The sequence below is a fragment of the Stenomitos rutilans genome (genome assembly GCF_059505485.1).
Genome location: NZ_JCACKR010000035.1, coordinates 1 through 115343, shown reverse-complemented (window position 1 = coordinate 115343; position 115343 = coordinate 1). Strand labels below are relative to the sequence as shown.

94 protein-coding genes (1 of these 94 running past the window's edge) are annotated in these 115343 nt (G+C 51.1%); 39 read left to right on the top strand and 55 right to left on the bottom strand.

What is annotated here, in order from left to right; all coding sequences use genetic code 11:
- The 11 genes from lpdA to AC5JLP_RS06020 form a co-directional block, all read right to left on the bottom strand.
- Positions 1–1573, bottom strand: partial view of a dihydrolipoyl dehydrogenase gene (lpdA, locus tag AC5JLP_RS06070; protein ID WP_496067023.1) — the 5' portion only. Its footprint begins 2 nt before the window's first position; 1573 of the gene's 1575 nt are visible here — the first part of the coding sequence; the start codon lies at positions 1571–1573; its stop codon straddles the left edge of the window (only 1 of its three bases is visible, at position 1).
- A 370-nt stretch (positions 1574–1943) separates the two neighbouring features.
- The gene (locus tag AC5JLP_RS06065; protein WP_496067022.1) at positions 1944–2321 is read right to left on the bottom strand and encodes a DUF8632 family protein; all 378 of its coding nucleotides are present in this window, start codon (positions 2319–2321) and stop codon (positions 1944–1946) included.
- A 10-nt stretch (positions 2322–2331) separates the two neighbouring features.
- Positions 2332–3744, bottom strand: coding sequence for an argininosuccinate lyase (argH, locus tag AC5JLP_RS06060; protein WP_496067021.1), 1413 nt, complete (start codon positions 3742–3744; stop codon positions 2332–2334).
- 246 nt (positions 3745–3990) lie between these two features.
- Positions 3991–4272: a hypothetical protein gene (locus AC5JLP_RS06055; RefSeq protein ID WP_496067020.1), complete on the bottom strand. Its 282-nt coding sequence runs from the start codon at positions 4270–4272 to the stop codon at positions 3991–3993.
- A gap of 134 nt (positions 4273–4406) precedes the next feature.
- Positions 4407–5432: an adenosine deaminase gene (locus AC5JLP_RS06050; RefSeq protein WP_496067019.1), complete on the bottom strand. Its 1026-nt coding sequence runs from the start codon at positions 5430–5432 to the stop codon at positions 4407–4409.
- Between the two features lie 55 nt (positions 5433–5487).
- Entirely contained in the window at positions 5488–5649 is a 162-nt protein-coding gene (locus AC5JLP_RS06045) for a hypothetical protein (RefSeq protein ID WP_496067018.1), read from the bottom strand.
- A 24-nt stretch (positions 5650–5673) separates the two neighbouring features.
- The gene (locus tag AC5JLP_RS06040; protein ID WP_496067017.1) at positions 5674–7206 is read right to left on the bottom strand and encodes a PP2C family protein-serine/threonine phosphatase; all 1533 of its coding nucleotides are present in this window, start codon (positions 7204–7206) and stop codon (positions 5674–5676) included.
- Between the two features lie 360 nt (positions 7207–7566).
- Positions 7567–9078, bottom strand: a complete 1512-nt coding sequence (ftsY, locus tag AC5JLP_RS06035) for a signal recognition particle-docking protein FtsY (RefSeq protein WP_496067016.1) — start codon at positions 9076–9078, stop codon at positions 7567–7569.
- A gap of 330 nt (positions 9079–9408) precedes the next feature.
- Positions 9409–10038, bottom strand: a complete 630-nt coding sequence (gene nusB / locus AC5JLP_RS06030) for a transcription antitermination factor NusB (RefSeq protein WP_496067015.1) — start codon at positions 10036–10038, stop codon at positions 9409–9411.
- A gap of 242 nt (positions 10039–10280) precedes the next feature.
- Positions 10281–11012, bottom strand: coding sequence for a DUF502 domain-containing protein (locus AC5JLP_RS06025; protein WP_496067014.1), 732 nt, complete (start codon positions 11010–11012; stop codon positions 10281–10283).
- A 539-nt stretch (positions 11013–11551) separates the two neighbouring features.
- The gene (locus tag AC5JLP_RS06020; RefSeq protein WP_496067013.1) at positions 11552–12328 is read right to left on the bottom strand and encodes an HpsJ family protein; all 777 of its coding nucleotides are present in this window, start codon (positions 12326–12328) and stop codon (positions 11552–11554) included.
- A 105-nt stretch (positions 12329–12433) separates the two neighbouring features.
- Here AC5JLP_RS06020 and pgl point away from each other — a divergent pair, with 105 nt between their 5' ends.
- From pgl to AC5JLP_RS06000, 4 genes are all read left to right on the top strand, one after another.
- Positions 12434–13159 (top strand): 6-phosphogluconolactonase, encoded by a 726-nt coding sequence (gene pgl / locus AC5JLP_RS06015; RefSeq protein ID WP_496067012.1) that lies wholly within the window; start codon positions 12434–12436, stop codon positions 13157–13159.
- A 262-nt stretch (positions 13160–13421) separates the two neighbouring features.
- Complete coding sequence (locus tag AC5JLP_RS06010) at positions 13422–14213, top strand: double zinc ribbon and FHA domain-containing protein (protein WP_496067011.1); 792 nt, start codon at positions 13422–13424, stop codon at positions 14211–14213.
- A 22-nt stretch (positions 14214–14235) separates the two neighbouring features.
- Positions 14236–14370 (top strand): hypothetical protein, encoded by a 135-nt coding sequence (locus tag AC5JLP_RS06005; protein ID WP_496067010.1) that lies wholly within the window; start codon positions 14236–14238, stop codon positions 14368–14370.
- 86 nt (positions 14371–14456) lie between these two features.
- Positions 14457–15863: a protein kinase domain-containing protein gene (locus tag AC5JLP_RS06000; protein WP_496067009.1), complete on the top strand. Its 1407-nt coding sequence runs from the start codon at positions 14457–14459 to the stop codon at positions 15861–15863.
- 31 nt (positions 15864–15894) lie between these two features.
- On the opposite strand, the gene AC5JLP_RS05995 is transcribed toward AC5JLP_RS06000, so the two are convergent.
- Positions 15895–16689, bottom strand: coding sequence for a sensor histidine kinase (locus tag AC5JLP_RS05995; RefSeq protein ID WP_496067008.1), 795 nt, complete (start codon positions 16687–16689; stop codon positions 15895–15897).
- A 375-nt stretch (positions 16690–17064) separates the two neighbouring features.
- Here AC5JLP_RS05995 and AC5JLP_RS05990 point away from each other — a divergent pair, with 375 nt between their 5' ends.
- On the top strand, positions 17065–18750 hold the full coding sequence (locus AC5JLP_RS05990) for a Ppx/GppA phosphatase family protein (RefSeq protein ID WP_496067007.1): 1686 nt from the start codon (positions 17065–17067) through the stop codon (positions 18748–18750).
- Between the two features lie 10 nt (positions 18751–18760).
- On the opposite strand, the gene AC5JLP_RS05985 is transcribed toward AC5JLP_RS05990, so the two are convergent.
- Complete coding sequence (locus AC5JLP_RS05985) at positions 18761–19420, bottom strand: SDR family oxidoreductase (RefSeq protein ID WP_496067006.1); 660 nt, start codon at positions 19418–19420, stop codon at positions 18761–18763.
- A gap of 398 nt (positions 19421–19818) precedes the next feature.
- On the opposite strand from AC5JLP_RS05985, the gene AC5JLP_RS05980 reads away from it, so the two are divergent.
- On the top strand, positions 19819–20553 hold the full coding sequence (locus AC5JLP_RS05980; RefSeq protein WP_496067005.1) for a DUF1997 domain-containing protein: 735 nt from the start codon (positions 19819–19821) through the stop codon (positions 20551–20553).
- Between the two features lie 204 nt (positions 20554–20757).
- Complete coding sequence (locus AC5JLP_RS05975) at positions 20758–21384, top strand: TrmH family RNA methyltransferase (protein WP_496067004.1); 627 nt, start codon at positions 20758–20760, stop codon at positions 21382–21384.
- 112 nt (positions 21385–21496) lie between these two features.
- Here the strand turns inward: AC5JLP_RS05975 and AC5JLP_RS05970 are convergent, their stop codons facing one another.
- Both AC5JLP_RS05970 and AC5JLP_RS05965 read right to left on the bottom strand, forming a co-directional pair.
- Entirely contained in the window at positions 21497–22387 is an 891-nt protein-coding gene (locus AC5JLP_RS05970; RefSeq protein ID WP_496067003.1) for a carbohydrate ABC transporter permease, read from the bottom strand.
- Positions 22388–22560: 173 nt separating this feature from the next.
- Entirely contained in the window at positions 22561–23253 is a 693-nt protein-coding gene (locus AC5JLP_RS05965) for a cysteine hydrolase family protein (protein WP_496067002.1), read from the bottom strand.
- A 68-nt stretch (positions 23254–23321) separates the two neighbouring features.
- Here AC5JLP_RS05965 and AC5JLP_RS05960 point away from each other — a divergent pair, with 68 nt between their 5' ends.
- Positions 23322–23699, top strand: a complete 378-nt coding sequence (locus AC5JLP_RS05960; RefSeq protein ID WP_496067001.1) for a four helix bundle protein — start codon at positions 23322–23324, stop codon at positions 23697–23699.
- 87 nt (positions 23700–23786) lie between these two features.
- Here AC5JLP_RS05960 and AC5JLP_RS05955 read toward each other — a convergent pair whose 3' ends face one another.
- The 4 genes from AC5JLP_RS05955 to AC5JLP_RS05940 all read right to left on the bottom strand — a co-directional run bounded on the left by AC5JLP_RS05955 (position 23787) and on the right by AC5JLP_RS05940 (position 29018).
- Positions 23787–25352 carry an ABC transporter ATP-binding protein gene (locus AC5JLP_RS05955; RefSeq protein WP_496067000.1) on the bottom strand — a complete coding sequence of 522 codons (1566 nt, stop codon included), beginning with the start codon at positions 25350–25352 and terminating at the stop codon, positions 23787–23789.
- A gap of 245 nt (positions 25353–25597) precedes the next feature.
- The gene (locus tag AC5JLP_RS05950) at positions 25598–26548 is read right to left on the bottom strand and encodes an ABC transporter permease (RefSeq protein ID WP_496066999.1); all 951 of its coding nucleotides are present in this window, start codon (positions 26546–26548) and stop codon (positions 25598–25600) included.
- A 128-nt stretch (positions 26549–26676) separates the two neighbouring features.
- A complete protein-coding gene (locus AC5JLP_RS05945) occupies positions 26677–27822 on the bottom strand; it encodes an ABC transporter permease (RefSeq protein ID WP_496066998.1) in 1146 nt (381 codons plus the stop codon).
- Positions 27823–27824: 2 nt separating this feature from the next.
- Positions 27825–29018: a BMP family ABC transporter substrate-binding protein gene (locus AC5JLP_RS05940; protein WP_496066997.1), complete on the bottom strand. Its 1194-nt coding sequence runs from the start codon at positions 29016–29018 to the stop codon at positions 27825–27827.
- Positions 29019–29530: 512 nt separating this feature from the next.
- On the opposite strand from AC5JLP_RS05940, the gene AC5JLP_RS05935 reads away from it, so the two are divergent.
- Positions 29531–33805 carry a WD40 domain-containing protein gene (locus tag AC5JLP_RS05935; protein ID WP_496066996.1) on the top strand — a complete coding sequence of 1425 codons (4275 nt, stop codon included), beginning with the start codon at positions 29531–29533 and terminating at the stop codon, positions 33803–33805.
- Between the two features lie 74 nt (positions 33806–33879).
- Positions 33880–34848, top strand: a complete 969-nt coding sequence (locus AC5JLP_RS05930; RefSeq protein ID WP_496066995.1) for a peptidoglycan recognition protein family protein — start codon at positions 33880–33882, stop codon at positions 34846–34848.
- Here the strand turns inward: AC5JLP_RS05930 and AC5JLP_RS05925 are convergent.
- From AC5JLP_RS05925 to AC5JLP_RS05915, 3 genes are all read right to left on the bottom strand, one after another.
- Complete coding sequence (locus AC5JLP_RS05925; protein ID WP_496066994.1) at positions 34836–35429, bottom strand: Uma2 family endonuclease; 594 nt, start codon at positions 35427–35429, stop codon at positions 34836–34838. The two genes, AC5JLP_RS05930 and AC5JLP_RS05925, sit on opposite strands and share 13 nt — an antisense overlap.
- Positions 35430–35657: 228 nt before the next feature.
- Entirely contained in the window at positions 35658–36455 is a 798-nt protein-coding gene (locus AC5JLP_RS05920; protein ID WP_496066993.1) for a hypothetical protein, read from the bottom strand.
- Positions 36456–36685: 230 nt separating this feature from the next.
- Positions 36686–37681 carry a metal ABC transporter solute-binding protein, Zn/Mn family gene (locus tag AC5JLP_RS05915; protein WP_496066992.1) on the bottom strand — a complete coding sequence of 332 codons (996 nt, stop codon included), beginning with the start codon at positions 37679–37681 and terminating at the stop codon, positions 36686–36688.
- A 50-nt stretch (positions 37682–37731) separates the two neighbouring features.
- Between AC5JLP_RS05915 and AC5JLP_RS05910 the strand changes: the two genes are divergently transcribed.
- The 5 genes from AC5JLP_RS05910 (at position 37732) to AC5JLP_RS05890 (ending at position 47583) form a co-directional block, all read left to right on the top strand.
- Complete coding sequence (locus tag AC5JLP_RS05910) at positions 37732–38481, top strand: metal ABC transporter ATP-binding protein (protein ID WP_496066991.1); 750 nt, start codon at positions 37732–37734, stop codon at positions 38479–38481.
- Between the two features lie 172 nt (positions 38482–38653).
- Complete coding sequence (locus AC5JLP_RS05905) at positions 38654–39514, top strand: metal ABC transporter permease (RefSeq protein WP_496066990.1); 861 nt, start codon at positions 38654–38656, stop codon at positions 39512–39514.
- A 576-nt stretch (positions 39515–40090) separates the two neighbouring features.
- Positions 40091–43261, top strand: coding sequence for a GAF domain-containing protein (locus AC5JLP_RS05900; protein ID WP_496066989.1), 3171 nt, complete (start codon positions 40091–40093; stop codon positions 43259–43261).
- A gap of 138 nt (positions 43262–43399) precedes the next feature.
- Positions 43400–43633, top strand: coding sequence for a Nif11-like leader peptide family natural product precursor (locus tag AC5JLP_RS05895; protein ID WP_496066988.1), 234 nt, complete (start codon positions 43400–43402; stop codon positions 43631–43633).
- Between the two features lie 293 nt (positions 43634–43926).
- Positions 43927–47583, top strand: a complete 3657-nt coding sequence (locus AC5JLP_RS05890) for a tetratricopeptide repeat protein (protein ID WP_496066987.1) — start codon at positions 43927–43929, stop codon at positions 47581–47583.
- On the opposite strand, the gene AC5JLP_RS05885 is transcribed toward AC5JLP_RS05890, so the two are convergent.
- The 5 genes from AC5JLP_RS05885 to AC5JLP_RS05865 form a co-directional block, all read right to left on the bottom strand.
- Positions 47561–47683 carry a hypothetical protein gene (locus AC5JLP_RS05885; protein WP_496066986.1) on the bottom strand — a complete coding sequence of 41 codons (123 nt, stop codon included), beginning with the start codon at positions 47681–47683 and terminating at the stop codon, positions 47561–47563. The two genes, AC5JLP_RS05890 and AC5JLP_RS05885, sit on opposite strands and share 23 nt — an antisense overlap.
- A 266-nt stretch (positions 47684–47949) precedes the next feature.
- Positions 47950–48168 carry a ParE family toxin-like protein gene (locus AC5JLP_RS05880; protein WP_496066985.1) on the bottom strand — a complete coding sequence of 73 codons (219 nt, stop codon included), beginning with the start codon at positions 48166–48168 and terminating at the stop codon, positions 47950–47952.
- Positions 48165–48383 carry a hypothetical protein gene (locus tag AC5JLP_RS05875; RefSeq protein ID WP_496066984.1) on the bottom strand — a complete coding sequence of 73 codons (219 nt, stop codon included), beginning with the start codon at positions 48381–48383 and terminating at the stop codon, positions 48165–48167. The genes AC5JLP_RS05880 and AC5JLP_RS05875 overlap by 4 nt, the downstream gene beginning before the upstream one ends.
- Positions 48384–48487: 104 nt before the next feature.
- A complete protein-coding gene (locus AC5JLP_RS05870; RefSeq protein WP_496066983.1) occupies positions 48488–48952 on the bottom strand; it encodes an HNH endonuclease in 465 nt (154 codons plus the stop codon).
- Between the two features lie 182 nt (positions 48953–49134).
- On the bottom strand, positions 49135–49710 hold the full coding sequence (locus AC5JLP_RS05865) for a hypothetical protein (protein WP_496066982.1): 576 nt from the start codon (positions 49708–49710) through the stop codon (positions 49135–49137).
- Between the two features lie 463 nt (positions 49711–50173).
- Between AC5JLP_RS05865 and AC5JLP_RS05860 the strand changes: the two genes are divergently transcribed.
- Positions 50174–51112: a DUF2167 domain-containing protein gene (locus AC5JLP_RS05860; RefSeq protein WP_496066981.1), complete on the top strand. Its 939-nt coding sequence runs from the start codon at positions 50174–50176 to the stop codon at positions 51110–51112.
- Between the two features lie 122 nt (positions 51113–51234).
- Here the strand turns inward: AC5JLP_RS05860 and AC5JLP_RS05855 are convergent, their stop codons facing one another.
- The gene (locus AC5JLP_RS05855; protein WP_496066980.1) at positions 51235–51618 is read right to left on the bottom strand and encodes a nuclear transport factor 2 family protein; all 384 of its coding nucleotides are present in this window, start codon (positions 51616–51618) and stop codon (positions 51235–51237) included.
- 631 nt (positions 51619–52249) lie between these two features.
- Here AC5JLP_RS05855 and AC5JLP_RS05850 point away from each other — a divergent pair.
- From AC5JLP_RS05850 to AC5JLP_RS05830, 5 genes are all read left to right on the top strand, one after another.
- The gene (locus AC5JLP_RS05850) at positions 52250–53680 is read left to right on the top strand and encodes a form I ribulose bisphosphate carboxylase large subunit (protein ID WP_496066979.1); all 1431 of its coding nucleotides are present in this window, start codon (positions 52250–52252) and stop codon (positions 53678–53680) included.
- A gap of 27 nt (positions 53681–53707) precedes the next feature.
- Positions 53708–54160 (top strand): RuBisCO chaperone RbcX, encoded by a 453-nt coding sequence (rcbX, locus tag AC5JLP_RS05845; RefSeq protein ID WP_496066978.1) that lies wholly within the window; start codon positions 53708–53710, stop codon positions 54158–54160.
- An 85-nt stretch (positions 54161–54245) separates the two neighbouring features.
- Positions 54246–54572: a ribulose bisphosphate carboxylase small subunit gene (locus AC5JLP_RS05840; RefSeq protein WP_496066977.1), complete on the top strand. Its 327-nt coding sequence runs from the start codon at positions 54246–54248 to the stop codon at positions 54570–54572.
- A 71-nt stretch (positions 54573–54643) separates the two neighbouring features.
- Positions 54644–55255 (top strand): GDSL-type esterase/lipase family protein, encoded by a 612-nt coding sequence (locus tag AC5JLP_RS05835; RefSeq protein WP_496066976.1) that lies wholly within the window; start codon positions 54644–54646, stop codon positions 55253–55255.
- A 56-nt stretch (positions 55256–55311) separates the two neighbouring features.
- On the top strand, positions 55312–56643 hold the full coding sequence (locus AC5JLP_RS05830) for a RuBisCO small subunit-like domain-containing protein (protein WP_496066975.1): 1332 nt from the start codon (positions 55312–55314) through the stop codon (positions 56641–56643).
- Positions 56644–56690: 47 nt separating this feature from the next.
- On the opposite strand, the gene AC5JLP_RS05825 is transcribed toward AC5JLP_RS05830, so the two are convergent.
- The 3 genes from AC5JLP_RS05825 to AC5JLP_RS05815 all read right to left on the bottom strand — a co-directional run bounded on the left by AC5JLP_RS05825 (position 56691) and on the right by AC5JLP_RS05815 (position 60530).
- Positions 56691–57845 (bottom strand): PEP-CTERM sorting domain-containing protein, encoded by a 1155-nt coding sequence (locus tag AC5JLP_RS05825; protein WP_496066974.1) that lies wholly within the window; start codon positions 57843–57845, stop codon positions 56691–56693.
- Positions 57846–58042: 197 nt separating this feature from the next.
- Positions 58043–58996, bottom strand: coding sequence for an S-layer homology domain-containing protein (locus AC5JLP_RS05820; RefSeq protein ID WP_496066973.1), 954 nt, complete (start codon positions 58994–58996; stop codon positions 58043–58045).
- Between the two features lie 190 nt (positions 58997–59186).
- A complete protein-coding gene (locus AC5JLP_RS05815) occupies positions 59187–60530 on the bottom strand; it encodes a D-alanyl-D-alanine carboxypeptidase (protein WP_496066972.1) in 1344 nt (447 codons plus the stop codon).
- A 136-nt stretch (positions 60531–60666) separates the two neighbouring features.
- Between AC5JLP_RS05815 and AC5JLP_RS05810 the strand changes: the two genes are divergently transcribed.
- Positions 60667–61362 (top strand): cofactor assembly of complex C subunit B, encoded by a 696-nt coding sequence (locus AC5JLP_RS05810; RefSeq protein WP_496066971.1) that lies wholly within the window; start codon positions 60667–60669, stop codon positions 61360–61362.
- Positions 61363–61420: 58 nt separating this feature from the next.
- Entirely contained in the window at positions 61421–61930 is a 510-nt protein-coding gene (locus AC5JLP_RS05805) for a DUF456 domain-containing protein (RefSeq protein ID WP_496066970.1), read from the top strand.
- A gap of 78 nt (positions 61931–62008) precedes the next feature.
- On the opposite strand, the gene AC5JLP_RS05800 is transcribed toward AC5JLP_RS05805, so the two are convergent.
- The 3 genes from AC5JLP_RS05800 to AC5JLP_RS05790 form a co-directional block, all read right to left on the bottom strand.
- On the bottom strand, positions 62009–62794 hold the full coding sequence (locus tag AC5JLP_RS05800; protein WP_496066969.1) for a class I SAM-dependent methyltransferase: 786 nt from the start codon (positions 62792–62794) through the stop codon (positions 62009–62011).
- 14 nt (positions 62795–62808) lie between these two features.
- Positions 62809–65823 carry a phosphoenolpyruvate carboxylase gene (gene ppc, locus AC5JLP_RS05795; protein ID WP_496067028.1) on the bottom strand — a complete coding sequence of 1005 codons (3015 nt, stop codon included), beginning with the start codon at positions 65821–65823 and terminating at the stop codon, positions 62809–62811.
- A gap of 174 nt (positions 65824–65997) precedes the next feature.
- Positions 65998–66243 carry a hypothetical protein gene (locus AC5JLP_RS05790; RefSeq protein WP_496066968.1) on the bottom strand — a complete coding sequence of 82 codons (246 nt, stop codon included), beginning with the start codon at positions 66241–66243 and terminating at the stop codon, positions 65998–66000.
- 357 nt (positions 66244–66600) lie between these two features.
- Here AC5JLP_RS05790 and AC5JLP_RS05785 point away from each other — a divergent pair, with 357 nt between their 5' ends.
- Positions 66601–69828 carry a hypothetical protein gene (locus AC5JLP_RS05785; RefSeq protein WP_496066967.1) on the top strand — a complete coding sequence of 1076 codons (3228 nt, stop codon included), beginning with the start codon at positions 66601–66603 and terminating at the stop codon, positions 69826–69828.
- Between the two features lie 331 nt (positions 69829–70159).
- Here the strand turns inward: AC5JLP_RS05785 and AC5JLP_RS05780 are convergent, their stop codons facing one another.
- Positions 70160–77830, bottom strand: coding sequence for a PAS domain S-box protein (locus AC5JLP_RS05780; RefSeq protein ID WP_496066966.1), 7671 nt, complete (start codon positions 77828–77830; stop codon positions 70160–70162).
- 627 nt (positions 77831–78457) lie between these two features.
- Between AC5JLP_RS05780 and AC5JLP_RS05775 the strand changes: the two genes are divergently transcribed.
- The 6 genes from AC5JLP_RS05775 (at position 78458) to nblB (ending at position 87455) form a co-directional block, all read left to right on the top strand.
- On the top strand, positions 78458–79207 hold the full coding sequence (locus AC5JLP_RS05775; protein ID WP_496066965.1) for a response regulator: 750 nt from the start codon (positions 78458–78460) through the stop codon (positions 79205–79207).
- Positions 79208–79444: 237 nt separating this feature from the next.
- Positions 79445–81028, top strand: a complete 1584-nt coding sequence (locus AC5JLP_RS05770; protein WP_496066964.1) for an extracellular solute-binding protein — start codon at positions 79445–79447, stop codon at positions 81026–81028.
- Positions 81029–81040: 12 nt separating this feature from the next.
- On the top strand, positions 81041–84664 hold the full coding sequence (locus AC5JLP_RS05765; RefSeq protein ID WP_496066963.1) for a PAS domain S-box protein: 3624 nt from the start codon (positions 81041–81043) through the stop codon (positions 84662–84664).
- 228 nt (positions 84665–84892) lie between these two features.
- Positions 84893–85984, top strand: coding sequence for a hybrid sensor histidine kinase/response regulator (locus AC5JLP_RS05760; RefSeq protein WP_496066962.1), 1092 nt, complete (start codon positions 84893–84895; stop codon positions 85982–85984).
- A gap of 179 nt (positions 85985–86163) precedes the next feature.
- Entirely contained in the window at positions 86164–86631 is a 468-nt protein-coding gene (locus AC5JLP_RS05755; RefSeq protein WP_496066961.1) for a CBS domain-containing protein, read from the top strand.
- 164 nt (positions 86632–86795) lie between these two features.
- Positions 86796–87455, top strand: coding sequence for a phycobilisome degradation protein NblB (gene nblB, locus AC5JLP_RS05750; protein ID WP_496066960.1), 660 nt, complete (start codon positions 86796–86798; stop codon positions 87453–87455).
- 26 nt (positions 87456–87481) lie between these two features.
- Here the strand turns inward: nblB and AC5JLP_RS05745 are convergent, their stop codons facing one another.
- Positions 87482–87685 carry a hypothetical protein gene (locus AC5JLP_RS05745; protein WP_496066959.1) on the bottom strand — a complete coding sequence of 68 codons (204 nt, stop codon included), beginning with the start codon at positions 87683–87685 and terminating at the stop codon, positions 87482–87484.
- A gap of 349 nt (positions 87686–88034) precedes the next feature.
- Between AC5JLP_RS05745 and gloB the strand changes: the two genes are divergently transcribed.
- On the top strand, positions 88035–88808 hold the full coding sequence (gloB, locus tag AC5JLP_RS05740; protein ID WP_496066958.1) for a hydroxyacylglutathione hydrolase: 774 nt from the start codon (positions 88035–88037) through the stop codon (positions 88806–88808).
- A 39-nt stretch (positions 88809–88847) separates the two neighbouring features.
- Here the strand turns inward: gloB and AC5JLP_RS05735 are convergent, their stop codons facing one another.
- Entirely contained in the window at positions 88848–89033 is a 186-nt protein-coding gene (locus AC5JLP_RS05735) for a hypothetical protein (RefSeq protein ID WP_496066957.1), read from the bottom strand.
- Between the two features lie 262 nt (positions 89034–89295).
- Between AC5JLP_RS05735 and AC5JLP_RS05730 the strand changes: the two genes are divergently transcribed.
- Positions 89296–92010, top strand: coding sequence for an endonuclease MutS2 (locus AC5JLP_RS05730; protein ID WP_496066956.1), 2715 nt, complete (start codon positions 89296–89298; stop codon positions 92008–92010).
- A 57-nt stretch (positions 92011–92067) separates the two neighbouring features.
- Here AC5JLP_RS05730 and thiL read toward each other — a convergent pair whose 3' ends face one another.
- The 5 genes from thiL to efp all read right to left on the bottom strand — a co-directional run bounded on the left by thiL (position 92068) and on the right by efp (position 96005).
- Positions 92068–93216 (bottom strand): thiamine-phosphate kinase, encoded by a 1149-nt coding sequence (gene thiL, locus AC5JLP_RS05725; RefSeq protein ID WP_496066955.1) that lies wholly within the window; start codon positions 93214–93216, stop codon positions 92068–92070.
- On the bottom strand, positions 93186–94052 hold the full coding sequence (locus AC5JLP_RS05720; protein ID WP_496066954.1) for an Rpn family recombination-promoting nuclease/putative transposase: 867 nt from the start codon (positions 94050–94052) through the stop codon (positions 93186–93188). The genes thiL and AC5JLP_RS05720 overlap by 31 nt, the downstream gene beginning before the upstream one ends.
- A gap of 179 nt (positions 94053–94231) precedes the next feature.
- A complete protein-coding gene (locus tag AC5JLP_RS05715; protein ID WP_496066953.1) occupies positions 94232–94582 on the bottom strand; it encodes an ArsR/SmtB family transcription factor in 351 nt (116 codons plus the stop codon).
- A 214-nt stretch (positions 94583–94796) separates the two neighbouring features.
- Complete coding sequence (accB, locus tag AC5JLP_RS05710) at positions 94797–95339, bottom strand: acetyl-CoA carboxylase biotin carboxyl carrier protein (RefSeq protein ID WP_496066952.1); 543 nt, start codon at positions 95337–95339, stop codon at positions 94797–94799.
- Positions 95340–95444: 105 nt separating this feature from the next.
- On the bottom strand, positions 95445–96005 hold the full coding sequence (efp, locus tag AC5JLP_RS05705; protein WP_496066951.1) for an elongation factor P: 561 nt from the start codon (positions 96003–96005) through the stop codon (positions 95445–95447).
- Positions 96006–96316: 311 nt separating this feature from the next.
- Between efp and AC5JLP_RS05700 the strand changes: the two genes are divergently transcribed.
- The gene (locus AC5JLP_RS05700; RefSeq protein WP_496066950.1) at positions 96317–97435 is read left to right on the top strand and encodes a peptidylprolyl isomerase; all 1119 of its coding nucleotides are present in this window, start codon (positions 96317–96319) and stop codon (positions 97433–97435) included.
- 25 nt (positions 97436–97460) lie between these two features.
- On the opposite strand, the gene AC5JLP_RS05695 is transcribed toward AC5JLP_RS05700, so the two are convergent.
- Complete coding sequence (locus AC5JLP_RS05695) at positions 97461–98354, bottom strand: LysR family transcriptional regulator (RefSeq protein WP_496066949.1); 894 nt, start codon at positions 98352–98354, stop codon at positions 97461–97463.
- A 122-nt stretch (positions 98355–98476) separates the two neighbouring features.
- Between AC5JLP_RS05695 and AC5JLP_RS05690 the strand changes: the two genes are divergently transcribed.
- The gene (locus AC5JLP_RS05690) at positions 98477–99457 is read left to right on the top strand and encodes a quinone oxidoreductase family protein (protein ID WP_496066948.1); all 981 of its coding nucleotides are present in this window, start codon (positions 98477–98479) and stop codon (positions 99455–99457) included.
- A gap of 143 nt (positions 99458–99600) precedes the next feature.
- Positions 99601–99915, top strand: coding sequence for a hypothetical protein (locus tag AC5JLP_RS05685; protein ID WP_496066947.1), 315 nt, complete (start codon positions 99601–99603; stop codon positions 99913–99915).
- 170 nt (positions 99916–100085) lie between these two features.
- On the opposite strand, the gene AC5JLP_RS05680 is transcribed toward AC5JLP_RS05685, so the two are convergent.
- The 3 genes from AC5JLP_RS05680 to AC5JLP_RS05670 form a co-directional block, all read right to left on the bottom strand.
- Positions 100086–100751: a GerMN domain-containing protein gene (locus AC5JLP_RS05680; RefSeq protein WP_496066946.1), complete on the bottom strand. Its 666-nt coding sequence runs from the start codon at positions 100749–100751 to the stop codon at positions 100086–100088.
- A 148-nt stretch (positions 100752–100899) separates the two neighbouring features.
- A complete protein-coding gene (locus AC5JLP_RS05675) occupies positions 100900–101691 on the bottom strand; it encodes an LmeA family phospholipid-binding protein (RefSeq protein WP_496066945.1) in 792 nt (263 codons plus the stop codon).
- A 3-nt stretch (positions 101692–101694) separates the two neighbouring features.
- The gene (locus AC5JLP_RS05670; RefSeq protein WP_496066944.1) at positions 101695–103527 is read right to left on the bottom strand and encodes a proline--tRNA ligase; all 1833 of its coding nucleotides are present in this window, start codon (positions 103525–103527) and stop codon (positions 101695–101697) included.
- Between the two features lie 388 nt (positions 103528–103915).
- Between AC5JLP_RS05670 and AC5JLP_RS05665 the strand changes: the two genes are divergently transcribed.
- Positions 103916–105664: a hypothetical protein gene (locus AC5JLP_RS05665; RefSeq protein ID WP_496066943.1), complete on the top strand. Its 1749-nt coding sequence runs from the start codon at positions 103916–103918 to the stop codon at positions 105662–105664.
- Here the strand turns inward: AC5JLP_RS05665 and AC5JLP_RS05660 are convergent.
- The 5 genes from AC5JLP_RS05660 to AC5JLP_RS05640 form a co-directional block, all read right to left on the bottom strand.
- Positions 105657–106184 (bottom strand): tetratricopeptide repeat protein, encoded by a 528-nt coding sequence (locus AC5JLP_RS05660; RefSeq protein WP_496066942.1) that lies wholly within the window; start codon positions 106182–106184, stop codon positions 105657–105659. The genes AC5JLP_RS05665 and AC5JLP_RS05660 overlap by 8 nt on opposite strands.
- Before the next feature lie 135 nt (positions 106185–106319).
- Positions 106320–107108, bottom strand: a complete 789-nt coding sequence (locus tag AC5JLP_RS05655) for a transporter substrate-binding domain-containing protein (protein WP_496066941.1) — start codon at positions 107106–107108, stop codon at positions 106320–106322.
- 21 nt (positions 107109–107129) lie between these two features.
- Positions 107130–107495 carry a 50S ribosomal protein L20 gene (rplT, locus tag AC5JLP_RS05650; protein WP_496066940.1) on the bottom strand — a complete coding sequence of 122 codons (366 nt, stop codon included), beginning with the start codon at positions 107493–107495 and terminating at the stop codon, positions 107130–107132.
- Between the two features lie 105 nt (positions 107496–107600).
- The gene (gene rpmI / locus AC5JLP_RS05645; RefSeq protein WP_496066939.1) at positions 107601–107798 is read right to left on the bottom strand and encodes a 50S ribosomal protein L35; all 198 of its coding nucleotides are present in this window, start codon (positions 107796–107798) and stop codon (positions 107601–107603) included.
- A 160-nt stretch (positions 107799–107958) separates the two neighbouring features.
- The gene (locus tag AC5JLP_RS05640; RefSeq protein ID WP_496066938.1) at positions 107959–108873 is read right to left on the bottom strand and encodes a ChaN family lipoprotein; all 915 of its coding nucleotides are present in this window, start codon (positions 108871–108873) and stop codon (positions 107959–107961) included.
- A 693-nt stretch (positions 108874–109566) separates the two neighbouring features.
- Here AC5JLP_RS05640 and AC5JLP_RS05635 point away from each other — a divergent pair.
- Entirely contained in the window at positions 109567–110628 is a 1062-nt protein-coding gene (locus AC5JLP_RS05635; protein ID WP_496066937.1) for a hypothetical protein, read from the top strand.
- 256 nt (positions 110629–110884) lie between these two features.
- Here the strand turns inward: AC5JLP_RS05635 and AC5JLP_RS05630 are convergent, their stop codons facing one another.
- Entirely contained in the window at positions 110885–111217 is a 333-nt protein-coding gene (locus AC5JLP_RS05630; protein WP_496066936.1) for a hypothetical protein, read from the bottom strand.
- A gap of 86 nt (positions 111218–111303) precedes the next feature.
- The gene (rsmI, locus tag AC5JLP_RS05625) at positions 111304–112140 is read right to left on the bottom strand and encodes a 16S rRNA (cytidine(1402)-2'-O)-methyltransferase (RefSeq protein ID WP_496066935.1); all 837 of its coding nucleotides are present in this window, start codon (positions 112138–112140) and stop codon (positions 111304–111306) included.
- Between the two features lie 90 nt (positions 112141–112230).
- Between rsmI and AC5JLP_RS05620 the strand changes: the two genes are divergently transcribed.
- Together AC5JLP_RS05620 and AC5JLP_RS05615 are read left to right on the top strand one after the other, a co-directional pair.
- The gene (locus tag AC5JLP_RS05620; protein WP_496066934.1) at positions 112231–113100 is read left to right on the top strand and encodes a PfkB family carbohydrate kinase; all 870 of its coding nucleotides are present in this window, start codon (positions 112231–112233) and stop codon (positions 113098–113100) included.
- 153 nt (positions 113101–113253) lie between these two features.
- Positions 113254–114117: a 3'(2'),5'-bisphosphate nucleotidase CysQ family protein gene (locus AC5JLP_RS05615; RefSeq protein WP_496066933.1), complete on the top strand. Its 864-nt coding sequence runs from the start codon at positions 113254–113256 to the stop codon at positions 114115–114117.
- Between the two features lie 82 nt (positions 114118–114199).
- Here the strand turns inward: AC5JLP_RS05615 and AC5JLP_RS05610 are convergent, their stop codons facing one another.
- Both AC5JLP_RS05610 and AC5JLP_RS05605 read right to left on the bottom strand, forming a co-directional pair.
- Positions 114200–114847, bottom strand: a complete 648-nt coding sequence (locus AC5JLP_RS05610) for a class I SAM-dependent methyltransferase (protein WP_496066932.1) — start codon at positions 114845–114847, stop codon at positions 114200–114202.
- Between the two features lie 161 nt (positions 114848–115008).
- On the bottom strand, positions 115009–115236 hold the full coding sequence (locus tag AC5JLP_RS05605) for a hypothetical protein (protein WP_496066931.1): 228 nt from the start codon (positions 115234–115236) through the stop codon (positions 115009–115011).
- Positions 115237–115343: the final 107 nt, after the last annotated feature.

Genomic DNA, 115343 nt, shown 5'->3' with positions numbered 1-115343 from the left:
AATGCACCGTCACCGCCCGCTTGTACGCTTCATCCAGCACTTCCGACAGCGTGGGATGGGCATGCACCAGGAACGCGAGGTCTTGCACGGTTTGCCGTTGGGCGATCGCGTTTGCCGCTTCCTGGATGAGGTCAGAGGCATGTAGCCCAAAGATGTGAACACCCAGCACTTCGCCCGTATCCTGACGGTAAATCACTTTTGCCACGCCTTCGGTTTCGCCTTCCGCGATCGCTTTTGCGTTGCCCTTAAAGTAGGTGCGAACAGCGGTAATTTCAAAGCCCTCTGCTTTACCTTTTTCCTTCGCGGCGGGTTCCGTCAAGCCCACGAAACCAATTTCGGGATGGGTGAATGCGGCTGCGGGAATGCTGTGGTAGTCAACCGCACGGGGACGAGCGCAGATATTTTCTACCGCTGCTACGCCCTGAGCAGAGGCCGCATGAGCCAGCATGAGTTTGCCCGTTGCATCGCCGATCGCCCAGAGATGGGGAACAGGTTCACCACCTACAAGAACAGCCATGTGGTCGTTGATGGGGATATAGCCCGGCCGCACGGTTTCTACGCCGACTGAATCTAGCCCCAGCTCTTTGGTCAGCGGTACTCGTCCAGTGGCAACCAGGCAAGCATCGACTTCCAGGACTTCCACAGTCTCCTTGGCTTTGACATCTGCCAGTTCAATCACGACTGGCGAACCGGGTGTAATGCGTTTTGCCAGCACACCGACTTTCGTTTCGATGTCGCGGGGGGTGATGAGCACGCGTTGGGCAAGTTTGGCAATATCGGGGTCGAATCCCGGCATGAGTTGGTCGAGCGCTTCGATGAGGGTAATTTCGCAGCCCAGTGCCGAGTATACGTCGGCAAACTCCAGGCCAATGTAGCCACTGCCCACGATCGCAATCCAGGACGGCAAGGATTCTAACCGTACAGCATCGTCACTGGTAAAGACCGTCTTGCCGTCTATTTCAATACCCGGTGGCACAAAGGGTACAGAACCCGGTGCCAGCATAATATCTTTCGCGGTGATGGTCTTTTCGCCGTCTTTCGTAGCAACCGACACCTTTTGCACTCCGGCAATTTTGCCCCAGCCGTGAATCGTGTCTACGCCCAACCGCTTGAGGCTACCGATGAGCGCTTCTCGCTGTTTGGTGACAATGCTGTTGGCGTGGTCTGCGATCGCTTGTCGATCGAACGCCACATCGCCTAATTGAATGCCCAGTGCTTTGAGGTGAGGTGCGTCTTGTAACTCGCGCACCCGTCCCGATGCTGCCAGAAGCGCTTTAGAGGGAATACAGCCTCGATTGACACAGGTGCCACCCATATCGGCAGCTTCGATAACGGCTGTTTTCAGCCCGCAGCTTACCGCGTGGATGGCCGCTCCGTGCCCACCAACTCCAGCTCCAATGATGACCAAATCGTAATCGAATGACTGACTCACATCTCTCTCCTGTTCATTACCTTCCATTGTCGGTTGGAGAGGGGCGATCGGACAAGGGAGGGATGTAGCTTGCTTCCGCTTTGCAGTGGGATGAGAAATGAAAAAAGTGGCTCCAGCACATTCCGAATTGGGTCGAGCCATCTTTTTAACTGGTCGAGCCATCTTTGCAGTGAGTCGAGTTATCTTGAAGCTGAGTTAAGCCATCTCTGCACTCAGTCGATCGAGCTTTTTGCCGGGTCGAGCTATCCCGGCACTCAGTCGAGTCAGCTTTTTATTAGCTTGAGCCATCCCAGCACTCAGTCGAGCAAGCTTTGGGCTGAGTCAGGCCAGTTCTATACCTGGTCGAGCCAGCTTTTTGCTCAGTTGAGCTATCCATGCACTCAGTCGAGCCATCTTTTTACCTGATCGAGCAGTCCCAAAACTGAGTTGAGCAGTCTTTGAGCTAAGTCCCGTAGTTTCTGCACTCGGTCGAGCGATCTTTTGGCTAGCTGAAGCGGTCTCGATCATTGGATCAAGCCATTTTGATGCGGAGTGTGGACTGGTATGCTTGACCAGGCACAGGCTGGTGCTGCTCTGGTCGATCGCTGTGCCACCAGTTCCTCGTAGCATCCGGTAAGTTGACAGCGTAAAGGGTAATGATGATCGGTTCCTGCAAGCCCTGTCCTAAAATCTCGACGCTGTAGGAGGGATGCTTTTTAGTCGCCAGATCTACAATGAAGCGTTTGCCAATCCGCCGCCAGCTTGGTTCTTTGCCGCGCCACTGAAGGCGACAGCAAGGCCAGGGTAGCTGTTCACGATCGAACAGGCGACAGCAAGGCCCAATGACGCGGTAGCTGAAGTGGCAACCGGGGCTAAAGAAAACCTGCCCATGCTGAAGTGGGTGAGACATTGCGCTAGAATCACGAACCGAGCGTTGCTTTAGCGTTTTGCAGCGCCTGCCGTACCTGAGCGAATCCTGTGCCCCCGTAGCTGTTGCGGGCAGAGACGACCTGTGCAGGCGCGATCGCAGCGTAGATATCTGATTCAAACGCAGGATGGATGGCTTTCCATTCCTCTAGCGTCAGATCTTTCAGCAGTTTGCCTTGAGACAGAGAGGTCTTCACAACTTTACCAACCAGATTGTAGGCTTCCCGGAAGGGCACGCTTTTGCCTGCCAGGTAATCTGCCACATCCGTTGCGTTAGAAAAGTCCTCATTCACTGCTTCTTGTAGCCGGGTCACGCGAAACTCCAGCCCTTCTCCCAGCAGAATGGTCATGGCTTCCAGACACCCTTGCACCGTGACAACCGCATCAAAGAGGGCTTCTTTGTCTTCCTGTAAATCTTTGTTGTAGGCAAGAGGCAAGCCTTTCATCAGCACCAACAAGCCTTGAAGGTGCCCAAACACTCTACCCGTTTTGCCACGTACCAGTTCCGGCACATCTGGATTCTTCTTCTGCGGCATGATGCTAGAGCCTGTAGAGCAGCTATCTTTGAGGGTGACAAAGCCAAACTCTTCCGATGCCCACAGGATCACTTCTTCGGACAGGCGACTGAGATGCACCATGATGAGGCTGGCTGCACAAAGAAATTCGATCGCAAAGTCACGATCGCTCACTCCATCCAGGCTATTCGCGTAGACCCCGCCAAAGTTGAGTAGTTCAGCCGTGTAGTGGCGATCGATGGGAAAGGTCGTCCCAGCTAGCGCACCCGAACCGAGCGGCGAGATGTTCACTCGCTGATAGATTTCGCCGAGCCGTTCCCAGTCGCGCTGGCTCATTTCAAAATAGGCCAACAGATGATGAGCCAGACTAAGCGGCTGTGCCCGTTGCAGGTGGGTATAGCCAGGGATCAGCGTTTCGACGTGCTGGTCTGCCAGCGTCACTAAGATCGACTGGAACGATCGCACCCGCTGACGAATCTGTTGGATCTGGTCGCGCAGATACAGGCGCGTATCTGTGCCTACCTGGTCATTGCGCGATCGAGCCGTGTGGAGCTTTTTGCCCACATCCCCCACAATTTCGGTGAGACGACGTTCCACCGCAAAATGCACATCTTCCGCCTCCACACCGGGAATAAACAACCCCTGGCGGTACTCTTGCCGTACCTGTTCCAGCCCGTTCACCAACTGCTCTCCTTCAGCCGCTGGAATGATGCCTGTGTGCGCCAGCATCCGTGCATGCGCTTGCGAACCCGTCAGGTCGTATTCAATGAGTTGGATGTCGAACCGAATGCTGGCGTTAAAGACAGCGATCGCGGGGTGTAGCGCCGTCTCAAAGCGCTGGCTCCAGGTGGAAGGGGGATTTGCGGCTGTCTGAGAGAGGTCTTGGTTCAAGGCAATCCTCAGGGTGATGAAAAAGATGGATTTTGGGCGTTTGGATGCATGAACATCACAACACGTTGACGATGAGGTCAAAAGGACTGACGCAAACCTCGGAGGTTTGGCTCAGGAATCAAGCATCGTCATTCAATGTCGTCGCTAAACCTCCGAGGTTTTGGTCTGACGAACGTTACCCAGATAACGATTACAAAAGCGCTTTATGCCTCTGCCGAAGACGTGCTTCTAAAATAAATGAGTTGCTTAGCCAAAAGACGTAAACGTTTTGACAAAATAGCCAAAAATAATACCAATCAGAAAAGCCCAGACCTGCCCTGTTTTGACAAAGTTATTGAAGGCTTTTTGCACATCACCTGCTAGATCAACCTGTATTTGTTTGTCGCCCATCGCTGCCAGGTCGATCGGCAAGTGCCAGTGGGCTGGTTGTAAGACATTAAGCCAGGATGCGTCAACCCAGGATGTATCAAGCCAGTAGGTTGGTTCCACAAACCAAGTCACGACATCGGGTATCAAGCTAATGACCATTGCCCCTCTCTCCCCTTTCTAATAAATGCAAACCAGCGTGCACGTTTATCTTACAAGACTGAAAGGATACCAGAAAACAATCCTGGCGATCGGACACGCGAATACACATCAGTCTGGCAGCATCCCTACTGACGTTAGGACAGGTTGCCGATCGCGCGGCCTGCTGTTGCCATAAAGCGATCGACCTCAGCTAAGAGCGTCGCCTTCGCTTCAGGTGATAGAAATGCGGCTTGAAAGCCATTGCGGCTTAATTGATGCATCTCAGTTACGGTGAGTGCCAGATGATCTCGAATCGCCTGAAAATTCTCGGCAAGGTACCCGCCAAAGTACGCTGGGTCATCTGAATTGACGGTCACACACAGCCCAGCCGCCAGCAGTTGCTTCAAATTGTGCGTTGCCATGTCATCAAAAACGCAGAGTTTGACATTCGAGAGTGGGCAAACCGTGAGGGGAATTTGGCGTTCTGCCAGATAAGCCACCAGTTTTGGATCTTCCAGGCACCGCACACCATGATCAATCCGCGACACCTTCAAGAGTTCCAAAGCCTGCCAGATATACTCCGGTGGCCCTTCTTCTCCCGCATGCGCCACTGTGAGAAAGCCTTCTGCGCGTGCCCGATCGAACACGGCCTGAAACTTAACGGGGGGATGACCCATCTCAGACGAATCCAGCCCCACACCCACTAACCAATCTTGAAATGGCATCGCCTGCTCTAGTGTTGCCATTGCCGACTCGGCGCTAAGATGCCTGAGAAAGCTACAAATCAACTGCGACGAAACGCCTAGCTGCTTGCCATCGACCAGCGCCTGGTAAATGCCATTGATGACAGTGGCAAACGGAACACCCCGATCGGTATGCGTTTGTGGATCAAAGAAAATCTCGGTATGGCGAATATTCTGCGCCGCGCATCGCTCCAAATACGCCCAGGTCATGTCGTAAAAATCTTGTTCGTGCAGCAGCACCCCTGCCCCGGCATAGTAAATATCCAGAAACGACTGTAAGTTACTAAATTGATAGGCATCGCGAACTGCCACCGCTGAGGGGTAGGGCAGAGCAATCTGGTTGCGCTGAGCGATCGCAAACATCAATTCCGGTTCCAGTGATCCCTCAATATGAATGTGTAACTCAGCCTTGGGTAAGTCACGAATCCATGTGTCCATCCCTTACTCTCCATTGCAGCAAGTAGCGGTCAGCGATCAGCCGTCAGCTTGCACCTCATGTCGATCGCTGGTTCAGCCGTTTGGTCTGGTTAGCATCGCCCATCCCGATCGTTGCATGTCGTATCACCGCGAACAAACGACATGAAAAGTTGGTAGGGGCGATCGTCCGAACCCGCTCACGATCGCTATGTGCCCCCTTTGAACTGATCAACAGCATCAGAGAAACGCTGACCGCTAACTGCTAATCTGCCTCACCTTTGACCTTCATCACGATCAGCGTCATATCATCCACATTGCGGTTCGCCGTGCCCGTAAATTTTTGCACCTGGCTGAACAGGTACTCCAGGATGGCTTGTGGGTGTTCGCAGTGTTGGCATGCCCATTGGAAGGCTTGTGTCAGGTTCTCCTCATCAAACCGCTCACCGCTCTGGTTGGCGGCATCGGTAAATCCATCGGTGTAATAGATCAGCGTGTCGCCGGCCTGAAGCTGAACCTGGGCATCTTGATAGTGGGTATCGGCATCTAGTCCGATCAACATGCCAAGGGTATCCAACCGTCGGATTGTTTTCGTAGCCGCTTGCCACAGTAGCGGTGGGTTATGCGCGGCATTGCTGTAAGATAGCAGCCGGGTCTGGGGGTTGTATTCCGAATAAAACAGCGTGACGAAACGATTGGAGTTTTCCAGATCGGCGTACATGACGCGGTTTAAGTGTTGCAGAATACGAGCAGGTGAGTGTCCGTTCAGGACTTCTGCTCGCAGCATACCCCGTGTCATGGTCATGATGAGACCCGCAGGCACGCCTTTGCCCATCACATCCCCGATCGCCACACTCCATCGTCCGCCTTCACTGCCACCATCTTTTTTAGACCGAATCTGGTCGTAGCTAGCAGGAATAAAGTCGTAAAAATCGCCCCCAACTCGATTGGCAGATTGGCACCGGGCGGCCAGTTCAACGCCCTGAATTTTAGGACACGATCGCGGCAGGAGACGCAGTTGAATCTCGGCTCCAATTTCAAGCTCACGATCGAGACGTTCTTTCTTGCGGAGTTCAACGGTAAGCTCATCGTTTTCGATCGCCACTGCCGTCTGATCAGCCACCAATCGCACAAGCTTCTGTCGGGTTTCAGTCCAGTTATATTGCGGGTCGCGGCTAAAGACATACAGCCGTCCGCGCTCAGTGTTCTTTACGAGAATGGCTGTGCCAAACAGCTGCACCCCAGCGCCCAAATAATGACTAACCTGATGATCGAGCGTAGCAATCGTACTGGGTGTAAGCGCGATCGCCTCTCCAGCAGCCGTGGGAGGCAGGGAAGACGTAACCTGTCGCGTTGCCGTTTCCAGCGCCTTGCGAATGTCCTGACACCAACGGCTATCTTGACAATGCAGTCGTTCTAAACGCACCTGTCCGTTCGGTTTAAACAGCAACAGTGCGCCTCCATCACTGTCAGTGACCCGGCTCGCCATCAGGGGAATCAGCTCTAAAAACTGATTGAGGTTGTTGAAGCTCCGGAGTGCAAAGCCCAGCGAACTGAGCAAATCTTGAATTTTGTGCTGCTCACGGTTAAGTCGCGCCACCAATTCTTTCAGCGCAAAAACTGGCGTAATTTCAGGCGTGCTACCTCCTGCACCTGCGCCAACGGTACCGCCACTAGGAGAACGTGCAGGCAGTCGATCGCGCGCACCTTCCGTGGCAGGCAGATTCGTTACTGAAGGCGGAGTCGTTCCAGCATCCGGTCGTTGTGATGGCTGTCGAGGAAGAGGCACAGCAGTCATTTGAGATCAAGGTGAACAAACGATCACCGCGAGAGCAGGCTGTTGCATTGTGCAGATGATTCTAGCGATAAGTCTCTAGAACCGTCGGTAGGTGTCCTAGCGTTTGAATGGGTGCCCAAACCTGCGCATAGTTTACCAACGTTAGCAGATAAGCTCTCAATTGATAACGTGATTTTGACTTACTCTAGTGAATTGTTGGGAAGGGTGAGGGGTGAGGGAGAGAGTTTTGAGTTTTGAGTTCCGATTCCTGCCTTTTGCTATCAGCGGTCAGCCATTAGCTTTCAAGGCTCATCTGTCCAGCTTGCCTCTAATAACCAACGACTAGCAACCAACAACTTCTGCCTTCTGCCTTTTACCCTCTTATCCATTCAACAGCGCTTCAACAAACTCATAGCTAGAAAACGGTCGTAGGTCTTCGATACCTTCTCCAGCACCAATGAAGCGGATGGGTAGACCAAGTTGTTGAACGATCGCCAGCGCAATGCCACCTTTGGCAGTACCGTCGAGCTTGGTCAGAATGACTCCGCTAAGCTGGGCGGCTTCGGAAAAGACTTCAGCCTGACGCAGACCGTTTTGCCCAAGCGTAGCATCCAACACCAGCAGGGACTCAACGACCGCATTTTCTGATTTTTTGTCGATGATGCGGCGAATCTTGCTAAGTTCGTCCATCAGGTTTTTCTTATTTTGCAACCGCCCTGCTGTGTCCACCAGCAGTAAGTTGGTATCGCGTGATTGGGCAGCCGCGATCGCATCAAAGACTACAGCAGCGGGATCGGTATTTTGCCCCGGATTGGCGATCACTTCGACACCGCTACGACTGCCCCACACTTTGACTTGTTCCACTGCGGCCGCCCTGAAGGTGTCAGCGGCGGCGATCAAACAGTTGTAACCAGACTTTTGGGCAATGTGAGCGAGTTTGCCGATCGTCGTGGTTTTGCCCGCACCGTTGACTCCCGTAATCAGCCAGATGTTGAGGGTGTCATCTTCGGGTGCAAAGAAGCGGCTTTTAGCGTTTTCTAGCGGGGCATCCAGCATATCGCGCAGAATTTGCTTCAGGTAAGTAAGAGCCGCATCTGGCGGTAAGGTTTCCTGTCGTAGCTTGCTTTGCAGTGCCTCAATAATGGCATCGGTTGCCGCCACGCCCACGTCCGCTTGCAGCAGGACGGATTCGATCTCCATCACGGCATCTTCGTTGAGCGGCCCCTGCCCGACGATCGCCCGCAGTTGGTTGATCAGCCCTCGTCGCGTTTTGTCTAAGCCTTGCCGTAGCCGCTTCAGCCAGGTGATTTCTTCGAGCGACACCTGATCGGGTCGCCGCCCCTGCGCTGCCAGCACCTCCGATGACCAGAGAAAGCCTTCGTCTAAGACAAACTCAGGCTCAGCAGGGGTCTCAGCAGGGGCGGGGGTTGGGGTGGTGTCTGGAGAAGCGATCGCGGCTTCTGGCTCTGGTGCGACAATCGCGGTTTCTTTGAGCCGTTCTAATCGCTCCAGCCGCTCGGCTTCTGCTTGCGCCCAGAAAGGCAGAGGTGCCGTTGAGACGGTCTCAGACGTGGTTTCTGAGACAATCGGTTCGACTTCAGAGACGACGGCTTCTGTTGTCAGAGGTTCTACAGCAACGATCGCCTCATCAACCGTTGCTACCTCAGTAATTTCTGGCTCGATCGCCTCAGTAGATTCGTCTACAGCCTCTACTGGCTCTGTTTGCTGCCGCTTCTGGATATTTTGATACGCCGCTTTTGCCCAGTTCAGGTAAGCTTCAGCAACAACTGGCTCCTCTTCATTAGCCGCTTCTGGCTGCACTGGCTCTGGTTCTGCGGCTTGAGTATCCTCAGTTTTAGGGTCGTATTGCCGACGAAACCAGTCAAACGTCATTGCCTTTACCTGAATATGATGCGAGTTGGAACGACAGCGTTGAGCTTACAGACTTGAGTTGAAATCGATCTTAGTGCGATTGACTCCGATCGCCTGACCGCGATCGCTGACAACAAATGACCACACCGATCGCCAGATCGACTCTACTCAACCGTGCTGATTCAACTGTAGGGAAAAATGGTTGAAAAGCCCATAGCTAAAACGACAAAGCTTTTCCTTGCTGCGTTTCGCAACATTGGTCAGCCGTCAACCGTCAGCCTTTGAGTTTATGAAGCGGTCAGCTATCAGCTTTTAGCCCTTATCCTTCATCCCTCATTCTTCCCCCACTCCCTACATCGGTTGCTTCGTCGACTTAAGCTGATCCATCACTCGGCGCAGCACACCGTTAATAAAACGATGCCCGTCGTCGCCGCTGTACCGCTTGGCTAGCTCTACCGCTTCGTTGACGGCAACCCGATCGGGCACGCCCAAAAAGAGAATCTCGGTCACTGCGATCCGAAGAATATCCCGATCGATCCAGGCAAGGCGTGAAAGCTGCCAATCGACCAGGGCTGTAGACAAAATTTGATCAATCTCGTCTCGATTGGCTTTCAGCTTGCCAATAATTTCAAGCGTGTAATGACGCACATCCTGCTGGTTTGCCAGTTGAATGAACTCAGGCACCTCCATTGAGACGCCCAGACGGTTGATGGCTGTCTGAGTGAGCGCGATCGCCTCATTGACCATTGCTCTAGCACTCTCAACATCCGCTGCACGGGTTTCGCTGGTCAACAAACGAGCGCTTCCCTGTTGCAGTTCAGCCGACGCGGTTTCTAGAGCATCTTGCGCTTCAGTGGTGAGCGTCCGTACTGCTGCCACCACCACATTTTGAAGCTGCTGCAACTCCAAACGTTCTTGCTTAGCAGGAAGCTGGCTAATACTCAGCAGCGCTAGTTCACGGGCAATTCGACGGGCTTGCATAGGGAAGGATAAAGGATGAAGGCTTAAGGATAAAGTGAATGCTTTAAAGCCAGGACTTACGCAAGAGCGGTCATCTTTCGCCCCCAAGTCCCCATTCTGGGGGCTTGGGGGCAAATGCGTGAGTCCTAAAAGCGTAGAAAGCGAATGGGCGGGCTGGCCCGTCCTGTCGCAAGCTAAATTTGTTTAGAACATGGCATGGTTGCACTCGTTATCCTTCATACTTTAGCCTTCATCCTTTCTTCTTAACTTTCCCACAGGTCTTCTTCTAGCGCGATCGCCTGCCGCCCCTGGTCAGGAAAGAGGTCTAACGTACGCTTACTAGAAGCCGGTAGCGACGACATGGCTGACGACTCAGGGGAAACAATGCCGCCTGAAATCACGACTTTGAACGCTTCTTCGATCGGCATAGAAAGATTGATCACGGCTTCCTCTGGCACAACGGCATACCAACCTGTCGTCGGGTTCGGGGTTGTGGGAATAAACACGCCCAGCATCGGGCTGGTAAAGCGTGACTGAAATTCGCCGCTTAAAACGCCTGTAACGAACCCTAACGACCAAACGCCCTCTCGTGGGTATTCCACCAAAACCACCCGTCGAAATTTGCCACTAGTGTCTTTCAGGAGAGTTTCTAAAAGCTGCTTCAAGGTTTTGTACACCGAACCTGCCAACGGAATGGCTTGCAGCACCCGTTCACCAAAGTCCAACAGCCAACGTCCGGCAATGTTCCGCGCCATCAAGCCGATGATCAAAATGGACAGCAACGGCACGGTCAAGCCCACCAACAGATTCAGGAGATTCACCAGAATCGGGTTGAGACCGTCAAAGGGATTGAGCTGCTTGGGAATGCGGGTCAAAAAGTTGACGACCCAACTGGCGATTGTAATCGTCAGCCAGATCGTGGTTGCTAGAGGAATCACGACCAGCAACCCTGCAATCAGGTCGTTTTTAAGGTCTTGCTTGAGGCGTTGGATCACGGGTCACCCACTCTCCTGTAGTTGGCGGCGGAAACTGTAATAACGCTGACGATTCAAAAAGACCAAAATTGGTGTGGCGATCAGCCTGAAACGCTAGTTGAATCTATCTAATGAATAATCAGAAACGGTTAGCGACAAGCGCTAAGAAACATTTCTTTAAGTCAACCTCTGATTGAAATTGTAACAACTATGTAAAGGAATATTGCTGGAAAAAGACGATCGACGTAACCGTGCTGAAGAGCTGTAATTGCTCTCAAGGAGCAATCTATCTATGGTGCCGCTGCCTATCGGTTGCGAACCCGTGCAACGACCAGATAGGACGACCACATCAGGACGATCGACAGAGATGGTGCTGATCACCAGAATACCCTACGGCGATTCGGTATCGCACGCGACGATTAATTTTGTCATGACTGCGCACTCCAAACAGCTCATATATCTAAGGATGAGCTGACTTCATTAATCAAACCCATCCCTCTTCGCCATGACCTCTTACCATTTGATGTTTGATCAACCAGCACCGATCAAAGCAAAGGCCGTTAGGTCGAGGGGACGTTACGTTGATTCTGAGCTGATAACAGATACCGCAATCCAGTCCAACCGATGATGGCATACCCGATCGCCAGTATGAGGCTGGCAATACCGCTGCGCATGCCCGATCGCAGCTTGTTATCGTTTACCTGCGTTTCGAGCTTCCGCTTATTATCACGAATCTGCGTCAATTTCTGATCACGCTCAGGGGCAATCTGTGCCTCCAGTGCCTTGGGGTCAGATTTGAACTTCTGAAGCTGATCCAGTTTTTGCTTCGCTTGTGCCAACTGTGCCCCTTGAAGCTGACCACTTTGAATTAACTGATCGATCTGGCTAGACTGAGCATCAATCTGCGCATTCAGTTGCTGCACCTGACTGTCGATCTGGCTTTCTGCTCTGCTGGCATCCTGAGTAATTTGCTTTAACTGATCGTCTGCCGCTGTATTGGTGGCACTGACGCTGAGGGGAATGAGTAATAGGAACACTAACCCAAGCAGGCTCGCTAGCAACGCTGCCCCTAGCTTTAGCCCGCGTGAACGTTCCACACTGCTAGGTGTCTCCAGGGCATTTTCTACCCAAAAGCCGATGAACAAGAAGCCGAAGCCCATCATGGGAACAAAGCCGCGATCGATCAACTGCGTCGTCGTCGTAAATAGCCATTGGCTATCTTGAAACTTTGCAGCCGAAAGTACGATGACGCAATCCAGCAGGTAGAGCACAATCAGCACCATACCAACAATTTTAAGAATGAGGGCAGTCAGGGGCGAGGCGTTAAATGTTTTCATCAGCTTCTATATAGATTTGATGGGCAGTTAACTGAAACTGCTTCAGCAACCTCCTATAGTAGACTACGGAGTTGAATCTCTCGACGGAATTGAGTAGCTGAAACTATGAATAAAATTGTCGAAGTGCTGCCCGATAAAGATGCCTTAATTCAGCGAGGGTTGACGATCGTGGTGGATAAGCTACAGGCTGCGATCGCAGCACGGGGGCGTTGCACGATCGCTCTTGCAGGCGGCAGCACTCCCAACCCTCTGTATAAGCAACTCGCCACGCAATCCCTACCGTGGGATCATATCCACGTCTTTTGGGGTGACGAACGGTATGTGCCAGCCACCCATCCCGACAGCAACGAAGGCATGGCCCGTCATGCCTGGCTAGATAAAGTGGCTTTTCCGCCTGAGAATATTCACCCCATGCCTACAGCAAATGCTGATCCAGCGGTGTCTGCCAGTCAGCATGAGCGCGAACTGCAACAATTTTTTCAGCTTCAACCAGGAGAGTTTCCCCGTTTTGACCTCATTTTGCTGGGGATTGGGGATGATGGGCATACCGCATCGTTGTTTCCGCATACAGAAGCACTGCAAGTGCATGACCACCTTATTACCGTTGGCAATAAAGATGGACAGCCGCGCGTGACCTTTACAGCCCCACTCATTAATCACGCCCACAATGTCCTCTTTCTCGTTTCGGGGGCCAGCAAACGCCCTGCCCTGGATCAAATCTTTGCACCCATCGCGGATGAGACCACCTATCCTGCGCGCCTCATTCAACCACAAGGCGAACTCTGGTGGCTGCTTGATCACGCCGCTGGGCAAGATTTGGCAGTGAGATGACAGCGAACCCAATTCCAAAGTAGAACTGGAGTAGTGAGTAGAACTGGAGTAGTGAGGAAAACTGGAGTAGTGAGGAAAACTGGAGCAGAAACCATTTGCTTAAACGGCAGACCATTTCGATCGAGTGTTTATTGGCAACCAGTGTTTGAAAAGGGGATGTGCTCTTAACAGCGCACTCCTCCTTTGTCAACAGATCTTTTAATGTCAATGGGTTATGTCGGCTGTGATCTTATATTGACAGTGATATAGAGGTAAAACGTCCATGATTGTTTGTCCGAATTGCAATCATCAAAATCCTGATGGCGCAGTTCAATGTGAAGCCTGTTATACACCCTTGCCTGCAACCATGAGCTGCCCAAACTGCGGAACTGCGGTTCAGACCGATGCGAGCTTTTGCGGACAATGTGGGTACAATCTCCGCACGGCTGCTGGTGCACAACCAGCCGCGAACGCTTTCAGTCAAGCGCTAGAGCCTTCTGCGGCCTCACCCGCAGTACCAGACTTACTACCGCTTGATCCCCTTGTGCCACCTGATCCGTTAATTGCTCCCCCGGTTTCTGTTTCTAGCCCGCCTGCTGTGCTTGAGGCTCCCTCATCCATATTAGTGCCCATAGCGACACCGCCCCCTATACCTGACCAACCTGCTGCTGTGGCAGAGGTAAATCGATTGCCAGCCCCAGGGCAATCAGCTCCAGAACAAGGTAGCTCAACAACCCAGCTACAACAGCAAACAGCACGTCTGTTACATCTTCAAACCAGTGCGTCGTTAGAATTGCCGCAGAGTTTGACAGTCATTCACATTGGCAAACCGAACGATCGCATCCCACCAGATATTGATGTCTCTGGTTTTCCAGATTCAGAGATTGTGTCTCGTATCCATGCGGATATTCGACTTGAAGGCGACGCTTACTATTTGGAAGATGTGGGAAGTTCTAACGGCACCTATATCAACAATGTGCCACTGCCAATGGGTAATCGGCATCGCTTGCGACCGGGAGACCGCATTGCCTTAGGCAAAGGCGACAAGGTGACGTTTTTGTTCCAGCTTTCTTGAGCCAACAGCGAGGGGTGTGGCGATGGCGCAGCCAACTGGATACGCCTGCTATGCTTACCAGGGGAAGACTCAACCGTTTGCCCCACACGCAACGCCAAATAGTCGTGTATCGTTAGGAGACTTACCGCGATCGAGGACAAAGATTTCGGTTCCATAGCAGCGAAAGCAACATAGGATCGAAACACGTTTTCAGACGGTAGCCGTCCTTGCCACAGGTCATTACTCAGACTCTATACCGCCAGTGTGATTACTCTGACTCTTTTGCATCCGATTCAGTCGATTCCGGTTCAAAGCTGGACGTTTGAACACGAACCTGTCATTCGGATTGGACGATCGACTGATAATCACGTCATTCTTTACAGCGCAGTGGTTTCCCGCCATCATGTTGAATTGCGCTGCCACGATTCACAATGGGAAGTTGTCAGCCTGGGAGCCAATGGGACTTATGTCGAGGGCAAACGGATTACCCAGATACCCCTGGTCGATAGTCTGGTGATTCGTCTAGCGCGATCGGGGCCAAACATTCAGATTCACCTTGGCTCTTTGCCTGCTGGCGGGGGCAAGACGACGCAAAGCGATCAACCACCTCAGCCGCTTAAACCCAGATTAAGTGGTATTCCCAATGCCGATTCTGGTGACCCCACTCAGTCGGGCGATACCCCCTTTGCCAAACTGACAGCACCTGTCACCAAACAGCCAGAAGAGGCGCAGGAAAGCTCTATACCGCCATCTGGAGAGCTAACGCAGCGATCGACGGCAATGGATGTGGAGCATGAAGCCGCAGCGCCTGCCGTGACTGGAGTGAGTTGCACCCATCCACGTGCGCAGGGCAATGTATTATTCTGCCCCGATTGTGGGCAACCTTTGCAAGTCATCCAGACGATCGGCGACTACCAAGTGGTTAAAACGGTGCGCCAGGACACGATTGGGCTGACTCAACTAGTCTGGCGGAACGGTCAGAGCCTCGTGCTCAGAACTCTGAAACCTGAATGGCAGCAGCCAGAGCTTTTAGACGCATTCACCCAGCAGGCTAAGCAACTCCTGACACTTGAACATCCAGGCTTACCGCACTTTATTGATTTTTTCACCCTTGAAGGCAAACCTCATTTAGTGCGGCGGCGGATGTACGGGCAAAGCCTACAGCAACGAGTCAGCCAGTATGGGCCGTTGACATCCGCTGAGGCGATCGCGGCGATCGTGCAGGTTTGTGATACCTTAGACTATCTGCACCAGCAGTCTCCACCGCTCATTCACGAAGATCTCAAGCCCGAAAATCTCATCCAGCAACCTCCGACAGCCGCAGGGAATATCACCGTTGTGGGGTTTGCTTCCCTTGTCTCTTTTGCTGCCACGAAGCAAACGGCGACACCAGCCTATCTTGCGCCAGAACAGATTCAGGGACAAAAGGCAACCGTTGCCGATCTGTTTGCATTAGGGCCAATCCTGGTCTACCTGCTGACAGGGCAAGCGCCAAACGCCTTTTATGCCCAACGAGAGCAAGGGTTCCGCCTTTACCCAGAGTATGTGCCTGGTCTGACGACAGACTTGGTATCGATCGTCCGTCGCTTGACCAACCCACAGCCCGAAGAGCGTTACGCCACTGCTAAAGACTTAGCCGACGCGCTTTTGAGTGTGTCTATCCCTACTTAAGGGTTCTACCTCAGCACCGCTACATAGTGCATTAACACCGAGCGATCGACAACGTGAATGAGAAGCAACTGCCTTCACCATGCGTCGATTCAACGTGCAACTGTCCACCCTGGTTTTCGACCAACAGCTTGCAGAGGGATAGCCCTAAACCAGTGCCTTTAATAGTAGAGCGATCACGATGCTGCACTCGATAAAATCGCTCAAACAGATGAGGCTGATCTGCGGCTGGAATACCCAACCCGTGATCACGCACCCAAACGTTAACCCACCCCGCTTGATGCACCTCTGCACCCAACTCAACTGGCGCATCCTTTGGAGAATACTTGATTGCATTCGAGAGTAAGTTGACCAACACCTGCGAGACCTGCCAGCGATCGCCCCAAACCAGAGGCAACTCTGGACTAAAAACGCAGGTAACCTGGGTTGTCTGAAGATCTGCCAGAACCTCTCTGACAAGAGTTGACAGGCAAAGGCCCGTATGATGAGTTGCTAAAGCACCCGTTTCTAAATTGCGTAACGCCATCAGATCTTGCAACAACCGCTTGAGACGGGATACCTGCTGTTGCACGACTGTCAAAAATTCCTGCTGATGCGCGGTCTCTAACTCTGGTTCTGCTAGCAGCGAGATCGATCCTCCCAAAGCCGTTAGCGGAGTTGCCAATTGATGAGTGAGCAGTTGCATGAGCTGCGTCTGCTGAGCAATTTGTTCTTTGAGCGATTGGTTTTCTAGCAATGCCTGCATCAAAGTCCCATCTATTGAGTTAGCTGTAGGGACAGTCCGACTCAACGAAGCAGCGTAAAACTCATCGTTTGAGGGCGAAGACATAAAGCAATCAAAAAACGGGGTAGCGCCTAATGGATGAATGAGCCGCGATCGCGCAACGCACTTATACCTTAACACTATGTTACAAATGTCGCCCATGTGCTGCACAACTAGTTAATGGAACTGAGGCTATCCGTAAGGAGTCAACAGCAGAAGGGGCGATCGTGATCAGCTAGTTTCAAGCATTCTCAGGAAATTTGAAGAGTCTTCACACAGTTATCAGAATGCTGCAAAAAGGTGATTAAATAAACCCGGACATACTGAGGGACAGGCTGTAGCGCAACGAAGCGTCCTGATCGTTTTGCTTCCGCTGTGTAGGCAAAAGCATTGGGTGTCAGTCGTTTCAGCTCAGTTGATTGAGCCTTTAGGTATATCAAGATGGTCAGCTCAGTTCATAAGATTAAAAAGAAGTTGGTGAGCATCCCTGTGATGACGACGGAGCATGAGCGCATTCTAGCCGCGATTGATGTGGGTACAAATTCCATCCATATGGTCGTGGTACGGATTCAGCCTGCGCTCCCTGCTTTTACGATTATTGCGAGAGAAAAAACGACGGTGCGGCTGGGCGATCGCGCTCGACAGAACGGCAATCTCACCGATGCAGCAATGGAACGGGCGATCGATGCTCTCAAACGCTGCCAGGAAATTGCTAAAAGCTTGAACGCTGAGCAAACGATCGCCGTTGCCACCAGCGCGATGCGAGAAGCGCCCAACGGACGGGACTTTCTCCAACATATCGAAGCCGAGTTGGGGCTATGGATTAATCTGATTTCTGGACCTGAAGAAGCTCGTCGCATCTATTTAGGCGTACTGTCGGGAATGGAACTCAACAGCCAACCTCATATCATCATCGACATTGGTGGCGGTTCTACCGAACTCGTGCTAGGCGATGGGCACGAACCTCGCAGCCTGAGCAGTACAAAAATTGGCGCAGTGCGTCTGACCGTCGAGCAGATTACGACCGATCCCATCAGCCCGATCGAATTTCAGACCCTTCAAGCCTATATTCGGGGCATGTTAGAGCGTCCCGTTGATGAGCTAAAGGCCGCCCTGCAACCGGATGAAGTCCCCCGATTGGTCGGCACCTCTGGCACGATCGAAACGCTAGCCATGATTCATGCACGGGAAAAAACAGGCACAGTGCCTTCGCCTCTAAATGGCTACGAATTTAGCCTGAAAGATTTACGGGAAACAGTGGCTCGTCTTCGTCGCTTGACGATCGCGGAACGTGCCGAAATTTCTGGCATTAACGATCGCCGCGCTGAGATCATTCTAGCGGGTGCGCTCATTCTTCAAGAAGCGATGACGCTGCTAGGTATGGACGCGATCGTCATTTGTGAACGCTCCTTGCGCGAAGGCGTGATTGTTGATTGGATGCTGACCCACGGCTTGATCGAAGATCGTCTCCGCTATCAAGGCTCTGTCCGGCAGCGCAGTGTCCTCGATACGGCACACAAATACCGCGTCAAGCTAGATTACAGCGAACAGGTAGCCACCTTTGCCCTCAGCCTGTTTAATCAAACGCAGGGCATTCTGCATAACTGGGGCGAAGAAGAGCGGGAACTACTGTGGGCAGCCGCCATCCTGCATAACTGCGGACACCACGTCAGCCACTCCTCTCATCACAAGCACTCCTACTATCTCATTCGCAATAGTGATTTACTGGGCTACACCGAAACTGAAATTGAAACGATCGCCAACCTCGCTCGCTATCACCGCAAGAGTGCTCCCAAGAAAAAGCACGACAGTTACCGGAACCTCACCAGCAAGCGTCATCGCCGTGTGGTGGATCAACTGAGTGCCCTCTTGCGTCTCGCCGTTGCCCTCGATCGCCGTCAAATTGGCACCATTAAAGACATTACCTGCGAACCACATCCCGAATCCCAAACTTTTCGGCTTCTCATTCAGCCAGCCAATCCTGACGATGATTGCGCTCTGGAACTTTGGAGTCTTAACTACAAAAAAGCCAGCTTTGAAACCGAATTTGGCTTAAAGCTAGAACCTGTTTTAGATACGGTAGAAACGCTAAAGGTAACGCCTCTACCAACAAAACAACCTGTTTAAGCCCTTCTCTTCAACCAACACCAACAAACAACTCATCAAAACTCTTAGTGGGCGCATTTGGCTTCGCAACAATTTCGACAATCTTGTTACGGGCTGAGGGTGAGAACAGTGCCTCAACGCTAGTCTGCGCTACTTTCGTGCGGGGAATACTACCGTCAAACAGCGTATCGGCAGACGACATCACCACAGCATCGGTATTGTCTTCGTTCTTCAGTCCGCCAGGACGAACGATCGTATACGTCAGCCCACTCTTCTGAAGATATTCTTCCGCCTGCTTCTTCCACACCAGAATGAGGAAGAAGAGATTCAAGGGATGAAATAACCGCGAGGTGCAAAGGGACGAAACAAACACAAATTGCTCAATACCCTTTGCTTTTGCCGCATCGACAAGATTTTTGGTACCTTCATAATCAACCTTGTAGGGCGCAGTGGGGTCGAAGCCCGGTTTAGCACCCGTCGCACAAAGGACAACCGTGCTCTCTGCCAAAGCGGTTGGAAGGCTTGTTGGATCTAACACATCACCTACGACCAGTTCTGCTTCTGGCGGCAAGATTGATTGTGCCTTTGACAAATCGCGCACCATCGCCCGGACAGGAATGCCTCGTGCGACAAGTTCCCTGACAATACGTTGACCTGTTTGCCCCGTGGCCCCGGCTACCAATGCTTTCATAACTTTGCTCCTAAGCAGGAAATTAAGAACCTTAAACCAGCGATCGCAGGATTATCCTCCAAACAATCGTCTTTACCTAGACTTTATCGAATTCTTCGTGCGAACAAACCTACCGTATGGCTAGCCCTGATCTTTTGGATCGGGTTGTGGCTCAGTCGTATAGTAGTGATATGTTAATGAATGTTAAGACTGAATCTGGCGGTGACAGTACTCTTTAAGCGATAGACTTAACGCCTTTGGCGGGTGGCTCGGTTGATTAAAGTGAAGGATTCAATGCTTGTCAATCACGATGTAGATATAGCGATTTGCTCAAAAATCCGTGAAACCCCGGTGAGTTCGTGAAGAGCTAAAGAGGCAGTATAGATCTAAGCAACTAGCCATGAACGTTGAGCCGCTTTATGCAGTCCCATTCCACTGAGTCTAATCCTGTTGAGCGTCCTAAAGGTTTGCTGCACACCGCATCGGTCATTCCAGATATGAACCACTTGATGACAGACGACTCTAGCCAAGATTTGATTGAGCCAACTCAGTTCCGCAGCCACTTTGTAGACTGCATGGAAATGTCTTCGGACATGCATACCGTGGCTGAGTATCTGGATGCTCACTCTGTTTGGTTTCGGAGTTGCGCCCAGCCGATGGTGGTTGAGCCTCTTGGGGATAACGGCTACGCACTGGTCATTGGTCGCTTTGGCTCACATGGCTATCAGATTGAGCCGAAAATTGGCTTACACCTGCTGCCTCAAGATCAGGGAGTGTATCGCATTGAAACCATTCCTGTCCCTGGCTATGTCACTCCTGGCTATGACGTTGACTTCCGAGCGGCAATGGAGCTAGTCGAAATCGGTACGGGCGCACTGCCAACTAAAACAACACGAGTCGAGTGGCAGCTAGACCTAACGGTGTCGATTCAGTTTCCACGCTTTATTCATGCGCTGCCCAAAAACCTGGTGCAAAGTACGGGCGATCGTCTCCTTCGCCAAATTGTCCGCCAGGTATCCAACCGCCTCACCCGCAAAGTGCTGGAAGATTTTCACAAAACGCACGGATTACCCATTCCCAAGCCTGCCAAGCGCTGGTTCTTCCAAAAGCAAGACAGCCTGGATGAACCTTTGGACGGGTCGATCGCTGAATAGGGCGTATTGATGATAAGAGTGAGATAGGGGCGGCAGAGATTTAGTACCGAGAGCGTGCAATTCGGCAACTGCAACGCAAAGCGAAACAGTTGGGCGTTGCTCTTATTGTTAAACCTGCTCCACAATCTGTGTAAGTTTCTTCTGAAACATCTCATCAAGGCTAAGTCTCTCATTAGGCATCAAAGCAGTATGGTCGAAGACCCTATGGAAACAGAGGAAACAGAGAAGAAGCAAAAGAGTTCGATCCGACAACGTGCGGCAGAGATAAAGCCTTACAGGTGCAAGAACTTAATCAATGTTATCGAAGACCCAAGTGATATTAAGAATATCGGTACGGTGATCAGAAACGTTAACGCCTTGGGGGTGGAAAAGGTTTACGTCGTAGACCCAAGAGGAGCCTTGCCTGACGATTGGCTGGAAATGCGAGAGAGAAAATCACTTGCGAAGATCTCTGTATCGGCGATCAAATGGAGCTTTGTCAAAAGATTCGATAGCACCGAAGCCTGCCTTGAGCACTTAGAGAAAAATCGATTTGTGTCGATCGTCACATCGCCACACGTCAAGGGCATGAAAAATGTCGTTCTTGATAAAGCCGATTACACCATCTATACCAAGTTGGCTGTATGGTTTGGCAATGAGGCAAGGGGCATAAGCGATTTAGCCGTACAGCGTAGCGAGATGTGTGTGAGCATTCCTATGTTCGGTATGATCGAGAGTCTGAATTTGGGCACAACTTCGGGAATCGTTTTGTACGAAGTCACGAAACAGCGCCGTGAGTATCAGAGCAAATATAGATGGCGAAAAAAGCGAGGCAAAAAGATTGATGCCTAACAAACCGCTTTTTACCGAAACGTCTCGCCATGATTGCTAATTTGCAAAGGTTCTTTGCGTGCGATGAACACAAAAGTTAAACCTGCCTGTACAAATATTTTGTTGGTTGAACTTAATTCTCTTTTACGGTCAGTCGTTCAACGCTGAGCCGCAACACTGACAGTCCCAGAATGATGAGAAACATCACCAGCCCGATCGTGCAGGCGTAGCTCATTTCCAGGTCTTGAAAGGCTTGCTCATAAACGTAGTAGACGATCGTCTTGGAGCTATTGCGTGGGCCACCCTGGGTCATGATGTAGACTTCTTCAAACACCTTGGTGGCTGAGATGGCAGAAATGACTGCAACCAGCAAGATATAAGGCTGCATCAAGGGAACCGTAATATCCCAATGCTTCTTGATGCCGTCGGAACCGTCGATCGCCGCTGCTTCGTACAAATCGCCTGGAATGGCCTGTAAGCCTGCGAGGTAAATCACCATGTAGTAGCCCAAACCTTTCCAGATGGTGACAATCATGACGCTGAAAATCGACCAATTAGGACTGGTGAGCCAGGGAACGCCTTCTGAAATGCCTACCAGTTTTAGAAGTTGATTGAGCAAGCCGTTATCTGCATAGAGCCACTTCCACGCGATGCCCGCAACCACCATTGAAATGACGACCGGGGTGTAGTACGCGACGCGAAACCAGCGAATGCCGCGCAGCTTTTGGTTCACCAGAATTGCCATCCCCAACGGTAGCGCTACTAGAATCGGGACAACCCCAACGAGGTACAGAACCGTATTGCGGAAGGTTTCCCAAAAAACGCGATCGCCCCACAGGCGACGAAAATTCTTCAGCCCAATCCATACAGGCGGTTGCGTCAGGTCAAAGTCGTAACGCGTAAAGCTCAGATAGAATGCCTGTAGTGCCGGGTAAAACACCGTCAAGCTAAGGACAACCAGAGCAGGCAACAAAAAAAGGTAAGGCGTAAGCCGCTGTAACAACAGGCTCCGATCCTTCAGCATCCATTTGGGCATTTTGACGTGAGCGGCAAACGATAAGCAGGTCTAGCTCATCATAAAGGGAATGGGGAAGAGAGAGGAGAGGAAGCGGGGGAAGCAAGGGGAGTAGGGGGGTGAGTTTTGAGTTTTGAGTTTTGAGCTTTGAGTTACGGCTGACGGTTGATAGCTGACCGCCGCTAAACCAATGCTTTCGCTGGCTTCCAGGCTTCCAACCCTTTGAGCACGTCAGCAGCAGTTGCCGTCCAGCCGACGATGCCGCTTTGGGCACGCACCATTTCTAGGGTAGATTGTTTGAATTCTGGAAAGTAGCTTTCGGTGCAGTCTTCGACCATAACGCATTCGTAGCCACGATCGTTCGCTTCGCGCATGGTGGTTTGCACACACACTTCAGTCGTTACGCCTGTAATAAACAGGTGCGTAATATTTTTTGCTTTTAGAATTGATTCTAATTCAGTCGCATAAAAAGCACCTTTTCCAGGCTTATAAATGACCGTTTCATTGGGTAAAGGAGTCAATTCAGGAATGATGCCGTTGCCCGGTTCGCCCTTAACTAAAATGCGTCCCATTGGGCCTTCACTACCGATCGTCAACTCACCTTTGCCCCGCTTAATTTTGGAAGGAGGACAATCGGAGAGATCGGGTTGATGACATTCGATCGTATGAAAGATCGGCAGTTCTAAGGCACGAAACCCTTCAATTAATTGCTTGAGGGTAGGCACGATCGCCCGTAGCAGGCTAACATTATTTCCCAAAATATCGCCGAAGCCACCCAATTCCATAAAATCTCGTTGCATATCAATCACGATTAAGGCAACGTTACTAGTAGTGGGCAGTTCGTAATCGTAAGGTTGGGCAGAGATGGAGACCATAGGGATGAGGGATGGGGGATGAGGGATGAAAGGGGGAAAAGTAAGAAGAGATCTGGGTAATATGATAGATGAGAACGGATTTAAAGAAAAAGACTAAAGAGCTTGCACTGAGAATTATCAAACTGTATGTAGCGTTGCCCAAAACGACAGAAGCCCAAATTCTAGGCAAGCAGGTTTTACGGTCTGGGACATCGGTGGGTGCTCACTATCATGAAGCATTCCGAAGTCGATCAAATGCTGAGTTTATTAGCAAAATTGAAGGTGGGCTTCAGGAATTAGAAGAGACTATCTACTGGCTAGAGCTTTTAGTTGAAGCTGGAATTATTCAAGCTACTCAGATCAGCGGATTGATAGCAGAAGCGAACGAGCTAATTGCTATTTTTGTTGCCTGCGTCAAAAAAACGAAGGATTCTAGATCACGGAAGCAGGATGAGGTTGGAAAATGAGAAATGAAGATAACAGAGAAAGTCAGAGGGTTAAAAAGCCTATAGCTCAAGAACACACAATAACTTCATCCCTCATCCCTCATCCCTTTAGTGCCCCGCCATGCTTTGACCGATCGCGGCAAAGTCTGCATCTTCAATGTTGCTTTCGTAGGCAAAAGTGCCACCGCTGATGACGAAGATGCGATCGGAGAGCTTGAGCAACTCATCCAGATCTTCGCTGACTAGCAGCACGGCAACGCCTCGATTGCGGGCTTCAAGAATTTGACCGTGAATGTAGTCCACCATTGCAAAGTCCAGACCAAAGCACGGGTTGGCTGCAATAAGGAGTTTGATGTGGTCTTCGGACAGTTCCCGTGCCAGAACGGTGCGCTGGACGTTACCGCCAGAGAGATTGCCGACGGGCGTATCGGGCGAGGGGGTTTTGATTTTGAAGGAACTAATCAAGCCTACGGCCATTTCGCGGATGGCTTTGAAGATGAGCAGAATGCCTTTTGCCTGGGGAGGGCGATCGAAGGTTCTGAGCGCCAGGTTTTCAGCCACACTCATATGTGCGACACACGCATTACGGAGTGGCTCCTCTGGGAGTACAAACACACGGTTTTTAAACATTTCAGCGCGAGTCATTTTGTAGACTTCACCGTTGACCATCACTTCGCCTGCGGTTGCCGGACGCTGACCTGCCAGCACTTCCACCAATTCGCGTTGACCGTTGCCAGAAATGCCCGCGATGCCAACTACTTCGCCACTGTGAACTGTGAGATCCACGCCACCCACTGCTTCCAGACCATTATCTTTGTTGGCGTGAATGCCTTTAATTTGCAAGATGGGTTTGGGTTCGTCGTGGAGAGTTTTCTCAACCTTCTGGGGTTCCCGTTTTTCACCCATCATCATTTCTGCCATCGCAGAAACGGTCATGTCTTTCACCGTGCCGCTGCCCGCAAACTGCCCCTTGCGAAGGACGGTAATTTCGTCCGTAAAGGCGGTGATTTCACGAAACTTATGGCTGATCATCAACACGCTCAGCTTGCCATCCGTCACCTGCTCTCGAATTAAGCCCAGCACCTCATCGGCCTCGGCAGGCGTGAGCACCGAGGTTGGCTCATCCAGGATGAGGATTTTGCTTTGGAGATAAAGCTGCTTGAGAATTTCCAGCTTTTGCTTTTGTCCAGCGGCCAGTTGCCCAATCAGCAGATCGAGCGGCACTTTGAACGGTGCGGTCTCCATGAAGGCTGAAAGCTCTTCAAACTCCTTCTTCCAGTTGATAAGGTTGGTGTTGTCAAAGCGGGAGAGCACCAGATTTTCGGCAACCGTCATCGCTGGCACAGAGGTAAAGTGCTGGTAAACCATGCCAATCCCATAGGTATGAGCATCACGCGGGCTGGCGATCGCTCTTACCTGTCCATCAATGAGCACCTCTCCCGATGTCGGGGTATAAAAGCCCATGATGCATTTCACCAGGGTGCTTTTACCCGCACCGTTTTCCCCCAGCAAGGCATGAAAGGTGCCAGGCTTAAGCTTCATGGAAACATTTTCTAGAGCGGTGAAAGAGCCAAACCGCTTAGTCATGTTGACCACTTCAAGCTCTGGTGGTCCTGTAAGCGCATGAGCATTATTGGTTGAACTGTGGGTGAGTGGATTTGCAACTTCTGTCATGCTGCCTCCTGAGGGGACATTTAAATGAATGCGTAGAGCGATACGTTTAGAGACGTGAGCGTTGGTGGATGCGTTAGAGGATTGCGAAAGGCTAGGCTTCAGAGCGAACGAGATAAGACGGCTATTGGGGCGCGGCTCCTTTGAAGAGCATCTGCTTGGCAAGCGCGTCTAGATAGAGTGAGGCGATCGTGATCTAGGAATCCCATTTAGACAATCCCAATCTCTTAATCAATCGTCAACTTCAATTAACCACTAATTGTTCCGAGTGCACCCGGAGCACCAGAAAGCGTTTTCTTCGGTGAGCAAGTGATGATCATAATGAGCAGCGTCAACACGTATGGAGCGGCGTTGAACAAATAGCGGCCTTGCTCAATGCCAACCGATTGCAGAGCAGGGCCAACCGCCTGCGCGCCACCAAAGAAGAGTGAGGCCCACAAACACTGAATCGGGTTCCAACGAGCAAAAATAACCAGCGCGACCGCCATCAAACCCTGACCACTAGAGATGCTCTCAGACCACAGACCCGGATAGTAGAGGGATAAACAAGCGCCTCCGATGCCAGCCAGAAAGCTACCCGCAATGATGCAGAGCATTCTCACTCTGGAAATGGAAACGCCCATTGCAAGCGCCGCATCAGGACTATCGCCCACTGCGCGGATAAACAAACCCCAGCGGGTCGATTTGAAGAACCAGAACATCAGCGGCGCGATCGCCACACCGAGAATAAACAAGGGGCTAATCTTAAGGGCCGACTGTACAGCCGGAATGGAGCTCCAACCGCCCAGATCGATTGTGGGTAACGGGGGAGCCTTCGGTTGAATGAAGGGTTTTCCTAAAAAGAACGCAATGCCACTACCAAAAATAATCATGGCAATACCAACGGCAATGTCATTCACCTTTGGTTGCTGTGAAAGCCATGCGTGAATAAAGCCCAGCGCCATACCAGCGATGCCTGCGACTAAAACTCCAATCCACGGAGAGATAGCTGGCCCTACCTTTTCTTGCAGCAGGTATGACACCGCGTAGGCACTCATTGCCCCGGTCAGCAAGGTGCCTTCTAGCCCCAGGTTGATTTTGCCGCTTTTTTCGGTCAAACATTCACCCAGGCTAACGAATAGAAAGGGCGCACTTCCGCGCAGCGTTCCCGCAAAAATGCCGAGTACGACACCCCATGCACCTAACGCTTCTGTTGCCATGACAGTTCTCCAAACAAGTGTTAACGGATGAAAGGCTAAAGGATAAGAGCTAAAGGCTAAAGAGTTCTCCTTAGCCTCTATCCTTTAGCATTCAGACTTTCTTCTTTAGTAGCATTCAGACTTTCTCCCTAAACGGTTGCAGTTGCCGTCACCGAAGCAGGTGGAGTGCCTTTCAATTCAGGCTCCTTGAAGATCTTTAAGCGTCCGTAGAGCGATTCGCTATACAGAACGACGATGAAGACAATGCCCTGAAACACCAGCACAGTTGCATCAGGCATGTTAAAAGAGCGTTGGAGTGCCCCACCACTGGCAATAATGCCACCCAGCAAGACCGCCACAAGAGCCGCCGCGAGAGGATTGTAACGGGCGACAAAGGCAACCAGGATGCCTGCATAGCCGTAGCCTGCCACGATCGACGCATTCGCCTGTCCTTGTACTGCCGCAACTTCTACCATGCCTGCTAAGCCAGCACAGGAACCCGCCAGGAAGCAGATGATAATGGTGAGCTTGCCGACAGGTAGCCCCGCAATACGCGCTGCTTTGATATTGCCCCCTGCGGTGCGAGCCGCAAACCCAAAGGTGGTGTGCTGAATTAAGAAGTAGGCAATAACGCAGGCAATGATGCCGTAAATCAACCCGTAGTGAATCCGCGTCGACAAGATATTGCCGATCCTGTAAACATCTGGAATGGGAAAGCTCGACGGCTTATTGAGGGACGCCGGGTCTTTCATCGGGCCTTCAACCAGGTGGTTTAGAAGAGCGATCGCAATGTAGTTCATTAGCAAGCTACTAATGGTTTCGTTGACCGCCCGATAGTGCCGCAGCGCACCGACGATCGCAATCCACACACCACCAAATAAAATGCCGCCCAGTGCCATACCAAGCTGCACCACTAGCGGTGGCAAGCCCAAAAGACTTTGCACCTGATCCGGCGACGGAAGCAGGCTACCGTAAGACAGCAAAAGCCCAAAAATTGCTGCACCAATGCCACCCATGACCAGTGCACCCTCGTTGCCAATGATCATCAATCCCAAACGAGCTGGGAGGGCCGTACAAAGGGCCGTCAACATCAACGGTGCCGCGCGTAATAGGGTGCCCTGGAACGATCGCCAATTACCAAAGGCAGATTTGTAAATGGCTCCATAGATGTCAAATGGATTTTTACCGCAGATGGCGCAGAAGATGCCAAAGATGACCAGCGCAACAATAAGTGCCCCCAGCGGGATACAAATGGCTTCAGCGGTCGATCGCCAGTTAGAACGATTTAGTACCATGATTAGCTTGCCTTCCCAATAACGCCTTCAGCCAACCAGTTAATCTGGGTCGGTTCCGCATCCGTCACTTTGTAGCTGGTGCCAGCCGGAATTTTCACCGCACCTGTGTTGTCTTTAATCGCGCCTTTGTAAACCGCTACCGAACCGTCAACAATCTTAGCCTTGGTCGCTTCCTCGTCTTTCTTAGTAGCGTCCGATACGGCTGGACCAAAGGTTGCCAGACTGATGTAATCCTCCTTGAGGCCGCCAATCACCTGATGAGGAATACCACCATTCATTAACGTTTTACCGGCCTTGAGCAACTCAACATACTGCTTGTGAATCGTCGCCCAGTTGTACATAGTGCCTGTCAAGTAGCCTTTTGGCGCCAGTGCTGACTGGTCTGAGTGAAGACCGCTTGAAAAGATGCCGCGTTTTTCAGCCGTCTCAATCACTACTTTGGGGCTATCTACATGGACACCAACTACATCAATGCCTTGGTCTGCCAAGGAATTGGTGGCTTCCGCCTCTTTCACAGGCAACGACCAATCGCCAGTAAAGATCACCTGCACCTTAATGTCAGGCTTGACGCTGCGTGCACCCAGGATGAAGCTATTAATATTTCGTAAAACGGGGTTAATAGGTTTAGCTCCGACAAAGCCGAGTTTCCCAGTCTTACTGGTCTGAGCCGCAATGCGTCCCGCTAGATACTGACCCTCATCAATCAGCGCAAAATAGCTGCCGACGTTTTTGGGCAAGCCTTCTTTCCAGAGGGTGCCAGAGTGGAAGAACTGCACGTCTGGGTAGTCTTTGGCAACTGCCAGCACGTGTGGGTCGAAATAGCCAAACGAGGTAGGAACGACAACAGTGGCACCGTTCTGGTCAATCATGTTGCGCATGACTTCCTGAACTTCTTTGGTTTCAGGCACGCTTTCTTGCTCAACAATTTTGATGCCAGGGATGGAGGCGATCGCGGCGGCACCTTTTGCCTGTGCCTGGTTCCAGCCGTAGTCATCCTTGGGTGCGTTGTAGATAAACCCAATCACAATGGGCTTATCTGAAACAGGGCTAGCACCACCACCGCTACTTGCCTGCGTTTCAGGAGGTGCAGAAGAACAGCCCGTCCACAGCTTAGATGTTGCCCCAAACGCAGCGGTTGCCATCAGCCCCCGAATAATTTGGCGACGGGGAATATAGAGAGGTCTTCTCGTACTCACGTTTTAATTCTCCTGAGAAACTAAAGATGAAGAGGATTAATCAAAGATGGGCAGTGGGCAATGTGAAGCGAAGTGGGGAGATGAGGAAAGGCAACACCACTAAGTGATTAACGACAACTAGCGGTAGCAAGATGTCTGTCAGCCTATGAGAAAAAAAAAACTCAAAATGTGCCAGATGTGACATTTAGTCGTTTCAGCGAGGTGCGTCAGAGGTGCGTACAAAGTGAGAAGAATGTCACGAGCATGACAGAGCCTCTGGTAAAGAGCTCATAAGATAAACGGCTAAACAACGTTAGATCAAACCTCTAGATTAGGTTTCAACATCTTGTACCAGTACTTTAGCAGCCAAAATCATCTCTAAAGGTAAATCATCTTAAACGGTTTCAGACCCGTCTCTAACGTATGATTGTGGCGTCTTACATACCAAATACGAACTTTAGCTTTAGCTGAGGCTCTCACAGTAAGACAGCGATCAATCGTTTACTTTTGTAGCGTTTGCTTACCTTCTACGTATGGATGCTGATGCAGCACTCAAAATTGTTGAAAAAGCGTTGAGCGACAAGCGTTTAGGGCGATTGCAGGTGATCGTGTTTCGGCAAGCATGGGATGACTTGTCGTATCAAGAGATTGCGAAACAGTCGGGCTACGAAGTGGGCTACATCAAACAAACAGGTTCGCAACTCTGGCAGGTTCTCTCAGAAGTGGTGGGCGAACGGGTAACGAAAAATAATTTGCAGGTTGCCTTAAAGCGGTACGCCAATCGGGAGGGGATTGGGAGTCAGGAGTCGGGAGTCGGAAGGCAGGAGTTGGGAGTCGGAAGGCAGGGGACAGGAGACAGGGGACAGGGGGCAGAGGATAGGGGGCAAGAACTCAGAACTCAGAACTCAGAACTTAAAACTCAGAACTCTCCACACTCTATACCCCACCAAGACTGGGGCGAAGCCAGCGATGTTTCGGTTTTTTATGGTCGATCGGCTGAACTCACCACCCTGGAGCACTGGGTACTGGACGATCGCTGTCGCCTGATTGGCCTTTTTGGCATGGGTGGCATTGGCAAGACGGCGCTCTCGGTTCGGCTGGCAAAACACATTCAAGACCATTTTCAATACGTCATCTGGCGATCGCTCCGCAATGCCCCACCCATTCACACGCTGCTGCATGATTTGATTCACTTCGTTGCCAATCAGCAGGCGCAGGCACTTTTGTCAGACATGGACACGCTAGACAAGCAGATCTTGCGGTTGCTGCACTATCTACGCGCTCACCGCTGTTTGCTGATTTTGGATAACGCCGAAACTGTGATGCAACCGGGCGATCGTGACGGGGGCTACCTACCAGGCTACGAGGGGTATGGTCAGCTCTTGCGGTGCCTCAGCGAAACCCCACACCAAAGTTGCTTGCTCATGACCAGTCGTGAAAAGCCCAAAGGGCTTGCGCCCAGAGAGGGCGACAACTTGCCTGTGCGATCACTCCAATTGACGGGCATACCAGCCGCGATCGGACGGGAAATCTTGAGCATCAAAGGCACCTTCTCTGGTTCGGCAGCAGAATGGCAACAGCTCGTTGACCACTATGCTGGCAATCCTCTCGCGCTGAAAATTGTCGCTACAGCGATCGCTGATTTCTTTGACGGCAGCCTGACGCAGTTTTTAGACTTTTCCCAGCAAGGTAGCTCGGTCTTTGGGGACATTCGGGACTTGCTGGCACGCCAAATGGGTCGCCTATCTGATCTCGAACAACAGGTCATGTTCTGGCTGGCAATCAACCGCGAACCGCTTCGCTTTGCAGAGTTGCAGACCGACTGTTTGCCACCTGTAACCCCTACCCAACTGCTCGAAACCCTCACAGCTCTAGAACGACGCTCTCTCATTGAAAAAAACGGCACTCTTTTCACGCTGCAACCCGTCGTGATGGAGTATATGACCGAGCGGTTGATTGAGGATGTGTGTGGAGAAATTAGGGGAGTGGGGAGTGGGGAATGGCGAGTAGGGGAGGAGAAGGCAGAGGGCAGGGGAGAGGGGACGGGGAACAGGGGGCAGGGGGCAGAACTCAGAACTCAGAACTCTCTAGCAACGCGGCGCGAAGCGCTACTCAAAACTCAAAACTTAAAACTCAAAACTCAAAACTCAAAACTGCCTTCTACTCCTTTAATGCGATCGCACGCACTCATCAAAGCGCAGGCAAAAGATTATGTGCGTGAGGCGCAAATACGCTTGCTGCTGTTGCCAATTGTCGATCGCCTGTTGCACAGTGGCAGTCGAGCGGATGTTGATCGTGACCTGATGCAGCTTCTCAGTGCTCTACGTGGGCAGGCACCCCACACGATCGGATATGTGGGTGGCAATGTGATCAATTTGCTCTGTCAGCTTCAAGTCGATCGAGCTGATGACGAGCTGGCGCTGAGTGGTAGTGGGATGAGCGATCCAGGGTTGGGCAACCGCACTGTAGCTGTGTTGCGCGATCGTGACTTTTCTCACCTCACCCTCTGGCAAGCCTACCTCCAGAAAGTACACCTGCATGGAACCGATTTTTCTTACTCTGATCTCAGCAAATCGGTCTTTACCGAAACGTTTAGCCAAATTCTGGCAGTTGCCTTTAGCCCGGACGGCAAATTGCTGGCAGCAAGCGATATTAGCTACGAGGTGCACATCTGGCAGGTATCTGATAGCAAGAAGTTGCTTACCTGCAAGGCTAAGGATGGCTGGGCCTGGTCGGTTGCCTTTAGCCCCGATAAACGGCTGCTTGCCAGTAGCGCTAATGGCACCATTCACCTGTGGGATTTGCACACAGGCGATTGTGTACAAACGCTCCAGGGCTATACCAGTCGTGTGTTCTCGCTGGCCTTTGACCCCACTGGTACGTACCTCGCCAGCGGCAACGAAGATCCCCAAGTGAGAATCTGGAACGTTGCCACAGGCGCACTCACCGCAGTCTTGACGGGTCATACCGATGAAGTGCATTCTGTCGCATTTAGCCCGGATGGACGGCTGCTAGCCAGCGGAAGTTACGATCGCACCATCAAGTTATGGGACATGTCAAATTTGGCGCAGGAGTCAGAAGTTAGAAGCCACGAGCCAGAAGTCAAAACTCAAAACTCAAAACTCAAAACTCAAAACTTCCCCCCTCACTCCTCACTCCTCACCCTTACCGATCACGCTGATTGGGTCTGGTCGATCGCCTTTAGTCCCGATGGCAGAACGCTGGCTAGTAGCAGCAGCGATCGCACCATCAAGCTGTGGAATATGGAAACTCAGCAGTGCTACAAAACCTTGGTGGGGCATGCGGAAGCGGTGCGATCGATTGCCTTTGCGACATCTCCAGGCAGTGGGTTGCACGGTGCGTGTCTCGTCAGTGGCAGTGATGACCACACGGTTCGGTTGTGGAACGACAGTGGCGATTGCCTGCGGGTGCTGCAAGGTCATACCAGTTGGATTTCTGCTGTTGCCTTCAGTCCGGCTGGAAGCCTGCTAGCCAGCGGTAGTGAGGATCAGTCTGTCCGCTTGTGGGATGCCCGCACGAATCAATGCTTACGCTTACTGCAAGGCTACAACAGCGGTGTCTGGTCGATCGCCTTCAGCCCCAATGGGCAAACCCTGGTCAGCGGCGGACAAGACCGCACCATCCGCCTGTGGCAACTTTCGCAAGACAAGCGATCGATCGATCGTCACCCCACCCCGCCCCCTGCACCCGATACCCTCACCGGGCACACTAGCTGGGTTTGGTCAGTTGCCTTCAGCCCCGATGGCCGCATGATCGCCAGCGGCAGCGAAGATGGTACTGTACGCCTGTGGAAGGTCACGGCCTACGAAAGGCAGAAGACACTCCCCACCCCACCCCCCACTCCCCACTCCCTCACCCTCACCGGACACACCCACGCCGTTTGGTCAGTTGCTTTTAGCTCAGATAGTCAACTGCTAGCCAGCGGTAGCCTGGATGGGACGATTCGCCTTTGGGAGCGATCGGGCGATGAGTCCCCATATGTGTCTAAGCAATGTTTGTATGGACACGAAAGCGGCGTTTGTGCGGTTGCCTTTACGCCTCAATCACCTTTTGCAGGACGACGGCACCTCCTCGCCAGCGGCAGCCAGGATCAAACCATTCGATTCTGGTCGATCGTCACCCCAACTGCGCCGCTACATGCCCCCAACAGTCCGCCATCCATGAATGTGCAACCTTTAAATACGTTGCATGGTCACATGAGTTGGATTCGCTGTATTGCCTTCAATCCCGATGGCACGCTACTGGCGAGTGGTGGGTCAGATGGCATTGTGATTGTATGGGACGTGCAAACGGGCGATCGGCTACATACGTTTCAAGCGCATTCCAGCCTGGTGCTGACTGTTACTTTTAACCCTGAGGGCACCATATTAGCCAGTAGCGGGGGGGATGGCATCATTAAACTGTGGGATATTGCAGAAGTCAGAAGTCAGAAGTCAGAAGTCAGAAGTCAGAAGTCAGGAGCTATTCAATCCAATGCTCTCCCCTCTTCCCTTGCCTCCCTCCCCCTGCTGCAAACTCTACACGGGCATCAAAATTGGGTTCGCTTTCTGGACTACAGCCCCGATGGCACATTACTGGCAAGCTGTAGTCAGGATGGCACCGTTAAGCTCTGGAGTCAGACTGTGGATGGCTTTGAACCATCATGCCTTGAAACATTAAGGGTGCAACGACCGTATGAGGGGGCAGAAATTACAGGGGTAACCGGACTCACGACCGCTCAAAAGAACACTCTGAAGTTACTTGGCGCGATCGAGCATCCGACAGACTGCGCCTCACCACCCACCTAGCCAGTATCATGCGCCTGATCATGTAAGCTTTAACCCAGGCATTGTTGCACCTCAGATGCCGACTAATGATGCATATGAACCGAAAACTTTTTTCCACTATTATCGCGGTTGTGCTATGCCTGACGACGTTTGTGTTTGTCATTAACACCAGCCGTAGCCAGTTGACCGTTGCTCAAAGTGTCGATACACTGCGACAGCCAAACACGCCTTTAGCGAAGCCAGACCCGGCCTCTACCACTTGTGCCTTACAGCCCGATCGCGGCAGCGTCCAAGCACGTACTCAGGCGATGTTAAAGCGCCGTGCCCAGTTGCTTGCCAGCGGTTCTTTTGACCGTTCGCGCTTCCGGCAAGAACCTAAGCTCGCGTTACCAACGGGCGATAAGGCAACGCCAGGAACCACATCACCAGCGTTCGGTGATGTACCAAGGGAGCAGATCGCGTTTGTCGATCCCACAAACTACGGCGATCGCTTTCTCAATGACATCAACGGCAAACCTGCCAACTTAGAACCGCTGATTGTGCTGCACGAAACTGTTGGGTCTGCCAGCAGCGCGATCGGCATGTTTCAAACCTTTCATCGCAGTGATGACGATCAGGTCAGCTATCACACGCTGGTGAAACGAGATGGCACACTGGTCTATTTAGTACCGCCGGACAAACGCGCGTTTGGGGCAGGCAATTCTGTCTTTGTGGGTGCTAATGGTGATGAAACAGTGAAAACCCATCCCACGTTTCCAGGATCGGTAAACAATTTTGCCTACCACATTTCGCTAGAAACACCTTACGACGGCAATCACAACGGCTATACCCACAGCGGCTACACCCAAGCTCAATACAAATCCCTTGCGTGGCTGGTGGCAAAAACAGGCGTTGCCGATGAGCGCATTACAACGCACAAAGCCGTCGATCGCTCCCGATCGCGCATCGACCCCCGCAGCTTCAGCAACCCAACGTTCTTTTCACTCCTCAGAGCGCAGCCCAAAACTGCTGAGATTGCCATTCGCTGTACCAATCCTTTCCAGGCATCGGCTCAACCACAGTGACGCAGCGCTTGCAAAAATGCTTTAATAGCTTGTGGCTGCTCTTGCGGACGAACGTACTGTGCGAATAAAGGCAAATCTAAATCTGGAAAAAATTGGCTCCTGACGATTTCTTGATAGCTGTCTCCACGAAGGTCATAAAGCGTGAGTTGATTACTTTGCCAGATGAGCACCTCTGGAACTTCTAGCCCTTTATAAACCGCGAGTTTATCAACTCCCCCACTGGTCAAATCAACCCCGATCGCAAGATCAGGTAACGCTTTCAACGTATGGACGCAGTAGCACTCATCAGGCTCCAAGCCTCGTGCTTTGGCTTCACGTCGAAAAGTGGTTGAGCCATAGCCATGTAGGGGAATATCAACTTCTTCGGCATATCGTTCTAACAGTCTTGCCATGATCTTTTTAATCATTTCATGCTCTGGAGAAGGCATAAAGATTTCTAGCGTTCCCTCCAGATAAATGAGTCGCAAGCCTGGATAGTCCCCCAACGTTGCTAGCAGACTTTCATACTGTTGCCACGTCACGCTAGGCAAAACAATCCGCTGTTCTTCGCTAGAAGCCGATGGGTAAAGCAGAGTGGTCATTGTAGTGAGATGACAAGGCCAATGGTTGGGCTAATTGTAGCGAATCCATCTGCGTTGATCCTAGTTAGGGGCGTGTGCGTTTGTGAGCTAGTAGAACGTCAACTTTGAGTTGAGAGGTCGATGAGTCGATGTGCTGGCTTACTGATCAACGCATCCACCCTTTCACACTCTACCCATTCACTCCTAGCCCATCCACTCCTAACCCATCCTTTCAACCTTGACAGACCACTAGGTTCGCTGCGCGATCGCCACCACTCTGTCTAAAACCGTTGCCTTGTACTGCTCGTCTGAATATTGATCGAGATGCTGGAAGAGCGCGACGGGTGGCACAACGCGACAGCTAAAAAACTCGATCGCGGCCTTACCATCAGGAAACAGCAGCACTTTGGGTGAGAGATCTTTAGGCGTTTCAACCTTCCACTGCCATTGCACCTGAGCCGGTAACGCTTCAATCAACCGATGGTGCGACCAGCTACAGGCTTTACCAAGTCGTCCAAATTCCCCTAACTCTCGCCGCAAAAGAGACGCAATGATAAAGGAAGCCGGAGAACGATCGCCCTCGATCGCCTCTATGGCATTGGGTAAAGCGCCCTCTGGTTGGGGTGGCCGGGTACGATCGCCACTGGCAGCAAGCGCATTCTCCAGTTGAGCCGTGGTGCTGAGCACTTCTGGTACCGCCCAAATGGCACCAATCCCTTCATCTGTCTGTCGATGCAGATAAGCAACCAACCGCATGTCTTGCTTGAGTTTGAGTCCAGGAAGTTTCGTTAACACCGCACCTGGATTGGCCGCGCTAATAAACCATTCCCCACGCGTATTAGGAGCATGCGTTGCTTCTTCAAGCGAACCACCAAAATTAAAGAGATCGCTCAGATCACTCAGCGAATCGGGTTCTGGAACCTCTGTTTCAGCAGTAAACGAAACCCACGATCGGGGATGGTTTTCAGATTCAGGCAACGCAAAGCCATGCTGTATGTGCTGCCGAATTTTTTGTAGGACTTCAAGCTGAATTTTTTGCACAGGCATAGCGTATGGTGCGTCTCAAGGCTGAATTGAGCAAGCAGCCAAGCATGAGCCCAGCCTGCTTTAATGCCTAGTGTGCCCAACAACAACGGGATCATCGATAAGTTCTGAGTTTTGAGTTGGAAGAGAGAGGCGTGAGGCGTAAGAGGTTTGAGTTTTCCCACTCCTTACGCCCACTGCCTCCCTGCCCCCTTGCCTCCTCTGGCTCCCCTGCCCTCTGCCTTCTACTCCATTCACTTCACCTGAAACGGTGTATATCTACCGCCCAACCCCTCAACGATCGTTTTGGTATTGGCAAGCAAAAGCTTTTCGTAGCTATCACCGTCACTGCCCTTTTCGCCCAACCCATCCGCAAACAGGGCGCGATCGGCAATTTTGACACGGGCTTCTTTTGCCACCGCTTCAAGCAGTTGTGGGTTAATCGTCGTTTCAGCAAAAATGGTTGGCACCCTGGCTCGCGTAATCTCTTGAACCAGCACCTTTACCCGTGTAGGGGTGGCTTTTTCTTCAGTGCTCAAACCTTGCAAGGCACCAACAACAGGAATACCATACGCCTTGGAGTAATACCCGAAGGCGTCGTGGGTTGTCACCAGTTTGCGCTGCTGAGACGGTATGGTGGCAATTGCAGCTTTGATCCAGGCGTGGATTTGAGTCAGCTCGTTCGTCACTTTCTGAGTATTGGCAGCGTAGAGCGTGGCTTGCTGTGGCTGTAGTTGCGACAGGTTTTTGTTGATCACGGCTGCTAGTTGAGCACCATTGGCAGCATTGTGAAACACATGGGGATCAGGCTCTATTTGGCCGTCTTCTTCAAACGATTGAGGCGTGGGCACCGCGACTTCATCCACCGCAATTTTGGCCGCAGGATTAGTGTTTGCTTTGATCAGACGAATGATTTCAGGCTCAAAGTTGTAGCCACCGTAGAGAATGAGCTTTGCCCGTTCGATCGCTTTGAGGTCATCTGGCTTCGGCCTGTACTCATGAGGGTCAGAGCCAGCGTCAATCAGGCACTTGAGGTCTATGGTATCAGCCGCAATCTGTTGCGTCAGATCACACAAAACGGTATTGGTAGCCACAACGAGCGGACGATCGCTCTGTGCCGCTGGACTCACTGATTGAGTGGTCGGTTTCGAGGCACATCCACTTAACCCAAGCAGTAGCGACACTGTCGCCACCCCAACGACGTAATTCCGTTGACTCAACCATTGATCCAACATCGGTTTACACAGCATAAAGCTTCCTGTATATTTGTGATAATGATTCTCATTCCAATTAAGTCGTTATGCTACAGGTTCAGCACCTTAGTGTCAATTACCGTCATTTGCAGGCGCTGGAGAATATTGGCTTCGACTTGCCTGATGGCTCGCTGGTGGGGTTAATTGGCCCTAATGGTGCAGGTAAAAGCACGCTGATTAAAGCGCTAGTGGGTCTGCTGCCAGTCACGCAAGGGCAGGTGTTGTATCAAGGCGAACTGCTAAAACGGCAGCGTCAGCGAGTGGCCTATGTTCCCCAGCGATCGCAGATCGATTGGGATTACCCCATCACAGTTTGGGGCGTTGTCATGATGGCGCGAACTACCCATGCGGGTTGGCTGCGATCGTACAGTCGCCAATCCCAAGAAGTTGTCAAAGCGGCTTTGGAGCAAGTAGAGTTACTGCCTTTACGCGATCGTCCCATTGGAGCACTTTCGGGCGGGCAGCAGCAGCGGGTGTTTTTGGCGAGAGCGATCGCTCAACAAGCCGATCTGCTTCTGCTAGATGAACCTCTCGCTGCCGTAGACAAAAAAACCGAAGCGCTCATTTTTCAGATTTACGATGAATTGAAAGCCCAAGGCAAAACCCTCTTAATCAGTTGCCACGAATGGGGTGGTATCTTAGATCGCTACGACCAGTTGTTGCTGCTTAACCAACGTCTGATCGCCCACGGTGCCCCTAAAGAGGTCATGACCCAGCAAAACATCCAAACCGCCTACGGCATTCCCCCACAGCTACCGCACTTTCATGACTCATTAGAAAGTAACTTCTTTTGTTGATGGCAGATGGCAGAAGGTAGAAGGTAAAAGAAGGTAGAGGCTAGAGAAGTTGTTGGTTGTCAGTTGTTAGTTTTTAGAAGAACGCTGACCGCTGATAGCAAAAGGCAAAAGGCGGAAGGCTAGAATCGGAACTCAGAACTCAAAACTTAAAACTCTCCTTCCCCCTCCCCTCATGCTCGACTGGTTACTTGAGCCACTTAGCTCTGAATTTATGCGAAACGCACTGTCAGTCGGTATGCTAATCGGGATTTTATGCCCTGTGATTGGTACCTACTTAATTGTGCAGCGGATGTCGTTGCTGGGAGACGTGATGGCCCACTCGGTCTTGCCGGGGCTGGCGATCGCCTTCTTTTTGCGGATTAATATTTTGATTGGTGCCTTTGTTTCGGGCATTGTTAGTGCCTTTGTCATTGCCTGGATACGATCGCAAACGCGCATTAAAGTGGATGCGGCAATGGCGATCGTGTTTAGCAGCTTTTTTGCGCTGGGAATTTTACTCATTACACTGTTACGGAACAAGCTCGATCTAGATGGCTTTTTGTTTGGCGATATTCTGGGCGTAACACAGCAAGATGTTGTGCGAACTGCGTTAATTACCATTACAGTGTTGTTGCTTGTACGGCTTTTTTATAAAGAACTGCTGTTTTACACCTTCGATCGGTTGGGCGCACAGGCGATCGGCCTGCCTGTAGAACGCCTTTACCTTGGCCTTATGGCAGCTGTAACGCTGACGATTATCGCCAGTATGCAAACCGTCGGCGTGGTGCTAGTGGTAGCCATGTTAGTATGTCCAGGGACGGCGGCTTACTTGCTGGTAAAGGACCTCCACCACATGATGGGAGTCGGTGCTCTGATGGGTGTGCTTGCCAATGTTGGTGGCATGTATGCCAGTTATTATTTAAATGTGCCGTCAGGCCCCTGCATTGTGTTGCTCAGTTTTGGTCTATTGGTGCTGACGCTTTTGTTTAGCCCTTCCCAAGGTTTATTAACCCGCGATCGAGACCGTAACCAACGCTCAGAGCAGAAGCACTGACTGATGCAGCATCATTCGATCTTTAAAGGTAATCAGCGGTAAAAAGGCACAAGCACAAGCCAGAACTCAAAACTTTTGTGCTGAGGTCGATCGCCCATAACTGAGTTGTTCAGAGACAAGCTGAAGGCGTTTTCAAGTGCCTTTCAAGCAGCCCCGAAACAGATTAAGACTAAAATGTACCACACGGTATACAGCCACAATGTTTGCAAATATTCTGTAATGAGATTGGGCATCCTAGAGAGTAGTTCGTTAATCTAATGAGGTGCGTTTACCCTCTTACGTTAGTAGTATTGATGGCAGCGTGAAGCAGCTTTTGTTGTCAAACAACTGAACAGCAAAAGTGCAATAGAACGTAGCCAGATTTTTCTCCGGCAAAGGTCAAGTACCTGACGGCTTGTTTATTCAACTCAGCGATCGAGTCGCCGTGCAATGCGTGTGCTGGAGTACTTGAATCGCAATGTCTTAAGAAATTTGCTTAACGAAGGGCTGCACACCACTACCGCTGTTATGCTCATGCACGCTTGAAGCAACCGGATGAGCGCTTGAGGGCTCACAACTGTAAAACAGAAGGCAATAATGCTGGAACTGCTCCAAAACCTGCTTGCGCCCGATCGGTATATGCCGCATGGGCAATGCTATCTTTGGCAAACACCGCTGATTGGGCTACATGTTGTGAGCGATGCGCTGATTGCGATCGCCTACTTCTCGATCCCAGCCATGCTCATCTACTTCATCCGCAAGCGCAAAGATATTCCCTTCTCTCATATCTTTGTCATGTTTGGGGCGTTCATCGTACTGTGCGGTACCGGGCATTTGTTGGATATCTGGACGTTGTGGTATCCCGCTTATTGGCTATCAGGTGGGGTACGTGCGCTGACGGCTCTGGTTTCTTGCTATACAGCACTGCAACTTGTGAACTTGTTGCCGCAGTTTCTCGCGCTCAAAACACCAGACGAACTCGAAACCATTAATCAGCAGTTGCAGCAAGAAATTGTCGAACGACGACGGGCAGAAGATGCCCTGCAAAACATTGTGGCTGGCACCGCCTCCGTCACGGGCAGCGATTTTTTTCCAGCGCTAGTGCAGCATCTAGCGATCGGGCTGCATCTACACTACGCCATCGTGTCAGAAATCTTGATCGATCGTCCTGGTGAAATTACAACGCTGGCGTTTTGGGCCAACGAGGCTTTAGTTCCAAATCTGACGATCGTGCTTGCAGGTAACCCTTGCCAGGTGGTGATTCAAGAAGGTCAGTTGCGTCATTACCCAGATGCCTTGCAGGAGCGCTTTCCTAACTCTGCCGTTGCCAAAGAGCTGCAAGCGGAAAGCTACTTGGGGGTGCCTTTAGTCAATGCGGCAGGGCTTGTCATTGGACATTTATGTCTGATGCATACGCAGCCACTTCCGCTAGACGAAAACCAACACGCAATTATCCGGGTGTTTGCAGCCCGTGCCGCAGCCGAGCTTGAGCGGCAGTGGGCCGAGCAAGGTCGCAGGCGAGCCTATGAAGCGCTGGAATTTCGGGTAGACGAGCGGACGGCTGAATTGCTTACCATTAACACCACCCTCGAAACAGAAATTCAAGAACGCATTGCAGCAGAAGTCGAATTGCAGCGGATGGCAGAGCGTGAGCGTGCAACCACGCGGGTCATTCTACGGATGCGGCAGAGCTTAGACCTGGATGACATCTTTAACACCACGACGGTGGAACTACGGCAGGCCATTCGCTGCGATCGCGCCCTCATCTATCGCTTTAACCCGGATTGGAGCGGCCATGTGGTCTCTGAGTCGGTTTCGCCAACCTGGACTGCGATCGTGCCCTCTCGCTATGACGATCCAGCGCTCATCAAAGTTGCGGTCGATCGGCCAGATTGCATCATCAAGCGGCTTGATGGCAAGGAAATCGTCATTCAAGACACCTACCTGCAAGCCAATGAAGGCAGGCCTTATCACACAGGAAACAATCATTGCTGTGTACCTGACATCTATACCGCAGGGTTTGATGACTGCTATATCGAACTGCTCGAAGCACTGCAAGCACGGGCTTATGTCATCGTTCCCATTTTTTGCGGCAGTCAACTGTGGGGCTTGCTAGCCGCCTACCAGAACGACGCACCACGACAATGGCAGGAGGCTGAAATTCGGGTGGTCTCTCAAATCAGTGGGCAGCTCGGAGTGGCTGTACAACAAGCCGAATTGTTTGCCCAAACCCAACAGCAAGCCGCCGCTTTGCAAGAAGCCAAAGAGCTTGCAGATGCCGCCAACCGTGCTAAGAGTGAGTTCCTGGCTAATATGAGCCATGAGTTGCGCACCCCCTTAAATGCAGTGCTGGGCTTTACTCAACTCATGTCATGCGATGGGTCATTAACGCCGTCCCACCACGAATATCTTGATATCATCAACCGCAGCGGTGAGCACCTGCTCAAGCTGATTAACGATGTGTTGGAGATGTCCAAAATTGAGGCCGGACAAATTGCCTTGGATGTCGATCACTTTGATCTTCACAATTTGCTGCACAACATCGAAGAAATGCTGCACCTGCGCGCCAAGGCGAAAAACTTGCAGTTCTTCATTGTGTGTGCACAAGACGTACCCCAATTTGTCATCGCCGACGAAAGCAAGCTTCAACAGATTCTGATTAACCTCTTAGGCAATGCCATCAAATTTACGCAACGCGGTGGCGTGACGCTAAGGGTCTCTCAGAGTGCTATGCTTCCGCCGACAGACAACCCACGACTACTCAATGAATCACAGACTGCGCTGCCGATCAAACTGCACTTTGCGGTAGAAGATACGGGCGTGGGCATGTCACTAGAAGAGCGCCAAAATCTCTTTAAACCGTTTGAACAAACCCGTAGTGGCTTAGCCGCTTCAGAAGGAACCGGGTTGGGGCTTGCCATCAGCCAAAAATTTGTACAACTCATGGATGGCAATATCACCGTCACGAGCCAGCGCGATCGTGGCAGTATCTTTTCCTTTGCCGTTCCCGTTCGTTATACAACCTCGATCAACGCTCCTACCCTACGTCCCATTACTCAAACTGTGATTGGATTAGCCCCCAACCAACCCACATATCGGATTTTGATTGCCGAAGACAATGCCACCAACCGCTATTTACTTTCACAAATGCTGCGGATCCCAGGGTTTGCATTGAAGGAAGTGGACAATGGGCTAGAGGCGATCGCGGTCTGCAAGCAATGGCAACCACACTTGATTTTGATGGATATGCGTATGCCTGTCATGGACGGTGTTGAAGCCACCCGGCAAATTAAAGCTAACGCCGAGACACAAGACACGATCGTGATCGCGCTCACCGCGAGTGCCTTTGAAGAGCAGCGGCAAGCCTTTCTCGCCGTTGGGTGTAACGACTTTCTCAGCAAACCCTTTCAACGACTATCCCTCTTTACCAAAATTAGCCAGCATTTGAACGTGCGCTATCTCTATGAAACCGCTGGCTCTATCCAAACCCCTCAGCCTGCTCCTCACGATCAAGCCTCCCTACAGTTGTCTGACCGTGATCTAAAAACCAGCTTAGCCAGGCAACCCGAAGCCTGGAGGGCACAACTCTACCGTGCCGCCTTAGAAGGCAGCGACACCCGCGTCTTTGATCTGCTAGAACGCATTCCAGTAGCACAAGCGTCCCTAAAAGAGGTCATTAGCGTGCTAGCTGAAGGCTTTCAGTTTGACCAAATTCTCATTCTGCTCTCCAGTCCAGAAACCGCCACGATCGAGGACGATCGCGCTTGATCAGCATGATCTTACGGTTCGCCAAAAGGCAGGCCCAATTCGGTAGCATTTGCTAGTAAGAGAGCCGTTTAGGGCACTATAACGATTAAAGATACGCTTAAACCTGGATAGAAATGCCAAGCAGAAGGAGGCTCAGGGATGTCTATTGAAAGTGCAAATCGGTTTCTAGAAGCGGTTGCTTACGATGAAACATTGCGCGATCGCTTTGAAGGGGTTACAAATCCAGATGATTTCTTGAAAATCACAGAGCAACTGGGCTATAGCTTTACAACAGACGAACTGATGGCGATTGCCAAAGAACAAAGCCAGGGCGTGATAGTCAGACGCAGTACAGGCGTGTGGAAATGGCTGCGCAACGTTAGCTGGGTCTAGCGGATAGAGACGGTTCTGGCAAGAAGCTTGTAGAGAGAATAAAGACTACAAGGAGACTAGATGAGGCACCTGTGCAACCCTCGTGGTTCATGTAGGATAAATGGTTTCACAGGGTACGGCAGTTGCCAAGAAAGGCACGACATTATCTAGCCTCAGCCCATGATCTTAGGGGCGAACGGCTGTGCCCCCCTACTTTGGTAGCAACCATTCTTTAAAGCCTGTGAGCCACCGATCGCGTTTTCAGTGCTGATAGGGCAGACTGTGGTTGCACCGCTCGTTTTGGATGCTTGCCCATGCGCTGCCGCATTGATTGGAAAGTCCGCGTTGCTCTCTTCGTTTTAACGCTGATTCTCTCTGTAGGGTTTGCTCCTACCAGCGGCAGCGTGCTGCGATCGTCCGCCGTTGCCCAAGTTCCCAATATCCGTTTATCTGACACACCTAAAGCCGAAGCAGACAAGCTCTTGCAGCAAGGCATTGCTGAGTTTGATGCGGGTCACTATGAAGCGGCAGCTACGCTCTATCAGCAAGCACTGGCACTGTATCAAGCCATTCCTGATCAAACGGGTATTGGGGGTGCGCTCACAGAATTGGGGCTGACCTACGCCACCCTGGGGGACTACGATCGCGCCGTTGATTCTTACCAAAAGAGCTTAGCGATCGCGCGAGCCATCCCAGACCAAAACCTGGAAGCCACCACGCTGAATAGTCTGGGCTTTGTTTACGAAGACCGGGGAGATTACCCGCAAGCGCTGACGCTGTATGAGCAAAGTTTGACGATCGCGCGGGCACTCAAGAACCGCTTTCTGGAAGGTCGGGTGTTGGGCAATGTGGGCAACGCCTATGCTGGATTGTCCGACTACGCTAAAGCCGTGGAGGTGTACCAACAGCGGCTCACCATTGCGCGGGAACTCAACGACAAACAGGGCTTAGGCGCAGCACTCGGCAACTTGGGCAGCACCTATAAATCGTTGGGGGAATTTGCCCAGGCAATGGAGCATTACCAGCAAAGCCTGACGATCGCCCGCGCTTTGAACGATCGCATGGGCGAAGGCATTGGGTTGAGCAAACTAGGGAGCATTGCCTTTGCTGAAGGCGACTACCCCAGGGCGATCGACGACTATCAGCAAAGTCTCAAACTGGCTCAAGACACCAAATTTCTGTATGGGCAGGGGACGGTGCTAGAGCAGTTGGGCAATGTGTATCAGGCACAGCAGGACTACCGCAAGGCGATTGCGCTTTATGAGCAAAGTTTGACGATCGCTCAACAAATTAAAAACTACGGTATGGTACGACGGTTGCTCAAGAGAGAGGGCGAAATCTACCGCGATCAAGGCAAGACAGCTCAGGCTCTAGCGCTCTATCAGCAAAATTTGACGTTGGCGCAACAGGTGAAAGACCCTGCTGGAGCAGCCGCTTCCTGGGAAGATTTAGCTACGTTTTATTACCAGACCAGCCAGTTTCCCAAAGCCAACGAAGCTGCTCAGCAGAGCCTGACGATCGCCCGTAAACACAAAAACCGACGACGAGAAGGCGCGGCACTACGGATGCTGGGCACCATTTCGTTTGCAGAGGGCAATTATGACCTGGCAATCGCCACCCTCCAGCAAAGCCTGGCACTTGCTAGAGCCAACACCGATGCGATCGAAGAGGGCGGCGTACTCAACAATCTAGGCGTGGTGTATCGCGAGATGGGCGCTTACGACAAAGCCCTTGAAAGCGCCGAACAAAGTTTTACGATCGCCCGCGCTCGTAAAAATCGTACCCTGGAGCAAGCAGCTCTCAGCAGCCTTGGTTCTGCCTATGCCAGTCTGGGCGTTTATGGCAAGGCAATCAAAATTCATGAGCAAAGTCTTGCGTTGGCAAAGCAGGTGGGCGATCGCACGCGTGAACACGTCTCGTTGGGCAACCTCGGCATTGCGTATCTTGCCGTCAACAACCCGCGCAAAGGCGAGGCATACATCCAGGCAAAACTCAAAATCACGCGAGAAATTGCCGATCGAGTGGGCGAAAGCGGAGCCTTAAGCAATCTCGGTCTCGTTTACGACGATCAGAGCGACTATCTCAAAGCCATTGCAGCCTACCAGCAGTCCCTTGCCATCTCACAAGCCATCGGCAATCGGTTGGGTGAATCGATCACGCTGGGCAATTTGGGCTTGATTTACGATACGCTGGGCGACCATCCTAAAGCCATCACCTACCAGCAAAAGCGCTTAACGCTAACACGATCGCTCAAAGACCGACAGGGCGAAGCACAAGCATTGCTCAACCTGGGCAAGATCTATGCCGCACAACGGCAACTGAAGCCCGCGATCGCCGCCTATAACCAAAGCCTGACCATTGCCAGAGCCATTCACGATCGACGAGATGAAGGCTTAGCGCTGAACAATCTTGGTAGCGTTTGGTTTGAAGCAGGCAATCTACCAGTTGCCGAGCAGCACTTGCGCCAAAGCATTGATGTGTGGGAATCGCTTCGGGCAGGTTTGGGCAGCGATGATGCCAGTAAGGTCTCGTTGTTTGACGTGCAAGCCCTCACCTATCGCACCCTGCAAAAAGTTTTGATTGCCCAACAGCAACCCGAAGCCGCGCTTGAAATTGCTGAACGCGGTCGTGCCCGTGCCTTTGTAGAACTGCTAGCCGCACGAGTGGCAGACCAACACACCAATCCGGCAAACGATCGTCCTGGGCAAAATCCTTCAAACACGAATGAAGCGCTTTTACCAGAAAAGCTCAACGATGCGGTGCGATCGCCCACCGTGCCACAAATTAAACAAATTGCCCAGCAGCAAAACGCCACCCTGGTTGAGTATTCCCTCCTTTACGACCATGTGAAGGTGAATGGTCAAGACACCGCTCAAGAATCTCAACTGCTTATTTGGGTCGTGCAGCCTACAGGCAAAATTACGCTCCGTCAGGTTGACCTGCGTTCGTTATGGTCACAAAAGACGGAGTTAGCGCAGCAGTCCTTTCTCACCAGTCTCGTCAGCAGTAGCCGCAGTATCATCGGTGCAGGTGGGCGGGGTGCCAGTCCAACAGAAGGAGTCTCCCTGACGAGAGAGGAGCGCCGTCAGCAAAAGCGGAACAAATACCTTCAGCGACTCCATCAACTGCTCATTCAACCGATCGCCGATCTGCTCCCCCCCGACCCCAACGCGCACGTCATTTTCATTCCACAAGCCTCCCTCTATCTGGTGCCGTTTCCTGCACTTGCCGATGCTCAGGGGCAATACTTAATTCAACAGCACACCCTTTCGGTGGCTCCCTCCATTCAAGTGCTGGACTTTACCCATCGCCTGGAAGCAGAAGACATTCCATCTCCAAGCGCCAGTGATCGCCCATCTGCCGTCGTCGTTGGCAATCCCACCATGCCATCGATCGCGGTTGAGGTCGGACAACCCCCCGAACAATTGGCAAATCTCCCCGGTGCAGAGAAAGAAGCTACCGCGATCGCCACCATTCTTCAAACTCAACCCCTTACAGGCAACCAAGCCACTAAAGCAACGGTGTTGCCGCAAATGGCGCGTGCCCGCATTGTGCATCTTGCTACGCATGGATTGCTGGATGACTTTAAGGGCTTGGGTGTTCCCGGTGCGATCGCTCTGGCTCCAGCGGGTACCGATAACGGACTCCTCACATCCAGCGAAATTCTGGCGCTGAAGCTTAAAGCGCAACTGGTGGTTCTGAGTGCCTGCGATACGGGACGCGGCTCCATTACGGGCGATGGGGTGATTGGGCTATCGCGCTCCGTCATCTTGGCAGGCGTACCCAGTGTGATCGTCACTCTCTGGAGCATTCCCGATGCGCCTACCGCTGCTCTGATGACCGAGTTTTATCGCCACCTGCCGCTTCAATCTGGCAAAGCGCAGGCACTCCGACAGGCAATGTTAGCAACGCTCAAGGAGTATCCCAACCCGATCGATTGGGCGGCCTTCACCCTCGTGGGCGAACCTTAAAACGGTTGCGATCGATGTGCCATAAAGCAAATTCAGTGATTTGCCAACGTTGGCAAAACTCAGCAATCTGTTCGATCGGCAACTCGATCATCGGCATCACAAGTTCACCTCATAAAAGGGTGACGACTCAGGCATTCAAGCATCCTCGTTGTTTGACTCTCGGTGTTCTCCAACCTACTCTTGTACTGAATTCCCATTACATTGCAAACAAGATCACTTTGGCTTTAACGACCAAGATAAGCGGCGGCAGATCACCTTTGCATCACCACCAAGATCCCTCAACCGTCCACTTCATCGACTTGGTAGCTGGCGCTTCTACAACTGATCAAGCAGCATATCGTACTCTGTTTGAGAACCAACCCAGAACTAAATCACCGTGTCATCTTCCAACTGCCCGACAGCACGATAGTCTCTGTTGATGCGTGCAGAATAGATGGGCAATTTGGGATGTACTTTCTTGAATCGCAAGCTGGGATAGCCCGGATCTTGCTTGAATTGCCGATAGGCTTTGCGAGTCTGCTCTTGAATCGGTTTCGGGAGATCACCAAACATTTCACGGAAACCAGCAGTGGTACGAGACTTCACAACGTTTCTGGGTCTAATTCTTGAGTCTTGCCCGATCGATATTCTGCCATTGCTTCGGCTGCTAGTTTAGCCAACAGGTCTGGAGATCGAGCAAAAGAATCATCCCAGCGTTGCTCTTCTTCGAGTTCTTCTAAAATTAGGGTTGCGATCGCATCCTGCTTGTCAGTGGGCAGAGTTTTTAATTGTGCGATCGCTTGTTCAAGTCGTTCAGTCATGATTAAAATTTAACTTCTAGAAGTTACATTCTTCATTATCGCTTACCCAACCATATCAAAACATTACTTCGCTACTCGACTCTAGCAATATTTTATCTGGATGTTTATTCAATATTTTCCGCAGACTTCCACTGAGAAATAAAAAGTCTCCCTTTCTCTGTCGATTCATACCACATAAATTCTCGTCCTCTAGACGATGCTGTAATTGGTCGCTTATCAGGTAGATCAATTAGTAACCCATCTCGAAGTAGGTACATCAACAAGATTTCTGTATTCTGCCCAAAAGGTAGATTGATATATTCGGCTTCAGGGTTATCAATGAAATACTGCAAAATCCGTTGTTCATAGTCACCATACCTGCTATTTAAAACAGAAAGATTTTGCTTGTACATCTCTATTGATTTCTTGTCTATATCCCCCCTATCGAATCTTGTATGGCAAGTTGGGCATAGAGCAATAAGATTTTCAAACTCGTGCTTTTGGCATTTTGCCCAAGGAATAATGTGAGCAAGTTCCACAGGGGTTTGTCGGCAAGCTGGAATCGCGCACCTATGCCCTGCCTCAACCAAAACGTGCCTCCTTAGAGGCGCTGGTATATCTGGTCTATCACCCATAATTCTTGACTTTCACAGATAACCTTAAAAAACGCCACTACCTGAAATTAAAGCCAGCTAACGTTCGCGCTCACCGGACGCAGACAAACTTGGCAACTTAGCCGACTATGTTGGGGCGTTCCGGTGCAGCGCGGTTGTTAGGTAGCTGCACGCTTTGACGATATTAAACCTAGCTCAAATGCGAAATCCTTACGGAGTAAGTCAGCAAACTGCTTAGAATTCTCATCCTCAGCAAGAATAGAAACAAACTTAGCTAAAGCTTGCTTTACTTCTTCCAACAGTTTCGCAGGATTGACTCTTGTGACTGGTCCAAGGCGCAAAAGGGTTTCATCTTGCTTTAAATCAAATTCAGCACCCTCTTTTAAACGAGCTTCATGAACCAACCCATTCCGGTATTTATCGTACAAATCATCAGCATTTTTCTCTGAACTAAAACTTTGCAATTCTGCTTTGACAAAAGATTTAAATTCTTTTCCTACCTCTCTTCTCCCTATGCGACGTTGAGCAGCTTCATAACGGCTCATTGCATCGATTGCACTTAAAATGAGTAAACCAGAGGCAAATGCATAATTCATGCATATTAAGGCAGAAGCTGGCTCTATGTAAAAACCTCTAACGCGCTGCTCCCATGCAGCACCTAAATCAGAGTTGTCTAAATCTAAATCAGAGAATTGAAGTTTTGGTGCAAAGTACAAGAAGTCGCCAATTCGCATTTCTTTTAACCGCTCACTAATAGAACTAACTTAAGCATTGAATTCTCAACCGATAACCTTGATGTACCGTCCTAGACGGGGACTAAAGCTACCTAACTATTATTAGGCTGAAACTTTCCGTATAACACCCCAAATTGGCTGGATAGGCAGAATCTTTCTGTATAACAGCCTGCTTTAGTTTATCCCTGCTTCAGCACTGAGTCACTAGCGAACGATTTAATCCAAACGCTTGAGGATTTGAACCGCCGATCGCAGCCTCGTAATTTAAGTTAGAGAGCGATTCCTACTCATTCTGCGAGTTCTCAGAGTTACGGGCATTCTGGCAATCAGCCAGAGTCTTTGTTCTTAGCCAAATATTTACCTTTATGAAGGCATAACAGGCTGAGCGATCGCTTTTGGGAATGATGATTGGAATTGCTGAAGGTCAACGCAGCCAATCCATCATGCCTGAGAGAAGCCACTTATGAGTACAGCCATTCGTTCACCGTTTCGCATCTGCCTTTTCTTCATCGTTGGATTGCTCATTACACTCAATCTCACGCCCGTTTTTGCCGCTGCCACACCGCCCAAAGTGAACTGGACAGCGGGGCCAAAAGCCGTCTCTTTGGGTGACAATCTGGCTCAATTAAAGGTACCCAAAGGCTATCTCTTTGCGAATGCTGACGATACTCGTAAATTGATGACCTATCTGGGAAACCCCACCTCCAATGACGATATTGGGATGGTGGTACCGAATGACAATCAGCAAGATTGGCTGGTAGTCTTTAGCTACAACCCGATCGGCTATGTCAAAGATGATGACTCGCAGTCGATCGACAAAGATGCCATTCTGCAAAGCATTAAAAACGGCACCGAAGAAGACAACAAAAAGCGACAAGCGCAGGGCGGAGCACCCATCCTCATTACGGGTTGGCAAGAACCGCCCCACTACGACCCAGCCTCTCACGATCTGGTATGGTCGATCGCCGCTACCGAAGATGGTAAGCCTCTGATCAACTACAACACGCGCAAACTGGGCCGGAATGGTGTGACAGCGATTAACCTCGTCACATCTCCTGCCAACTTACCCAAAATCAAACCAGAGCTAAACGTCTTAATTGCCAACTACGCCTACATTCCCGGTAAGCAATATAGCGATTTCGTCTCTGGGCAAGACAAAGTGGCTGAAATTGGTCTGACCGCGCTCATTGCAGGGGGAGCCGGAGCCGCTGCGGCCAAAACGGGGCTACTTGCTAAACTGCTGCTGATTTTAGGCGTGGTAGCGAAAAAACTTTGGTTTCTTATTATTCTGGCTTTAGCGGGACTTAAGCAGTTGTTTGGCGGCAAGAAAACCCAGCCATCGTCCGACACAGCAACCAAAGCATCGGTTGAAGATCAGTCAGCCGATAAAGCTGGCGATTGAACGATCGCGCATGGTTGCCAAAACTCAATAATCTGTTCGATGGAAGTTCGAGCCTATTCATCATGAGTTTACCTGTGCAGAACTTGCGGCTCGTAGAGTTAAGTTGGTGTGCATGAGCGTGGTTAGGCACCGAGACCAGACGATGAAAGCGGACAGACGTCCATCGCTTGAATTAAGCCATGCTCAACGGTGAAACGGTGGCCGACGTGCTCATCGGCAAGCACAGTTCCGGTTAGATCGCGCACGACCTGATGCACCTCGACCAAAACCTGCCCTACATCCTCCGGGTGAAAGGCAATCGGCTCAACGTGTGGATTGATCTCGCTCCACTGCTCTGTCCAGTAAGCACGAACTTCTTCAGGCCCACGAACAAAACCACCTTTAAAGGCTCTCGGCCAAGCCACATCGGGAGTCATGAGTGCGAGGGCGGCATCAATATTACGCGCGTTGAAGGCCGCATACGCTGCACGTAGCAGCTCGATTTTTGGTGCAGGTTGATCCGACATAAGCGATAGGTGAAAGAGATGAGCTGGAGCCTAACTAAAGAGATGAGCTGAAACTTTCTGTATAACACCCGCTTTGGATTCAGTAGGCAAACCTTTATGTATAACGATCCGCTAGAAATGTGAAGCAATTGTTGCGAAGTGTAACAAAGAGGTGAGAACGGTTTTTGTGAGGGTTTGTTCCTCTCGGACGGCTCTTGAAAATTCGATCGTATGCTTGCAGCGAGGAACATGCCGATTGGCTGAAACGCCTGTTTTGATGCGTCTGTGCCGATTTTGCGATCGCGCACTCGGTGGCGAATTATGCAAAAAATGGCATTCTTGTCCACCATTCAATACAACTTTATACGTGGACTCAATTCATAACCTATTGTTATCAAACGATACAGAATGTTTGAAGCTTAGCTTATTGCTGGTACTCCAATAGCTGATACTATGAGAGCAATCTGAAGGAATTGGGTGAGCAACTCGTTCATTGCACCCAACCTCCCAGATTGCAAAGATTGGGACACCAACGAATTCTCCATTAGCAGAAGGTGGTTGCTGACTTTCGGATGCGCTCAGGTGAAAGCTTGGCTTGCTTCCGACGATTGCGATCGGGAAATTTTGTAGAGTTATACAGGAAGGGAGATTTATGTCTTACGCGCAAACAAGAACCCAGGCGAAGTCTGGGTACGAGGCTGGTGTTAAGGAGTACAAATTAACGTACTACACGCCGGACTACACTCCAAAAGACACCGACCTTTTGGCCGCCTTTCGTGTGACCCCACAGCCAGGCGTTCCGTTTGAAGAAGCAGGTGCTGCGGTTGCCGCCGAATCTTCTACAGGTACCTGGACGACTGTTTGGACTGACCTTTTAACCGACCTCGATCGCTACAAAGGTCGCTGCTATGACATCGAACCCGTTCCCGGTGAAGACAACCAGTTCATTGCATACATTGCCTATCCTTTGGACTTGTTTGAGGAAGGGTCTGTCACCAACGTCTTTACCTCGATCGTGGGTAACGTGTTTGGCTTCAAAGCTCTGAAAGCGCTGCGTTTAGAAGATTTGCGGATTCCCGTTGCGTATCTAAAGACCTTCCAAGGGCCTCCTCATGGTATTCAGGTTGAGCGCGACAAAATCAACAAGTATGGTCGTCCGTTGCTCGGTTGCACCATTAAGCCCAAGCTCGGTTTGTCTGCAAAGAATTACGGTCGTGCCGTGTATGAGTGTCTGCGCGGTGGTTTGGACTTCACCAAAGATGATGAAAACATCAACTCGGCACCCTTTCAGCGCTGGCGCGATCGCTTCTCCTTCGTGGCTGAAGCTATCTACAAAGCTCAGGCTGAAACGGGCGAAATCAAGGGTCACTACCTGAACGTTACAGCTCCTACCTGCGAAGAAATGCTGAAGCGGGCTGAGTACGCGAAAGAACTCGAAATGCCCATCATCATGCATGACTACCTGACCGCAGGTTTCACTGCTAACACTACACTGGCCCACTGGTGCCGTGATAACGGTGTCTTGCTCCACATTCACCGAGCCATGCACGCGGTCATCGATCGCCAGAAGAACCACGGGATTCACTTCCGCGTGTTGGCGAAAGCACTCCGCATGTCCGGTGGTGACCACATCCACACAGGTACCGTTGTGGGTAAACTCGAAGGCGACAAAGCCATCACCCTTGGTTTCATCGACCTACTGCGCGAAAACTACATCGAGAAAGATCGCTCTCGCGGGATCTACTTCACTCAGGACTGGGCTTCCATGCCCGGAGTCATGGCTGTAGCCTCCGGTGGTATCCACGTATGGCACATGCCTGCGCTTGTGGAAATCTTCGGCGATGACTCCGTGCTGCAATTTGGTGGTGGCACCCTGGGTCATCCCTGGGGTAACGCTCCGGGTGCAACCGCTAACCGCGTTGCGCTAGAAGCTTGCGTTCAGGCTCGTAACGAAGGTCGCGACTTGATGCGTGAAGGTGGCGACATCATCCGTGCTGCTTGCAAGTGGTCGCCTGAACTGGCAGTTGCTTGCGAACTGTGGAAAGAGATCAAGTTTGAGTTTGACGCAATGGATACCATTTAATCGTCACGGATGGAGGATGAAGGACCAATGACGCTTTGCTCGTCTGACTCCATCCTTCATCCTTCCCAACTCATCTTGTTCGCTATGGATCTAAAGCAAATTGCCAAAGATACGGCCAAGACGCTGGTGAGCTACTTGACGTATCAGTCTGTGCGAACGGTGATTGCTCAACTCAGTGAAACGGACCCGCCCCAAGCGTTCTGGTTGCAAAGCTTTTCATCACGAGAAAAGATTCAGGATGGTGAAGCCTATCTAAAGGCTCTCTTTCAAGAGCGCCAAGATCTGGCCTTTCGCATTCTGACCGTTAGAGAGCATCTAGCAGAAGAGATTGCTGATGTATTGCCTGAAATGCTTCGCACAAGCATACAGCAGGCCAATATGGATCAGCGTCGGCGACAGTTGGAGCGGATGACGCAGTTGGATCTCTCTGTTCCTAGCGTCAATCCAGAGCAAGAGCCAAATTCTGAAGAAATCGGATGAATCTGGTTAACCGCTAGTTGTGAATTTTTCCACACGAATGGTTAACACCTGAACAACTCGCTACTATTACCCAATCGAGAAATCTATGAGAACCTTACCGTTTGAGCGTCGTTATGAGACGTTTTCCTATCTGCCCTTGATGGACAACAACCAGATCTCTCGCCAGATTCAGTACACGCTGGATCAGGGATTCTTCCCTGGCGTTGAGTTTACCAATGACCCCAGCGCTGAAGCTCATTACTGGACGTTGTGGAAGTTGCCTATGTTTGGCGCACGCTCTCCTCAAGAAGTGCTGAATGAAGTGCAGCAGTGCAAGTCTGAGTACCCCAACAGCTACATTCGTGTGGTGGCGTTTGACAACATCAAGCAGTGCCAGGTGATGAGCTTTATCGTTCAGAAGCCACGCCATTAATGGGTGATGGTTCACTAATGTGATGGGAAGCGGGGTAGGGTAGGCAATGCCTGCTTTATCCCACTTTTTATATGATGACCGATCGCGATATCCGTTTCTGCTTTCTCGGTGAGTCGTTTGTCAATGGCACAGGCGATCGCACCCATCTGGGTTGGACGGGTAGACTGTGCCAAACCCTGTCTCAACGGGGCGATCGCGTGACCTACTACAACCTGGGAATTCGGCGCGAAACCAGCACTGAGCTTCTAGGACGCTGGCAGCAAGAGTGTGATCGCCGCCTGCCTCCAAGCTGTCATCATCGCGTTGTTTTTTGCTTTGGAGCGAATGACACGACATTGAACGATGGCGGCATGCGTGTGGAGCTGGCGCAATCGCTGGCAAATGCTCGACAGATTTTGAGTGTGGCTCAGCAGACCTATCCAGTTCTAATGATGGGCCCAGCGCCGATCGCTGATGATGACGCGCAAAACGCCAGAATTCACGAGTTATCAGGCCACTTTGCCCAACTCTGTGAAACGCTTAAGATTCCATATTTAGACATCTTTACGCCTCTAAGCCGATCAGCTACCTGGATGCAAGAAGCAAAGGCAGGCGATGGTGCTCACCCAGATGCAGGAGGCTACACCGAACTCGCTCATATCGTTCAAGCGTGGCCTGCCTGGAACGCCTTCATCTGTTTCTAACTCCCTCACTCCTGACTCCTGACTCCTCACCCCTCTCTCTCCGCCAACAAAGACCTATGAGCTACTACGTTTCGCCTCGCTTTCTCGACAAACTTTCGGTTCACATTACCAAAAACTTTCTGGATATTCCCAGCGTTAAAGTGCCGCTAATTTTAGGCATTCACGGGCGTAAGGGCGAAGGCAAATCTTTTCAGTGCGAACTCGCGTTTGAGCGCATGGGTGTCAATGTAGTTTACATGTCTGCTGGGGAACTCGAAAGCCCAGATGCAGGCGATCCCGGACGATTGGTGCGCTTGCGCTACCGCGAGGCAGCCGAACTGGTGAAGGTGCGCGGCAAAATGGCGGTGTTGATGATTAATGACATTGACGCAGGTGCTGGACGGGTCGATCAATACACGCAATACACCGTAAACACTCAAAACGTGAACGGGACGTTGATGAATATTGCCGACAATCCCACAAACGTCCAGCTTCCCGGTAGCTACGAACTGGAACCCAATCGACGTGTGCCGATTATTGTGACGGGGAATGACTTTTCCACACTGTATGCACCGTTAATCCGCGATGGGCGGATGGAGAAGTTTTTCTGGGAACCCGATCGCACCGATCGCGTTGGCGTTGTGAGCGGCATTTTCGAGGCCGATGGGGTGCAGCGTGGAGCCGTCGAAACTCTGGTAGACACCTTTCTCGATCAGTCGATCGACTTTTACGGAGCCATCCGATCGCGTCTCTATGACGAACAGGTCAAAGCCTTAATTGACGAAGTAGGAATCGATCGCATCTCGCAGCGGGTGGTCAACAGCGAACAGTCCGCACCCATCTTTCGCAAACCGAACTTCAACCTGCCGCATTTGCTTGAAGTGGGTCATCAACTCGTCGCCGAACAGCGCCGCATTCAAGAGATGGGGCTGGCAGAGCAATACAACAAAGCGCTGTACTTTAACCGGAAGCTGGGCGATGTCGATCGGGACGCTCTCAAACAACCCGCACCTGCCAACACGTCCTCGTACTACCACAAGTATGAAGATAGTCATACTGCTGGCAGTGGCAATGGCAAGAGCGAGTATCCGTCATCACCTGCGAGCTATGCGGGACAGCCCTCCAGCACCAAGCTCACTCCAGATGTGGTAACCCAGGTCAACCAGATTTTGAAGCAAGGGCTGCGGCTGGGCATTGAAACCGTGGACGAGCGACGCTTCCGCGCCAACTCCTGGAATTCCTATGGTGCTTTTCAGGGACAGGCATCAGAGGCGATCGCGGCTCTAGAGTCCTGCCTTGCTGAAAATGCCAAAAGCTACGTCCGGCTTGTAGGCATCGATCCTGAGAATCGACGCAGAGTAACAGAGACAATCATTCAACGACCCAACGGCAAAGTCGCCTCAGCCTAGAAACCCTTTTGTAGGAACGTTACATGTAACGTCCCTACAAGACAGAACTAAAGCTTGACCTGCGATCGACGTTGCCGCAACCGAGCTAACCCTAAACCACCCAAACCAAGCAGTAGGCCTGCAACCGTTGACGGTTCTGGTACAGCAGCCGTCGTCGCCACAACGCCGATCGGACGAATCAAACCACCGCTTGTAAACAGATCGCCTGAGAAGGTATCAGCGCTACCCTGTGCACCAGCATAGGCCAGCACAGAACCGAGGTTCGCGTTTGTATAGTCAAACCCAATCACGTAAAGATCATCACTGTTGGCACCCGACCCAAAGGTAAGGCTACCAATAAAGTTACTGCTGGGTATAGTACCTGTGTAATTAGTAGACAAAACACTGAGCAGATTGCCCTCCAGGTCATACTGCCGTACACCCGCCGCAAAGTCACTGACGTAAAGACTATCTTCTGTAGGCGATAGCGCCAGCCCCAATAAACTAATAAACCCAGGCGTTTCTGACAACAGTGCTGGTTGATCAGCAAAAACGCTGGGCGTCGTCGTTGGTGCTAAACCTGACACCTGCTCTGGGCTATAGCGCAACACCTGACTAGCATACGCAAAGGCTAAATCGCCCTTGGCATCATTGGCAGTGCCCTCAGTCGTGACGTAGAGGCTGCCATCAGGACCAAACAGCAATCCGTTAGGCCCGTTTAAGCCATTCAGCGAACCCAAGCCACCATTGTTGTCGGAAGCAAAAACACCTAGGAATGCTCCGGAGATTGAGTCATACCGCAGAATTTCGTTCGTCCGAAAACTACTGACATAAAGGCTACCATCTGGCCCAAACGCATTACCGTAAGGTCGCGTTAACCCACCACCAGAAGCGGCGACACCCAGAAACTCTCCTGTCAGGCTATAGCGAAGCACAGCGGAGTCTTGAGGGTAGGCAGCGTTGAAGAGATTCAAACCGCTATCGCCGCCACTGCTGACGTAGACGTTACCATCAGGCCCGATCGTGAGGTCATCGGGTGCTCGTAGCCCGCCTAAACCGGGTGTCACAAAGTTACCCTGAAAGATGCCAGTGCTTTCATCAAAAACGATGATATTGTTGCTGTCGCTGTTGCCAATCAGTAAAGCTGCTTCTGCCTTGGATGCAGCCAGGCCGAGCAGCGTGAAAAGACCGAGAAGAACAGGAATAGGCAGGCGAATCTTCATGAAGCTTGCGTGTTAGTACGAACGGCTACACCATCTTCTGGAGGCACTCATATCAGCACAGTGTTAATGGTTACAAATCGATCGTATGTTTACGTAAAACCGCCTTTGGTAAAGTTCCTATAAAGAAAATGGCCTACACGTTGCTTAATCACGCCTACTACCAGGTGACCCGCTTCAGAAATCTTCCCATATTTCCTCTAGTGATTTTTCAACGCCTTATAGACGAGGGCCGCGACCTCTGCTCTGGCTGTTGCTTGACCAGGAGCCAGTACGTTAGGACTTGTATCGTTTAACACCAGCCCTGTCTCTGTTGCCGCAGCAATTTTGTCCAGCGCATATTTAGGAATCTGCTCCGCATCCTGATAACGGCTTAGCACTTGGCTCGGTGGTGCTTTCGCTTGCAGGTTCAACCCAGTTGCAAGTGCTAGTAGCACCTGTAAGCGAGGAATTGGAAGATTCGGCTGAAAGCTGCCATCTGGAAAGCCGCTCATAAAACGAGTTTGTGTGGCCTCATTGATGGCGGCGATCGCGGGGGAATCAGCCTTTACGTCCTTAAATGTGAGCGCTGCACGGCTTGCGGGTTGGTTGAAGGCTCGCCGCACGATCGCCGCAAACTCGACGCGTGTAATGGGCTTGTTTGGCTGAAAGCTGCCATCCGGAAAGCCATCCAGAATGCCTTGCGCGCTCAAAGCCGCGATCGGGGCACTTGCCCAGTAAGCGGCTGGCACATCGGTAAACTGCTTTGGTGTAGCAGTGGGCGCTTGAGCAGGGGCTGGGGATGCCGTAGCTGTAGCTAGTGGTGCTGCTGCAACGAAGGGGGCTGCTTGCAATGCAGGTGAAACGGGTGCTGGGCTTGCAGGCGTTATGCTTGGCGAAGGAGTCCCAGCACTCGGCTGGTTTGCGAGCGCCCCAGTGGATGGTGCCACCGATACATTTGGCTGGACAGAAGGTAAAGGGGGAGGTGATGGCGATGCCGCCGTTGGGGTGCTTAAGACCAGCGGCGACTGAAGGAAAGGTGCTTCTAACCCCTGCTTCTGACTGATTGACCAGAAAAAGATGGCTCCAATGCTGGTGAGTGCCACAAACACCGCAATAAGTTCATCGGCACTGAGCCGTCTACGATTTGACTGAGGATCAGGAGAAGGTGTCATCTCAGGTGATTACCGAGTGATAGATACACAGCTAATCCTAAAGCAGACTGATGCATGTTGCACAACCACAACGGCTTAAACGTCTATAGCAGTCTTAAATCACTTGTGAAAAGTATGCTGTGTTTGAACCAAGCAAGCAGTCAGTGGTCAGTCGTTCTAGCGCGTTTACTGGTAGCATCGCTCCATTGGCTTAGTGAGCATTCACTTCCATCGCCGATCGCACGGCTTCATTACGATCGGTTGCCCCTAACAGAGAACTGACAGGTTGCACATTGCTGGGCGATAGCGGCAGCGGTCGGGTGGAGACGGCTCCCCACTGTTTGACAATCGCCTGTAAGAGTTGATCCTGGCGATCGCGCAAGTCGTCTAAATCCGTGCCTCGGTTAAGCATCGCAAACCACACAAACCCACGATCGCGCGTCGGCACAACCCCTGCCAGGGCGCTAACATCGTTGAGCGTGCCTGTTTTCACCACAGCAGCTTGAGGAATTTTGCGATAGTCGATCGTGCCACCATCCATCCCTGAAATGGGAAACAGGTCTGCGATCGTCAGATTGCGAAATTGCAGATAGCGCTGAATGGTGGTGAACATCGCACAAATGGCTCTAGGCGAAATTTGGTTTTCTGTTCCCAACCCAGAGCCATTTCTGAGCCGAACTTCGTCTTGAGGCACGCCTGCCGCGATCGCGGCTTGCTGGGCTACCACTGTCCCACCGCCCAGCGAATTCGCCAACGATTCGGCGATCACATTGTTGCTGTAGATATTCATCAGCTTGAGAATGTGCGACAGCGGTAGAGAGTGGTGCCGCAGCAGTAAAATCTGCTTGGGCAGTAGGCCAACCCCGTAGTTCACCACCTGCACGCTACCCGCGATCGCCACATGGGGTCGAGGCGTACCAGTAGGCATTTTTTGATACTGGTAGGCAGCTTCGTTAGACCAACTGTTGGCATCGATCGCTTGTTTGAGTAACGCGCCTGCCTTGTCTGGTTTCGTCTCAAAGTTCATTAAGAAATCGCCTGTAATCACCAGATTTCCAGTGACTTTGGCAATACCAAGACGGTTGAGAGCGTTACCCAGCGCGATCGCTTCTTCCCACACAATGAGCGGATCGCCGCCGCCCTGAATCACCAAATCGCCTTGCAGTGCGCCATCCTGAATCGGCCCCGTTGCGCTAATGAGCGTCTCAAACTGATGGTCAGGCCCCCACGTTTCTAACGCAGCCAGCGATGTCGCCACCTTCGTCAACGAAGCCGCGGGAAGTGGGGTCGTCCCCTGATTGCTGGCAAGAAAATGAGAGCCTGTTTGGAGCCAAACCCCCTGCGAGGACTCAGCCAATCCCTGGCGATCGAGGTCTCCCAGGTACTGCTGTAATGTGGCCTGTGTAGCAGCGTCAGGCTCACCAGGCATTACAGCCCAGGGGACCTCGTTCCCAGTGATCGCGTTGACAACGTTGAGGCTACTAGCGTTGACACGTGACAGCCCAGCCATGTTCAGCCACAGCGATATGAGTCCAGAGCTAAATAATTCCAGCAATCCTGCCTCCAGCCATATCCAATAACGTGTTGTAGAACGTCTTACCTGAAAAGCCCTGCCTTGGTTGGACAAAACACGGACGGCTTTTGAGTTTCGTTCCAAATAGAATGAATATAAAGGCTTTTAGCGTAACAGGATGACAAAATCCGATCAAAATCAGGGCTTACGCTTGTTACCGATCGTGGTGGGTGGGTTAGGTGGCGGCCTCCTGCTGATCAACCGTTTACTCACCCCCGACCTGACGAGTGCGCAATCCCGCTCAGATGCGTTGGGCGTGATTGTCAGTGCCGTTTTGATTCTAACGGGTTTGCTCTGGCAACAGGTGCAGCCTCGCACACCAGAACGGGTAGATCTGATCGGCGAAGAAGGCTTTGAGCTTGACCCCAATCTATCAGAGGCGCTCAAAACTGAGCTTGCCTGGGCATCCCATCTGCTGTTGACCAATACCGTCACGCGATCGCTCATTGTCTGGTATGACGACAAAATCCTGCTACGACGCGGCATTTTGCCCACCAAACGCGATGTCACTCCCGGCCCCATCTTGCAGCGCGTTCTGGATAAACAAGCGCCCGTGTATCTCGTCGCGCTGAAGGTCTATCCTGGTCGCATCGAATTTGACTACCTGCCCGAAAATACCCAGGGGGTAATCTGCCAACCACTTGGGAAACGCGGTGCCATGATCCTGGGTGCCAACGCTCCTCGCAGCTACACCCGTCAGGACGAGACCTGGATCAGCGCGATCGCTGCCAAGTTGGAGCATACGTTGGCGGGAAGTCAGGAGCCAGAAGTCAGGAGCCAGGAGTCGGGAGGTGAGACGGTCAGGAGTCATTAGCTCAGGAATGTTTCTTGCTTCCCTATCCCCTATACCCCACCCCCTACTTCCTACTCCCATGCTCACTCTCTACTGGCTACTCGTCGCTGTAATGGTTATTGGCATTATTGGTGCGGTCGTGCCGATGATTCCAGGGATGAGCCTGATTGCGATCGCCATCTTCATCTGGGGAGCGGTCAAAGGCTTTAGTAGCGTGACTATTGTGCTGCCACTGGCGATCGTGCTACTGGTCGTGAGCCTGGGGATCGATTTTCTGGCAACCTATTACGGTGCAAAGCAAGCAGGAGTCAGCAAATGGGGACAGTTGGGAGCCGTTCTAGGGCTGGTGATTGGCATTCTAGGCTTGCTACCAGCGTTACCTGTAGGTGGCCCGATTTTAGGCATTCTGATTGGCCCCATGCTAGGCGCGATCGTGGGCGAATTTCTTTACCGACGCGATCTCAAGGTGGCAGCGAAAGCCGCGCTAGGGATTGTTGTGGGTTCAGTGGTGGGGAATTTGATCCAGGGGTTACTGGCGATCGTAACCGTTGCCGTTTTCTTGTGGACAACGTTGCCGTCTGTTGGCTGAGGCAATGAGATGAAAAGCAGTCAGCTTTCAGCGGTCAGCTTCAGACGTTACCCTTCTGCCTCCTGCCTTCTGCCTTCCCTATTTCCCAAAAATCAAAATATGCTGCTGGGGCAAGGTTTCCTTCGTTTCTAGCCAGGTTAACCCGACGGTTGCCATTTCCTTCTGCACCTGTCGCTGCGTCATTTTGTGCAGCGCTTTAATGGGAATGAGGGGATTCTCGCCGCGATACTCGACCAGTACAACGCGACCATTCGGCTTGAGGGCCTGCACGATCGCCGTCATCATTTCTCTTGGGTGGTCAAATTCGTGATACGCATCGACCATCAGCGCCAGGTCGATCGACCCATCTTTCAAGTTGGGATTCGTGATGCTGCCTAACACCGTCTCAACATTCGTGACCTTTTTTTCTTGCTTGATGGCGTTCACAATCTCTAACATTTCTGGCTGAATATCTACAGCTAACACCTTACCCTGCGGCACTAGTGGACTCAGGCGAAAGCTAAAGTAGCCTGTTCCCGCACCAATGTCAGCCACTACGTCGATTGGCTTCAGGTTCAGGGCCGCAATCAGTTTTTGTGGCTGCTCCTCTCGCTCTCGGCTGGGGCGCTCTAACCAGCCTGCACCGAGATGCCCCATGACCTGAGCAATCTCTCTGCCTTCGTAGACCTTACCGATCCCATCGCGGCTTGGCGTCTTTTGCTGATAGACGGGATTGCCCGTTGTGGTCGGAGCTATGGCGATCGACGTTGGGGCAGCCAGCATCTGGCAACCTGACAACAGCACCGCAAAGCAGACCATTGTGATTAGAACAACGGTGGTCAAAGCAAGACGCAACCTGCACCATTGCCAGGTAATTATCATCATCGGCAGAGCCTAAATCAGCCTGTATTCCGCATGCCAGCCGCGATGCCATTAATGGTAAGCAGGGCACCCCGCAGCAGTTCGCCTTTGCTGTAGCGCGATCGCACTACACCTGTGACGGCTTCGGTATTGTGCTGCCGCAACCGCTTGAGCAGCGACACTTGCAGGAAGCCGAGGGGCACGATCGTGCCGTTGCGTAACTGCACCGATCGTTGTAGGTCAGGATCACCGTCTAGCAAGCGCTTGTGCCCTGTAATGGCAAGCACCATGTCGCGGGTCAGGTAGTATTCGTTGGCAATTTGGTCGTAAACAGGCTCCAGCCGCGCTTTATCTTCTGGTTTAGCCAGTTCACGTACATAGTGTCCGGCAATTTGTAAATCGACTTTCGAGAGCGTCATTTCGACCTTAGAAATCGCCATTTTAAAGAACGGCCACTTGAAGTAGAAGTAGCGCAGCAGCTTCAGATGCTCTTCGGGATGTTCGGTCAGGAAGTCGCGCAGAGCGGTGCCCATGCCATACCAGGCAGGCAGCAGAAAGCGACTTTGCGTCCAGCTAAAGACCCAGGGAATCGCCCGCAACCCGCTAAGATCTTTCTTGCCGCCACCACGCCGAGCGGGACGGGAGCTAATTTGCAATTGGCTGATTTCTTCGATCGGCGTGACCTGCAAGAAAAAGTCCAGAAAGTCTGCTTGCTCGTAGATTAAGGCGCGGTAATGGATGCGCGATCGGGCCGCCAGCTCTTCCATAATCTCGTGCCAAGGCTGGATGTCATCAAAGCCCGTGCGGAGCAAGCTGCCCTGAATCACCGCTGTAGTCACCGTTTCCAGGTTATACAGCGCCAATTCAGGGAGAGAATATTTGGACGCGAGCACTTCACCCTGCTCAGTAATCTTGATGCGACCATTCACGCTGCGACCGGGTTGCGCCAGGATCGCTTCATAGGCAGGCCCACCCCCACGACCCACTGACCCTCCGCGACCGTGGAAGATGCGCAGCGCCACATCAAAACCTTCTGCAACGGTCTGCAACGCCTGTTGCGCTTTGTGAATCTCCCAACTGCTGCTCAGAAAACCAGAATCTTTGTTGCTATCCGAGTAGCCCAGCATGACCTCTTGTAATGAGGGGGCTTGTGCCTCTAGTTGAGCATAGCCGCCAGCCAGCACGGCCCGATAGAGCGGCAACTCAAACAAGAGCTTGAGGACAGACGGTGCTTTTTGCAAATCCTCAACCGTCTCAAAAAGGGGAACAACATGGAGGGAACTGATGCCCGTCGCTGGATCGTATAGCCCTGCTTCCTTCGCCAGCAGCAAGACCTCCAGGAGATCACTCACCTCGTGGCTCATACTGATGACGTAGGTGTTGCAAGCCTCCGTCCCAAACTCGTGCTGGAGCCGACGCACCATGCGAAAGGTTTCGACGGTTTCTCGTGCTTTGTCTGAAAAATGCAGCTCAGACGGGATCAACGGTCGGCGGGTTTGCAACTCGGTCGCAAGCCACAGCGTTCGCTCCGGCTCGGTTAGCTCATTGTAGGGTTTTGACAGAATTTGCAGGTAGTCAACGATTTCACTGAGGGTGTCAGAGTGGCGGGTGCTTTCCTGCCGAATGTCGAGATGCGCCAGATTGAAGCCGTAGATCTCGACCTGACAAATCAGGGTGTCCAAATCCCGGCAGCTCAAACCTGTTTCAGTCAGGCTACGTTCAATGAGCCTGAGTTCTGACAGAAACGCATCGCCAGAACTATAAATAGTGTTGGGGTTGCAGTCGGGTTCATCCCCGCGTAGGCAATCGCTGTTGTTGATGATGGCGTTGCGATCGCGCGTATTTTCCAGTCGCTTTTGGATGTACGCCAGCTTCAACCGATAGGGTTCCTGCCGATAGCGAATGGCAAGTTGGTCGTAAATGACTGGCATTTGAAGCTGGTCTTGCTCCAGCGATTCCAGCAGTTCGGGCAAGACATCGCTCCAATGCAACGAGAGGCTCAGCAGATCCTTCAGCCGATGAACGGAGTGAATATATTTCTCTAACACCAGACTGCGCTGGTAGCAGGCGGTTTGCCAGGTAATTTGGGGTGTGACGGAGGGGTTACCATCGCGATCGGAGCCGACCCACGAGCCAAACTTACAGAAGTTATTGCTAGGCGGCTTCATAGCTGGAAACGAAGCGTGAAGCGCTTGTTTGAAGCGTTGATAGAGTTGCGGAATCGCATCAAACAGCACCTCTTGAAAGTAGTGGAGCGTATAGTCCACTTCATCAAGGACGGTGGGCTTAAACTGATGCAGTTCGTCTGTTCGCCACCACAGGCGAATTTCTTCCGTCAGTTGTTCGCGTAACACCTCAGCTTCCCACGATGCCGCCGGAAGCCCTTGCGAGTTGAGTCGGTCTTCTACCTGATCAAGCTGGCGCAGAATCCGGGCAATGCGGCGCTGCTTATCCCGAATGGTGTGGCGCACGATTTCGGTCGGATGGGCGGTGAAGACCAGTCGAATATCCAACTGGTTGATCAAATTTTGGACGTGCTGCGGTGGTACGTTGAGGCTGCGAAGCTTGGGAAAGAGCCAGTGGAACGTACCCATTTCTTTGCGGGCTTCTGGATCTTGCAGGCTTTTTTCGAGCAGGTCAGCTTCAAGTCTGCCCATTGGCGTGGATGACTCACCGTTGGAGCCAGGATAGCCCGCGATCGTGACACTCTGCTCGACCCCTACTGACGAAGCCGTATCACGAGAGGCCCGGTACTGTTGCTGCTGATCCCGCTGCTCGTAGTGCTGCTCAACGATATTGATTAACTGAAAGTAAAGCGCAAACGCACGCGCCGCCCGGATCGCTTCGTTGAGATCTAGTCGTTCGACGACCTTGAGCACTTCTGACTCTAAAAAGCTGGGGGCTTGCCCTTCAGGGGAGCAAAGGTCGCGCAATTGGTTGAGCAGATCGACCAGCTCTTGACCGCATTCCTGTTGCAGCACAAACGCCCACAAGTCCTCAATGATCTTGAGCCGATGCCGCAGAAATAGATCAGATGTGGATGTCACGGGCATTGCCTCGGATACTCTGGACTCGGTTACCGTGCTGAGGCCCGATCCATCATCTGACGAAGGTCTTGTCGAACTCATGGGGCTGCTCTTGTCAAAGATCTTTCAATAATTCTATGGGGTAATCCTCAGTTTTGCGGTTTCAGGAGAACCAAATTGTTACTTATGAGCTAAATATGGCTAAGAAGCGGCGCGATCGTCCGGATTCATCTGGTTCTCGTTGGGGAAATTAAGCACAGGGAGACGATCGCCGCGAAAGATTTCTTCACTGAATAGTCCCAACTCTTGCACGGCTTTGGCTACAACATGACTACCCACAAGCGCAACAAGCACCGGAGCCGTTGCTAGACTTAGCAAGATCTCTGGGGAAACCAAAGACGTTGCGTTGGACTCAATCGTAGAGGCTGGTTGTTCAGAAGATGGCATAATCAAAAGCTCGTGAAGGTAAAAAACATGAACTGAATAGTCCGCGCAATCGTCTACTGCCATCTGCCCTGGCGGGGACTCCTGACTCGACCACCCCCAAGCGAATCATCGGAAGGCAATCTCGCTAAGATTGTGGTGCGGTCTCGCACGATAGGATCGCTTTGAAATCGGTAAGGTTAAAAGCGATCGTCGGACAAAGCTTCTATGTAGCAGCATCTCACGCAACTTGAAACCAGAGTTGCAGAGAAACTGCGCCAAAGCTCTGAGTATATGTTATCTCTATGAGGCAAATGACGGTGAGGCAAATGACGGTACCTCACGTTCCTTCTGAATCACGTCGCAATTGTTAAGGCGCTCATGCTGGATGTACACGGCTACAATGCTTCCTCTGCTCATGCAAAACGCTCCCCAACGGGGAACGGCACGGCGTTACTCCGTTGGCTCCAGCAGCAGTTGGATGTGTCACACCTGCAAGTAAAAAGTAAAGTGCGGGGCAATAACCTCTACCTGTTATTTGAGGGGCAACCATGCCCGGAGGCAGCTGCCATCGTGCCTCCGTTGACCACCGCACTCTCAGCAGCCACGATCGCTCCGTTGCTTCCGCCCCAGTCGCCACCCATCTACCGGGTAGTTGTTTATGGGCGGGTGCCACAGCAGCCAAAGCCTGAGTGGGCAGAGTCTTTTATGCTGACCGTCGAGCGGATCTCCTCGACACAGTCTACAGAGCCAGGTAGCCCCCGATCGCTGTCAGAAATTGCGGGGTTTAACGCTCAAGACTGCAATGTCCAGGCATCAGCAGGTCTTTCGATGCTGGATGCAGCGCGTTTGGGGCAGCCAGACGCGATCGCCCACCACCTGAGTGAGACCTTGAGCACGTTGGGAGTCTCTGTTCGCGTCCGTCTCGAAAAGCCTCAAGTCTCTGCCCAGCCAGCCCCCACTCCCCACTCCCCACTCCCCACTCCCCCACTCGCCAAACGCCTCTTCGTTGCCTGCGAGTCTGCCTACACTCCTGATCCATTCTTGTTTGCAGAGTTGATCGCGCAGCATCTGCGAGCGCTAGAACTAAAAGGCTTTCAAGATGCCGTTGTCTTTGGTCAGGTGGCGGGTGAAGCAAGTCCTGAGTGGATGCTGCGCGTTGATTTAACCCCACCCGATGAGATGTTGAAGGCATGGGCACGCTGGGGTGACGTACAGGCGATTACCCGCTTGCTCAACCGGGTATTACAGGCTGAAAAAGTGCACACCTCTGCTCTGTTGAAAGAAGCAACGTTGCATTTAACCTGTCACGGCACGCAATCTTCAGCACCCAATAAGTTGACCACCATCGCCACGATCGTGTCTCTGCTTGAATCGCTTTCACCACAGGGTCTTCGTGCGACGATGCTCTATGGCTTTGCCAAGCAAGACAGTAGCGCCGATCTGCTTAGTGACACTACAGCCCCTGCCCCTGCCTGGGTTCATTGGCTTGATCTGTCTGCTGATCCTCAGCCCCAATCGACCCTTGACTTAGCACAGAAAGGAGATTTGGATGCGATCGCCTTCTTGCTGACGCGCATGTTGAATCCTGATCTCGATCGCACTCTGGCAACGGGGGGCATTCGGGTGCAAGTCCGGCAAAAAAGCGACCTGCTACACGTTATGGGCGAAGCGCCAACCTGCCCTGCCCAAAATCAAATGGGTGCAGCGATCGCTCGTTTTTTGAAGCCCTTGCAAATCCCGACCATCACAGGCGTTCGCATTTATGGTCGTCGGTCAGGACAAAAACAACCCCTCTGGAGCTACGGGGTCGATTTTGGTGCCCGCGATCGTCTGGTACCAGAAGCGCCCCCAGAATTTGCGGTGTCTGACGCGTATGTCGGCGATTTGCTCTCGCCGCCCGGTGCCCTTGTGCTGCGGACAGAGACACCATCAGAGGCATCCCAATCCTTCTTCACCACGCTGATTGAGAGCCTCCTTCAGCGGGCGCGGCAACCCCTCGTCTGGTCGCAACTCTTTATTCCGTTAGACGCTACTCAGCGCAGTAGTCCGTTAACGCACGCATTGCATGCGCCTGAGTTAACCGCTCAACGCAGCCTGAAAGTGGCTGCTGTGTGGGGCACGCTTGGCTTACTGCTAGTGATTCAATCCGACTGGTTGCTCAGTCGCTGGATTAAACTAGCCTCGATCGCGTCTAGCCAACCCGCGCCGGCAGTGCTTCCTTCGACGCCGCCCTCAGCCGCTCCCACAGCAGAGGATTCTCCCTTTGCGAGGTTATCTCTTAAGCAGAGTAAAACAGGCGATAAAACGGTTTTTAATGGCTCTAGCTTCACCCAACCTGGTACGTCTACAGAGCCGCCGTTCAACGACTCTGGTCAAGAGCCGTCTAATACTCAAATACCGCTTCCTGCTTCCTCGCCTCGCCCCAAAGCTGCTAGCTTGACCACAGGCATAGAGGCATATCCTACCTTTAATAGTCGTCAGCTGGATGAAAAGCTTGCCCTTTACCAGGGCTACATCCGCGAGTATGGGACTCCTGATGTGCTGATCATCGGCAGTTCACGAGCCTTGCGAGGCGTTGACCCGATCGCGCTCCAAAAAGCGCTGGCTGACCAGGGCTACGTGGGGACAAAAATCTTTAACTTTGGGGTCAATGGTGCCACCGCTCAAGTGGTAGATGCGATCGTGCGGCAACTGCTGCCAGTAGATAAGCTGCCCAAGCTGATTTTGTGGGCGGATGGTGCCCGTGCCTTTAACAGCGGACGGCCAGACATTACCTACAACGGCATGGTGGCTTCTGATGGCTACAGAACGCTTGCGGCAGGCAAACCGCCTATTCCTGGTACGGCTGTGGCGCAGGTGCCAGGTGGGGTTAAGCACGTCGAACCTGCCCCAGAAACCTCTGTCACTGAAGAACCACCCACCTCATTGTCTGGCGGCTATCAGACAGTGAACCAGGAACTGAATCGGCATTTGATGGCTCTGTCAGCGCTTTACTCGCAGCGTGACCAATTTAAAACACGCTTGCGAGATGGTCTGGTAAGCCTGCTTCCCCAAAGCGCATCTAATTTAGTGCTTGGCAGCACGATTGCTTCCAACACGCTTAGCGATGCGACCAGTCCTGGCGCGGCGGCGGCAAATGCTCCCGCTTCAGTACTATCTGACAGTCAGAATGCGATCGACATTGATGGGTTCTTGCCGCTAGCCAACCAATTCAACCCCGCAACCTACTACCAGAAGTACGCCAGAGTCAACGGTGACTATGACTCTGATTACGATTCGTTCGGACTTGAAGGCAACCAGACGCAAGCATTGACTAACCTGGCTCAGTTTAGTCAGGAGCACAAAATTCCACTCATTTTCGTCAACCTACCTCTGACAAGCGACTACCTCGACCCAACCCGAAAGCGGCACGAAGAAGCGTTCCAGCAACAAATGCTCCAACTTTCTACCCAGTTAGGCTTTGTCTATCGCGATCTTGAACAAGCGTTTGTGGCTCGGCCAAACTATTTCTCAGATCCCAGCCACCTAAACCGCTATGGCGCATATGAAGTCTCTCGACGGCTTGCGATGGATGTCATGATTCCCTGGAACCAGGCTCGGCGGTAGTAGAGCGATGCTAGATCGGTTGTAAACGTTCTGGGGTGGTTTATTAGCGGTCAGCAGTCAGCTATCAGCGGTCAGTATGGAAGTTTTGATACCGATTTAAAGAATGACGGCTACAGATCAATCGGTGGGTAGGGGCAAGGCAATGCCTTGCCCCTACAGAATGTGTCGCATTTTCAATTCAAATTGGTATGAGTAGCACTAGCTCTTTGAGAGCTACTTCGTAAGTGCGCCGACAAGCTAGAGAGTTTTGAGTTCATTCTGGCTCCTGGCTCCTGAATTCCCCTTCTGCCCTCTGCTTTTTACCTTTTTACTTCTGCCTTCTGCCTTTTGCTCAAAATTGCCGTATCGGGATCGTAATAACGAATGTCGCTCCTTGACCTGGCTCAGAAAGGCACTGGAGCGTGCCTTTATGTTTTTCAGTCACGATTTGATAGCTGATGGAAAGCCCCATTCCGGTGCCTTTGCCCACTGGCTTAGTGGTAAAGAACGGGTCGAATAGTCGTTGCTGCACGTGAGTGGGAATCCCTGAGCCGTTGTCGGCAATTTGAATCGTGATTTGTTGGGCATTTACGAGAGTCGTTTGAATGGCGATAGTAGGGATGCTGCTTGCTTCAGCATTAAATGACTCTTCTAAGGCATCAATGGCGTTGCTAAGGAGGTTCATAAACACCTGATTCAGTTGTCCGGCATAGCATTCAACTAGCGGTAACTCACTGTAAGCTTTCGTAATTTCAATGCCGGGATGGTCTGATTTGGCTTTCAGTCGATGTTGCAAAATCATCAATGTACTGTCGATGCCATCGTGAATGTTGACTTCTTTCATTTCGGCTTCGTCCATACGCGAGAAGTTTCGCAGGGAGGCCACGATTTTTTGAATGCGATCGGCTCCCACTTTCATGGAGGTGAGTAGTTTGGGCAGATCGTCGATGAGGAACTCCAGGTCGATCGCAGCGACTTCGTGTTGAATCTCAGGATGGGGCGCAGAATAGTGCTGTTGGTAAAGTTGTACAAGCCCTAGCAAGTCTTGAATGTAGGTATCGGCGTGGTTGAGATTACCATAGATGAAGTTGACTGGATTGTTGATTTCATGCGCTACGCCTGCGACCAGTTGCCCCAGCCCAGACATTTTTTCGGATTGCACCATTTGCGATTGAGTGCGCTGAAGTTCTTGCAGGGTTTGCTCTAGCTCGTCTGCCTTTTCCCTCAGTTGGGCTTCCGATCGACGTACCGCCGCTTCTGCGTGATAGCGATCGGTAACGTCGCTGCAAAAGCCAAGCATGGCAAAAATTTTGCCCTCTGTATCGTGTAGTGGATTCTTACGACTGTCGAAAATGTGTAGCGATCCATCCGCAGCCGTAGCCGGGTCGTAAGAATTATGAATGGCTTCACCTGCGAGAGCGAGCCGATCGTCTGTCCGAAAGCCCCGAATCCCTTTAACAGGATTTCCAAACACGAGTTCTTCAGGGAATCCTAGCTCCAGATCATCTTTCCCCAGCATGGCTTCCACCGTTTTGCCTACTCCTTCGGCATAGCTACGGTTAACCAAGACGTAGCGAAATTCCTGGTCTTTGGCAAAAATCCATGCTTGGGTGGAGTTGAGGACGGTTTCTAACAAACGAGACTGGTATTCTCTTTCTTGCAGTGCCTGTTGCAGAGACGCTTCGGCAAGTTTGCGATCGCTGATATCCAGCACGTTTGCCAGAATCACGGCTTGACTATCCAGTACGATTCTAGTCAGCGTAATATCGACATCAAAAACTCTGTCACGCTTTAGCGTGTTGGCTTTCCACTCAAAGTGAACCATTTTGCCAGCGATGGCATCTGACCAGAGGGTGTCAAGCAGGTGAAAGGGATTATCAGGCGTAGAACAATCGTTGATCACAGAGATAGTCTGCACTTGTTCTTGCCGAATGCCGTAGAGTTCCAAGGCACGGTTGTTGGTATCTAGCACCATGCCCTCTAAGTCATGAATAAAGATGGCACTGTTCAAACTGTTGAAGACGGTGCGGAGGTTTTGCTCCGAAATTTTTAGCGTCGCTTCAGCACGTTTGCGATCGTCAATATCAGTGCAGGTGCCAACCCACTCACGAATACTGCCATCGTCTGCCAAAATGGGCACACCTTGAGCAAAAAAGTAGCGATAACTGCCGTCTACTGCTCGAACGCGATACTCGGTCTTGTAGTAGCTTTTTGTGTGAACAGCATGATTCCAAACGTGAAGCGTATGGTCTTGATCGTCTGGATGAATCGGCTCTAGCCATCCAAAATCTCTGACTTCCTCAACACTTTGTCCGGTATACACCCTCCAACTTGGTATGTCCTCAACGCGCCCTTCTGCATCTGTCACCCAAACGATTTGAGCAGTAACAGTTGCTAAAGAGCGGTACCGTTCCTCGCTCAGGCGCATCGCATGTTCGGCTTGCTGACGTGCGGCTTCGGTTTGTTTGCGATCGGTAATGTCGTAGCAGGTACCAATCCATTCACGGATGCTGCCGTCTTCCGCCAAAATGGGTACACCTTGTACATCAAAGAGACGATAGGAGCCATCGGCTGCCCGAATCCGGTACTCGGTTTTGTAAGAGATGAAATTTTCACGGGCATGATTCCAGACTTGCCCGGTACGCTCAAGATCCTCTGGATGCAGCGCTTCTAACCAGCCAAAGTTTTCAAGTTTATCTAGGCTTTGCCCTGTGTAGGCACACCATTGCGGCGAATCGACACTTTGCCCATCTGGAGTTGCAATCCAGACAATTTGAGACATGACGTTGATCAAGTGACGATACCGCTCCTCACTCAAGCGCAAAGCCGTTTCAGCATGCTGACGCTCAGCGTCCATGCGCTTGCGATCGCTAATATCAATGACAACCCCATCCCAAAGTATCGCGCCGTCTGCTTGCCGCTCTGGTCGAGCAATGGATTGCACCCATTTCACGTTTCCAGATGGCGTCACAATGCGAAATTCTTGCTCAAAGGGTGCCAGGGTTGTAGCTGAGCGAACGACTGCCCGTTCAACTGCGGCTTGATCGTCTGGATGATGCAAGGTATCAAGATTCTGCTTTCCTGTCATCACGGCTGCTGGCTCAAGTTCATAGAGGTCATAGCAACCAGAGCTAACGTAGGGCGTGGAGTGAGAGCCATCGGGTTCCAGGCGGAATTGGTAAATCATGCCTGGAACGTTGGCAACCAGGCGTTGAAACCGGGCTTTATGAGTTTGCAAGTCTTCTAACGAGGCTTCTAGCTGCTGGGCGTAAGCCTGCGATCGCTCGTAGAGGCGTGCATTTTCCAGGGAAATGGCTGCCTGAGAACAAAGCAGGTTGAGGAGTTCAACCCGATCGCGCGTGAAAGCTCCCGCAACTAGATTGTTTTCCAGATACAGCACACCCAACAATTTACCCTGGTGTAGGATGGGCGAACACAGCATACTCCGAACTTGGTTCTGCTGAATGTAGGGGTCAGTTAGCCACTGCGGATGCTGAATCGCATCCGTAATCAGGGTTGGTCGAAGGGTGCGCTTAACTCCATACACAAGGCTAACGGGAATGTCCTCGCTAGCGGCTTCTACAGGCGTGCTGAAAAGCTGATTGGGACAAAATTCTGCGTAGCTAATCGCCTTCAGCATTAAGTGCTCATCTTGTAAAAGCATCAAAACCGCTTTCTCAGCACCAGCACTTTCAATCACCACGTCCAGTAAGGCGAACACTAACTGATCAAGCTGAATTTCACTGGAAAGCGTTTGAGAAGCTTTCAGCACGGCTGCTAGATCTAATGTTTCCGCAGTGCTGCTGGATGAGGTTTTACTCGTGTGCGAGGAGACGGCAAGCAGGGTTTCTGTCACGGTGGATGACGGTTGCTGCTGTTGCAAAATTGCCGCTAAAAGCTGTGGATAGTCTTTTTCTAGCGCTATTACTTTAGCTTTTGCGCCCCAGCGAACATAGCTGTAATAGGCTTCGGTCATGTACTCCTGCGCCAACCGCTCTTTACCCCAGCCCAGATAGAATTTTGCGGCCAGTTCGTTGGCGATCGCTTCAATATGGGTAAAGTCACTGTCTTTAGAAGCCGTAATAGCGCGATCGTACAAATCCAGTGCCTCTAGTGCATTGCCAGAAATCCGTGCCATCTCAGCCGAAAGCAGCAGATACATCGGCAGAGCATTCGCTGGACAGGTATCTGCCCACGTTTTGAGGACGTGCTGATGTGTTTCTAAAGCAGACTGATGTGTTGCTAAAACAGTCCAGTCGCGATGCTTGGCTTCGGTTCTCGTCATGCTGTAAAGCGCTGTCAGGCTCAAGGGGTAGTAGAACGAATACTGCATAACGGGAAAAAACCCGGTCATAGCCACCGCCGTCTGCTCAACTTCAACAGCCGCTGCAATGGCTTCTTGATAGCGATCGTGAAGGTAGAGCAACTGAATTTTGAGCAGTCCGTAACAGCAGATGCCGTGCTCAAAGGTTTGTTCTTGCCGCCAAGCTTCAATCAGAGGCGTTGAATCAGGCTGACTGTTCTCAAGCAAATCAGTAGTTTCAGCTAATGCCTGGAGGTTCAACACCCATTGCTGTTGCAACGTGAAGAGATACAGCAAATTCGGCTCCTTAATCCGCTGCATATAGTCGAGATATGTCTGGGTTTCGACATAAATATCTGCCAGAGGAGCACCCTTCATCAACAGCGCCCAAATTAAATAACAAACGACCCAAACGCCATACAGGTTATCGCCTGTCTCATTGCAAATTTGAAAGGATTGTTGATACAGCGGTAGATTCGTTTTTAAGTGCTGAATATAAGGATTAATGGCATGACCAAAGAGATTTCTGATCTTGGCGCTATATTGACTAGTCTTAAAGCATTGATCGAGCTTGAGCGCTAGTTGACCAAACTCAAAAGCGGTTTGATAATCACCCTGGTTAGCTAACGAAACACCATACAAACAGTAGGCATAGGCAGAACTTTCTGTATTGCCATATTGTAATGACAGATTACACATGAGTAAAACGCTCAGGTCGTTAATGGCTGCATTGCTTGCCATATAGGAAAGCTCCCACAAGGCGATTAAAAACCTCATGCTGGACTGGTGTTTTTGATCAGTCATCTCAGGCAGATCAAACAAGGCCATTGGACTGATAGCGTCTAATCTTGATCGAAGTTTCTGACGCTCTGCTTCGGTAAACGATCGCAGTTCTTCAACCGTTTCTGGCAAGGTAATGCCTAGCAAATTCAACCCACTGATCCCAAGCTTAAGGCTGGCTTGAAAGTTTTCGCCACGACTGGCTCGAAGGGCAATGAAAATGGCATATAAGTTGATTTGATCCGCCAACGTTTGAGCTTGACTAAACGCATATTCATAGAGTGCTTCGGCTCGATCAAGATTGCCGACCACATATTGACAATCGATACATTCCTGATACAGATCGATCACCAGCTCATAATGCGCTGTCCAAGCATTTTCTGGTAATAGCTTAATACTGAGTTCAAGATGTTTGACAGCCGTTTGATAGGCTGTAGATAGCTTTGCTTTTTTACCCGCCAGCAGGTTCAACCGAGCCAGTTCCTCTCGTTCTGATGCCTGGGTAATAAGTTCAATGCCTTCATTTAACTGATTCACCAGATCAAAGATGCGGCGATCCAATGCTTCGAGGGGTGTGTTCTGCCAAAGTAGTTGCCCAATTTTGAGATGCGTGCCCTGCTTTTGGTCGTCGGGAATTAGAGAGTAGGCAGCTTGTTGAATGCGATCGTGCAAGAAACGATAGCAACAGTTAACCGCTTGAGGATCTGATACTTGACCACATTCTTCTGAAGGCTGGTAAAACTTGTAAACGTCATTCGTGGGTAGAAGCAACCCTTCTTGCAAAGCTTTCCACAACGCCAGCGCCACTTCAGCCGCTGGTTGCTCAGCCACGATCGCCAGAGTTGCCAAATCAAATTGAGCACCGACGCAGGCAGCAAGTTTCAGGACATGTTGAGTGGCAGCAGGCAATTTTTGCAGTTGCAGTGCCATAAACTCAACCACATCATCTGTGAGAGCGAGCGATCGCACCTGAGCGATGTCACATTGCCAATAGCCAAGATGGTGATCAAAGGTGATTAAGCCATCCTCATGCAACACCTTGAGAAATTGATTTGTAAAGAACGGATTGCCCTGCGTTTTTTGATACACCAGCTCCGTTAGCGGTAAGGCAAGCGCCTGAGTACAGCTTAGTGTCTCTGCAATCAGTTGGTTGGTATGGTCTAAACTTAACGGAGCCAGCGTGATTGTGTTGAGTGTGGCATGAGCCTGCTGGATGTCCACCAGAGTCAGCATTAAGGGATGTGTCGCTGAGACTTCTCTATCGCGATAGGCCCCAATCATCAGTAGGTGGCCTGTCTCAGACTTGCTCATCAAGAGTTTGATGAGGTGAAGCGATGCTGAATCTGCCCATTGCAGGTCATCAATGAAGACGACTAACGGATGCTCGGCTGTCGTAAACACCTGAATGAACGTTTGAAACAGCCGATTGAATCGGTTCTGGGCAGCGCTACCAGAAAGTTTTAGGACAGCTGGCTGTGAGCCAATAATCTGTTCCAGCTCTGGCACCACATCAATAATGACCTGAGCATTCTCACCCAGCGCTGATACGATGCACGCTTTCCATTGCGCCAGTTGAGCATCTGACTCGCTAAGCAATTGCGCCATCAAATCACGAAAGGCTTGAACCAGCGCACTAAAGGGAATATTGCGTTGAAATTGATCAAACTTGCCCTTGATAAAGTAGCCACGCTGCCGCACGTTTGCTATGCATGTGCCTCGCGCGATCGGCTTATGGACTTCATTCACCACAGCGGTTTTGCCAATGCCCGAAAAGCCTGCGACCAGCACAAGTTCGCTCTGTGATGGAGTTGGGAGTCGGGAGTCGGGAGTTGGGTAAGCGTCTGCCCCATGCTCTATGTCCCGTTCCCCATTCCCTGCTCCTGCCACCCGCTCAAAGGCAGCCAGCAGCGCCGCGACTTCTTGCTCCCGTCCATAGAGCTTTTCGGGAATGATGAAGCGATCGCTGCGATCGCTTCTGCCCAAAGCAAACCACTCAATCTCGCCTGTTTTCTGGTACTGGGCACAGCACGTTTCCAGGTCATACTTCAGTCCCAACGCGCTTTGATAGCGATCTTCAGCATTTTTTGCCATTAATTTGGCAATCAAGTCGGACAGAATGGTTGGCACCAGTGGGTTAAGACTGTGAATCGTTGGTGGTTGCTTTGCAAGATGGCAATGCACCAACTCCATTGGGTCATGCGATGGAAAGGGCAGTCGCCCGGTCAACAATTCGTAGAAGGTTACACCCAAAGCATAAAAATCGCTGCGGTAGTCAATCCCTCGGTTCATGCGTCCTGTCTGTTCAGGAGATAGGTAAGCCAGAGTTCCTTCCAGCACCTCTGAGCTTTGAATTTCTTGGGTTTCTCTGGGCAAGAGGGTCGAGATCGAAAAGTCGAGTAGCTTGACCTGCCGCGACTCAGGGTGGATCAAAATGTTGGATGGCTTGATGTCTTTATGAATAATCCGCTGTTGGTGCAGTAGGTGCAGGGTCTCTACTAGCTGTAGGGCAATGGGAAAAAAGTGAGCGAGTGAGGTAGGAGCGAAGGGCGTAGAGGCGGCGGGGGAGGCTAGAGAGGCTATGGGCGCGGCGGCGGCAGATGGAAAGAGAACCGCTTCCCCTGCTTCGCTGCCCTTGCTGCCTTGTTTCATCCACTCACGCAGCGAAATGCCGTCAAAGTCCTCCATAATCAGGGCATAGCCGTTGCGGTAGGATTCCAGGCTGTAGGGTTGGATGATGCCCGAAATATTCAGATTTTTTGTAATAGTGTATTGGTTGCGGAATTGCACGAGTTCGCTGAAACTAGGGTGCTCGTTCTTGAGTAGCTTGATCACAACGGGATGTTGGTCTACTTTGCGGATTGCCTGATACACCAGTGTTCTTGTCCCGGTATAAAGCTGCTGAATCAGGCAGTAGTCTGGAAAGTCATGCCATTGCTTCATCTCTCTGTGCCTGCCTTCCAAAGAATAAATTCTCGCCATTTCAGATATATTTCCGAACAACGGTTAAGTTGCTTTTGAGAACAGTATTCCCTTAAGAAACTGCGTTTCTACATAAACATTTAAAGTTATAAAAAGTCTTCTGAGCTTTTGTTAGCAGCTACTTAGGTCTTATTTCACTTAAGAAGCATAATAGTTGAAGGGTTGTGAAACCAGGTCATAAACCTGTTCTAGGGGATGAGAATTGATTAGACAAGCAATGGAAACTAAGATATTTCGATAGGTTTAATTTCTCGTTTGGCAGATGCTAAATTGACGAATCGCAATTCAATTGATGAGTTTTGTAGAGTAGCGCTCTTCAAGACCTGCTTGCCTGACAAAAGTCCCGAAAGACAGATGGTTCCATTGCTCACTGCCCGTGACTGAAAGCTAGGCTAACGGTGTGGAAAGCCTACAGAGGACTTCTTTTTGTGAGTCAGCATTTTCAGTGCAGGGCGGGGCAGGCGATCGCTGAGAGATGTGTCAAGCAATCAGCCTCAAGACTTGTTAATTGTTACAGTGCGGAGGGAAATCTGTAATGAGTGTTGAGTCAATTGCTTTGCAGGGATATCAATCAGCAGGAGTCAGGTAATGGCAGGTACCAGGATTTTGATAGTTGAAGATGAAATCATGGTTGCCAGGGAAATTGAAAGCCATCTGACCCAAATGAGTTATGAAGTGGTGGGCATTGCTGTTAAAGCACGCACCGTAATGCAGCAGGTCGCTGAAACAATGCCCGACTTAGTGTTAATGGATATTAACCTGCAAGGAACGCAGGATGGAGTCCAAGCCGCAAGCGCAATTCGCGATCGCTTCCAAACTCCAGTGATTTACATTACCGCCTATTCTGATAGCAGTACGTTGGAGAAGGTAAAGCAAACCAACCCGTTTGGCTATGTGCTGAAGCCGTTTAACCAACAAGATTTGCGCGTTGCGATTGAGCTAGCTTTGTTCCGGCAACAAGGAGGAAGGGCTGAAGCCGCCTCTACCGGAGCTGCTGCCATTGCTTCACCGCAGAGTGGACTGCCATCGACCAAGCTTCAGGTCATTTTTCGCTACATTCAAGCGCACCTGAGCCAGGATTTGAGTCTAGAGACGTTAGCGAGTGAAGTGGGCATGACAACCGACTACTTTGCACGCCTCTTTAAGCAATCAACCGGAAAATCGGTACACCAGTACGTCATTCATCAGCGCGTAGAACGGGCAAAACAATTATTAAGGCAGTCAGATCAGGCGATCGCAGGCATTGCGATCGAGTGCGGCTTTGCCAATCCCAGTCATCTCGCTCTTCACTTCAAACGCATCGTGGGTGTTGCACCCAAACAGTTTCGCCACTTTTAGAGAGCCTTTGAAGGAGGAAGCAAGTGTTAAACTTTGCGGCAATAATGTTTCAAAGCGGCTGATTCTTTCCACAGCAGCGCTACTGTAAGGTTACTACGGGCAATAAGCTCAAGCTCTAAAAACAGTCCATTCCAGAGTTACAGCTTGAAGCAGTAGCTAAGATAGGTTCTTTTGTTCTCAAAAATTACTTGCAACAGTACTTGCATCAGAACCCTTTCACTAACCCAAGCTACTTCCATGAAGCGCTCTTCCTGGCAACGCTTACGCTCTTGCATCCATGCTCTTCAAACGTTGACTTTGGTGGTGCTGGCATTGTGGGTCAGCATTGCCGCTCCCGGATGTAGCCTGTTTCAAGCCAAGATGCCAATGGGTTCATCCTCACAGTTAACCCAGACCGTTGCCCCTACGGCTACATCCTCTCAGCGCTTTGACGGGGTAACAGTTAACGTCATTACCCATGATGCAGCCATTCACACGGGAGTTGAGCGCCATATTGCTGGGTTTGCAGCCCTGACTGGAGCGACGGTCAAGCTGACGGGTGTTCCTGTTAAGAATTTTTATCAAATTCTGCAAGCTAACTGGTCTGGTAGCGCGTCCAAATACGATTCGGCAGTGATCTTGCCCCAATGGCTGATCGACTTCGTGAACGCAGGGTTTCTGGAAGATCTAACAGCACGGGTCAAGGCTGATGCAGCGCTGCAATGGAACGATATTGCACCAATCTTTCGGAATGTGAGTGCAACCTATCAAGGACACACGTATAGCATTCCGTTGGATGGCGACTTTCACATGGTGTATTACCGCAGTGATTTGTTAAAGCAAGCGGGGTTAGCTCCGCCGCAAACCTGGGATGATTATCTGGCGATCGCCAAACGATTTCACGGCAAAGATTTAAATGGGGATGGCGAAGCAGACTATGGTTCCTGTCTGTCAAAGCGCCCGCATGAAAACATTGCCAGTATGTTGATATCCATAGCGGCTCCCTTTTTGCAAGCAAAAGGCACCGAGCAAGGCGCATTTTTTGACCCAGCCACGATGAAGCCCCTGGTTAACAATTCAGCCTTCGGCAGGGCATTGGAGATTTACAAACAAACAATGGCATATGGCGTTCCCCAGGATGCGAATCTGGGCGGGGTCAAAGCAAGAACCTTATTTATCACTGGCAGATGTGCCCTGACGATGGATTGGGGGGATGTTGGACCTCTCGCAGGTGATCGATCGGTGTCTCAAGTGACGGATAAAGTCGGTGCAGTGATGACTCCGGGTACTATGCAAATACTCGATCGTCAAACTGGCAAATTAGCAGCTTGCAATAAGTTTGTCTGTCCCTATGCTATTGATGGGGTGAACCATGCACCCTATGCCGCCAATATTGGCTGGACGGGTGTCGTTCATGCCAAAGCAGCTTCCCGTGTTAAAGATGCGGCTTATGCCTTTCTTTCCTATATCAGCCAGCCCGCACAATCCAATGTTGACGTGACGATTGGCGAAACTGGCTTCAATCCTTACCGCATCTCTCAATTTCAAGATGTTGCCCCCTGGTTAAAAGCGGAAATGTCATTGGCAGCTGCCAACAACTATCTGGGCGCGATCGGTATCAGCCTCAGTAGTCCCAATATGGTCTTGAATTTGAGCATTCCTCACAGCCAGCAGTACCTCCTTGAAACGCTGGATGCTGCGGTTGCCGCTTTCCTGGTGGGTAAACTAACGAAAACAGAGGCCATGCAGCAAGTTGAACAAGGCTGGCAGCATATTACTAACGAAGTGGGGCGTGAAGCACAAAAAGCGGCCTACCGCTCCAGCCTGGGTTTGCCCTCTTGAGAAAAAACGGCAATGCGTCAACAGAGCCTCAGTCGAAACATCATCTTAGCCTATTCGCTGCTGGTCACCTTGGCGGCTGGATTGTTGACCTCAAGCCTGTACTGGCAGTTTCGCACTGCACAGCGACAGGAAATTCGCAATCGGCTGTTGGAATTATTGCAGTTGTCTGCCCCACAAATTGATGGTGACTACTTGGCTTTGACCACAACAGCCGACAGCATGAAATTGCCATTCTACAAAATTAACCAGAAACGGCTGCAAAACATTCAAGCCGCCGTGCCCTCGATCGCGCATATCTATGTTGTGCGCCACCAATCCAACGGTCAGCTTGTGTTTCTTCTGGATTACGCCAGTACAACCCATTTTATTGCCCCAGTTGGTGCCCCTTTGCAGAGCCTGCCGCCAAGGCTGAAAGCAAATATTGCGGTTTTAACACAGCCGATCGTTGAACCCGATCTTTTGAGGAATGCAGAGGGGAGATCTGTACTTTGCGGCTATGCCCCGATTACCAATCGTTTTGGGCGCATCAGCGGCGTGCTCGTCATTGAGTTGAATGCCAGTTCATTGATTCAAAATGAACTGCAAGCAGGTGCCATCGCTGCCGAAGTGTTTTGTCTGGTGCTCATAGTGACACTGGTGGTGATTTGGTGGTTGTCTCAATCGCTCGTCATTCAACCCATCTTGCGGTTAAACCAAGCATCGAAACAGATTGCCAGTGGGCAGTGGGAACAACTCCTGCCCAGCGATCGCAACGATGAACTGGGCGATCTGGCCGCATCCTTTAACCAGATGGCAAAGCAACTACGCGAGTCGTTCACCACACTGGAACAACGGGTGCAGGAGCGCACCTACCAGCTACAACTGGCACTTGCTGCGGCCAAAATGGGCAACTGGGAATGGAACCTGATCACCAATCGGCAATACTGGTCGTCGGAAAACTACGGCTTGTGGGGCTTCTGTACCGATCCGTCTGGTCGTGTTCTGGATCAAACTGGGGTTGAAATCAGCCCTTTCCCCACGTTCGAGCTAGTCCTTGGTTGGGTGCATCCAGATGATCGAGACCGCCTCCTTCAGGCCGTCCAGCAATCGGCCGCACAGCAGCAACTTTACGAGATTGAACACCGCATCCGTTGGGACGATGGCTCGATCCACTGGCGTTACAGTCGAGGGGCATACGTTTTCAATGAACAAGGACAGCCGATCAAACTGATTGGCATTTCTATGGATATTACCGATCGCAAGCGCATTGAGCAAGAAATTCACCAGAGTCGGGATTTGTTTGCAGCGACCTTTGAGGAGTCAGCCGATGCAATTTTTTTGGTTGATTCGGACTCCTTATTGATTTTGGACTGTAACCAACGGGCGGTAGAGCTCTTTGAAGCCGCTCACAAGCAGAACTTAATTGGGATTAGGGGAGCGACTTTCCATGCACCAGACTTCTCGGATACAGCATTAGAAGAGCTACGCCAAAACTTTGATGCAACTGGCTACTGGAGTCAAGAGATTGAGTATCGGACGCTCAACGATCGCCGCTTTTGGGGCAATTTTGCCTCCAAGCGCATCCAGGTGGCAGAACGGCAAATGAACCTGGTGCGCGTGACTGATATCAGCGAGCGTAAACGCGGCGAAGCCGAACGCAACGCCGCAGAAGCCGCCCTTCAATGTTCAGAGCAGAATTTCCGTACAATCTTTAACCACGTCACCAGTTGCCTCTTTGTTCATAAAGTGGATGGCACACTGTTGGATGTCAACGATCGCGTGCTTGAACGATATGCCCTAGAGCGAGAACAAGCCTTAAACCTTTCACTGTTGGGTGACTACTCGGCACCAGATAATCCTTTCCATCTTGCCCAAGATTATTGGACGAGGGCGTTTGCTGGAGAAATCGTTCGTTTTGAATGGAAATCGAAAGAAAGCCACAATAACGAGGTTTTTGACGTTGATATCACCCTCAATCGCATTACCTGGAATCATGAACCTGTCATTCTTGCCAATGTGCGGGATATTAGCGATCGCAAGCAGGCAGAAATCGCCCTGAGGCAAAGCGAAGCACGCCTGAAGCTCGCTTTAGAAGTCGTCCCTATAGTTGTCTGGGAAGTCGATTTGGCGACCGATCGCTTCTTTTTTACCAGCAGCCAAACAGGGCAATTAGTGTCTGGTGAAATGCCTCGCCTGGAACACCAAGAAAAGCTAGTTTATCCCGATGATCAAGAAGCCGTCGATCGCAACTATCATGAAGCGCTAGCAAACCAAGGGACCCTCCAGCTAGAGCATCGACTCCGCTCAGAGACTTCACCGGAGGGATGGCACTGGGTGCAAGTGAATGGCACTGTTCAAACGGACGAAGCTGGCAACCCTACCCGCGTCGTTGGCATCTCGTTTGATATTCATGCTCGCAAACAGGCAGAACTGAGGCAACAGCAGCAGGCAGAAGCCGACCAATTGTTGGCAACGATTGCTCAAACCATTAACCAATCGGTACGGCTAGATCAGGTTCTAGAAGCTTGCTTAGAGACAATCCGACAATTTCTGGGATGCGATCGCGTCCTCATCTGCCGCTTCGATACCGATTACAATGTCGTGATTGAACGAGAAGCCCTGTCTCGGCTTGAGCTATCCCTCCTGCAACAAACCATTGAAGATCCCTGTTTCGGTCAAGGTTGGGCAGAACGCTACCGTCAGGGATACATCACGGTCTGCGCCAATGCTCAAGCTTCTGATCTCACACCCTGCTATGCAACATTGCTGGCGCAGATGCGGGTACAGGCAAGCTGTGTGGTTGGCATCTTACAAGGCGACCAGATTTGGGGCTTAATGATAGTGCACGATTGCGGCGCACCCCGCCAATGGCGACAATCTGAAATTGATTTGCTCAAACAATTAGGATTGCAAGTCGGCACTGCCAGCCAAAAAGCCAGCCTTTATACCCAGATCGAAAATCAGTTAGCGCAAAAAGAAGTGCTGCTCAAAGAAGTGAATCATCGAGTGAAAAATAATCTTCAGATGATCTCTGCCATGCTGTGGTTGCAGAGTGAAGCAGCAAACAATCCCATCGTTTCTGGGGCACTAGCCAACACACGTAATCGGCTACAAGCCATGTCCCTGATCCATGAAATCCTTTACCAATCTAGCGACTTAGGACAGATTAACTTTCACGACTACATTCAGCGTCTGGCTAATAATATTTTGATCGCTTGTAGCACAAGCCCTGATCAAATCAAGTTGCTCTTCCGCCTGCAACCCATCGCTTTAAACCTGGAAACCGCTATTTCTTGTGGCTTACTCCTCAATGAATTGATTACCAATGCCATTAAGCATGGCTTTCCTGATCGACGCTCCGGCGAAATTCACATCATCTTAAAACAAGCCGTTCAACTTGAATCTATGACTCAAATTTCAGCAGAAACACCAACAACAAACTTCTCTAGCCACTCATCTCAAGCCATTTCTCGCTATATTTTGATCGTGCAGGACAACGGTGTTGGCATTCCAAAAGCGCTCAATCTTAACAAGTTGCAATCATTGGGATTGAAAATCGTCTACGATCTGGCCCGGCAGCTTGATGGCAGTATTGAGTATGAACACAAGCGTGGCACTCGATTTCGCTTGATTTTTCCGGTCGTGGAGCGTCGTTAAGCGCTTTAGTCCGCAGGCTAAAAGCATGCTTGGTTCAACAGGGGTATGAAAAGATTTCTAGCATTCAAATAAGAATTCGATCGTTCTCATCTATTCTTGTAAAAGTAGAAAAAGTAGTTCAATTTTTTGCATACGATAAATTTTTCAGGCTTAGATCTTCGCTGATGTCATACCCACTCATCCTTCTAGTAACGGTCGTTTTAATTATCACTGGAGCAAACAGAGCAGGTGTCTAATACTAGAATTTTGGTTGTCGAAGATGAAATCCTGATTGCTAGAGAGATTGAAGGTTGTCTGTGTCAGTTGGGCTATGAAGTAGTCGGTTTAGCTACTAAAGCAACCACAGCGCTACGGCAGATCGCAGAGGCTCAACCTGATTTAGTCTTACTTGATATTCGGCTGAAAGGCGATCTGGATGGCATTTCGGTGGCTGAGCAGATGCACGATCGCTTTCAAATTCCGTTCATCTACCTCACCGCCTATGTAGATGATGAAACCTTGGAACGGGCAAAACTTACCCACCCTTCTGGTTACATTCTCAAGCCGTTTAAGCAGAATGATTTACGCGTAGCCGTTGAAATAGCGTTGGCTCGCCATCAGGCTGAGGCTAAGACCCAAAAGACGCATCGAGCCAGCACAGACCATTTATCCTTTGAGTATCTCTCGATTCTCTCGCACGAACTTCGTAATCCACTGGCAGCCATCCAGCTTTCGACTGCAATGCTAGGCGATAGTCGTTATCCCATTGGTGAAGCAAAGAAAGAGCAATTACTTCAGTGTATTCAAGCTTCAACCAGTTCTATGACTCAGTTGATTGAAGACGTGATGACAATGGGGCAAGCAGACCACCATGAAACTCTGATTGATGCTGAAACAATTGAGCTTGTAGAGTTTTGTCAAACGTTACTTAGACCCCTTCAATGTCATCCCAGTCGCCAACATACGGTGACTTTTTCGTATCCCGCGCAGCGTATCTTTGCAAAGGTAGATCAGAAATTGCTGCGCCAGCTTCTCAATAACTTGATTAGCAATGCGATCAAATACTCACCAATGGATAAACTGATTCTGCTGAAGCTTTATCGTACTCATGAAGCAATTTACTTTGAAGTGCACGATTCAGGCATTGGCATCCCACCTGAAGACTTAGAACATCTGTTTCAACCCTTTCAACGGGGCAAAAATGTGGGTAAATTGCCAGGAACAGGGCTAGGGCTAGCGATCGCGAAACGAGCCGCAGAACTTCATGCTGGAGAAATCACCGTGGAGAGCCAAATTGGTCGTGGCACCACGTTCACGGTGAAGCTACCTAGCCATCACTAGGCTACCGTCGTTTCTTTGTACAAGGAGGGTAGGATTGCCGCAGAAATTCCGCTAGCAAATTCGTTAAAGAAAAACGAAGCTTGGAAAAAAGCCTCTGTAACATCCTATGAATCGGAGTCGGTTGCTCTGCACAGTTCCCTACAATGAATGCAGAGACGCTACAAGAGTACCAAACCAGTATGCCCAAGACTGTTGCAGATATTATGACCCGTGACCCGCTGACGGTAACGCCAGAGACGCCTCTTACAGAAGTGATTCGGACGATCGCCGAGAAAAAAATTAGTGGTTTGCCCGTGGTTGATGACGCAGGCAAGCTAGTGGGGGTCATTTCTGAAACTGACCTGATGTGGCGGGAAACCGGAGTCACGCCACCACCCTATATCATGCTTCTAGATAGCGTGATTTATCTGGAGAATCCCGGCCACTATGAACGCGAATTGCACAAAGCGCTGGGGCAAACCGTTAAGGACGTGATGAGTCAGAAGCCAATTACGGTCACCCCAGACAAACCTCTACGGGAAGCCGCTCAAACCCTCCATGAACACAAAATTCATCGCTTGCCTGTACTAGATGCCGATGAGCAAGTAGTTGGCATCCTTACGCGTGGCGACATCATTCGAGCAATGGCGGCCGAGCAGGACGGTTGAGGAGAAAGGTGGGAGGGGGATTAAGAGTTTTGAGTTCTCAACAGGCATCATTGATTAATGAAAGTAATCAGTGCATAGCAATAACGTGCTTAACAACTGTCAACAGCCCCCCTGCCCTCGCTGCCTCCTCACCCCTCACTTCAAGAACGACGAGATTATTAGCTATGAGCATCACACCTGAATCAGTTGGCGTGTTATTGAAGTCGTCAGATTTTGGCGATCGCCTGCGGGCCGTAAACCAAATCAGACAATTAGAACCCACGATCGGCTTTGGACTGATTCAGACTGCCATTCAAGACACCAACCCACGGGTACGGTATGCAGCCGTCAGCCAGTTGGCAACCTTGGGGCAGCAAGATTTGCCTCACGTGACCGCGATTCTGCGCGATCGACTGCGAGACGATGACCCAGACGTACAAGCTGCTGCTGCTGACTCAGTAGGCGCGCTTCAATTAACTGAGCTCTTTGATGACTTGCAACAGCTCTACCACACCAGTTCTGAATGGTTGGTTAAATTCAGTATTGTTGCCGCTTTAGGCGAATTAGGTGATAGACGAGCATTTGAGCTACTTGAAGAAGCCCTGAAATCGGATAATGAATTGCTGCAAACAGCGGCGATCGGATCCTTGGGTGAGTTGGGTGACGATCGCGCGATTCAATTGCTCATTCCTTTTGCTGCTAGCGCCGACTGGCAAACTCGCTACCGAGTCGTACAAGCACTTGCACATTTGAACGGGTCAACCGCTCGTTCAACCCTGGAAACTCTGGCGCAAGACGATATGGAACAGGTTGCTCAAGAAGCCCGTAACTACCTCAAACAGTAGCGCCACAGAGCCTTGAAAGCGTTTGCTCAGTCAATGAGCTTTAAGCGACCCGTTTGAATGTGGTCAAAAATACGATTGATCTTAGTGCGATCGCTGTCTGCTAACCGTTGCTCAGCCAACAAAATGGACGTGAGTTTGAGGTGCTCTTGACGGGACATTTCACCCACCGTAAGAATGCGATCGACCATCTGATGAAGCGCTGAATTCGGGTTACTCTGAAGACTCCGCATGATGCTCACCTGCTTACATTATTTGATTACCTGATAATTGATTGTTCCCCTCACTCCTCACCTTCTAGCAAGGGTTGAATATCGACTGTGCAAGGATAGAGGCACACATGATGAAGAATCGGTGAAGCTTTGGGCAGAAGGCAGAGGGCAGAGAGGGTAGGGTTTTGAGTTCTAAGTTTTGAGCTTTGAGTTGAGTTTTGCTCCTCATCGCCCCCCGGCTTCCCCTGCCCCCTCTGCTTCCTCTTCCCCCCTGCTTCCCCTGCTCCCCTTGCTTCCTCTGCTCCCCTTGCGCTTCATTCCCTAGAGCTTTGCTAAGGTAAACAAGTAGCAACTACTTAGACACCTGAGCATGCAAGTCCATCGGCTGCCAGCGCTATCAGATAACTACATTTTTCTCTTGCATGACCCAGCGCAAAACGTTGCAGCAGTGGTTGATCCGGCTGATGCAGTGCCTGTTCTGCATTGCTTGAAAACGTTGGGTGCCGAACTGGTCGCCATTTTGAACACACATCATCATGCTGATCATGTAGGGGGCAATACCAGTCTGTTGCAGCAGTTTCCTGATGCGGTTGTGTATGGCGGGGCTGAAGATCGAGGTCGGATTCCCGGACAGCAGGTGTTCTTGCAGGAGGGCGATCGCGTTTCGTTTGGCGATCACGAAGCTAAGGTGCTATTTGTTCCCGGTCACACCCGCGCTCACATTGCTTACTATTTTGCACCTGTAACTGCAAACGAAGCTGGTCATCTATTCTGCGGCGATACGCTCTTTTCTGGGGGTTGTGGCCGTTTGTTTGAAGGCACCCCTACACAGATGGTGCAGTCTCTTAACAAGCTGCGCACCTTGCCAGACAACACTTGCGTTTGGTGCGCTCACGAATACACGTTGAAGAATCTTGAGTTTGCCTTAACCGTAGACAGCGCCAATGCGGCATTGCAGCAGCGTTTTGCAGCGGTGAACGTTGCTCGCAGCCAGCATGAGGCAACCATACCGTCAAATTTGGGAGTAGAAAAACACACGAATCCATTTCTGCGCTGGGACAATGCAGGGATTCAAGCAGCCGTGCAAGCAGACAATGACATTCAAACCTTTGCCCGCTTGAGAGGCATGAAAGATCGGTTTTAGCTCAAGTGCTGGTTAAACACATGTCTACAGAACGTCGGGCTACTGTTGCGCTTGCGATAGCCGTTTTACTTGGCCCGATACCAGCGCACGTTGTAGCATTGTCAGTGCTGTGACATCATGCAAATTGCAATTGTCGCTAATGTGCTGGCAGAGAGTCTGCTCTGCCTCAGTCGTCAAATAACCACGACAAAGCGCTTTTTGTACCACCTGATTGATTAGACTCATCAGACACCCCTCTTGCTGAGCTTTATGAATCCAGTATGAAGTTCAGGCAGCGTGAGCAGTGTGACGTTCAAGGTGGTTGGCGTGTGATGTGTTGGAATTAGTCAGGTGACAAAGTCTTGGCAACTCTAGTGATGTATCAACAAGCGATCGGTGATGCAACTCACGTGCAGTACTCGATCGTCTGCTGGCTCTTTTAGCCGCAAGCGTGTTGCTCTGCTAGAGAACTCTCTAAAATGGAAGTAGAGTAAACTGTCGATGCAATTTGATCCAAGCTGAAACCCTTGAACTTTTGGAATGGCCGCGGCTTTGCCAGCACCTATCGACCTTTGCGGCAACGAAGCTAGGCGCGATCGCGGCTCAGCGGCTCCGTATGCCTGATACGCAAGCTGAAACGTTGACCTTATTGGCCCAAACACAAGAAATTTATGCGTTAGAAAGCCGTCTCAGCACTGGCCTAAAGTTTGACGGCATTACAGATATTGGTGAATCGCTAGAACGGGCAGAGCGCCGTGGCTTGCTGTCTGGCGAAGAACTGCTGGCGATCGCCACTACACTAGCTGGAATGCGTCAGCTCAGGCGTGTCATCGACAGTCAGCCAGATCTAATAGTGCTGAACGCGCTCATTGAAGATCTGCGTACCTACCCTGAACTGGAGCAAGAGATTCACCGTTGCATTGACGAGCGTGGTCAGGTTGCCGATCGAGCTACGCCCAAACTGGCTGGCATTCGGGAACAGCAGAAACACCTGCGCGATCGAGTCCATAGCATCCTGCAAAGCCTCCTACAGCGCAAAGCAAACGCCGTTCAAGAAAGCTTGATCACCCAGCGCGAAGGACGCTTCGTCATCCCAGTCAAGGCTCCGCAAAAAGACGCCATCCCCGGCATCGTTCACGATACCTCCATGAGCGGTGCAACGCTGTATGTTGAGCCGCAAGCCACCGTTAACCTCAACAACCAACTCCGCCAACTTCAGCGCCAGGAGCAAGTTGAAGAAGAGGCCATTCGGCAAGCGCTCACCGATCAAGTTGCTGCCGTAAAGCCTGATTTAGAACGGCTGTTGGCGATCGCCATTATCCTTGACCTCGCTACTGCCCGCGCCCGCTACAGTTTGTGGCTAGAAGCCAACCCGCCCCGCTTCATCGCGCGAGTAAACGAGCACCCCACACCTCACAACTCACACCCCATACTCGAACCGATCGTCCTCCGCCATCTTCGTCATCCCCTCCTCCTCTGGCAACAGCAGCATGAGCAGGGGCGACCTGTCGTGCCGATCGATCTCGTCATCCAGCCTCATATCCGTGTCGTTGCCATTACTGGGCCAAACACAGGCGGCAAAACCGTCACACTCAAAACGCTTGGGCTTGTTGTCCTGATGGCAAAAGTCGGGTTATTTGTGCCCGCTCGTGAACCTGTCGAATTGCCCTGGTTCGATCAGGTGCTAGCAGACATCGGCGATGAGCAATCCTTGGAACAAAGCCTCTCTACCTTTTCGGGGCATATTCGGCGGATTAGTCGAATCTTGGAGGCATTAGGAGAGAGGAATGAGAAGGCAGGAGAGAGGGGTGAGGAGGTAGGAGAGGCAAAAGAAGCAAAAGAAGCAGGGGAAGCAGAGGGAGCAGGGGAAGTAGGAGAAGCGGAGGCAAAGGAAGCGGAGGAAGAAGAGGAAGAAGAGGAAGAAGGGGATGAGGTTTGGGTTTCAACTCAAAACTCAAAACTCAAAACTCAAAACTCCCTTACGCCCCACTCCCCACTCCCCACTCCCTACGCCCTGGTTCTCTTAGACGAAGTAGGCGCTGGCACCGATCCATCTGAAGGCAGCGCGTTGGCGATCGCGTTGCTCAAGCATCTTGCAGATCATGCAGGCTTGACCATTGCCACGACCCACTTTGGTGAACTGAAGGCGCTAAAGTACGAGGACGATCGGTTTGAAAATGCCTCCGTTGAGTTTGACGATGTGTCGCTATCGCCAACTTATCGCTTGCTGTGGGGTATTCCAGGACGATCAAATGCGCTGACGATCGCGCGTCGTTTGGGGTTAGATGCCAGCGTTGTGAAACAGGCACAGACCTACGTGGGCGGTGCGTCGGAAGATGTGAACCAGGTGATTGCAGGACTAGAAGCGCAACGTCGCCGTCAAGAAACCAAGTCTCAAGAGGCCGCCCAACTGCTGGAAAGTGCCGAACGTCTCCATCGGGAACTGTCTCGTAAAGCCGCATCCCTTAAAGAGCGGGAACAGTCTTTGCAACAGGCGCAGGAACAGGCCGTACAAGCTGCGATCGTCGAGGCAAAGAGTGAAATTGCGCAGGTGATTCGCCAACTCCAGCAAGGTCCTGTCTCAGCCCAAGCGGCACAGCAAGCAACCGACTCGCTGAATCAGCTTGCTGAGAATCGTCTACCCTCACGGCAACGCAAACCACCCAAACCGGGGTTTCGTCCACAGGTGGGCGATCGCATCCGCATTCCACGTCTGGGACAAACGGCTGAAGTCCTCACTGCGCCCAACGACGATGAAGAAATCACCGTTCGGTTTGGGTTGATGAAAATGACCGTGCCGATCGATGATGTGGAATCGTTGGATGGGGAGAAGGCGGTTAAGCAGCAGAAGGCAGAGGGCAGAGGGCAAGAAACAGAATTCAGGAGTCAGAATTCAGGAGTCAGGAGTCAGAATTCAGGAAACACGCAAAACGATCTAGCACCCCACACCCCACACCCCACACCCGATAGCCCCATCATCCGCACTGCTCGTAACACGATCGACATTCGCGGTAGTCGTGTAGCCGATGCCGAACCCTTGATCGAGCAAGCGATCGCAAAGGCTTATGAGAGCGGTGTTCTGTGGATTATCCACGGACATGGAACGGGTAAGCTGCGGCAAGGAGTTCACGACTTTTTACAGCACCATCCTCAGGTGGAACGCTATGAACTGGCAAGCCGTGCCGATGGTGGAGCAGGTGTAACGCTAGCTTACTTGCGTTAGTCGATGGATTTAAAGCGCGATCCGCCTGTAGTAACCATCGGTCTGGTCTATCCAAGCCTAACTGCTAAAGTGCTGAAACCCCTGCTCAAGCGTTAATCGCTCATCTGGCGCGTTCCCATTTGTGTCTACAAGCCAAACTTCTTGAGCAGTCGTAATAGTGCCCACGATCGCCGCGCTACCACCCAACTGTTCTACCAATAGCTGCGCCCATTCCAACGGTAAACAAAGCACCAGTTCAAAATCTTCGCCGCCATACAGTGCCCACTCCAGCGCTTGCTCGGTGCCCATCCATTTTGTTAAAGCTGGAGCAATGGGCATCTGGCTGCGCTCAATCCTGGCTCCTACACGACTGGCACGGCAGATTTGGATCACGGCATCAGCTAAGCCATCACTGCTGTCCATGCCTGCGATGTGGGTGAGGGGTGTGGGGTGTGGGGTGAGGGGTGCAGGAGTAAAGGTGAGCGTTGAGTACAGAGCAGCAATAGCTTGAATTCCTTCCTGTACTTCTTTTATCTTCTCTGCGTCTCCGCGTCTCTGCGGTTCTACACCTTGCCTTAATCTCCAAAGCAACTCCACCACATCCAACCGAGGGTTAGGGCGCTGGTGAGCTTGAATGAGCATAGCGCGATCATCCTCATTGAGCGATCGCCCACTTTCAGGATGTAGCAACAGTTCCAAGCCTGCTCTCGATGCACCATGAAAGCCTGTTACCACGATCACATCCCCTGGTTGAGCCGCAGAACGACGAATGATTCGATTTGGCTCAGCTTCCCCAAACGCGGTAATCGCGATCGTGATAACGGGCGACCGACATAAATCTCCCCCCACGATCGCTGACTTGTATTGGCTTAAGCACGCTGTCAGCCCCCGATACAGTCCTTCTACCCAGACCACTGGTACATTCTCAGGGAGACCCAGACCGACGGCGATGCCCAAGGGCGTTGCGCCCATTGCTGCCAAATCAGATAGGTTCGCAGCAGCGGCTCTCCAACCAGCATCTTCTGATGAAGTTGTTTGGTCACTAAAATGTACGCCATCTACCAAAATATCGGTCGTGACAATCAGCGATCGTCCTGGCTGCGTTATTAGCACAGCCGCATCATCGCCGATTAAGTCGGCCTGACAAAACGACTGCACGATTTTGAGCAAGCCTTGTTCACCGATTGCTTGAACAGTTAGAACAGGATCTTGTTTTGGCTCATCCATGCAAACGCTGACTCAATTAAGGTAGATGCCTTTGCAACCAGTCCACCAAATCCGTGCGTGCCGTAAACAAGCAAAGCTTCACCCAGGTCTTCCAGAAGCGCTAAGGGTAGGATTGCGATTTGCGCTTGCATTGCCTCATCAATCGTGCCAGACCGCCGCGTTAATTGACGCAGAATTAAGGTGACACCTTCTTCTTGCCGTCCTTCTTGAAGGATCTCCTGATAAATCACCGACTCCCGCATCATGCCTTCCCGAAATATCTGTTTCACCAGTGCTTTCTTAAAGCGTAGCCCTGCTAAGAGTTGCGTGTAAGCCGAAACCTGCTGCCGCTGCTGCGTCGATTCTATCTTACTGACTTGCTGAGCAACCTGATTAAGTAGTTGTTCTGGCGCTTTAGCTGCCGCTAGGGGTGCCAGTGGTAAAAGAGCAACATCGTTGAGGAGCAGTGCAGGATCTAACTGCCACATCTTAATGACGCTGTATTCATAGCGCGTTGCTTCCACCGCAAACGTTGTTTCGATCGCATCCCGCTCTGAGGGTGGCAGCAGCAACACGATCGCCTGAGTAATGGGCAAGCGGTAGAGGCGATACAGCCGCACCCAGTAGTCCAACATGCGTAGCGGTAGGGGCGGATCAGACTCCAACTTGACCTGAAATTCCAGATGCAAAAGGCGATCTTGGGTTTGCAGAAAGGTGACTGAATCGGCTCGAATGGGTTCAATGCTCAGTTCAGTTTTCAGCACCTTGACCACTGCTTGTGGCTCACCAAGAATCCATGCAGCAAAGCGAGCAGGATGCTGTTGCGATAGCAGTTTACAGAGGTTATCAAAGGGCATGAAGCCATCACTCAAACAAGGCTCTGGACGGCGTTGCTAAACTCAGTGTTTTTTGGCGTTGCCGAATTTAGGAATCTGCTAAGAAATAAAATCCCAAATTGAAGGGTGTAGGAGTGGATGGGTGGATGAACCGTGGGATATTATTTTCCGGCGAGTCCCTAAGCTCAGTGGTTGCTAGATTACCGTTTGCCAGCAAAGGTGAAGGCACGAAAGTGGAGGGCTTGTTGCTCGATGCGGTTGGCAAGGCGGTCACACACCAGATTACAAAGTTCAAAAATTAGGTCGTCTTCAACGCTGTAATATGCCAATGTGCCCTTGCTACGTCGATTGAGAATACCTGCCTGCATCATGACTTTCAAATGCTTTGAGACATTAGCTTGGCTGGTGTCAGTGGCTTCGACCAGATCTTGGACGCATTTCTCACCATCACGGAGGAGGTTGAGAATCCGCAGGCGCATAGGCTCGCCCAGAACGCTGAAATATTCAGCAACCTGTTGAACAACTTCTTGCGAAGGCTTTGCAGATTTCATGCAACTTTAATGTGAGGGTCATGATCCCCAGATTTTAGCCACTTGACTGCTGTATAGCAATAGAGTATTTGATGACAATTCAAAATTATCTAGAATTTCATCATTAACTCGGCAAATCTGGCAGTTAGATTAAGCAACTGCAATTATTTTAAGCAGTTTGTCTTTCTTTAGGAAGAGGGGTACGAACCAGAAAGCATAGACTTGCTCTGAACGGTTAATCTGGATTAAGGCGCAAGAGTAGTTGACCATACTCGATCGGTTCGCCGTTCTGTACTAAAATTTCGACGACTTCGCCTCCTACATCCGCTTCCAACTCATTCATGAGCTTCATCGCTTCGATAATGCAAACCGTTTGCCCTTTACGAATGCGATCGCCTACTTCAACGAACGGCGGTTCGTCGGGAGCCGCAGCACGGTAGAAGGTGCCAACCATCGGTGAATTAATCTCGATCAACCGACGGTCGGCTTTGCTCTCTCGTTTGATGTCGCTTGCAGTTGGCTGAGCCTGCGTTGAAGGGGGCATTTCAGCGCTGTGCCTAGCAGCAGACTCTCCACGAGTATCGCCTAATGCTTGCGGTAAGACAGCGTTTTCAGGCGTTTGGAGATATGCACGATCGTCAGCATAGAGCCGATCTTCAACACGAATGCCTCGACGCAGCGTTAGTTCAAAATCATCGCTTTTTAAGGTTAGCTCCGCGATGTCGGTCTGGTTGATTGCCGCCAGAAGTTCACGGAGTGCATTTATATCCAATGACACAGTTAATGTAGACCTCAAATGTAGGGTTAAGGGTAAGAAGAGCGGCTAGAGGATTCAGAGCTAAAGGCTAGAACGTGATTTCTCTTTATCCTTTAGCCTTCTGCTTTACTGCTCTCTACCCAAATAAGAATCATTACGAGTATCCACTTTGATGCGCTCTCCGATCGTGATGAAAAGCGGCACCATGACTTGAGCGCCCGTTTCGACGATCGCCGGTTTGGTGCCACCCGTTGCGGTATCCCCTTTCACACCTGGATCTGTCTGAGTCACCTCAAGTACGACAGAGTTGGGCAATTCCACCTCCATCACCTGCTCGCCCCAGCGCACCACATTCACTTCCATCCCTTCTTTGAGGTACTTCACGCGATCGCCAATCTGTTTCGCGTTCAGACGGGCTTCTTCATACGTCTCCATTTCCATAAAGACGAAGTCATCTCCATCCTTGTACGTGTGCTGCATGGTGTTTTTTTCCAGGGTTGCCTGGGGCACGGTTTCACCCGCCCGGAATGTACGCTCCATGACGTTTCCGGTTTGGACGTTTTTTAGCTTCGTTCGCACAAACGCAGACCCTTTACCGGGCTTGACGTGCAAAAACTCAACGACTCGCCAAACGGCTCCGTCTAGCTCGATGCTAACGCCCGGTCGAAAGTCATTACTAGAGATCATGAGTGTGTGTCGGGAGAAAAGGTTCGGCATCTCATTGTACCGCTCTGGGGATACCACGATGAAAAGGCGGCGGAAGAAGGGGGAAGGGATGAGGGATGAGAGATAAAGGATGAAAGTTTTAAGCGAGATCTCTGCGCCTCTACGGTTTCTTGTTCTCCTCTTACCCGCTGTTTTGGTAGTGCCCTCGATGTGGCAAGATGAATGAGGGCAACTTGCCTTGTGGCGTAGTTACTCGATCGTCTGCCGACTTGCCGTTGGGTTGGCAAAACGCCTCTAACTGTTCGCTAAATTTGAGCAATTCTTACTGAGACATGCAACTACAAGGCTTTGACCGCTTCAAAGATTGGCTAAAAACAGGCGCAATCCTGCTGCTGCTGCTGGTTTTTTCTGTAGGGTTGAGTGCTACGGCGGCGGCTAGCCCTACGACTATCATGCCTGCTGGTAATGCCATTACCGATGGAAAGGCGTTATTGCGCTACTCGTTGCCGATCGACAATACGCCTGTTCGAGAGCTGCAACGCAGCTTAGAAGATATTGCAACGCAACTGCGGGCCAATCGTCGGTGGGGCGCGATCGCAGGCGATGTTAAAAAAGCCAATTGGGTGTTGCGTGATCAAGAAGCGGCTCTGCTTGCCAGCGTTCCCGAAGCAAACAAAGCCGAAGCCGAAGCCTTGATTGCTCAAATCAAAGAAGGTCTGACACCGTTACAAACGGCAGTCGAAGCCAAAGATAAGGTACAAACGTCTGAACAGCGACTGGTCTTGCTCGACTTGGTTGGGCAGTTGGAAGAGAGCATGGTGGAGGGCTTTCCCTTTGAGGTGCCAGCCGCTTACAGCAATCTGCCTCAGCTTAAAGGTCGCGCGACGATCGAATTCACAACCAACAAAGGCAAGATCACGGCGATCGTGGATGGCTACAGCGCTCCAGTGACAGCCGGAAATTTTGTGGATTTAGTGAAGCGCGGTTTCTACAACAACTTACCCTTTACCCGCTCTGAAGAATCTTACGTGCTACAAATCGGTGATCCACCTGGAGAAGATGTCGGCTTCATCGATCCCAAAACGAAAAAGTATCGCGCCATCCCACTAGAGGTGCTGGTGCAAGGAGATACTGAACCGACTTACGAAATCACGCTAGAAGATGCAGGACGCTATAAAGATCAGCCTGTATTGCCCTTTTCGTCCTATGGCGCGCTGGCAATGGCACGTCCTGGTGAAGATCCAAACGGTGGTTCTTCTCAGTTCTTTTTCTTTCTCTTTGAGCCAGAGCTAACGCCAGCCGGACGCAACTTGCTGGACGGTCGCTACTCAGTGTTTGGCTACGTCATTGAAGGGAAAGACGTGCTAGAGCAATTGAGAGCCGGAGACAAGGTTGAGTCTGCGAAGGTTATCCAAGGGTTAGATCAGCTTGCAGAACCAGACGTTGCTTAAGTGGCAGGATAGGGATAGACAACAGCTACCTCAACATCTGGAGCGATCGAGTAGTCAGAAATTCAAGAAAAGCTTGTACGCGAGGTGAAAGATTCCGTCGATGGGTAAACACGGCTTGTACCATTCGGCTGGGTAGCTGCTCACCTTCAAGCAATACGCTTAAGCGTTTACTGCGAAGATCCGATTCAACTTGAAACCGCAAAACATAGATAATGCCAAGTCCAGCGAGTGCCGCTGAACGTAAAACATAGCCATTGTCTGAGTCGAAATTGCCTGAAACGGGTATTTCCTGTTCTGTTGCATTGGTCAGAAATCGCCAAGGTAGTGGATGACCACTACTAATAAAGCGCAAACAGTTGTGGTTGAGCAGTTCTTCTGGTGTGGTTGGCACACCATGAGCCTCTAGATAGGTCGGTGAAGCGCAAACAACATAGGGAATTTCGCCCAAGTGTTTACGGATCAAACTTGAGTCGTCTAGCGTGCCCATCCGAATGGCAACATCAATGCTTTCTTCTACCAGGTCTACAAAGCGATCGGTTAGCCGTAGATCAACCTGCAATTCAGGATACTGCTGAAGAAAGTCTGGAATCCACTGAGCCAGCATGAGATGACCAAAATCGTGTGGTGCCGACACGGTTAGTTTGCCTCGTGGTTGATCGCGCGACATGACACGATCGTTTGCCTCTTCAAGTTCGGCTAAAAGCTGTGCGATGCGTTCGTAGTAAGCTGTACCTTCGGCTGTTAGGCTCAGCGATCGTGTGGTTCGTTGCAGCAGTCGCACTCCTAGCTGATCTTCTAGTTTTGCCACTCGTTTGCTAATGGCGGATGGCGTAGTGTCGAGGATACGGGCAGCAGCACTGAAACTCCCTGCCTGTACACTCTGAACGAAGGCGATCAGTTCGGTCAAATGATTCAGCATTGTTATCAAAATGACTACATTTAAGAAACTCAGGCACAGATGTTTTGCTATATAGCCTGTTTCTCTTCTAACACGGAACAAGCTAACGTCAATTCAGTTCTCAGACAAAAGTAGAAACTGAAATGAAAGCAATTCAAATTGAAGCAGTCGGCGCACCAGAAGTATTGCAGTGGCAGGATATACCAGAACTCCCTGAACCTGCCGCAGGTCAAGCACGAGTCAAATTGTTTGCAGCAGGATTGAACTACATTGATGTGTACTTGCGGAGTGGAACCTATCTGCATAACTTTCCCCTACCGACCATTCCTGGTTTAGAAGGCGCAGGCTTTGTGGAAGCCATTGGGTCAGGCGTTGAAACCGTCAAACCGGGCGATCGCGTTGCTTACTACGGCGTATTAGGTTCCTATGCTGAGGCGATTAATGTGCCTGTCGATCGCTTGGTTCCCTTACCAAACGATATCAGCTTTGAGCAGGGCGCAGCGTTTCCACTGCAAGGCGTGACAGCACAGTATTTGCTCCACGATTACGTGGCATTAAAGCCTGGTACAAGCGTGTTGATTCATGCAGCAGCAGGTGGCTTGGGCTTGCTATGTGTGCAATGGGCAAAGCATTTGGGAGCGCAGGTGATCGGTACAGTTTCTACTGAAGCCAAAGCGCAAGCCGCTTATGCCGTTGGCGCTGATCACGTCATTCTGTACACTCAACAAGATTTTGTAGCAGAAACAAGACGATTCACAGAAGGTCGCGGAGTCGATCTAGTGCTGGATGGAGTGGGTAAAGCCACGTTTGCAGGCAGTTTACAAGTTGCCGCTACGGATGGAACGGTTGTCAGCTACGGTTGGTCAAGCGGACGACCTGATTTGATCGCGCCTACAGATTTGATTGGGCGATCTCGAAGAGTCGCTGGAGCAGATCTTGCCAACAAAGCCCCCACCCGTGAAATTCTACTCCAAAGGGCAAATGCAGTTCTGGAAGGGATTCAGGCAGGATGGTTGCAATTACAGATCGATCGAGTCTTGCCTTTGTCTAAGGCAGCAAAAGCGCATCAATTGCTAGAGAGCCGCGCATCCATTGGTAAGATCCTACTGAAAACTCATACATGAAGCTGGCACCTCAAGTTTAGGCTATTAGTCTACTTCAGCAGCGTCAGTACGCAAATCCCTTTCATCGAACCAGCCTTGATAAAGGGATTTGTAGTCACTGATAAGTTATAGCAGTACGCACTTAATCCCCTCACAATCAAGTCATGGCAATTTTTGAGTGGATCTTTTTAATTGGTTTTGGTGTGTTAGCTGGCAGTTCCATCACCAACATTTTGCAAAAGCAACAGCAGCAGTCTCGCTTAGAGCAAGCCTTCTATCATCTGCTGGAAGCTGAAAACGGCAACATTTCGCTTATTCAGCTTGCGGCGGCAGCACGGGTGAATGCGGCACTTGCCAAAAACTATCTCGATACTCAAGTGAAATTCTTTGGAGCAGTGCCCGAAGTGGACGACGATGGCGATGAGTTCTACCGCTTTCCCAAGTTGCGCCGCTGGAGTGAACCGGAAGAGTGGCAGTGAGGGGAGCTTTTAGCTTTCAGCGGTCAGCGGTCAGCTATGAGCTACAAACCACTCAGCCTGTCGCTACATACAGCAACGCCGCTGTATGTAGCGACGTTGAATGCAGATCTGTAGCTTACCAACATCAGCCTCCTCATTAAAGCTGAAAGCTGACGGCTGACCGCTTCTGCTCACAGCGGAAAATCCCGCTTAAAGCTTTCACGCGTGAGCGGCTGATCGAGCATCAAGCCTTCGCCGCCCAGCGTTTCCAGTGGTTGTCCTTCTACAGATACCCACACCTTTGCGTTTGGATTGAGGCTAGTAGCGGTGTAAAGCACTTGTCCTAATCTACCTGTCATGGAGGTGCTGCCGCCGCCCTGTGTGAAGTCTTTTGATAGATCGATATGAATACCGTCATCTTTGACTATGAGGCTGCGAAGTTTGGTCTCAGGAGGAATGGTGGTTGTGACCGTAGCGTTTTTAGGGCCTGCTAATAGTTCTTCAATCGCACCTGACAAAACGGCATTCGGGCTGCCGTTTGATTTAACGGTTGCAGGACTTGGGCTAAGGGCGATCGCGTTTCCCGACGTTTGTAGCCAGTAAACCTGAAGTGGCTTCGTTTGAGAGGCTGGAGCGGTAGTAGCAGGTGGTTGCGTCGTAGGAGGAGCAGACGTGATCGGGGGAGCCTTTTGCTGCTCTGGCGACCCCTGCCCCTGCTCGATTGCGCTGGGAGACGAGGTTTGATGTGACGATTGCCACCCCCACCAGGCAACCGCACTACCCGTTGCCAGCACTAAAGCGGATAGCCCTGCCATGATTCCAAGCGGGAGTTGACGACGCGATCGTTGGTCTTCCATAATCCATTCTCCTTACAAGTAACCAGGCCATTTGAGGGGCTTTTTCCAGTAACTACAGTCTACGCAGCGCCTTTTCGGAAACAGGGAATGTTTATCTAAAGTAAGGCGCTGAATTGAGTAAATTTTATCGATGAATCACATTTTGCACCTAACGTAACGAGTCTGGCGCTAGCTGAATGAATGCTGCAACGTTGATCTGCTGTTCCGTTACGTTTAATTGCAAGATTCTTGCCGTGATGCCAGACTTTTCTAGCTGCCGTAGGTCGAATTGATCGCTAATACCATTGGCGATCGGACGAATTACCTGTTCTGGTACCGCTTCATTATTAATAAGCACAGTGGGGTTAATGAGTCGTAGCTGTCGCCCGGATATCATTTCGAGACCTGACTCTGCCACGATTTTTAAGGTTGCAGGATCGGTGCCTTCTTGCAGTTCGGCTTGAAGTTGCAGTCGTTGGCTGGCAAGCAAGGTAATGCGAGGATTGAGCAAGCTGTAGCGTTGAGGTTGCTGTCTGGTGCTGTTTTGTCCTAGAGCGCCGACACCAAAAGCGGTGAGCCGCTTGAGAATAGTGGGCGATCGCAATGCCCGGTTTAGATCTGCCTGCGTGAGGACAAGTCGCACCCCGGATCGGAGCGGTTCTTTCAGTCGTGGTTTACCGCGTCGTAGGCGGCGAGCATCCAACTGAATGGGATCGGTTTCTAGTTCCAACGCTTCTAAGCGAATGTCGTCAGCAGGAAACAGCCCACGTCCCGCAATGCGCACACGATCGACCTTGCCCTGCACAAGCTGATAACTCGGTGCATTGTCAACGCGAACTTCCAGTTGTTCCACCGCTTTGAACTGTTTCCGAATCGCATCTTGAGCGACACGATCGACCACAAAGCCTGCTGGCGAAACCAGCGTGATCAGGCTAGAGAGAAAGATGGTTAGAAATTCCAAGGGTTAGTCCTTCTCTGTAAGCCACTGCTTTAAAGTTGCGACAACCTCTGCCATCGGGATCTCCTGAGAGTCTTTGGTCGCTCGTTTCACCACTTCGACCTTGCCCTGTTGCAGTGATCGCCCCGTCACAATGCGATAGGGAATGCCAATTAACTCAGCGTCTTTGAACTTCACGCCAGCCCGTTCGTTGCGATCGTCCAGTAAGGTTTCAACCCCGGCAGCGTTCAGTGCCGCATAAAGCGTCTCGGCAGCGCCCACTTGCTCAGCTTTGGCAATATCGGGGATGACCACGATCGCGTGATAGGGCGCGATCGCCGTTGTCCATACAATGCCGTTTTTGTCGTAGGATTGCTCGACAGCTGCTTGCGCCAGACGCGATACTCCAACGCCATAACAACCCATGACCAGAGGCTTTTCTTCGCCCTGTTCGTTGGTGTAGGTGGCTCCCAGCGCTTGAGAATACTTTGTGCCCAGTTGGAAAATGTGCCCAATTTCAATACCTCTGGCGGTTTTGAGGGTTTGGGTGGGGTCGTGGAAGGCACGATCGCCCGCGATCGCCTTTCGCACATCCACCGCGAGTTTGGGCAACTCAAATTCTTTGCCCCAATTAGCACCAACGACGTGATAACCCAATTCGTTAGAGCCTGTCACAAAGTGCATCAGGTCAACGGCTGTTTTGTCCACCAAACGTAAGAATTTGGGTGCAACAGGATTCACGGCGATCGCGCCTGCTGGCATAGGTTTTGGCGGTTTGATGTAGCTGTCTTCCAAATTGGGGGCAATGTAACCCAGAGGAAGCGGTTTGGCGGCCCATTTTTCTTGAGCCTCGGCATCCGGCACGGTTAAAGAAAGAACCGTCTTACCACCATACTGGTCTGCCAGTTTCGTCAATTCGTTTTGCAGCTTCACCTCATTAACATCCTGATCGCCGCGAATGCTCACCAGCACAAGAGCAACTCTGCCGCTGTCAAAAACGGCTTGATAAAGGACATTTTTGACGATCGCGGTAGGCGAACATTTCAGTAACTGCGCAATTTTGGTGATCGTCTCCGTACCAGGAGTTTCGACCTTCTCGTAAGCTTTGAAGGGAGAAGCTTCTGCGTCAGGGGGAGAAGAAACAGCTTTCTCTACGTTTGCAGAATACTTACCGTCTTCGGTGTAAAGCACCTCATCTTCTCCGGCCTCTGCCAGCACCATGAATTCTTGCGAACCAGAGCCTCCGATCGCGCCTGAATCGGCATCTACCGCTCGAAACGCTAAGCCACAGCGCCGCAAGATATTGCAGTAGGCGGTGTGCATCTTGTCGTATTGCTGCTTCAGCCCTGTTTCATCGGCATCAAAGGAATAGGCATCCTTCATGATAAATTCGCGTCCGCGCATGAGGCCAAAGCGGGGGCGAATTTCATCCCGAAACTTGGTTTGAATCTGGTACAAATTGAGCGGCAGTTGGCGGTAGGAGCGGATCATGTCACGGGCGATCGTGGTAACCACTTCTTCATGGGTTGGCCCCAAACCCATCTCGCGCTGCTGGCGATCAACCAGCGAAAACATAATGCCTTCCGCCTTTGTATAAGTGTCCCACCGTCCCGATTCGCGCCATAGTTCGGCAGGCTGAAGCTGTGGCAACAGGCATTCTTGTGCACCCGCTGCATTCATCTCTTCGCGGACAATTTGCGATACCTTTTGTAAGACCCGCCACATCAACGGCAAATAGGCATACACACCACCTGCAATGCGCCGAATATAACCCGCTCGCAGCAGTAACTTATGGCTGGGAATCTCCGCCTCTGCTGGATCTTCTCGAAGCGTGACAAACAGCATTTGAGACAGTCGCATTGCCCAGTTCCTTTTCAGACTCAATCATCCTCTCAGTCTAAAACATCCCTGTACGCGCCAAAGACAAAATTCGGGTACAACCTGCTTGCCAGCAAAACCGAAACCAATTTTCGTATGAGCCAACCAGAGCCATATAACGCTGAGGGTTTCTAGTTCTTTTCATTTTTATATCGAAAATACCGAAATTGGGTGATCTCAGAATGTATTGCTACTTAAGCAAATCTGGGTCTTTGACACGCTTTTCTAGCCGCAACGACACCGTTGCATTCGGTTGTAACCCAACCCATGCGCAAGACGATCGCGCATTCATCAAGTTTCTAGATTCCTATTCCTAAAAGCACTGTTTTCAGGGTCTCTACCACCTTTGCTGTGATTTTGGATGAGGTAAATGAATCTATTTAATCCGCTCGCGGAGCAGACCATGCACCGTGTCCGATTGCTGTTGGCAATTTGCTGGCTGCTGCTCATTGCATCTCTCTTTTACGACCCGCTTTCGCCGTGGTTGACCGACTCAAAGAATACGCCGAGTCCCTTTCACATTGATGCAAGTCTCTGCGTGATGTTGCAAGGGCATTGTGTAGCTGCTGAACCTTATGCACTCGGTGCACCCATCTTTTGGGGACTCGTGATACCAGCGTCGATCGTGATCCTGCTGGTAGGTGGGCACGAAGCTTGGCGGCGCGTTTGTCCGCTTTCCTTTTTGTCTCAGCTACCGCGCGCGTTGGGGTGGCAACGTCAGGTCAAGCGGGTCGATCCAAAAACTAACAAGACTCGTCTAGAGGTTGCCAAAATCAAGCCCGATTCCTGGTTGGGGCGCAATCACTCCTATTTACAGTTTGGCTTGTTCTACCTGGGGCTGTGCAGTCGGTTACTTTTTATGGATGCCAATCGAGTGGCGCTGGGGCTTTGGCTCCTTGGCACGATCGCCGCTGCAATGACAGTGGGCTACCTGTATGGCGGCAAAACCTGGTGCCACTATTTCTGCCCGATGGCTCCGGTGCAGCAGATTTATGCAGAGCCAGGAGGGTTGTTGACGAGTAAAGCGCATACGAGCGATCGCAAAATCACTCAATCCATGTGTCGCACCACAGAAGCAGGCAAAGAAAAAACCGCATGTGTGGCGTGCAAAAGTAGCTGCATGGATATTGATGCTGAACGAGGCTATTGGGAACGGATCACGCAACCAGAGCAAAAATTTCTTTACTACAGCTATGCCGGACTTGTAGTGGGCTTTTTTCTAGACTATGAACTGTTTGCAGGCAACTGGGACTTTTACTTCTCTGGTGCCTGGGCACGTCGCAGCAATGAGCAACTGAGCGATTTACTGCACTCTGGCTTTTACCTCTTTGACCAGGCCATCCCCATCCCAAAGCTCATTGCTGTACCTGTCGTCCTGGCGCTGTTCAGCATCGGTGGTTATGTGATGGGACGCTGCTTAGAAAAAGCATACAAGACCTATCTCAAGCAAAAGCACGCCGCACTTAGCCCTGAAGTCGTACAGCATCGCTTGTTCACTGTTTGCACCGTGAGCATTTTCAACTACTTCTTTGTGTTTGCGGGTCGTCCGTTGCTTAATCACTTGCCGCTTTGGGTTCAATGGTTGTGGAATGCTGCCATTCTTTTGGTCAGCGCACTATGGTTTTATCACACCTGGCAACGTAGCCCCGAAGTGTATGCCAGGGAGAAATTAGCCATGCAGTTCCATCGACAGCTACTCAAGCGCAATCTCAATATCTCTGAACTGTTGCGGGGGCGTGAGGTCAAGCATTTGAAAACGGATGAAATTTACACTCTGGCAGAAGCACTGCCTGGGTTTAAGCAAGATAAGGGACTGCAAGCCTACCGCGCTTTGCTTCAGGAATTACTCGAAGAAACCAATGTCACGTCTAGCAGTCAGTTGAAGTTGGTACAACTGGCACTCTATCGCAAGATGTTGGAAACGCTGGTATGGACTCAAGTCGATACTTCGGATGAATCCGTTGAGAAGGCATTGCTGGTCGTCGAAACGATGATCCAGGAGCAAAAATTGGAGCTAACCATGCCTGCAAAGCCCAGTCTCAAACGCATCAGATTGATGCCAATGCCACCAGAATCATTGCCACCCGCCTGGTCATCTTCTCGGTCAATGGTCAGGTAGAGGGAACAAAGCGCTTACGCAATGATTCAGCACGACGGCTAGCTGTGGCATTTTTGGGCTCAATAGCTAGCACTTGCTCGTATACTTCCAACGCTTGGGCTGTTAGCTGTTTACGTTCGTAGGCGTGCCCAATATTGTTTAAGGCCGTAACGTATCCTGGTTCGACTTTAAGAGCCTCTTTGTACTGCCGAATCGCCAAATCATACTGCTCTTGAGAGAAGTAGGCAAAGCCGAGCGCATTGTAGACTGCTGCGCTTTCGGCTTCTTGAAGGTCTTCTGCCTTCAGCGCTTTCTGAAACAGCGTGACCGCTTGGGCATAAATTTTCTTATCTAGATAGATGCTGCCAAGCTCGTAGTATTCTTGAGCCGTTCCCGCTTCCTTAGACAATTTTGATTGAAGCTTATCAAGCACAACTTCAACCTTACGCGTTTTCCAAATTTGCCTGACGACTGCCCATCCCGCGATCGACAGCAGCACCAGCAACAAAGAAACATAAACGATCGGAAATGATGTGTTCATATCGAATGTCAGTTCGCCCGCGTAACTGTCAAAATCGGCTCTACGTCAACTTTACCGCAAAATGGCAGGAGGTATGAACGGTTGCTGCATCCAGAATCTTCTGGTCACGTCCAGCAAGGGCGCAATCAATTTCTGCTAAGGCAATCCCCAATAAGTCGCGCGTTCTTGCAGCCAGCCTTCGGCAATCCAACGGGCAATAATTTGATTAATGCGAGTGTGAAGGTCGGTGTACTGCAAGCCCTTTGGCATCACAATGCATAAAGGCTCTGCTGAAAGGGTTGGAGTCAGCAAGCGGTAGGAGGGAAACTCGTGCACCCAGCCTGCTAGTACGGTGGCATCCCCAGCAAAGGCGATCGCATCTCCCTTCTCAAGTAAGGCATGTGCCGCTTCATAGGAAGCCACGCTGATCAAATTAGCGTCCGGCAACCGATAGCGAAGGGTCGCGATCGCGCTAGACCCATCTAGCACTGCAATAGAGCCTTTGCCGATATCGGCTAACCGCTGCACCGACGTATCGCGTGTAATCAAAGCAGTTCCGTCTAAATAGTAAGGCACACTTAAGCTGACAAGTCGCGCACGCAAAGGGGTTCCAGTGACGTGGGCGATCGCAATGTCTGCTTTGCCGTCAATCACAGCCGTGAGACGATCCTGATTGACGACCGATTGCCATTCAACCGCATCTTTGCGTCCCAACAGTTCCTGCGCTAACCGTTGAGCAATCTCAATCTCTAACCCCTGAAGCTGACCGTCTGCACCACGAAAACCCAACGGACGCACGTCATTTTTCACTGCCACAATTAAACGTCCGCGCTGCTGGATCGTTTGTAAATCTGCCGCTGCAAGAGATGGGAGCACCGAAACCAGTGCCCCCATGAAACTAAACCCCAAAACAGTGCTAAGCAACGTCGCGGCTTTAACTACCATGCCAAGCGGCAAAACTCACGGTTAAGCTGACTTTTTAACAGCTGTGCTGACCACTTCCATCACCTTGCTGAAGCCAGCCGGATCCAGAATTGCCATTTGTGACAGCATTTTGCGGTTAATTTGAACGTTGGCCTTTTTCAAGCTACCCATAAACTGGCTGTAGCTCAACCCGTGCTGACGGGCAGCTGCATTAATGCGTGTAATCCAAAGGCGACGAAAGTCACGCTTCCGCTTGCGACGATCGCGATAGGCATTCCGCAATGCCTTCATTACCTGCTGGTTTGCTGTGCGAAAAAGGCTAGAGTGAGACCCCCGAAACCCTTTTGCCAGCTTCAGAATTTTTTTGCGGCGCTTACGAGCGACATTACCGCGCTTTACCCGTGTCATCGTTACAAGTTCCTTGAGGTTCTAAACACACTGTCTGGTTAGTTTTGAGTTTTGAGTTTTGAGTGATGCATCCAACTCAACACTTAAAACTTAGAACTCCTAACTCTATAGATATGGGAGCATCAAATGGACGTTTGCTTCATCCCGTTCATTCACCACTGCCATACCGGCAAGCCGTCGCTTACGTGAAGCGCTCTTATGCTCAAGTAGGTGGCTCCTAAACGCTTTGCGGCGCAAAATTTTTCCACTTCCACTCGCTCTTAGGCGTTTTGCAGCAGCTTTGCGAGTCTTTAGCTTTGGCATAGGTCGCTTTTATTAACACAGTCTCCCATCATACTACTGAGAGGCTAAAACCCGCAAGGTATTGTCGCTTCCTGCGCTCTATGTTACGAGCACTGGAGATGACGCAACATAGGGGAAAGGCGTGCTTACAATGTCGAGCATTCATTCTCAGGTTTCTCAGTCAGTCTGTGTACCAGACATAGTCAGCGACGGGACGATCGCCCAGACTATCTGGCTCCTTAACGTTGAGCAAAAGGGAGGTTTGGGTAAACGATCGGCGCAATCGTGCCCCTTGCACGCGTCGGGCAACCCGTGCTGGAATACCGTCTCCATACAAAATATGTCCTTGCCCGACCAGAACGACAACCAGCATTTTGGGCCGTTGCTGTAGCGTTTGAGCGATACGTTCAGCCATCGTTTCATCCCATAAGACCTGGGCTTGAAAGAACCGCTCAACGTTGATACTGGTACCTTGCCCGTGATGGCTTTCAGCGTAGGTTTTTTGGAGACGATCGCGGTATGCATCTGGCCCAAGGACGATCGCAGATAGCGGCGGAATAAAGCGTCGATCTGCCAGCGTCAGGCTTTCCAATCCAGTGCGAGCGGTTTTTCGGGTGACTTCAGTTGGCGTGTTAAGGGCAATGACAGGCAGTTTATTTGCTTTAGCAAACTGGAGGATTGGCGCGTAGAATTCCCAGTTATACCCCCAGCGTTTGGCGTACTGAGTCTGGTCTTGTAGCTCAGCTTCGGTCAACACACCCGCTAAATAGCGATCGAGCACCGACTGATAGGGACGTTGAAACATTTCCATGCCGATCGTTAGCGTTGGACGCAAGCGATGCAATGCCTGAATCATTTCAAGCTGTGCCTGATGGTCGTCAGGGCGATCGTGGGTTTCGCCTAAATAGATGACATCCGCTTGTGCCAATTTGGGTAGCACTGATGTCAAGGGTTCGTGCTGTCGGCGTTGAAGATTAAAGACTGATGTCTTTAGCTTCCCTCCAGAATCAGGCGAAGCCGCACTGGTTGACACAGCGCAAAGTAAAAAGAGGCCCAGCACCCAGGTACACAATCGAGTCATTTGGCTAGCTGTCATAGAGCATGATGGCAACACGGCTACAGAGGTTTATCCGAAAATTCGCAGCTAGTTCTCAGTGCTTAGACACTTCTTGTCGGTCAAGGTGCTCAACACCTCAATCGGAACGAGACCTTTTAAGACACCACAGAGGCGACAGGCAACCAGTGATTGAAGTCATTTTCTAAGCAAAAATACTGGCTGATGGCAGATGGAACCGCTCAGTATAAGTCGTTTGCCCCCCTTACCTCGACCTCAAGTCACAATTAGCGACAAAAAGCAACCGGGTAATGTATCAAGAAACTTGAATTAAAAGTTAATTCTTGTAAAGAAGCCGTTGTTTTTTGATGTGTTAGTACAGCATACTTAACCTCAAGTCGGAGTAAGACTTAGCCATGCCCCTGAAAGAGTCAACTCCTTCCTGGAAGGGTCACACAACGCTACGTTGGCTATCCTCATCCTAAGAGGAGACTCAAGCCTAAAAGCTGTGCAAGCAAAAGTAGTCTGAGCAAAGAGTGAACAGGTGACGTTCAGAGCTTTTTCTTAGGGAAGAACCTCTAACATGTCGGTGAATGGCTCGCGCGCAGTAAGTTGTTCGCTTTCGCAGGTAATGTCTGCTTAAAAGAAGACTTAACCACGCCCCTGGAGAGAGTCTTTTGCTAATGTGCCTTTTTCGCCATTAGCTGGTTTCATTTGACACATTTGGATAACAAAATGGCTTTCTCAGTTGAACCGACTGCGACTAGTTTTCAGCGTCCTAGCACAGCAATTTCTTTGGCATCAAGGATGGCAAAAGTTCCTCCAGCAAAAGTGTCCTCTCTGGCAGCCTTGTGGGCAAAGAACTACATCATCTCAGTGACAACACGGGATGAAGCAGAACGGTTACGTAAAAGCGCTGATTTAGCAGAGATTGCATCGCAGGAAGGCCGTGTCCGCACGGCAAAACATCTGAAACAAACGTTGAAATTAGCTAGCGCTCAGGCGTGGTCGTCAACTGAAACTCTTTTATCAGAAGAAGTCCGTCGGCACGGTATCGACCTCAACATCATTAATCCCTGGCAAATTGCGGCTGATTCTCATGCGCTCTTTGAGAAAGCACTCGATGCCTATGGCGATCGCGTGACGCCTCGGCGACTCTCAGTGCTAGTGGGTGGAGAATTTGGGCGTGTGCGGCAGAAATATACGGCTGATGATCCACGCGCGATCGGTTTTGTGAGTATGCAGTTTCACTACACGGGGCAAGCGCTGCTTGAAAGCCTTTCTTCCGCAGAACGACTCCTGCTTGAACCGTATTTCAAGGTCATGGATGACCATCTTTACATGCCCCTCCGAGCGGCTTATGAAGCGGCTGCCAACCATCCACCGCACTCCCTAGCCCTCCGAGCCGTACAGAATTTATTGCCTATTAGCACTCGCATCGCCCAAGAGGTTTGTAAGCAGATCTGTCGGCAGCACCCCAGCTACGAAACTTACAGTGGGTCACTCAGCACATCCCAGGTGAGAACGTCAAGCATCCGCGATGTGGAAATGTTTCAGGTTTATCTATGTCTGTGCATTCTAGAAGACAGCATTCAGTCTGTACAGCGAGAACTGTTTCCCCTATGTGCCATGCTGTATCCTCGCTTAAACGTAAGCTGGCGCTTGGTACAGGAGATGCTACAAGCGATCGGCTGGGAAATGCACGATCGGCTCTCACCCAATGACGTAGCTGTTTTTCTACCTTACCTGGGCGCATTGAATGAAATGTTCTCAAATGAGGTGTTTCAGAGCGCTTAGGAACCATTTTTAGTTTTTAGTTGCTAGTGATGTTACCGGGTGTATTAGGTACAACCGTAAAGCACCCTACTTTGTTGAATATACGAGTGTTGGTGTATGAGTCGCTTCAGCGTTTTTGGATAACTTGGAAGATTTCTAGAAAACAAAACACCATAAGAGCGAGTTTGGGCATCACGTGCACGGCTGTAGCTCAAGCTTTTGGTTAAAACCTGCCCCTACCTATTGGTATGTTCTTTCTTGGCAAGCTCCTTGGATGCTAAAAACGCAGTCTGCCTTCGGTGAGTAGCTTGAAACCAGAAACCAAAGCCGCAAAGGCAATCATAAAGTTCCAAAGGCTTGTGGGTCTTAGCATCACGCCGCCGCTGAGAAAAACGAGGACAATCCCCAAGATGAGCAAAATCCAGCCAAAGCTGCCTGTTTGACGGCGGAAAAACAGGAGCAAGGTTACGCCGCCCATAATGGCTAGAATGGAACCGAATGCTGGCAGGTTGCGCCAAAAGTAGGGAGAATAGGCCGTCGAAAAGATAATATTTTGACCAAGGAAATACATACCTGCCACCAGCAGCAGAATGCCAAACAGTTGACTCATGGGTTTTAGCGTTGTCCTACGTGTGTTCAATTATTCCCTACATAAGTTAAAGATCATCGTAGAACGGCTCCATTCCGGATGTTCCTTCAGTCTTCTTCAGGAAGCGACAGGGCAAGTTGGTAGATTTGGCGGCGGGGCAGGGCAGTCTGTTGTGCGAGTTGACGGCTGGCCTCTGAGCGCGAAAGCCCCTGCTTCAATAGGGATTGCAGCTCTGTTTTCAGTGCGGCTTCCGATAAAACAGGCGGCGTGCCTTCAGCCCCAGCAACGACGATCGTAAATTCCCCCTGAGGTTCGTGGGTGCTGTAGTAGTTGATCGCGGCTGTAACCGTGCCTCGCCAGATCTCCTCATACCGTTTGGTTAACTCGCGCGCCAGTGCAATTTGACGGTCTGCACCCAGAATTAGGAAGTCTTGTAGCGTTTGCCTCAAGCGATGAGGTGCTTCATAAAAAACTAGTGTACGTGACTCTGTTTGCAAAACTTCTAAAGAAGCACGACGCGCGGAAGCTTTGGCAGGCAAAAACCCCTCAAACAGAAAGCGATCGCAGGGTAAACCGGAAGACACAAGAGCGGCGATCGCAGCACTGGCACCCGGAATCGGCACCACAAGAATGTTTGCTTCAGCGCATGCTTTCACCAGTTCATACCCTGGATCAGAAATACCCGGCATGCCAGCATCCGTGACGAGGGCGATACTTTTTCCCTGCTGCAACCGTTCTAAAAGTTCTGGTGTACGAATGTGACGATTGTGATCGTGATAGCTAATTTGCGGTGTAACAATCTGAAAATGGTGGAGGAGCTTACCTGTATGACGCGTATCTTCTGCCGCAATTAAATCCACCGTCTGCAATGTTCGCACAGCCCGGAAGGTCATGTCTTCGAGATTGCCGATCGGGGTGCCGACGAGATAGAGCGTTCCTGGCATGAGAAGAGAGGAGTGAGGAGAGTCTTGCGTTCTGAGTTTTGAGGTCAGCTTTTAGCCTTACTAACAACCAACAACTAACAACTGCCCCCAATGCCTCATCGTGGACTTTTTGTCGGGTTAGTGACGCTGGATCTGGTTTACCGGGTCGATCGTCCGCCTACTGATAACCAAAAGATTGTTGCTTCTGACTACACCGTAGCAGCCGGTGGGCCAGCAACGAATGCCGCCGTTGCGTTTAGCTATCTGGGCAATGAGGCGATCGTGGTTGGAGTCGTTGGTGCCCACCCCATGACGCAGTTAATTTTGACCGATCTGCAACAGTGCAGGGTGGCACTGGCAGATCTCGCTCCGACTCGCTCCGATTCACCACCCGTTTCTTCCATTATGGTGACGGAGAAGACGGGAGAGCGAGCCGTTGTCTCTATCAACGCTGTGAAAACGCAAGCGATCGCCAACAGCATTCCTACTGATAGCCTACAGAATATCGCAGTCGTTCTAATTGATGGGCATCAGATGGAGATTGGGCAGGCGATCGCAGCGCAGGCACAAGCACAAGCCATTCCCGTTGTGGTTGACGGTGGCAGTTGGAAACCCGGCTTTGAAACAGTGCTACCGCTTGCCGATTACGTTATCTGCTCTGCTAATTTTTACCCGCCCAACTGCCAAACGGCTGGAGATGTCATAGCGTATCTATTAGCATTAGATGTGCCCCATATCGCCATTACGCGGGGACAACGACCAATTTTGTACTGGACAGCAACGCAGTCAGAACAGCTTGATGTACCCGTTGTGCAGGCGATCGATACCTTAGGGGCAGGTGATTTTTTTCACGGTGCATTCTGTCACGCCATTTTGCAGGAAGATTTTAAAGACGCTTTAGCGATCGCGGCCCGCGTCGCGGCCCAATCGTGCCAATACTTCGGCACACGTCGCTGGATGGAAGAAAGTTTTGAGTTTTGAGCGATTAGCGCTCAGCCATTAGCTTTCAACGCTCAACTGTCCCGCTTGCTTCTCACAACTAACAACCCTAGCGAAGCCATGTCGAAGGCTTTACAACTTCTTTTCCCTTCTGCCCTTTGCCTTCTGCCTTTTACCCTCTTAGAGAATTCAAATTTGAACCACCTACACGCTACAGAGTTACAAGAACTGCTGACGATCGCACGCAGCATTGGGTGGGGTGCTGCGGACATCCTGCTCAACGTCCAACTGGCAGATTTAGCAATTCAAGATGCGACGGGTGAACCGATTACGGCTGCGGATACGGCTGTTGATGACTATATTCTCAATAATCTGCATGCCAGCTTGGGGCGCAACGAGTTTGCCTATCTGACCGAAGAAACCTACAAAGCTCAGCCCAGCCACGAACGCTTAGGAAAGCCGTTGGTTTGGGTAATTGACCCACTTGACGGCACAAAAGATTTTATCCAGGGCACCGGAGAATATGCGGTGCATATCGCACTGCTGGAAAACGATCGCCCCGTTTTAGCCGTTGTTGTTTGTCCGGCAACCTCAACGCTTTACTTTGCCACTTTGGGCAATGGTACCTTTGTCGAGCGATGGCATGAAACACCCGTTCCCATTCGTGTTTCCCAACGAAGCCATGTGGAAGAATTGACGATCGTCGCCAGCCGCAGTCATCGCAATCAGCGGCTTAACCAACTCATGCAGCAATTTCCTGTGCAGAAGCAGCGATCAGTCGGTAGCGTTGGTGGCAAGATCGCTACGATTCTGCAACAACAGGCGGATGTCTATGTCTCGCTTTCCGGCAGTTCTGCACCCAAAGATTGGGATTTGGCGGCACCAGAGTTGGTGCTAACGGAAGCTGGTGGCCGTTTGACCCACTTTGACGGTACACCCTTGCGTTACAACCAGGAAGACGTGAGCCAATGGGGCGGTTTACTTGCCAGCAATGGGCAGTGCCATAATTTCTTATGTGCTGAAGCAACCAAACTTTTGGCAGAGATCGACGCATCATAATCCATTCAACCGTCCCCGTCGATTAGCAGCACATTCAGTTCTTCTACTGACCGCTGACCGCTAACCGCCAGTCCCACTGGTTCTATGCTTCCCGATAAGCAATCACCGCATAAAACGGATCGCCCCCACCCATCCCTAGAAGCTGCATGAAGCCAAGGACTTGTGACTGCCGCGCAATCACTTCTGGTGGAGTAAAGCCTGGAACTGAAGCAAAATACCCTTCTACCAGCTCAACCCGATCGCCCTCAGAGCCATCTCGCCATGCCTGAATCGCTTTCTGATAGAACATCCGGTTTGAGAAACTGATAATGGTTACACCACCAGGCTTCAGTACGCGATGAATTTCGCTGAAAATTGCTTCGGGGTACTGAATATACTGCACAGAAACCGTATTCAGCACCGCGTCGAACGACTGATCTTCCAACGGCAGCTTTGGTTCCTGGTTCAAATTCTGCACAAAGTAGTGGTCTAACCGTGGGTTACGCGCCAACTCCTCGCCATTCAAGCCATGCCCTTCAACGTGAGCAAACGCGATCGCCTCTGGCAGGTGTGACACCCAACTGCTCATCAGATCCAGAATGCGCGTGTTTGGCTGTAACCGTTCCTGGTAAAGATCCGTAAGCTGCTGAATGAAGCCTTCATCGACATGGGTGACGAAGCGCGGTTGATCATAAAAGGAGCTATCATTCGTTTCATCAAGTTTGGTGCGCTGGTCGGGGCGTAACAGCATAGCGTTTTATAGCCTTCAGAAGCTTCGGTTGACACATGAAGGTATGTTAACAAAGCCCAGTCCCCAATCTTCTCTCAAGGAAGTTGGAGATGCTAAAGACCGTACTTCTGGCTCAAGCCAGGTTCACTCAGACCAGCGCATCATTAGCGCGCTGTGCCGTTTTACTCGATCGGCGTTTGTGCAGTGGTTTGATGCTGCTTACGCATGGTTTCTAGCTGCTGCTGCTGCTTAGCCGTTAGCGTCGCTTTGATCTGCTGATTTGACTTTTGTACGATCGCCGCGATTTTTTGCTTTTGATCAGCACTCAAATTCAACGTTTGCAGGGCCGCGCCCAACTTTGTGCCAGATTTTAGCGCCTGTACCAGCTTCTTGCGTTGAGTTTCGGTCAAGACTTTAGCAATGTCCTGGTTTCTGGTTTTGCGGAGTGTTCGGATTTTCTGCCTGGCTCAATAGGTGTTGCGGGGAGGTAAAACGAGGAAGCATAGACTAAGATGCT

Coding starts and splice junctions, on each gene's coding strand:
- AC5JLP_RS06065 (WP_496067022.1), bottom strand. CDS start 2,321: ATGTCTCACCCACTTCAGCATGGGCAGGTTTTCTTTAGCCCCGGTTGC.
- AC5JLP_RS06055 (WP_496067020.1), bottom strand. CDS start 4,272: ATGGTCATTAGCTTGATACCCGATGTCGTGACTTGGTTTGTGGAACCA.
- AC5JLP_RS06050 (WP_496067019.1), bottom strand. CDS start 5,432: ATGGACACATGGATTCGTGACTTACCCAAGGCTGAGTTACACATTCAT.
- AC5JLP_RS06045 (WP_496067018.1), bottom strand. CDS start 5,649: ATGCTGTTGATCAGTTCAAAGGGGGCACATAGCGATCGTGAGCGGGTT.
- AC5JLP_RS06040 (WP_496067017.1), bottom strand. CDS start 7,206: ATGACTGCTGTGCCTCTTCCTCGACAGCCATCACAACGACCGGATGCT.
- ftsY (WP_496067016.1), bottom strand. CDS start 9,078: ATGACGTTTGACTGGTTTCGTCGGCAATACGACCCTAAAACTGAGGAT.
- nusB (WP_496067015.1), bottom strand. CDS start 10,038: ATGCAAGCCCGTCGAATTGCCCGTGAACTAGCGCTGCTGAGTATTAGC.
- AC5JLP_RS06020 (WP_496067013.1), bottom strand. CDS start 12,328: ATGAAAACATTTAACGCCTCGCCCCTGACTGCCCTCATTCTTAAAATT.
- pgl (WP_496067012.1), top strand. CDS start 12,434: ATGAATAAAATTGTCGAAGTGCTGCCCGATAAAGATGCCTTAATTCAG.
- AC5JLP_RS06010 (WP_496067011.1), top strand. CDS start 13,422: ATGATTGTTTGTCCGAATTGCAATCATCAAAATCCTGATGGCGCAGTT.
- AC5JLP_RS06005 (WP_496067010.1), top strand. CDS start 14,236: ATGGCGCAGCCAACTGGATACGCCTGCTATGCTTACCAGGGGAAGACT.
- AC5JLP_RS05995 (WP_496067008.1), bottom strand. CDS start 16,689: ATGTCTTCGCCCTCAAACGATGAGTTTTACGCTGCTTCGTTGAGTCGG.
- AC5JLP_RS05990 (WP_496067007.1), top strand. CDS start 17,065: ATGGTCAGCTCAGTTCATAAGATTAAAAAGAAGTTGGTGAGCATCCCT.
- AC5JLP_RS05985 (WP_496067006.1), bottom strand. CDS start 19,420: ATGAAAGCATTGGTAGCCGGGGCCACGGGGCAAACAGGTCAACGTATT.
- AC5JLP_RS05980 (WP_496067005.1), top strand. CDS start 19,819: ATGCAGTCCCATTCCACTGAGTCTAATCCTGTTGAGCGTCCTAAAGGT.
- AC5JLP_RS05975 (WP_496067004.1), top strand. CDS start 20,758: ATGGAAACAGAGGAAACAGAGAAGAAGCAAAAGAGTTCGATCCGACAA.
- AC5JLP_RS05970 (WP_496067003.1), bottom strand. CDS start 22,387: ATGCTGAAGGATCGGAGCCTGTTGTTACAGCGGCTTACGCCTTACCTT.
- AC5JLP_RS05965 (WP_496067002.1), bottom strand. CDS start 23,253: ATGGTCTCCATCTCTGCCCAACCTTACGATTACGAACTGCCCACTACT.
- AC5JLP_RS05960 (WP_496067001.1), top strand. CDS start 23,322: ATGAGAACGGATTTAAAGAAAAAGACTAAAGAGCTTGCACTGAGAATT.
- AC5JLP_RS05955 (WP_496067000.1), bottom strand. CDS start 25,352: ATGACAGAAGTTGCAAATCCACTCACCCACAGTTCAACCAATAATGCT.
- AC5JLP_RS05950 (WP_496066999.1), bottom strand. CDS start 26,548: ATGGCAACAGAAGCGTTAGGTGCATGGGGTGTCGTACTCGGCATTTTT.
- AC5JLP_RS05945 (WP_496066998.1), bottom strand. CDS start 27,822: ATGGTACTAAATCGTTCTAACTGGCGATCGACCGCTGAAGCCATTTGT.
- AC5JLP_RS05935 (WP_496066996.1), top strand. CDS start 29,531: ATGGATGCTGATGCAGCACTCAAAATTGTTGAAAAAGCGTTGAGCGAC.
- AC5JLP_RS05930 (WP_496066995.1), top strand. CDS start 33,880: ATGAACCGAAAACTTTTTTCCACTATTATCGCGGTTGTGCTATGCCTG.
- AC5JLP_RS05925 (WP_496066994.1), bottom strand. CDS start 35,429: ATGACCACTCTGCTTTACCCATCGGCTTCTAGCGAAGAACAGCGGATT.
- AC5JLP_RS05920 (WP_496066993.1), bottom strand. CDS start 36,455: ATGCCTGTGCAAAAAATTCAGCTTGAAGTCCTACAAAAAATTCGGCAG.
- AC5JLP_RS05915 (WP_496066992.1), bottom strand. CDS start 37,681: ATGCTGTGTAAACCGATGTTGGATCAATGGTTGAGTCAACGGAATTAC.
- AC5JLP_RS05910 (WP_496066991.1), top strand. CDS start 37,732: ATGCTACAGGTTCAGCACCTTAGTGTCAATTACCGTCATTTGCAGGCG.
- AC5JLP_RS05905 (WP_496066990.1), top strand. CDS start 38,654: ATGCTCGACTGGTTACTTGAGCCACTTAGCTCTGAATTTATGCGAAAC.
- AC5JLP_RS05900 (WP_496066989.1), top strand. CDS start 40,091: ATGCTGGAACTGCTCCAAAACCTGCTTGCGCCCGATCGGTATATGCCG.
- AC5JLP_RS05895 (WP_496066988.1), top strand. CDS start 43,400: ATGTCTATTGAAAGTGCAAATCGGTTTCTAGAAGCGGTTGCTTACGAT.
- AC5JLP_RS05890 (WP_496066987.1), top strand. CDS start 43,927: ATGCGCTGCCGCATTGATTGGAAAGTCCGCGTTGCTCTCTTCGTTTTA.
- AC5JLP_RS05875 (WP_496066984.1), bottom strand. CDS start 48,383: ATGACTGAACGACTTGAACAAGCGATCGCACAATTAAAAACTCTGCCC.
- AC5JLP_RS05865 (WP_496066982.1), bottom strand. CDS start 49,710: ATGCGAATTGGCGACTTCTTGTACTTTGCACCAAAACTTCAATTCTCT.
- AC5JLP_RS05860 (WP_496066981.1), top strand. CDS start 50,174: ATGAGTACAGCCATTCGTTCACCGTTTCGCATCTGCCTTTTCTTCATC.
- AC5JLP_RS05855 (WP_496066980.1), bottom strand. CDS start 51,618: ATGTCGGATCAACCTGCACCAAAAATCGAGCTGCTACGTGCAGCGTAT.
- AC5JLP_RS05850 (WP_496066979.1), top strand. CDS start 52,250: ATGTCTTACGCGCAAACAAGAACCCAGGCGAAGTCTGGGTACGAGGCT.
- rcbX (WP_496066978.1), top strand. CDS start 53,708: ATGACGCTTTGCTCGTCTGACTCCATCCTTCATCCTTCCCAACTCATC.
- AC5JLP_RS05840 (WP_496066977.1), top strand. CDS start 54,246: ATGAGAACCTTACCGTTTGAGCGTCGTTATGAGACGTTTTCCTATCTG.
- AC5JLP_RS05835 (WP_496066976.1), top strand. CDS start 54,644: ATGATGACCGATCGCGATATCCGTTTCTGCTTTCTCGGTGAGTCGTTT.
- AC5JLP_RS05830 (WP_496066975.1), top strand. CDS start 55,312: ATGAGCTACTACGTTTCGCCTCGCTTTCTCGACAAACTTTCGGTTCAC.
- AC5JLP_RS05825 (WP_496066974.1), bottom strand. CDS start 57,845: ATGAAGATTCGCCTGCCTATTCCTGTTCTTCTCGGTCTTTTCACGCTG.
- AC5JLP_RS05820 (WP_496066973.1), bottom strand. CDS start 58,996: ATGACACCTTCTCCTGATCCTCAGTCAAATCGTAGACGGCTCAGTGCC.
- AC5JLP_RS05810 (WP_496066971.1), top strand. CDS start 60,667: ATGACAAAATCCGATCAAAATCAGGGCTTACGCTTGTTACCGATCGTG.
- AC5JLP_RS05805 (WP_496066970.1), top strand. CDS start 61,421: ATGCTCACTCTCTACTGGCTACTCGTCGCTGTAATGGTTATTGGCATT.
- AC5JLP_RS05800 (WP_496066969.1), bottom strand. CDS start 62,794: ATGATGATAATTACCTGGCAATGGTGCAGGTTGCGTCTTGCTTTGACC.
- ppc (WP_496067028.1), bottom strand. CDS start 65,823: ATGCCCGTGACATCCACATCTGATCTATTTCTGCGGCATCGGCTCAAG.
- AC5JLP_RS05790 (WP_496066968.1), bottom strand. CDS start 66,243: ATGCCATCTTCTGAACAACCAGCCTCTACGATTGAGTCCAACGCAACG.
- AC5JLP_RS05785 (WP_496066967.1), top strand. CDS start 66,601: ATGCTGGATGTACACGGCTACAATGCTTCCTCTGCTCATGCAAAACGC.
- AC5JLP_RS05780 (WP_496066966.1), bottom strand. CDS start 77,830: ATGAAGCAATGGCATGACTTTCCAGACTACTGCCTGATTCAGCAGCTT.
- AC5JLP_RS05775 (WP_496066965.1), top strand. CDS start 78,458: ATGGCAGGTACCAGGATTTTGATAGTTGAAGATGAAATCATGGTTGCC.
- AC5JLP_RS05770 (WP_496066964.1), top strand. CDS start 79,445: ATGAAGCGCTCTTCCTGGCAACGCTTACGCTCTTGCATCCATGCTCTT.
- AC5JLP_RS05765 (WP_496066963.1), top strand. CDS start 81,041: ATGCGTCAACAGAGCCTCAGTCGAAACATCATCTTAGCCTATTCGCTG.
- AC5JLP_RS05755 (WP_496066961.1), top strand. CDS start 86,164: ATGCCCAAGACTGTTGCAGATATTATGACCCGTGACCCGCTGACGGTA.
- nblB (WP_496066960.1), top strand. CDS start 86,796: ATGAGCATCACACCTGAATCAGTTGGCGTGTTATTGAAGTCGTCAGAT.
- AC5JLP_RS05745 (WP_496066959.1), bottom strand. CDS start 87,685: ATGCGGAGTCTTCAGAGTAACCCGAATTCAGCGCTTCATCAGATGGTC.
- gloB (WP_496066958.1), top strand. CDS start 88,035: ATGCAAGTCCATCGGCTGCCAGCGCTATCAGATAACTACATTTTTCTC.
- AC5JLP_RS05735 (WP_496066957.1), bottom strand. CDS start 89,033: ATGAGTCTAATCAATCAGGTGGTACAAAAAGCGCTTTGTCGTGGTTAT.
- thiL (WP_496066955.1), bottom strand. CDS start 93,216: ATGGATGAGCCAAAACAAGATCCTGTTCTAACTGTTCAAGCAATCGGT.
- AC5JLP_RS05720 (WP_496066954.1), bottom strand. CDS start 94,052: ATGCCCTTTGATAACCTCTGTAAACTGCTATCGCAACAGCATCCTGCT.
- AC5JLP_RS05715 (WP_496066953.1), bottom strand. CDS start 94,582: ATGAAATCTGCAAAGCCTTCGCAAGAAGTTGTTCAACAGGTTGCTGAA.
- efp (WP_496066951.1), bottom strand. CDS start 96,005: ATGATCTCTAGTAATGACTTTCGACCGGGCGTTAGCATCGAGCTAGAC.
- AC5JLP_RS05700 (WP_496066950.1), top strand. CDS start 96,317: ATGCAACTACAAGGCTTTGACCGCTTCAAAGATTGGCTAAAAACAGGC.
- AC5JLP_RS05695 (WP_496066949.1), bottom strand. CDS start 98,354: ATGCTGAATCATTTGACCGAACTGATCGCCTTCGTTCAGAGTGTACAG.
- AC5JLP_RS05690 (WP_496066948.1), top strand. CDS start 98,477: ATGAAAGCAATTCAAATTGAAGCAGTCGGCGCACCAGAAGTATTGCAG.
- AC5JLP_RS05685 (WP_496066947.1), top strand. CDS start 99,601: ATGGCAATTTTTGAGTGGATCTTTTTAATTGGTTTTGGTGTGTTAGCT.
- AC5JLP_RS05680 (WP_496066946.1), bottom strand. CDS start 100,751: ATGGAAGACCAACGATCGCGTCGTCAACTCCCGCTTGGAATCATGGCA.
- AC5JLP_RS05670 (WP_496066944.1), bottom strand. CDS start 103,527: ATGCGACTGTCTCAAATGCTGTTTGTCACGCTTCGAGAAGATCCAGCA.
- AC5JLP_RS05665 (WP_496066943.1), top strand. CDS start 103,916: ATGAATCTATTTAATCCGCTCGCGGAGCAGACCATGCACCGTGTCCGA.
- AC5JLP_RS05660 (WP_496066942.1), bottom strand. CDS start 106,184: ATGAACACATCATTTCCGATCGTTTATGTTTCTTTGTTGCTGGTGCTG.
- AC5JLP_RS05655 (WP_496066941.1), bottom strand. CDS start 107,108: ATGGTAGTTAAAGCCGCGACGTTGCTTAGCACTGTTTTGGGGTTTAGT.
- rplT (WP_496066940.1), bottom strand. CDS start 107,495: ATGACACGGGTAAAGCGCGGTAATGTCGCTCGTAAGCGCCGCAAAAAA.
- rpmI (WP_496066939.1), bottom strand. CDS start 107,798: ATGCCAAAGCTAAAGACTCGCAAAGCTGCTGCAAAACGCCTAAGAGCG.
- AC5JLP_RS05640 (WP_496066938.1), bottom strand. CDS start 108,873: ATGACAGCTAGCCAAATGACTCGATTGTGTACCTGGGTGCTGGGCCTC.
- AC5JLP_RS05635 (WP_496066937.1), top strand. CDS start 109,567: ATGGCTTTCTCAGTTGAACCGACTGCGACTAGTTTTCAGCGTCCTAGC.
- AC5JLP_RS05630 (WP_496066936.1), bottom strand. CDS start 111,217: ATGAGTCAACTGTTTGGCATTCTGCTGCTGGTGGCAGGTATGTATTTC.
- rsmI (WP_496066935.1), bottom strand. CDS start 112,140: ATGCCAGGAACGCTCTATCTCGTCGGCACCCCGATCGGCAATCTCGAA.
- AC5JLP_RS05620 (WP_496066934.1), top strand. CDS start 112,231: ATGCCTCATCGTGGACTTTTTGTCGGGTTAGTGACGCTGGATCTGGTT.
- AC5JLP_RS05610 (WP_496066932.1), bottom strand. CDS start 114,847: ATGCTGTTACGCCCCGACCAGCGCACCAAACTTGATGAAACGAATGAT.